General features: G+C 50.2%; 107 protein-coding genes, 9 tRNA genes and 1 pseudogene. 55 read left to right on the top strand and 62 right to left on the bottom strand.

What is annotated here, in order from left to right:
- Positions 1–229 precede the first annotated feature (229 nt).
- Positions 230–712 carry a zinc ribbon-containing protein gene (locus FQZ95_RS03760; protein WP_001044873.1) on the top strand — a complete coding sequence of 161 codons (483 nt, stop codon included), beginning with the start codon at positions 230–232 and terminating at the stop codon, positions 710–712.
- Positions 713–781: 69 nt separating this feature from the next.
- Here the strand turns inward: FQZ95_RS03760 and ybeQ are convergent, their stop codons facing one another.
- Complete coding sequence (gene ybeQ / locus FQZ95_RS03755; RefSeq protein ID WP_160529891.1) at positions 782–1,759, bottom strand: Sel1 family TPR-like repeat protein YbeQ; 978 nt, start codon at positions 1,757–1,759, stop codon at positions 782–784.
- Between the two features lie 163 nt (positions 1,760–1,922).
- Here ybeQ and FQZ95_RS03750 point away from each other — a divergent pair, with 163 nt between their 5' ends.
- A complete protein-coding gene (locus tag FQZ95_RS03750; protein WP_103253831.1) occupies positions 1,923–2,630 on the top strand; it encodes a DUF1266 domain-containing protein in 708 nt (235 codons plus the stop codon).
- Positions 2,627–4,054, top strand: a complete 1,428-nt coding sequence (locus FQZ95_RS03745; RefSeq protein ID WP_160529890.1) for a J domain-containing protein — start codon at positions 2,627–2,629, stop codon at positions 4,052–4,054. The genes FQZ95_RS03750 and FQZ95_RS03745 overlap by 4 nt, the downstream gene beginning before the upstream one ends.
- Positions 4,055–4,063: 9 nt before the next feature.
- On the opposite strand, the gene FQZ95_RS03740 is transcribed toward FQZ95_RS03745, so the two are convergent.
- On the bottom strand, positions 4,064–4,618 hold the full coding sequence (locus FQZ95_RS03740) for a tetratricopeptide repeat protein (RefSeq protein ID WP_160529889.1): 555 nt from the start codon (positions 4,616–4,618) through the stop codon (positions 4,064–4,066).
- Positions 4,619–4,718: 100 nt separating this feature from the next.
- On the opposite strand from FQZ95_RS03740, the gene FQZ95_RS03735 reads away from it, so the two are divergent.
- Entirely contained in the window at positions 4,719–5,426 is a 708-nt protein-coding gene (locus FQZ95_RS03735) for a DUF1266 domain-containing protein (RefSeq protein WP_032183623.1), read from the top strand.
- A complete protein-coding gene (djlC, locus tag FQZ95_RS03730; protein WP_160529888.1) occupies positions 5,423–6,874 on the top strand; it encodes a co-chaperone DjlC in 1,452 nt (483 codons plus the stop codon). The genes FQZ95_RS03735 and djlC overlap by 4 nt, the downstream gene beginning before the upstream one ends.
- A 59-nt stretch (positions 6,875–6,933) precedes the next feature.
- Here the strand turns inward: djlC and hscC are convergent, their stop codons facing one another.
- The 11 genes from hscC to miaB form a co-directional block, all read right to left on the bottom strand.
- Positions 6,934–8,604, bottom strand: coding sequence for a molecular chaperone HscC (gene hscC / locus FQZ95_RS03725; protein ID WP_160529887.1), 1,671 nt, complete (start codon positions 8,602–8,604; stop codon positions 6,934–6,936).
- Positions 8,605–8,687: 83 nt separating this feature from the next.
- The gene (rihA, locus tag FQZ95_RS03720) at positions 8,688–9,623 is read right to left on the bottom strand and encodes a pyrimidine-specific ribonucleoside hydrolase RihA (protein WP_088542199.1); all 936 of its coding nucleotides are present in this window, start codon (positions 9,621–9,623) and stop codon (positions 8,688–8,690) included.
- Between the two features lie 117 nt (positions 9,624–9,740).
- Complete coding sequence (gene gltL / locus FQZ95_RS03715) at positions 9,741–10,466, bottom strand: glutamate/aspartate ABC transporter ATP-binding protein GltL (protein ID WP_000631384.1); 726 nt, start codon at positions 10,464–10,466, stop codon at positions 9,741–9,743.
- Positions 10,466–11,140 (bottom strand): glutamate/aspartate ABC transporter permease GltK, encoded by a 675-nt coding sequence (gene gltK / locus FQZ95_RS03710; protein ID WP_000272805.1) that lies wholly within the window; start codon positions 11,138–11,140, stop codon positions 10,466–10,468. Before gltK ends, gltL begins: the two co-directional genes overlap by 1 nt.
- Entirely contained in the window at positions 11,140–11,880 is a 741-nt protein-coding gene (gltJ, locus tag FQZ95_RS03705; RefSeq protein ID WP_000020941.1) for a glutamate/aspartate ABC transporter permease GltJ, read from the bottom strand. The genes gltK and gltJ overlap by 1 nt, the downstream gene beginning before the upstream one ends.
- Before the next feature lie 169 nt (positions 11,881–12,049).
- Positions 12,050–12,958 (bottom strand): glutamate/aspartate ABC transporter substrate-binding protein GltI, encoded by a 909-nt coding sequence (gene gltI, locus FQZ95_RS03700; RefSeq protein WP_001177085.1) that lies wholly within the window; start codon positions 12,956–12,958, stop codon positions 12,050–12,052.
- A gap of 396 nt (positions 12,959–13,354) precedes the next feature.
- Positions 13,355–14,893 (bottom strand): apolipoprotein N-acyltransferase, encoded by a 1,539-nt coding sequence (gene lnt / locus FQZ95_RS03695; protein ID WP_105288317.1) that lies wholly within the window; start codon positions 14,891–14,893, stop codon positions 13,355–13,357.
- Positions 14,894–14,917: 24 nt separating this feature from the next.
- On the bottom strand, positions 14,918–15,796 hold the full coding sequence (gene corC / locus FQZ95_RS03690; RefSeq protein WP_001278605.1) for a CNNM family magnesium/cobalt transport protein CorC: 879 nt from the start codon (positions 15,794–15,796) through the stop codon (positions 14,918–14,920).
- A gap of 89 nt (positions 15,797–15,885) precedes the next feature.
- Positions 15,886–16,353: an rRNA maturation RNase YbeY gene (gene ybeY / locus FQZ95_RS03685; RefSeq protein ID WP_000084469.1), complete on the bottom strand. Its 468-nt coding sequence runs from the start codon at positions 16,351–16,353 to the stop codon at positions 15,886–15,888.
- Complete coding sequence (locus tag FQZ95_RS03680) at positions 16,350–17,390, bottom strand: PhoH family protein (RefSeq protein WP_001018040.1); 1,041 nt, start codon at positions 17,388–17,390, stop codon at positions 16,350–16,352. The genes ybeY and FQZ95_RS03680 overlap by 4 nt, the downstream gene beginning before the upstream one ends.
- A 152-nt stretch (positions 17,391–17,542) precedes the next feature.
- Positions 17,543–18,967 (bottom strand): tRNA (N6-isopentenyl adenosine(37)-C2)-methylthiotransferase MiaB, encoded by a 1,425-nt coding sequence (miaB, locus tag FQZ95_RS03675; RefSeq protein ID WP_000162740.1) that lies wholly within the window; start codon positions 18,965–18,967, stop codon positions 17,543–17,545.
- Between the two features lie 145 nt (positions 18,968–19,112).
- Between miaB and ubiF the strand changes: the two genes are divergently transcribed.
- Positions 19,113–20,288, top strand: a complete 1,176-nt coding sequence (ubiF, locus tag FQZ95_RS03670; RefSeq protein ID WP_088542197.1) for a 3-demethoxyubiquinol 3-hydroxylase — start codon at positions 19,113–19,115, stop codon at positions 20,286–20,288.
- Between the two features lie 153 nt (positions 20,289–20,441).
- Here ubiF and FQZ95_RS03665 read toward each other — a convergent pair.
- The 7 genes from FQZ95_RS03665 to FQZ95_RS03635 form a co-directional block, all read right to left on the bottom strand.
- Positions 20,442–20,516 (bottom strand) — tRNA-Gln (locus FQZ95_RS03665).
- Positions 20,517–20,553: 37 nt separating this feature from the next.
- Positions 20,554–20,628 (bottom strand) — tRNA-Gln (locus FQZ95_RS03660).
- Positions 20,629–20,676: 48 nt separating this feature from the next.
- A tRNA-Met gene (locus FQZ95_RS03655) sits at positions 20,677–20,753 on the bottom strand.
- Positions 20,754–20,768: 15 nt separating this feature from the next.
- Positions 20,769–20,843: transfer RNA gene (locus FQZ95_RS03650), tRNA-Gln, on the bottom strand.
- A gap of 34 nt (positions 20,844–20,877) precedes the next feature.
- A tRNA-Gln gene (locus FQZ95_RS03645) sits at positions 20,878–20,952 on the bottom strand.
- A 23-nt stretch (positions 20,953–20,975) separates the two neighbouring features.
- Positions 20,976–21,060: transfer RNA gene (locus FQZ95_RS03640), tRNA-Leu, on the bottom strand.
- Positions 21,061–21,068: 8 nt separating this feature from the next.
- Positions 21,069–21,145: transfer RNA gene (locus tag FQZ95_RS03635), tRNA-Met, on the bottom strand.
- A gap of 332 nt (positions 21,146–21,477) precedes the next feature.
- Between FQZ95_RS03635 and FQZ95_RS03630 the strand changes: the two genes are divergently transcribed.
- Positions 21,478–21,915, top strand: coding sequence for a hypothetical protein (locus FQZ95_RS03630; RefSeq protein WP_140423084.1), 438 nt, complete (start codon positions 21,478–21,480; stop codon positions 21,913–21,915).
- A gap of 41 nt (positions 21,916–21,956) precedes the next feature.
- Here FQZ95_RS03630 and asnB read toward each other — a convergent pair whose 3' ends face one another.
- From asnB to nagB, 5 genes are all read right to left on the bottom strand, one after another.
- A complete protein-coding gene (asnB, locus tag FQZ95_RS03625; protein WP_000337081.1) occupies positions 21,957–23,621 on the bottom strand; it encodes an asparagine synthase B in 1,665 nt (554 codons plus the stop codon).
- A 256-nt stretch (positions 23,622–23,877) separates the two neighbouring features.
- The gene (nagD, locus tag FQZ95_RS03620) at positions 23,878–24,630 is read right to left on the bottom strand and encodes a ribonucleotide monophosphatase NagD (RefSeq protein WP_000153129.1); all 753 of its coding nucleotides are present in this window, start codon (positions 24,628–24,630) and stop codon (positions 23,878–23,880) included.
- A 47-nt stretch (positions 24,631–24,677) separates the two neighbouring features.
- Positions 24,678–25,898, bottom strand: a complete 1,221-nt coding sequence (gene nagC / locus FQZ95_RS03615) for a DNA-binding transcriptional regulator NagC (RefSeq protein ID WP_000187590.1) — start codon at positions 25,896–25,898, stop codon at positions 24,678–24,680.
- An 8-nt stretch (positions 25,899–25,906) separates the two neighbouring features.
- A complete protein-coding gene (gene nagA / locus FQZ95_RS03610; protein WP_160529886.1) occupies positions 25,907–27,055 on the bottom strand; it encodes an N-acetylglucosamine-6-phosphate deacetylase in 1,149 nt (382 codons plus the stop codon).
- A 59-nt stretch (positions 27,056–27,114) separates the two neighbouring features.
- Complete coding sequence (nagB, locus tag FQZ95_RS03605; protein WP_001237072.1) at positions 27,115–27,915, bottom strand: glucosamine-6-phosphate deaminase; 801 nt, start codon at positions 27,913–27,915, stop codon at positions 27,115–27,117.
- Positions 27,916–28,247: 332 nt separating this feature from the next.
- Here nagB and nagE point away from each other — a divergent pair, with 332 nt between their 5' ends.
- The 4 genes from nagE to chiQ all read left to right on the top strand — a co-directional run bounded on the left by nagE (position 28,248) and on the right by chiQ (position 34,488).
- Positions 28,248–30,194 carry a PTS N-acetyl glucosamine transporter subunit IIABC gene (gene nagE, locus FQZ95_RS03600; RefSeq protein ID WP_105277487.1) on the top strand — a complete coding sequence of 649 codons (1,947 nt, stop codon included), beginning with the start codon at positions 28,248–28,250 and terminating at the stop codon, positions 30,192–30,194.
- Positions 30,195–30,461: 267 nt separating this feature from the next.
- Complete coding sequence (gene glnS / locus FQZ95_RS03595) at positions 30,462–32,126, top strand: glutamine--tRNA ligase (RefSeq protein WP_001287134.1); 1,665 nt, start codon at positions 30,462–30,464, stop codon at positions 32,124–32,126.
- A 579-nt stretch (positions 32,127–32,705) separates the two neighbouring features.
- Complete coding sequence (chiP, locus tag FQZ95_RS03590) at positions 32,706–34,112, top strand: chitoporin ChiP (RefSeq protein WP_001258860.1); 1,407 nt, start codon at positions 32,706–32,708, stop codon at positions 34,110–34,112.
- A 49-nt stretch (positions 34,113–34,161) separates the two neighbouring features.
- Positions 34,162–34,488 carry a ChiQ/YbfN family lipoprotein gene (gene chiQ / locus FQZ95_RS03585; RefSeq protein WP_000733584.1) on the top strand — a complete coding sequence of 109 codons (327 nt, stop codon included), beginning with the start codon at positions 34,162–34,164 and terminating at the stop codon, positions 34,486–34,488.
- Between the two features lie 83 nt (positions 34,489–34,571).
- Here chiQ and fur read toward each other — a convergent pair whose 3' ends face one another.
- The 5 genes from fur to ybfF form a co-directional block, all read right to left on the bottom strand.
- A complete protein-coding gene (gene fur / locus FQZ95_RS03580) occupies positions 34,572–35,018 on the bottom strand; it encodes a ferric iron uptake transcriptional regulator (RefSeq protein ID WP_000131702.1) in 447 nt (148 codons plus the stop codon).
- A complete protein-coding gene (gene uof, locus FQZ95_RS03575) occupies positions 35,011–35,097 on the bottom strand; it encodes a fur leader peptide (protein WP_001406816.1) in 87 nt (28 codons plus the stop codon). Before uof ends, fur begins: the two co-directional genes overlap by 8 nt.
- 209 nt (positions 35,098–35,306) lie before the next feature.
- A complete protein-coding gene (fldA, locus tag FQZ95_RS03570) occupies positions 35,307–35,837 on the bottom strand; it encodes a flavodoxin FldA (protein WP_115739769.1) in 531 nt (176 codons plus the stop codon).
- A gap of 139 nt (positions 35,838–35,976) precedes the next feature.
- On the bottom strand, positions 35,977–36,270 hold the full coding sequence (gene ybfE / locus FQZ95_RS03565) for a LexA regulated protein (protein ID WP_001300829.1): 294 nt from the start codon (positions 36,268–36,270) through the stop codon (positions 35,977–35,979).
- A 139-nt stretch (positions 36,271–36,409) separates the two neighbouring features.
- The gene (gene ybfF / locus FQZ95_RS03560; RefSeq protein ID WP_032302685.1) at positions 36,410–37,174 is read right to left on the bottom strand and encodes an esterase; all 765 of its coding nucleotides are present in this window, start codon (positions 37,172–37,174) and stop codon (positions 36,410–36,412) included.
- Between the two features lie 184 nt (positions 37,175–37,358).
- Between ybfF and seqA the strand changes: the two genes are divergently transcribed.
- The 3 genes from seqA (at position 37,359) to FQZ95_RS03545 (ending at position 40,268) form a co-directional block, all read left to right on the top strand.
- The gene (gene seqA / locus FQZ95_RS03555) at positions 37,359–37,904 is read left to right on the top strand and encodes a replication initiation negative regulator SeqA (RefSeq protein ID WP_000848387.1); all 546 of its coding nucleotides are present in this window, start codon (positions 37,359–37,361) and stop codon (positions 37,902–37,904) included.
- Positions 37,905–37,929: 25 nt separating this feature from the next.
- Positions 37,930–39,570 (top strand): phosphoglucomutase (alpha-D-glucose-1,6-bisphosphate-dependent), encoded by a 1,641-nt coding sequence (gene pgm / locus FQZ95_RS03550; RefSeq protein ID WP_001295873.1) that lies wholly within the window; start codon positions 37,930–37,932, stop codon positions 39,568–39,570.
- 203 nt (positions 39,571–39,773) lie between these two features.
- Complete coding sequence (locus FQZ95_RS03545; RefSeq protein WP_000851056.1) at positions 39,774–40,268, top strand: hypothetical protein; 495 nt, start codon at positions 39,774–39,776, stop codon at positions 40,266–40,268.
- A gap of 40 nt (positions 40,269–40,308) precedes the next feature.
- Here FQZ95_RS03545 and FQZ95_RS03540 read toward each other — a convergent pair whose 3' ends face one another.
- From FQZ95_RS03540 to kdpF, 12 genes and pseudogenes are all read right to left on the bottom strand, one after another.
- Positions 40,309–40,959, bottom strand: a complete 651-nt coding sequence (locus tag FQZ95_RS03540) for a DUF2625 domain-containing protein (protein WP_032302686.1) — start codon at positions 40,957–40,959, stop codon at positions 40,309–40,311.
- 123 nt (positions 40,960–41,082) lie between these two features.
- Positions 41,083–41,216, bottom strand: a pseudogene (locus tag FQZ95_RS26270) (winged helix-turn-helix domain-containing protein); the annotation flags it as partial.
- 91 nt (positions 41,217–41,307) lie between these two features.
- The gene (gene potE, locus FQZ95_RS03530) at positions 41,308–42,627 is read right to left on the bottom strand and encodes a putrescine-ornithine antiporter (protein WP_000075850.1); all 1,320 of its coding nucleotides are present in this window, start codon (positions 42,625–42,627) and stop codon (positions 41,308–41,310) included.
- Entirely contained in the window at positions 42,624–44,822 is a 2,199-nt protein-coding gene (gene speF, locus FQZ95_RS03525) for an ornithine decarboxylase SpeF (protein ID WP_032183711.1), read from the bottom strand. The genes potE and speF overlap by 4 nt, the downstream gene beginning before the upstream one ends.
- A gap of 310 nt (positions 44,823–45,132) precedes the next feature.
- On the bottom strand, positions 45,133–45,237 hold the full coding sequence (gene speFL, locus FQZ95_RS03520) for a leader peptide SpeFL (RefSeq protein WP_001312672.1): 105 nt from the start codon (positions 45,235–45,237) through the stop codon (positions 45,133–45,135).
- On the bottom strand, positions 45,216–45,347 hold the full coding sequence (locus FQZ95_RS26795) for a TonB-dependent receptor (RefSeq protein WP_103253904.1): 132 nt from the start codon (positions 45,345–45,347) through the stop codon (positions 45,216–45,218). The genes speFL and FQZ95_RS26795 overlap by 22 nt, the downstream gene beginning before the upstream one ends.
- 164 nt (positions 45,348–45,511) lie before the next feature.
- Positions 45,512–46,189, bottom strand: a complete 678-nt coding sequence (kdpE, locus tag FQZ95_RS03515; protein ID WP_105271847.1) for a two-component system response regulator KdpE — start codon at positions 46,187–46,189, stop codon at positions 45,512–45,514.
- Positions 46,186–48,870, bottom strand: coding sequence for a two-component system sensor histidine kinase KdpD (gene kdpD / locus FQZ95_RS03510; protein ID WP_160529885.1), 2,685 nt, complete (start codon positions 48,868–48,870; stop codon positions 46,186–46,188). The genes kdpE and kdpD overlap by 4 nt, the downstream gene beginning before the upstream one ends.
- Entirely contained in the window at positions 48,863–49,435 is a 573-nt protein-coding gene (kdpC, locus tag FQZ95_RS03505) for a K(+)-transporting ATPase subunit C (RefSeq protein ID WP_088542191.1), read from the bottom strand. Before kdpC ends, kdpD begins: the two co-directional genes overlap by 8 nt.
- A gap of 8 nt (positions 49,436–49,443) precedes the next feature.
- Positions 49,444–51,492 carry a potassium-transporting ATPase subunit KdpB gene (gene kdpB / locus FQZ95_RS03500; protein ID WP_160529884.1) on the bottom strand — a complete coding sequence of 683 codons (2,049 nt, stop codon included), beginning with the start codon at positions 51,490–51,492 and terminating at the stop codon, positions 49,444–49,446.
- A 22-nt stretch (positions 51,493–51,514) separates the two neighbouring features.
- A complete protein-coding gene (kdpA, locus tag FQZ95_RS03495) occupies positions 51,515–53,188 on the bottom strand; it encodes a potassium-transporting ATPase subunit KdpA (protein WP_160529883.1) in 1,674 nt (557 codons plus the stop codon).
- Positions 53,188–53,277: a K(+)-transporting ATPase subunit F gene (gene kdpF, locus FQZ95_RS03490; RefSeq protein ID WP_001272653.1), complete on the bottom strand. Its 90-nt coding sequence runs from the start codon at positions 53,275–53,277 to the stop codon at positions 53,188–53,190. The genes kdpA and kdpF overlap by 1 nt, the downstream gene beginning before the upstream one ends.
- 312 nt (positions 53,278–53,589) lie before the next feature.
- Between kdpF and FQZ95_RS03485 the strand changes: the two genes are divergently transcribed.
- The 8 genes from FQZ95_RS03485 to phrB all read left to right on the top strand — a co-directional run bounded on the left by FQZ95_RS03485 (position 53,590) and on the right by phrB (position 58,026).
- A complete protein-coding gene (locus FQZ95_RS03485) occupies positions 53,590–53,796 on the top strand; it encodes a YbfA family protein (protein ID WP_000424924.1) in 207 nt (68 codons plus the stop codon).
- Between the two features lie 284 nt (positions 53,797–54,080).
- A complete protein-coding gene (locus FQZ95_RS03480) occupies positions 54,081–54,434 on the top strand; it encodes a hypothetical protein (RefSeq protein ID WP_001033417.1) in 354 nt (117 codons plus the stop codon).
- An 82-nt stretch (positions 54,435–54,516) separates the two neighbouring features.
- A complete protein-coding gene (locus FQZ95_RS03475; RefSeq protein ID WP_002431428.1) occupies positions 54,517–54,774 on the top strand; it encodes a hypothetical protein in 258 nt (85 codons plus the stop codon).
- 183 nt (positions 54,775–54,957) lie between these two features.
- A complete protein-coding gene (locus FQZ95_RS26075) occupies positions 54,958–55,098 on the top strand; it encodes a hypothetical protein (RefSeq protein WP_157943798.1) in 141 nt (46 codons plus the stop codon).
- A 2-nt stretch (positions 55,099–55,100) separates the two neighbouring features.
- A complete protein-coding gene (locus FQZ95_RS03470) occupies positions 55,101–55,568 on the top strand; it encodes a hypothetical protein (protein ID WP_001188052.1) in 468 nt (155 codons plus the stop codon).
- A 41-nt stretch (positions 55,569–55,609) separates the two neighbouring features.
- Entirely contained in the window at positions 55,610–56,017 is a 408-nt protein-coding gene (locus FQZ95_RS03465) for a contact-dependent growth inhibition system immunity protein (RefSeq protein WP_039021242.1), read from the top strand.
- 84 nt (positions 56,018–56,101) lie between these two features.
- Complete coding sequence (locus FQZ95_RS03460; RefSeq protein WP_105277494.1) at positions 56,102–56,611, top strand: YbgA family protein; 510 nt, start codon at positions 56,102–56,104, stop codon at positions 56,609–56,611.
- Positions 56,608–58,026: a deoxyribodipyrimidine photo-lyase gene (gene phrB / locus FQZ95_RS03455; RefSeq protein ID WP_160529882.1), complete on the top strand. Its 1,419-nt coding sequence runs from the start codon at positions 56,608–56,610 to the stop codon at positions 58,024–58,026. Before FQZ95_RS03460 ends, phrB begins: the two co-directional genes overlap by 4 nt.
- A gap of 42 nt (positions 58,027–58,068) precedes the next feature.
- On the opposite strand, the gene dtpD is transcribed toward phrB, so the two are convergent.
- Complete coding sequence (gene dtpD, locus FQZ95_RS03450; RefSeq protein ID WP_160529881.1) at positions 58,069–59,550, bottom strand: dipeptide permease DtpD; 1,482 nt, start codon at positions 59,548–59,550, stop codon at positions 58,069–58,071.
- Positions 59,551–59,820: 270 nt separating this feature from the next.
- On the opposite strand from dtpD, the gene ybgI reads away from it, so the two are divergent.
- Genes ybgI through nei form a run of 5 tightly spaced genes read left to right on the top strand, consistent with a single transcriptional unit; the run spans position 59,821 to position 63,720 of the window.
- Complete coding sequence (ybgI, locus tag FQZ95_RS03445; protein ID WP_000798864.1) at positions 59,821–60,564, top strand: radiation resistance protein YbgI; 744 nt, start codon at positions 59,821–59,823, stop codon at positions 60,562–60,564.
- 22 nt (positions 60,565–60,586) lie between these two features.
- Positions 60,587–61,243 carry a 5-oxoprolinase subunit PxpB gene (pxpB, locus tag FQZ95_RS03440; protein WP_001188343.1) on the top strand — a complete coding sequence of 219 codons (657 nt, stop codon included), beginning with the start codon at positions 60,587–60,589 and terminating at the stop codon, positions 61,241–61,243.
- Positions 61,237–62,169, top strand: coding sequence for a 5-oxoprolinase subunit PxpC (gene pxpC, locus FQZ95_RS03435; protein WP_000912727.1), 933 nt, complete (start codon positions 61,237–61,239; stop codon positions 62,167–62,169). The genes pxpB and pxpC overlap by 7 nt, the downstream gene beginning before the upstream one ends.
- Positions 62,159–62,893 (top strand): 5-oxoprolinase subunit PxpA, encoded by a 735-nt coding sequence (gene pxpA, locus FQZ95_RS03430; protein ID WP_105277497.1) that lies wholly within the window; start codon positions 62,159–62,161, stop codon positions 62,891–62,893. Before pxpC ends, pxpA begins: the two co-directional genes overlap by 11 nt.
- 35 nt (positions 62,894–62,928) lie before the next feature.
- Entirely contained in the window at positions 62,929–63,720 is a 792-nt protein-coding gene (gene nei, locus FQZ95_RS03425; RefSeq protein ID WP_105277498.1) for an endonuclease VIII, read from the top strand.
- Here nei and FQZ95_RS03420 read toward each other — a convergent pair.
- The 7 genes from FQZ95_RS03420 to FQZ95_RS03390 form a co-directional block, all read right to left on the bottom strand.
- Complete coding sequence (locus tag FQZ95_RS03420) at positions 63,717–64,763, bottom strand: AbrB family transcriptional regulator (protein ID WP_088541578.1); 1,047 nt, start codon at positions 64,761–64,763, stop codon at positions 63,717–63,719. The genes nei and FQZ95_RS03420 overlap by 4 nt on opposite strands.
- A 150-nt stretch (positions 64,764–64,913) precedes the next feature.
- Complete coding sequence (locus FQZ95_RS03415) at positions 64,914–65,975, bottom strand: fimbrial protein (protein ID WP_088541579.1); 1,062 nt, start codon at positions 65,973–65,975, stop codon at positions 64,914–64,916.
- Positions 65,972–66,703 carry a fimbrial biogenesis chaperone gene (locus tag FQZ95_RS03410; RefSeq protein WP_000143540.1) on the bottom strand — a complete coding sequence of 244 codons (732 nt, stop codon included), beginning with the start codon at positions 66,701–66,703 and terminating at the stop codon, positions 65,972–65,974. The genes FQZ95_RS03415 and FQZ95_RS03410 overlap by 4 nt, the downstream gene beginning before the upstream one ends.
- A gap of 14 nt (positions 66,704–66,717) precedes the next feature.
- Positions 66,718–69,177: a fimbria/pilus outer membrane usher protein gene (locus FQZ95_RS03405; protein WP_160529880.1), complete on the bottom strand. Its 2,460-nt coding sequence runs from the start codon at positions 69,175–69,177 to the stop codon at positions 66,718–66,720.
- 49 nt (positions 69,178–69,226) lie between these two features.
- Complete coding sequence (locus FQZ95_RS03400; protein WP_000472411.1) at positions 69,227–69,793, bottom strand: fimbrial protein; 567 nt, start codon at positions 69,791–69,793, stop codon at positions 69,227–69,229.
- 392 nt (positions 69,794–70,185) lie between these two features.
- Positions 70,186–71,469, bottom strand: coding sequence for a citrate synthase (gltA, locus tag FQZ95_RS03395; RefSeq protein WP_000785834.1), 1,284 nt, complete (start codon positions 71,467–71,469; stop codon positions 70,186–70,188).
- 205 nt (positions 71,470–71,674) lie between these two features.
- Positions 71,675–71,782: a hypothetical protein gene (locus FQZ95_RS03390; RefSeq protein ID WP_123057340.1), complete on the bottom strand. Its 108-nt coding sequence runs from the start codon at positions 71,780–71,782 to the stop codon at positions 71,675–71,677.
- Positions 71,783–72,162: 380 nt separating this feature from the next.
- Between FQZ95_RS03390 and sdhC the strand changes: the two genes are divergently transcribed.
- The 8 genes from sdhC (at position 72,163) to sucD (ending at position 81,914) form a co-directional block, all read left to right on the top strand.
- Positions 72,163–72,567, top strand: coding sequence for a succinate dehydrogenase cytochrome b556 subunit (sdhC, locus tag FQZ95_RS03385; RefSeq protein ID WP_000263355.1), 405 nt, complete (start codon positions 72,163–72,165; stop codon positions 72,565–72,567).
- Complete coding sequence (gene sdhD / locus FQZ95_RS03380) at positions 72,561–72,908, top strand: succinate dehydrogenase membrane anchor subunit (protein ID WP_000254368.1); 348 nt, start codon at positions 72,561–72,563, stop codon at positions 72,906–72,908. The genes sdhC and sdhD overlap by 7 nt, the downstream gene beginning before the upstream one ends.
- Positions 72,908–74,674, top strand: coding sequence for a succinate dehydrogenase flavoprotein subunit (sdhA, locus tag FQZ95_RS03375; RefSeq protein ID WP_000775540.1), 1,767 nt, complete (start codon positions 72,908–72,910; stop codon positions 74,672–74,674). Before sdhD ends, sdhA begins: the two co-directional genes overlap by 1 nt.
- Before the next feature lie 15 nt (positions 74,675–74,689).
- Complete coding sequence (gene sdhB / locus FQZ95_RS03370; protein WP_001235259.1) at positions 74,690–75,406, top strand: succinate dehydrogenase iron-sulfur subunit SdhB; 717 nt, start codon at positions 74,690–74,692, stop codon at positions 75,404–75,406.
- A 254-nt stretch (positions 75,407–75,660) separates the two neighbouring features.
- Complete coding sequence (sucA, locus tag FQZ95_RS03365; protein WP_001181473.1) at positions 75,661–78,462, top strand: 2-oxoglutarate dehydrogenase E1 component; 2,802 nt, start codon at positions 75,661–75,663, stop codon at positions 78,460–78,462.
- Positions 78,463–78,476: 14 nt separating this feature from the next.
- On the top strand, positions 78,477–79,694 hold the full coding sequence (gene odhB / locus FQZ95_RS03360) for a 2-oxoglutarate dehydrogenase complex dihydrolipoyllysine-residue succinyltransferase (RefSeq protein ID WP_000099832.1): 1,218 nt from the start codon (positions 78,477–78,479) through the stop codon (positions 79,692–79,694).
- 184 nt (positions 79,695–79,878) lie between these two features.
- On the top strand, positions 79,879–81,045 hold the full coding sequence (sucC, locus tag FQZ95_RS03355) for an ADP-forming succinate--CoA ligase subunit beta (protein WP_001048602.1): 1,167 nt from the start codon (positions 79,879–79,881) through the stop codon (positions 81,043–81,045).
- A complete protein-coding gene (gene sucD, locus FQZ95_RS03350) occupies positions 81,045–81,914 on the top strand; it encodes a succinate--CoA ligase subunit alpha (protein ID WP_000025458.1) in 870 nt (289 codons plus the stop codon). The genes sucC and sucD overlap by 1 nt, the downstream gene beginning before the upstream one ends.
- 97 nt (positions 81,915–82,011) lie before the next feature.
- Here the strand turns inward: sucD and FQZ95_RS03345 are convergent, their stop codons facing one another.
- Positions 82,012–83,409 (bottom strand): RtcB family protein, encoded by a 1,398-nt coding sequence (locus FQZ95_RS03345; protein ID WP_105277500.1) that lies wholly within the window; start codon positions 83,407–83,409, stop codon positions 82,012–82,014.
- A 757-nt stretch (positions 83,410–84,166) separates the two neighbouring features.
- On the opposite strand from FQZ95_RS03345, the gene hutU reads away from it, so the two are divergent.
- The 7 genes from hutU to FQZ95_RS03310 all read left to right on the top strand — a co-directional run bounded on the left by hutU (position 84,167) and on the right by FQZ95_RS03310 (position 93,084).
- Complete coding sequence (gene hutU, locus FQZ95_RS03340; RefSeq protein WP_088541582.1) at positions 84,167–85,864, top strand: urocanate hydratase; 1,698 nt, start codon at positions 84,167–84,169, stop codon at positions 85,862–85,864.
- A gap of 163 nt (positions 85,865–86,027) precedes the next feature.
- Complete coding sequence (locus tag FQZ95_RS03335; RefSeq protein ID WP_088541583.1) at positions 86,028–87,437, top strand: cytosine permease; 1,410 nt, start codon at positions 86,028–86,030, stop codon at positions 87,435–87,437.
- A gap of 1 nt (position 87,438) precedes the next feature.
- The gene (locus FQZ95_RS03330; protein ID WP_032183692.1) at positions 87,439–88,029 is read left to right on the top strand and encodes a HutD/Ves family protein; all 591 of its coding nucleotides are present in this window, start codon (positions 87,439–87,441) and stop codon (positions 88,027–88,029) included.
- Positions 88,026–89,237, top strand: coding sequence for an imidazolonepropionase (hutI, locus tag FQZ95_RS03325; protein WP_105277501.1), 1,212 nt, complete (start codon positions 88,026–88,028; stop codon positions 89,235–89,237). Before FQZ95_RS03330 ends, hutI begins: the two co-directional genes overlap by 4 nt.
- Positions 89,237–90,187: a formimidoylglutamase gene (hutG, locus tag FQZ95_RS03320; RefSeq protein WP_032183695.1), complete on the top strand. Its 951-nt coding sequence runs from the start codon at positions 89,237–89,239 to the stop codon at positions 90,185–90,187. Before hutI ends, hutG begins: the two co-directional genes overlap by 1 nt.
- A 50-nt stretch (positions 90,188–90,237) precedes the next feature.
- The gene (locus FQZ95_RS03315; RefSeq protein WP_170881811.1) at positions 90,238–91,908 is read left to right on the top strand and encodes an HAL/PAL/TAL family ammonia-lyase; all 1,671 of its coding nucleotides are present in this window, start codon (positions 90,238–90,240) and stop codon (positions 91,906–91,908) included.
- A 270-nt stretch (positions 91,909–92,178) separates the two neighbouring features.
- On the top strand, positions 92,179–93,084 hold the full coding sequence (locus tag FQZ95_RS03310; RefSeq protein WP_001214260.1) for a LysR substrate-binding domain-containing protein: 906 nt from the start codon (positions 92,179–92,181) through the stop codon (positions 93,082–93,084).
- A 33-nt stretch (positions 93,085–93,117) separates the two neighbouring features.
- On the opposite strand, the gene cobO is transcribed toward FQZ95_RS03310, so the two are convergent.
- From cobO to FQZ95_RS03255, 11 genes are all read right to left on the bottom strand, one after another.
- Positions 93,118–93,720 carry a cob(I)yrinic acid a,c-diamide adenosyltransferase gene (gene cobO / locus FQZ95_RS03305; protein WP_000388210.1) on the bottom strand — a complete coding sequence of 201 codons (603 nt, stop codon included), beginning with the start codon at positions 93,718–93,720 and terminating at the stop codon, positions 93,118–93,120.
- Positions 93,721–93,729: 9 nt separating this feature from the next.
- Positions 93,730–95,382 (bottom strand): class I fumarate hydratase, encoded by a 1,653-nt coding sequence (locus tag FQZ95_RS03300; RefSeq protein ID WP_105277502.1) that lies wholly within the window; start codon positions 95,380–95,382, stop codon positions 93,730–93,732.
- Positions 95,383–95,489: 107 nt separating this feature from the next.
- On the bottom strand, positions 95,490–96,770 hold the full coding sequence (locus FQZ95_RS03295; protein WP_000724204.1) for a dicarboxylate/amino acid:cation symporter: 1,281 nt from the start codon (positions 96,768–96,770) through the stop codon (positions 95,490–95,492).
- Positions 96,771–96,930: 160 nt separating this feature from the next.
- A complete protein-coding gene (locus tag FQZ95_RS03290; RefSeq protein WP_000813947.1) occupies positions 96,931–97,248 on the bottom strand; it encodes a DUF4387 domain-containing protein in 318 nt (105 codons plus the stop codon).
- Positions 97,245–98,615 carry an acyclic terpene utilization AtuA family protein gene (locus tag FQZ95_RS03285; protein WP_032183702.1) on the bottom strand — a complete coding sequence of 457 codons (1,371 nt, stop codon included), beginning with the start codon at positions 98,613–98,615 and terminating at the stop codon, positions 97,245–97,247. The genes FQZ95_RS03290 and FQZ95_RS03285 overlap by 4 nt, the downstream gene beginning before the upstream one ends.
- Positions 98,616–98,618: 3 nt before the next feature.
- Positions 98,619–99,860, bottom strand: coding sequence for a methylaspartate ammonia-lyase (locus FQZ95_RS03280; RefSeq protein ID WP_000695027.1), 1,242 nt, complete (start codon positions 99,858–99,860; stop codon positions 98,619–98,621).
- Complete coding sequence (locus tag FQZ95_RS03275) at positions 99,860–101,305, bottom strand: methylaspartate mutase subunit E (RefSeq protein WP_160529879.1); 1,446 nt, start codon at positions 101,303–101,305, stop codon at positions 99,860–99,862. Before FQZ95_RS03275 ends, FQZ95_RS03280 begins: the two co-directional genes overlap by 1 nt.
- An 18-nt stretch (positions 101,306–101,323) precedes the next feature.
- Complete coding sequence (gene glmL / locus FQZ95_RS03270; RefSeq protein WP_160529878.1) at positions 101,324–102,712, bottom strand: methylaspartate mutase accessory protein GlmL; 1,389 nt, start codon at positions 102,710–102,712, stop codon at positions 101,324–101,326.
- Entirely contained in the window at positions 102,712–103,161 is a 450-nt protein-coding gene (glmS, locus tag FQZ95_RS03265; RefSeq protein ID WP_088541593.1) for a methylaspartate mutase subunit S, read from the bottom strand. The genes glmL and glmS overlap by 1 nt, the downstream gene beginning before the upstream one ends.
- Positions 103,162–103,708: 547 nt before the next feature.
- Complete coding sequence (locus FQZ95_RS03260; RefSeq protein WP_088541595.1) at positions 103,709–104,131, bottom strand: hypothetical protein; 423 nt, start codon at positions 104,129–104,131, stop codon at positions 103,709–103,711.
- Positions 104,132–104,210: 79 nt separating this feature from the next.
- Positions 104,211–105,155: a hypothetical protein gene (locus FQZ95_RS03255; protein ID WP_000522009.1), complete on the bottom strand. Its 945-nt coding sequence runs from the start codon at positions 105,153–105,155 to the stop codon at positions 104,211–104,213.
- An 804-nt stretch (positions 105,156–105,959) separates the two neighbouring features.
- On the opposite strand from FQZ95_RS03255, the gene cydA reads away from it, so the two are divergent.
- The 13 genes from cydA to FQZ95_RS03190 all read left to right on the top strand — a co-directional run bounded on the left by cydA (position 105,960) and on the right by FQZ95_RS03190 (position 115,342).
- A complete protein-coding gene (cydA, locus tag FQZ95_RS03250) occupies positions 105,960–107,528 on the top strand; it encodes a cytochrome ubiquinol oxidase subunit I (RefSeq protein WP_000884361.1) in 1,569 nt (522 codons plus the stop codon).
- A 15-nt stretch (positions 107,529–107,543) separates the two neighbouring features.
- Positions 107,544–108,683 (top strand): cytochrome d ubiquinol oxidase subunit II, encoded by a 1,140-nt coding sequence (gene cydB / locus FQZ95_RS03245; protein WP_088541597.1) that lies wholly within the window; start codon positions 107,544–107,546, stop codon positions 108,681–108,683.
- Between the two features lie 14 nt (positions 108,684–108,697).
- The gene (cydX, locus tag FQZ95_RS03240) at positions 108,698–108,811 is read left to right on the top strand and encodes a cytochrome bd-I oxidase subunit CydX (protein WP_000270282.1); all 114 of its coding nucleotides are present in this window, start codon (positions 108,698–108,700) and stop codon (positions 108,809–108,811) included.
- Complete coding sequence (gene ybgE / locus FQZ95_RS03235) at positions 108,811–109,104, top strand: cyd operon protein YbgE (protein WP_000034602.1); 294 nt, start codon at positions 108,811–108,813, stop codon at positions 109,102–109,104. The genes cydX and ybgE overlap by 1 nt, the downstream gene beginning before the upstream one ends.
- A 149-nt stretch (positions 109,105–109,253) precedes the next feature.
- Positions 109,254–109,658, top strand: coding sequence for a tol-pal system-associated acyl-CoA thioesterase (gene ybgC / locus FQZ95_RS03230; protein ID WP_001098384.1), 405 nt, complete (start codon positions 109,254–109,256; stop codon positions 109,656–109,658).
- On the top strand, positions 109,655–110,347 hold the full coding sequence (gene tolQ / locus FQZ95_RS03225; protein WP_000131314.1) for a Tol-Pal system protein TolQ: 693 nt from the start codon (positions 109,655–109,657) through the stop codon (positions 110,345–110,347). The genes ybgC and tolQ overlap by 4 nt, the downstream gene beginning before the upstream one ends.
- Positions 110,348–110,350: 3 nt before the next feature.
- Positions 110,351–110,779 (top strand): colicin uptake protein TolR, encoded by a 429-nt coding sequence (gene tolR / locus FQZ95_RS03220; RefSeq protein WP_000090097.1) that lies wholly within the window; start codon positions 110,351–110,353, stop codon positions 110,777–110,779.
- Positions 110,780–110,843: 64 nt separating this feature from the next.
- On the top strand, positions 110,844–112,109 hold the full coding sequence (gene tolA, locus FQZ95_RS03215; protein WP_032302713.1) for a cell envelope integrity protein TolA: 1,266 nt from the start codon (positions 110,844–110,846) through the stop codon (positions 112,107–112,109).
- Between the two features lie 132 nt (positions 112,110–112,241).
- Positions 112,242–113,534 (top strand): Tol-Pal system beta propeller repeat protein TolB, encoded by a 1,293-nt coding sequence (tolB, locus tag FQZ95_RS03210; protein WP_001295307.1) that lies wholly within the window; start codon positions 112,242–112,244, stop codon positions 113,532–113,534.
- Between the two features lie 34 nt (positions 113,535–113,568).
- On the top strand, positions 113,569–114,090 hold the full coding sequence (gene pal / locus FQZ95_RS03205; protein ID WP_001295306.1) for a peptidoglycan-associated lipoprotein Pal: 522 nt from the start codon (positions 113,569–113,571) through the stop codon (positions 114,088–114,090).
- A gap of 9 nt (positions 114,091–114,099) precedes the next feature.
- On the top strand, positions 114,100–114,891 hold the full coding sequence (gene cpoB / locus FQZ95_RS03200) for a cell division protein CpoB (RefSeq protein ID WP_000097569.1): 792 nt from the start codon (positions 114,100–114,102) through the stop codon (positions 114,889–114,891).
- A gap of 164 nt (positions 114,892–115,055) precedes the next feature.
- A tRNA-Lys gene (locus tag FQZ95_RS03195) sits at positions 115,056–115,131 on the top strand.
- Positions 115,132–115,266: 135 nt separating this feature from the next.
- A tRNA-Val gene (locus FQZ95_RS03190) sits at positions 115,267–115,342 on the top strand.
- Position 115,343: the final 1 nt, after the last annotated feature.

Below are 115,343 nucleotides of genomic sequence, written 5' to 3'. Positions count from 1 at the left end.
CAGTGGTCCTGTTTTCAATACGGCTACAAAAGTAGCGTTAGAGGTGGTTTTTCAGATCCGCATAGCATAGCCCAAACGTCCGCGTCAAAACAGCCTTTCGCGCACTCGACGTTGAAATGATGCCCGGATTATTCATACATTAATTTACAGAGTTTGTGGGCGTAATAGCAAAGCAAGGAACAAAGAACGTCTATTATTATAGTCAGTTAACGACCCGGGAGATGAAACGATGAACAAGGTTGCTCAATATTACCGTGAACTGGTCGCGTCACTGAGCGAACGCCTGCGTAATGGCGAACGTGATATCGACGCACTGGTGGAACAGGCGCGCGAGCGCGTAATAAAAACAGGGGAGTTAACGCGAACCGAGGTTGATGAGCTGACGCGAGCTATCAGACGTGACCTGGAAGAGTTCGCCATGAGCTATGAAGAGAGCCTGAAAGAAGAATCTGACAGCGTCTTTATGCGGGTGATTAAAGAAAGCCTCTGGCAGGAACTGGCGGACATTACCGATAAAACGCAACTTGAGTGGCGCGAAGTTTTCCAGGATCTCAATCATCACGGGGTTTATCACAGCGGGGAAGTCGTAGGTCTGGGGAATCTGGTCTGCGAGAAATGTCACTTCCATCTCCCAATCTACACACCGGAAGTGCTGACGCTATGCCCGAAATGTGGTCATGATCAGTTCCAGAGACGCCCGTTCGAGCCTTAATGGTCTGATTTCAAACAGCAATAAAGAGAATATGGGCCGAATAAAATTCCCCGGCCCTTGTTTTTATCTCTACAATAAATCTTCAATCTCACGGATTTTTTGACTGACATCCCTGGTACCGGATGACTGAGCTTTACGATACAGGTCGAGAGCCTGTCGGAGATCGACAGGTCTTCCTTCTCCGTAATGATACATAATGGCAAGGTTATACCAGGCAGTGGCATTATCGCATTCAGCGGCTTTCGTAAACCATTCAAAGGCGGCCTGATAATCCTTCTCAACGCCTTGACCGTGTTTATACATATAGCCGATGTTAACGTAAGCGCCGACGCTTTCCTGAGCGGCAGCCTTCAGATACCAGTACATTGCTTGCTTATAGTCCTGGTCAACCCCTTCGCCAGCGTTATAATCCCACGCAATTTGAAATTGAGCGTGCCGATTACCTTGCTGTGCGCTTTTCAAATACCAGAATGCGGCAAGAGCTTTGTTTTGGGCAACACCTTTACCGTCTTCATAAAGATCGGCCAGATTGTCTTGTGCGTAACTATGGCCTTGCAATGCAGCTTGTTTGTACCAGAAAAATGCCAGCGCATAATCTTGTGTGACTCCGTTGCCATTTCTGTACATCCACCCAAGATTATTTTGCGCATAAGACATTCCGCTCTCCGCGGCTATCTGATACCAGACAACCGCTTCTTTATAGTTGGGGTCTTCTCCACGATCCAGTATCCAGCCAAGGGCGTTGGAAGCGAAAGTATGCCCTTGTAGGGCTGCTTTTTTCAGCCAAAAGATGGCTTGCCCATTATCTTTATGCCGGCTTTTATCCTCGGTATACTTTTGCCCTAAGGAATATTGTGCTTCACAATGACCTTGCTCAGCGGCCAGCTTCAGCCAGTAAAAGGCCTTTTCGTCGTCCGGAGAGTCAATTGCGCTATCGCGATTATAATAAAACCCAACAATATATTGAGCCTCGCAATCGCCTTTTTCAGCACGTTCGATAATCTCATCTATTGATAAATTATCGCAGCAACTTGACGTAAAAATCATTATCATTTCCTTATGGTTGTAGATAAAACATATTATATTTTTATGTATTCCATTTTTGCGTAAGCCTTATTTTATGCGTATTATGTTGCGTCAGAAAAGTATAAATAACTGAGTCTCGCAATGTAGTTTACATTCATTAAATGAATGTTTAAGGATAAATTATATGGACATGGAGTCGCAAAAAATATTGTTTGCACTTTCCACTCCGATGGAAATACGCAATGAATGCTGTTTACCTTCGCATTCATCCCCCAAAATGTATTTAGGTACATGCTTTTTTGACCTTTCTTCCTCATGGGGAATTGATGACCGTGATGACCTGCTGCGTACAATTCACCGAATGATCGATAACGGTCATGCCGCTCGGTTGGCAGGGCTTTATCACCGCTGGTTTCGTTATTCTCCATGTGAATGGCGTGATTATCTTGCTGAACTAAATGAGCAAGGTCAGGCTTATGCGCAATTTGTCGCCAGCACCGCCGAATGCTGTGGCGAAGGGGGAATCAAAGCCTGGGATTATGTCCGGATGGGTTTTTTAAGCCGAATGGGCGTACTTAATAACTGGTTGAGCGAAGAAGAAAGTCTATGGATCCAGTCGCGCATTCATCTACGGGCGCTACGTTATTATAGTAACTGGCAGCAATACTTTGCCGGTTATACCTTTGGTCGGCAATATTGGCAGTCTCCCGAAGATGATAATCTTCAGTTATTACGTGAATTTTTAGCGCGTAAAGAATACGACGATTCCGGCAATGATATGTTTTATCAATTATTTGCCAGTGATGATGCGTATTACCCTACCTTGTCCTGGCAACCATTGGCTTACTATTCTGCATGCCCGGAAACGCTTAAGGATATGAGCGATCTATGAAAAATTGCTGGAAGATTCTCGAAATAGAGGAAACGACTGACGTCGATATTATCCGCCGCGCTTATCTGGCGCTGTTACCGTCCTTTCATCCAGAAACCGATCCGCAGGGTTTTAAACAACTTCGTCAGGCGTATGAGGACGCGCTACGGATTGCGCAGTCGCCTGCTAAATCTGTTTGGCAACCAGAAGAACATGAAGTTGCAGAACATGAAATTCTGCTCGCCTTTCGTGCGTTACTCGCCTCTGATAGCGAACGTTTTCTGCCCTCTGCCTGGCAGCGATTCATTCAGCAATTAAATTATTGCTCGATGGAAGATATTGATGAATTACGCTGGTCGCTGTGCACAATAGCCATGAACACTGCCCATTTATCCTTCGAGTGCGTGGTGTTATTAGCAGAAAGATTGCGGTGGTTGCAGGAGGAAAACGTCGGGGAAATAGACGAAGAAGAACTGGAATCCTTTTTATATGCCATTGCGAAGGGGAATGTTTTTAACTTCCAGACCATTCTGCATCTGCCCGTTGCCGTACAAAATGACACCATTGATTTTTACCAAATGTTCGCGCGGATTTGGTCATCGCATCCAGAATGGCTGACATTGTATTTAGCGCAACATCGCGCAGTGATTATCCCCGATGATGCAAATTTGCACAGAAATTTACTCCGCTGGTATAGCACAAGCCGTCTGGATATCCCCGAACTTCTGGATTACGCCCGGTCGTGGCGGGAAGCTGAACCTGATAATGAAGATGCGCGTTATTATGAATACGCGCAACGCGTCTATTGTGGAGAAGGCGAAAGCCTGCTGGCAGAACTTTGTGACTACTGGCGCGAGTATCCCTCCACCCAGGCGGATGCTTTAATGTTGCAATGGTGCCGTCAGCATCGGGTCGATTATTACCCGTTAGTCGTGATGATGATTGAAGCACGTGAACTGGTTAACGATCAGGGGAAACCGTTACTTTATGTCCCTGGTGACAGTGCTCGTACGCGTTTTCATTTATACGAAATACTCAGTGATGAAAAACTCTCTGCGCTGGGGCGTTCTCTGGTTGAGATGGTTTTGCACAAAGGGCGTAAGCCGCGAATCTCACTCACGCGTGATACACAGCATCCCTTATGGACATTATATTTAGTTGCGAAACAATTAGTGCAGACCAGCCAACCTACAGAAGAATCATTGATGCCGATCGTCGCCCGCCTTGATGCAGAAGATCGTTGTCCTCTGGACGCATTAATAATTCGTCGATTATTAATTCAGGCGGCAAATTTTACCGAGAAGCAAACCGTCGAACCGGAGCCGCAACCGCAGTCGATGCCCGTTGACGATGGTGGGCCGGGCTGCCTGGGCGTCATCAAAATTATTTTCTACATTTTTATCTTTGCCGGTTTGATAGGGAAAATACTCCATCTGTTCGGGTGACAGTCGACGTTAATGTGCGGGAAGCTCTGCAAGTAATCTTTCCGCATTTTTATAATGTTGCTCTGCCGCCAGTTCTAACCATTTGCGAGCTTCATAATTGTTGGTGCTAATGCCCGTGCCGTTTCTGTAGATCAAACCCAACGTGTATTGTGCATGAACATGCCCTTGTTCAGCTGCTTCCTTATACCAGAGAATTGCTTTACGGGTATCGGGATTGACTCCCAAACCTTTCAGGTAGATCCATCCCAGTTGACTTTGCGCGCGTGGATTTTCCTGTTCCGCTGATTGCTCATACCAGTATCTCGCCTTTGTATAATCCAGAGGCTTACCATCGCTACCATGAAGATAAAATTCGCCAAGTCTATATTGCGACGTTGAGTGACCATGAATGGCGGAAAGCTCTGTTGCTGCCGTGGTAAACGGAAGACTGCCCGGTGAGCTTAAATAATCAAAGACATAATTCGTCATAGCTTTATCGCGCAGGGTCGTTTTGTTGGGTTGGCTAATACAGGTAATTGCCGCAACTATAAATATTGCGAATATATATATTAATTTTTTATTCATGCATGAATACTTCTATTTTCTTTTATTTTGAAAACGTCAAGTTTATACTCATCGATAATAAAAAAGTAGTCAGTTAATGCACTTAAGGGATTATTAACAAATGAATAAGGAAGAACAATATCTTCTTTTTGCGCTTTCTGCACCCATGGAAATACTTAATCAGGGTTGCAAGCCAGCGCATGACTCGCCAAAAATGTATACTGGGATAAAAGAATTCGATCTCTCATCATCCTGGGGAATAAATAATCGTGATGATTTAATTCAGACTATTTATCAGATGACCGATGATGGTCATGCCAATGATTTAGCTGGCTTATATCTGACATGGCATCGCTCTTCCCCTGAAGAGTGGAAAACATTAATTGCTGGCGGCTCGGAGAGAGGGTTGATTTATACCCAATTCGTTGCCCAAACCGCTATGTGTTGTGGGGAAGGGGGAATCAAAGCCTGGGATTATGTGCGGATGGGGTTTTTATCGCGGGTCGGTGTGCTCAACAATTGGCTGACGGAAGAAGAGAGTTTATGGCTGCAATCGCGCGTTTATGTACGAGCTCACCATTATTATCACAGCTGGATTCACTATTTTGCCGCCTATTCATTAGGACGTCTCTACTGGCAATCTTCCCAGTGTGAAGACAACGCTTCGCTACGCGAGGCGCTAACCCTGTACAAATACGATAACGCCGGGAGTCGGATGTTCGAGGAGTTGGCAGCGGGAAGCGATCGTTTCTATGCCACGCTTCCCTGGCAGCCATTAATTGTCCAGCCTGAATGCCCGGTAACGCTTAAGGATGTGAGCGACCTATGAAAACATGTTGGCAAATCCTCGAAATTGAAAGCACGACGCAAATAGACATTATCCGCCAGGCTTATCTTGCTCGCTTACCGTTGTGTCATCCCGAAACCGATCCGCAGGGGTTTAAAGCATTACGCCAGGCCTATGAAGAGGCGCTGCGACTGGCTGTCAATCCGGACGAAAAAAATGCTGATGACGAGAAAAATCTTGCAGAAGAGCACGAAGCACTGAAAGCGTTCAGAACCTTACTGGCTTCGGAAAGCGATCGTTTTCAGCCCTCCGCCTGGCAGAAATTTATTCAGCAATTAAATACCTGGAACATGGAGGATGTCGATCAATTACGCTGGCCGCTGTGTGCAATCGCTACAGAAGCGCGATATCTTTCATTAAATTGTGCTTCTTTGCTGGCAGAGCGTTTGAACTGGCATTCATTTAATGAAAGTGAAGGCATGGACGAGGAAGAACGGGAGGCTTTTCTTGAGGCCATTCAGGCCGGGGATTGTTTCGATTTTCTAAGCCTTCTGGAATATCCCGTCGCGTTGCAGAACCAGACTGTTGAGTATTACTTCGCATTGGAACGCTGCTGCCGTTATCACCCTGACTATGTCACTGCGTTTTTGGCGATGGAAGGTCCGTGGTTCATTCCCGATGATGCGAAGTTGCATCGCAAATTGTTGCGCTGGTATAGCTCGGTGCAAACAGGTATGGCGGAACTCATTTCTGTAGCGCAACAGTGGCAAACGGAAGAACCAGAAAGTGAAGATGCCCGATATTACCAGTGTGCGCAACGGTTATACTGCGGCGAGGGTGAAAGCATGCTTGCCGATCTCTGTGGTTACTGGGAAAGTTATCCATCTACACAAGCCGATAATTTATTACTGCAGTGGAGTGCGCAACATTGCCCGGATTACTTCGCGCTGTTAGTGATGGTTATCGAAGCGCGAAGCATGGTTGATGCGCAAGGTAAGCCGCTGAAATATGTTCCTGGTGAGAGCGCCCGGACGAGGCTGTTATGGGCGGAAATTTTACATAGCGGAAAATTATCGCCGTTAGGTCAATCGTTTATTGAGTCGTTATTCTTCAAGCGCAAAGCATGGGCATGGTGGAAATCGAGAGTCGGTAGCGAGACAGAACAAGATTCACCGTTACTGGATTTGTATCGTGTAGCGGAACAGGTTGTGCTGGAAGCGTTCCCGAAACAAGAGATGCTGGCCCGTCTTAATACAAGGCTGGAAGGTGGAGATGCTCATCCATTAGAGGCCATTATCACGCGGATGCTGTTGACGAAAGTGAAACTCGAGCCGGAGGATGAAGATGTCGATGAGCCAACACCTGAAAACCACGAAGAAAAAAATGATGAGGATGAAAAACCACAGAGCATTACCAGCATTATCAAAATCAGCTTAACGGTGCTGGTGATAGGTTATGCTCTCGGAAAAATCGCGATGTTGTTTAGCTGAGGATGTGTTTTTTGCGCCGATGCCGGATGCAGCGTTTATGCCGCATCCGGCAGCCGTGTTTAAGGGATCTCAATAGCCAAATAATCGCTCGCCCGTCGCCGAACTTCATCGACGCGGGCCATATCGTTTGACTGCAACGCCGCATCAAAATCGGTGATCACCCGGCCGATCTCTTCTCGCTCGTCACCCAGCGCCCGCGCCCACAACTCTTCCAGTTTGGCCTTAAAGGTACGGTTGATAAGCATATCGCGCGGATAAATTTTTAATGCGGATAACCTTGCCCGACTCTCTTCAATTTGCTGGGTACTTAACGTTACCGGGCTGTGGTTAATGACTCTGGACTTAACGCTGCCGTCTTCCAGAAGCACGTCAACTTCAAGCAACCCGTTGATATCATAACTAAAGCGAATATCAATCGACTGATAAGCCCCGGTTTTCTTCAACGGCACATCGAAGGATTCTACCAGAATGTTATTTTTAACTTTGTGGTTTTCTCCCTGATAGACGTTAACCGTAATTGAATCCTGTTCCGGGTGCATGGTCGAGTAAGTTTCTACACGCGACACCGGTACAGTGGTGTTTCGTTCAATAATCGGTGAGAAAATGCCGGAAACGCCCTGGCGGTTAACTTCAACACCTAAGGAGTAGGGGCAAATATCGGTGAGGATCACTTCTTCAATGTCTTCGCTGCGTAAGCGGCAGGCAGCCTGGATCGCTGCGCCCAGCGCGACAATGGTGCTCGGGTCGTAACTTTGATATGGCAATTTGCCAAACAGACGCACGGCGATTCGCTGCACCAGCGGCATTTGTGATGCGCCACCAACCAGCACCAGACTGTCGATTTGACTTGGCTTCAGACGTGCATCGCGCAACGCCTGTTCAATCGGCACTCGCAAGCGATTGAGCAGCGGCAACCACAAATCTTCCAGTTCGTTCTCGTAAAATTCGCACTCACGCGTTTCTTCCTGATACTGCCAGCTAATTTGCAGCGGTAATTGATTGCTGCATTTTGCCGCTTCCACGCTGGTGTACAGGGCTGCCAGCTCACTTTCGTTGAGCATGTTTTTAGCCACTGCGGCGCGTTTTAAAACTTCATCCACCAGCATATGAGTAAAATCTTCGCCGCCAAGAAAGTTGTCGCCAGCGGAGGCGTGAACTTCAATCACCGGCGTGGCGTATTCGAGCACCGTGACGTCAAACGTGCCGCCACCGAGATCAAACACCAGAGAGCGGGTATTTTGTTGAGTATGCAGGCCATAAGCCATCGCAGCTGCTGTGGGTTCATTAATTAAGCGTACCGCATTTAACCCGGCTAGCTCCGCTGCTAAACGGGTATGCTTGCGTTGTTCATCGCTGAAATAAGCCGGAACAGAGATCACCACATTTTTAATAGAACGTTGCAGAAATTCTTCGGCATCTTCTTTTAATGAACGTAAGACCAAAGAGGAAAGTTCTGGCGCGTTAAATGTGTCGCTGCCTAACCGCCAGTTGGTATTACTGCCCATTGCACGTTTAAATAACGCTGCCGTTTTATCCGGATGCGAAGTGCGCCGTGATACAGCGGGTTTTCCGACTAAAATATGATTATTTTCATCCATACTAATGATGGATGGTGTTAAATATTCACCGAACTTATTTGGAATTAATTGCGCGGCACCGTCTTTCCAGACGGCAATTAAACTATTGGTAGTGCCGAGATCGATACCAATGGCGAGTTCTGCATTATCCATTGCATTTATATCTTAAAGGAAAAAGAGATAAACAGATTAAGACCACCTAGGTAACGCGTGGTGATCTTAATCAATGACGTGTGTTAAGCGTAAAATTTCAGACGATCAGCCAGTAAATCAACAAAGCCCTGACGATCAACATCGACCATTACAGTGGCATTCGGTTTATTGCCCGTCAGATAATAATAATCAACAACCGTCATACCCTGAGTATATTTCCCCTGTGTTTCTACACCAACCCAGCGCTCAACAGTGGTAAACAACTCCGGTTTTAACAGCCAGGCGATGGTGCATGGGTCATGCAGCGGTGCGCCGACAAAGCCCCATTTTTCGTCTTTATGATATTCGAGGAAGAAATCCAGCAGTTCGGCAACAATGGTAGAAACCGGGTTACCAATGGTGCGGAAACGCTCGGTGTCCTCAACGTGGATTTGTGCTTTGTGGGTAACATCCAGACCGGCCATCACCACCGAGATCCCTGACTGGAAGACAATTTCTGCCGCTTCTGGGTCAACGTAAATATTAAATTCTGCCGCTGGCGTCCAGTTACCAAGCCCCATTGCGCCGCCCATAATCACGATTCGGGCGATTTTGCTATGCAATTCCGGATGGCTATTGAGCAGCAAGGCAACGTTAGTTTGCGGTCCGGTAGAAACAATCGTGACGGGTTCATCACTTTCACGCAGCGTTTTCGCCATCAGCTCCACCGCCGTGCAGTTTTGCGGTGCGAACGTTGGTTCCGGTAATGCCGGGCCGTCGAGACCGCTTTCGCCGTGCACATTGTCCGCGATAATCAAATCACGCATTAATGGTTTTACCGCGCCGCCTGCTACCGGAATATCGGTGCGATTAAGCAAGGTCAGCATACGCAGAACATTGCGTAAGGTTTTTTCTGGTGTCTGGTTTCCGGCGGAAGACGTAATTGCTTTGACATCAAGCTCTGGTGAGGCGAGGGCAAGAACTATTGCGATAGCGTCGTCATGACCTGGGTCGCAATCTAACAGAATTGGCAGTGCCATTGTTGCTCCTTGTTGTGTGCTTCTTTGCGACAAGGGTACCGCCAGGATGTAACAGATACGAGGAGCGAAACGATAAAGCGTGAGATGGCGCGCACTTGGGTATGCGCGCCAGAGTGATTAATGCAGGATTTTCGCGAGGAAGTCTTTTGCGCGGTCCGATTTCGGATCATCGAAGAAAGCATCTTTCGGCGAGTCTTCGACAATTTTACCCTCGTCCATAAAGATCACCCGATTCGCCACTTTACGGGCAAAGCCCATTTCGTGGGTCACCACCATCATGGTCATTCCTTCGTTCGCCAGTTCCACCATCACGTCCAGTACTTCGTTGATCATCTCCGGATCCAGCGCCGATGTCGGTTCGTCGAACAGCATCGCGATAGGATCCATGCACAATGCGCGAGCGATCGCCACACGCTGCTGCTGACCGCCAGAAAGCTGCGCCGGAAACTTATTGGCATGTGCGGAAAGCCCGACGCGCTCCAGTAATTTCAGGGCTTTTTCACGAGCGGGCGCTTTATCGCGTTTAAGCACTTTCACCTGCGCCAGGGTCAGGTTTTCAATAATCGACAAATGAGGGAACAGCTCGAAATGCTGGAACACCATCCCGACGCGGGAACGCAGCTTTGCCAGATCGGTTTTCTTATCATTAACCACGATACCATCGACGGTGATTTCACCTTGCTGCACCGGTTCGAGGCCGTTGACGGTTTTAATCAGTGTTGATTTGCCAGAGCCTGACGGACCACAAACCACCACTACTTCACCTTTTTTCACTTCGGTTGAGCAGTCGGTCAGCACCTGAAAGTGACCATACCATTTTGAAACATTTTTCAGGGTAATCATTATGCTGTCCTTCTTTTCAAGTAGCTGACCAACAACGATGCGCTAAGGCTAATAACGAAATAAACAAACCCGGCAAACAGAATCATTTCGACCTGTGTACCATCACGCTCACCAATGGTTGAGGCGGTACGGAAGAAATCGGCCAGAGATAACACATACACCAGCGAGGTATCCTGGAACAGTACGATGCCCTGAGTGAGCAGCAGCGGCACCATCGCGCGGAACGCCTGCGGCAGAATAATCAGTTTCATCGACTGCCAGTGAGTCATCCCCAACGCCAGCGCGGCGCTCGACTGCCCACGGGAAATACTTTGAATACCGGCACGGATAATCTCTGAATAGTAGGCCGCTTCAAACATCGAAAACGCCACCATCGCCGAAATTAAACGGATATCATTTTTTGGCGATAATCCCAGCACGTTTTGCAGAAAACCCGGCACAATCAGGTAAAACCATAGCAAAACCATGACTAACGGGATCGAACGGAACACGTTAACGTAGGCTTTGGCAAACCAGGCAATCGGCGCAAAGCTGGACAAGCGCATTACTGCCAGCAACGTACCCCACAAAATACCAATGACCACCGCCGTGATGGTGATTTTCAGGGTGATCACCAGCCCGTCGAGCAGATATGGCAGGGAAGGAACAATGGAACTCCAGTCAAACTCGTACATTATTTGCCCCCCATGTTGCCGGGCAGGCGAACTTTACGTTCAACCAGCGTCATCACCAGCATGATAAAAGCGTTAATCAACACATACGCCAGCGTAATGGCGGTAAATGACTCCCAGGCGTGGGCCGAGTAATCGAGCAATTTACCGGCCTGCGCCGCCATATCCACCAGACCGATGGTCGAGGCGATGGCGGAGTTTTTTACCAGGTTCATCATCTCAGAGGTCATTGGCGGGACGATAACGCGATAAGCGTTAGGCAACAGTACGTAGCGGTAAGCCTGCGGTAGCGTCAGACCCATTGCCAGCGCGGCATTTTTTTGCCCACGCGGCAGCGACTGAATCGCGGCGCGTACTTGTTCGCAAACACGAGCTGCAGTAAACAGTCCCAGACAGAGCATGGAGGAGAGGAAAAACTGAATATTGGGGTCTAGTTCTGCCTTAAACCACATGCCGATTTTTTCCGGCAACAGTTCAGGGATAACCAGATACCAGGTAAAGAATTGCACAATCAACGGCACGTTGCGGAACAGTTCGACATACAACGTACCCAGACCGGAGAGAAAACGGTTTGGAACGGTACGTAAAATGCCGAAAAATGAACCGACGAGGAAAGCGATAATCCAGGCGCAGATCGACAAAGCGATCGTCACCTGAAAACCACTCCAGATCCAACCAAGATAGGTGGTGTTGCCGAACGGGGCTTGTTGTAAAAAAATACCCCAGTTCCAGTCTATAGACATAAATCTACTCCAGAAAAAAGAGGGTAGCAGCGTTAACTGCTACCCTCGAAGATTGTTACCCAGCGTATTGCGGTTTTCAGGCCCGATGGGGAACGACCATCAGGCGTATAGTCTGTCCGTGCTACGTAACAATCGAGAGGGCTGGAATTTCCGCCCCTGGTTCTTGTAATTAGTTCAGTGCCTTGTCATTCGGTTCTTTGAACAGTGCTTTCATTTCGTCTGACAGTTCGAAATTCATGTTCAGGTTTTTCGGCGGAATTGGATTTTTGAACCACTTATCAAACCATTTTTCCGCTTCACCGGAGGTCTGCACCTGAGCGATAGTGTCATCCATCAGCTTTTTGAACTGCGGATCGTCTTTACGCAACATGCAACCGTAGGCTTCCTGAGACTGCGGCTTGCCGACGATTTCCCAGTTGTCTGGTTTCTTCGCTTTCGCTCGCTCACCGGCTAACAGAGCGTCATCCATCATAAAGGCAACGGCACGACCGCTTTCCAGGGTGCGGAAAGAGTCACCGTGATCTTTGGCGCTGATGATGCGCATATTCATTTTTTGCTCTTCATTCAGTTTGTTGAGCAAAACTTCAGAGGTAGTGCCGGAAGTAACGACTACGGCTTTGCCTTTCAGGTCGGCAAAATCTTTGATATCGCCGCCTTTTTTGGTCAGCAGGCGCGTACCGACCACGAAAATAGTGTCAGAGAAAGCCGCCTGTTTTTGGCGTTCGACGTTGTTGGTGGTTGAACCACATTCAAAATCGAAAGTGCCGTTTTGCAGCAGCGGAATACGGTTTTGTGAGGTGATCGGAATCAGTTTCACCTGCAAGTCCGGTTTATTGAGTTTCTTTTTCACTGCTTCAACAATGGCGTTGGAGTAATCCTGCGAGTAACCCACCACTTTTTGCTGATTGTCGTAATAAGAGAAAGGTACTGAAGATTCACGGTGACCGACGACAATCACACCGTTTTTGGCGATTTTGTCCAGCGTACTGCCCGCTGCCGGGGCGGCGTCATCTGCCTGTGCCAGGCCTGCGGAAAGCGCCAGGGCCAGGATTGCTGTGGCAGGTTTACGTAATTGCATATCCAACTCCTTTATCTTCTGCGTTAAGAACGCATGGATACCCGTTGTGAGTGTTTGTGTTGTTATCATCTGCAACTTTATTGTGCAGTGTTGTGTTTGTTAGGTAACATTTAGTTTGGCTAAATGTAAAGATATTGATGTTTTATTGTTTGTTTTTGCGAGATGCGCCGCACCATTCCGAAGCAAAATTCTTAAAATGCACTCTTTTGGTGCTACCGGTGGATTGCTGTGGTGCAACCGGGTTGTTCTGACGCGGGTTCAAGCTTTGCCTTGTATAACAAAGCAATAGATGTGCCAAAGTTGGATAGGGGAATTTTGTCATCCGGATAACGCACTGATACCACATCCGGCGAGCGTGCCGAAATACGGGATGTATTCCGGCACGATAAGAAGGGATTATTTACGTCGTTGATGCAGACTCATCAACACAGCGGCAAAACCAAACAGTGCCGTCAGTACCCACAGCGGCCAGTTGCCGGTACGTGCGTACGGTGTGAGTCCGGTAGTCGGCGTCACATTAGTGGTCAACACCTCGCGGGTGAATTGCGGGATCATCGCCTGAATCTCACCCTGCGGACCAATCACCGCCGTGATGCCATTATTGGTGCTACGCAGCAGCGGGCGCGCCAGCTCCAGCGCACGCATTCGCGCCATCTGAAAGTGCTGCCATGGGCCAATAGACTTACCAAACCACGCATCGTTGGAGATAGTCAGCAGATAGTCGGTATCCGGGCGGAAGTTATCGCGCACTTGCTCGCCGAGAATGATCTCGTAGCAAATAGCCGCAGTAAGCTCAATACCATTTACCGACAGCGGTGGTTGGATATATGGTCCACGGCTGAATGACGACATCGGCAGATCAAAGAACGGTGCTAACGGACGCAGAATCGACTCCAGCGGGACAAACTCGCCAAACGGCACCAGATGGTTTTTGTTATAGCGATCGGTCGATTCATAGCTGTACGGTGCACCTTTACCCAGCGTGATGATGGTGTTGTAGGTATCGTAGCGGTTCTGCTTATTGAGACGCGCGTCGACAATCCCGGTGACCAGCGAGCTACCTTTATCACGCAACTCACCGTCCAGTGCTTTGAGGAACGGCTGCTGATTAATTTCCAGGTCGGTTATCGCCGACTCCGGCCAGATAATCAGCGATGACTTGCCCATCAGCGGTGCCGTTGCGTTGTAGTAAATCTTCAGCGTATTGAGAAGCTGGCCTTCATCCCACTTCAGCGATTGCGGAATGTCGCCCTGAACCATCGAAACCTGAATGGTTTTCTCCGGTTGCGGGGTGAACCACTGGATGTAACGCAGCGGGAAGGGAAGGGCGAACAGCACGACGGCCACCACCAGCGGACGCCAGTTGCGTTTGACCAACGCCAGTGCCAGCAGGCCGCTTACCATCATCAGCAGGAAGTTAATGGCTTCCACGCCCATTATCGGTGCCAGTCCTTTTAACGGACCGTCAATCTGGCTATAGCCGAACTGCAACCACGGGAAGCCAGTCAGCACCCAACCGCGCAGAAACTCGGTCACTTGCCAGAGAGCAGGGGCGGCAATCGCCACGCGTAGCCAGGTGGTTTTCGGCCACAGACGCGACAGCACGCCAGCAAACAGTCCGGTATACAGCGACAAATACGCCGCCAGCAGCACCACCAGGAAGATGTTAACTGGGCCAGGCATTCCGCCAAAGGTCGCGATGCTGACATAGACCCAGTTAATACCGCTGCCAAACAGGCCAAATCCCCAGCAAAAGCCAATAGCGGCAGACTGGAGTGGACGGCGGTTAAAGGTGAGCGCCTGAAGTCCCATCAGCGAAATAATCGCCGCAGGCCAGACATCGTAAGGAGAGAAGGCCAGCGTTCCGCAGGCACCGAATAATAACGCCAGCAGCAGGCGAATGCGCTGGCGTTCAATTAATGAGGCAAAAGCCATGTAGTTATCTATCCAGTTTCGGTTTTATTCATCCAGCTTTGGCTGGGGTGAGTCATCCGGGATTTTGACATGAACCTGAATAATACGCCGACTGTCGGCCATCGCCACTTTGAACTGGTAACCGTCGATGTCGATGGTTTCGCCACGCGCCGGGAGATGCCCAAATGCCTGCATCACTAGACCGCCGATGGTGTCGACTTCTTCATCGCTAAAGTGGGTGCCGAAGGCTTCGTTGAAATCTTCGATGGAAGCCAGTGCGCGCACGGTCCAGGTATGACGACTCAGCTGACGGAAGTCGATATCATCTTCTTCGTCATACTCGTCTTCAATCTCACCAACAATCAGTTCCAGGATATCTTCAATGGTCACCAGACCGGAAACCCCACCGAATTCGTCAATGACGATCGCCATGTGGTAACGCTGAGAGCGAAACTCTTTCAGCATCCGGTCTACGCGCTTACTTTCAGGAACGACAACCGCCTGACGTAACACTTTGTCCATGCTGAAGGCTTCAGCATCGCTGCGCATAAACGGCAGCAAGTCTTTCGCCATCAGAATCCCTTCAATGTGATCTTTGTCTTCGCTAATCACCGGGAAACGTGAGTGGGCGGACTCGATGATGACATCAAGGCATTCGTCCAGCGTCTGGTTGCGTTTCAGGGTAATCATCTGGGAGCGGGGGATCATGATGTCGCGAACGCGTTGGTCTGCGATGTCCATCACCCCTTCGAGCATATCGCGCGTATCTTCGTCGATAAGGTCGTTCTGCCCGGAATCACGGATCAGCGCCAGCAGTTCGTCACGGTTTTTCGGTTCACCGTGGAAAAGTTGGCTGAGTAACAGGGAGAAAAATCCCTTCTTGTTGCTTATCGTGTCACTACTGTGTGAATTGTCGTCGCTCATGGCGTCGTATGGGTTCTCATGTTAGTTAATCAAAACGCCGTCGTTAATCACCAACGGCGGGGACGTCTGCCAGTCAAATGCCTGGCAAATTATTCTTTCTCGGCAATGTACGGATCCTCATAGCCCAGAGCAAGCATAATCTCTGTTTCGAGGGCTTCCATTTCTTCTGCTTCGTCGTCTTCGATGTGATCGTAACCTAACAAATGCAGACTGCCGTGCACCACCATATGCGCCCAGTGCGCTTCCAGTGGTTTGCCTTGCTCTTGTGCTTCCTTCTCAACGACCTGACGGCAGATAACCAGATCACCCAGCAGCGACATCTCCATGCCAGGCGGTACTTCAAACGGGAAGGAGAGCACGTTGGTCGGCTTATCCTTACCGCGATAGGTCAGATTGAGACTGTGGCTTTCGGCGGTATCGACCACGCGAATAGTCACTTCCGATTCTTCCTGAAACTGCGGGATCACCGCATTCAGCCATGTCTGAAACTGGCTCTCTTCCGGTAACCCGGAATTATCTTCACATGCCAGTTGTAAATCGAGGATCACCTGACTCATTTTTGTTCCTGTTCTTCGCGCTTGCGTTCTGCTGCCAGCGCCGCTTTTCGTTTTTGCTCGGCTTCTTCCCAGGCTTCATAAGCGTTAACGATACGCGCTACCACCGGGTGACGAACCACGTCTTCGCTGTGGAAGAAGTTAAAGCTGATCTCTTCGACATCGGCTAACACTTCGATAGCGTGACGTAAACCTGATTTAGTATTACGCGGTAAGTCGATCTGCGTGACATCGCCGGTAATAACCGCTTTTGAGTTAAAACCGATACGAGTCAGGAACATCTTCATCTGTTCGATGGTGGTGTTCTGGCTCTCATCAAGAATGATAAACGCGTCGTTCAGCGTACGGCCACGCATATAGGCCAGTGGCGCGACTTCAATAACGTTGCGCTCAATCAGCTTCTCGACTTTCTCAAAGCCCAACATTTCAAACAGCGCGTCATACAGCGGGCGCAGATACGGGTCCACTTTCTGGCTTAAATCGCCAGGCAGGAAGCCCAGTTTCTCACCGGCTTCTACCGCCGGACGAGTCAGCAGAATACGGCGAATTTCCTGACGCTCCAGGGCATCAACTGCCGCAGCCACTGCCAGGTAGGTTTTACCCGTACCCGCCGGGCCAACGCCGAAGGTAATGTCATGGTCGAGAATATTGGCGATGTACTGCGCCTGGTTTGGCGTGCGCGGCTTGATTACGCCGCGTTTGGTTTTGATATTGACCGCTTTGCCGTACTCCGGCACGCTCTCCGCGCTTTGCTCCAGTACCCGCGCTTCTTTAATCGCAAGGTGGATCTGTTCCGGTTCAATATCCTGAATCTGACCGCGCATCGGGGCTGTATCGACATACAGGCTACGCAGAATGTCTGCCGCAGCGGTGACGCAAATCGGACGGCCGGTCAGTTTAAAGTGGTTATCGCGGCGATTGATTTCGATGCCGAGACGGCGTTCGAGTTGTTTGATGTTGTCATCAAACGGGCCGCACAGGCTCAACAGACGTGCGTTGTCTGCTGGCTCCAGAGTGATTTCGCGAGTGTCTATGTTCAAACCGTTCCTCTTATCTGTATGCCGCCGGAAGCTGAACATTCACCGGCCTATAAGGAAATTATTCACGCCACAGGAAAAAGGCGCAAGCATTGCGATAAAGATGGGGATAAAGAGAGAAAAAACAAGGCCCACCGGAACGGCGGGCCTGAGAATTACGGCTGATAATAACCCACGCCAAGGTCGTTTTCTTTGCGGGTACGGGCAATCACCGATTCCGGTGTTTCTGCCACGCGCAGACCCATTTCATCTTCAGTTCGCACCACTTTACCGCGCAGAGAGTTCGGGTAGACGTCGGTAATTTCTACATCGACGAATTTACCGATCATATCCGGCGTGCCTTCGAAGTTAACCACGCGGTTATTTTCAGTACGACCGGAAAGCTCCATGATGCTCTTACGCGATGTACCTTCTACCAGAATACGCTGGGTGGTGCCGAGCATACGGCGGCTCCATGCCATCGCTTGCTGATTAATGCGCTCTTGCAGAATATACAGACGCTGCTTCTTCTCTTCTTCCGGAACATCATCAACCATATCGGCGGCAGGCGTTCCTGGACGTGCAGAGAAGATAAAGCTGTAGCTCATGTCGAAATTGACGTCGGCAATCAGCTTCATCGTTTTTTCGAAGTCTTCGGTGGTTTCGCCCGGGAAGCCGACAATGAAGTCAGAACTGATCTGAATATCAGGACGCGCCGCACGCAATTTACGGATGATCGCTTTGTACTCCAGCGCCGTGTGGGTACGTCCCATCAGGTTTAGAATGCGATCGGAACCGCTCTGAACCGGCAGATGCAGGAAGCTCACCAGCTCCGGCGTGTCGCGGTACACTTCGATGATATCGTCGGTGAATTCGATCGGATGGCTGGTGGTAAAGCGAATACGATCGATCCCGTCGATCGCCGCAACCAGACGCAGCAGATCGGCAAACGATCCGGTGGTGCCGTCGTAGTTCTCACCACGCCAGGCGTTCACGTTCTGACCGAGCAGGTTGACTTCACGCACGCCCTGAGCCGCAAGCTGGGCAATCTCAAACAGAATATCGTCGGAAGGACGGCTTACCTCTTCACCACGGGTGTAAGGCACCACACAGTAGGTGCAATATTTATTGCAGCCTTCCATGATGGAGACAAACGCGGTTGGTCCTTCGGCACGCGGTTCCGGCAGACGGTCAAACTTCTCGATTTCCGGGAAGCTGATATCTACAACCGGGCTGCGGTCGCCGCGTACGGAGTTGATCATCTCCGGCAGACGGTGCAGCGTTTGCGGCCCAAAAATAATATCAACATAGTGGGCGCGCTGGCGAATGTGCTCGCCTTCTTGCGATGCAACGCAGCCGCCGACGCCGATAATCAGGTCTGGATTCTTCTCTTTTAACAGTTTCCAGCGACCCAACTGATGGAAGACTTTTTCCTGAGCCTTCTCGCGGATTGAGCAGGTGTTCAGCAGCAGCACATCCGCTTCTTCCGCCACGTCGGTCAGTTGATAGCCGTGGGTGGCATCCAGCAGATCGGCCATCTTCGATGAATCGTACTCGTTCATCTGACAGCCCCAGGTTTTAATATGGAGTTTTTTGGTCATCGACTTGCTCTTGCGAAATAGTAGCCAGGAATGCAGGGCGCATAGTGTAATGCTTTGCTGCCGTTGTGACCAGTATGAGCGTTATCAGCCCTTGGGGGTAAAAATCCTGTAAACTTAAAGCATATTGCTAACAGGATGATTGACCATGACAAATCAACCAACGGAAATTACCATTGTCGGCGGAGGAATGGTCGGCGGCGCACTGGCGCTGGGACTGGCACAGCACGGATTTTCGGTAACGGTAATCGAGCACGCAGAACCTGCGCCGTTTGTCGCTGACAGCCAGCCGGATGTGCGGATCTCGGCGATTAGTGCGGCTTCGGTATCATTGCTTAAAGGTTTAGGCGTCTGGGACGCGGTACAGGCCATGCGTTGCCATCCTTATCGCAGACTGGAAACGTGGGAGTGGGAAACGGCGCATGTGGTGTTTGATGCAGCCGAATTGAAGCTGCCGTTGCTTGGCTATATGGTGGAAAACACTGTCCTGCAACAGGCGCTGTGGCAGGCGCTGGAAGCGCATCCGAAAGTAACGTTACGTGTGCCAGGCTCACTGATTGCTCTGCATCGCCATAATGATCTTCAGGAACTGGAACTGAAGGGGGGCGAAGTGATCCAGGCGAAGCTGGTGATTGGCGCTGACGGTGCAAATTCGCAGGTGCGGCAAATGGCGGGAATTGGCGTTCATGCCTGGCAGTATGCGCAGTCGTGTATGTTGATTAGCGTACAGTGCGAGAATGATCCCGGCGACAGCACCTGGCAGCAGTTTACTCCGGACGGGCCGCGCGCGTTTCTGCCGCTGTTTGATAACTGGGCATCGCTGGTGTGGTACGACTCACCAGCGCGTATTCGCCAGTTGCAGAATATGAATATGGCGCAGCTCCAGGCGGAAATCGCGAAGCATTTCCCGTCACGTCTGGGTTATGTAACGCCGCTTGCTGCTGGTGCGTTTCCGCTGACGCGCCGCCATGCGTTGCAGTATGTGCAGCCAGGGCTTGCGCTGGTGGGCGATGCGGCGCACACCATTCATCCGCTGGCGGGGCAGGGGGTGAATCTTGGTTATCGCGATGTTGATGCGCTGATTGACGTTCTGGTGAACGCCCGCAGCTATGGCGAAGCGTGGGCCAGTTATCCTGTCCTCAAGCGTTACCAGATGCGGCGCATGGCGGATAACTTCATTATGCAAAGCGGTATGGATCTGTTTTATGCCGGATTCAGCAATAATCTGCCACCACTGCGTTTTATGCGTAATCTCGGGTTAATGGCGGCGGAGCGTGCTGGCGTATTGAAACGGCAGGCGCTGAAATATGCGTTAGGGTTATAGCCTTACAACATTGCCGGATGCATGCCAACTGTAGGTCGGATAAGACGCATCAGCGTCGCATCCGACTTTGAAGAATAAGACGTGTCAACATCGTATTCGACATTGAATATACGCAGAAAAGCAAAAAGCTCGCCGAAGCGAGCTTTTTTAATGTGGCTGGGGTACGAGGATTCGAACCTCGGAATGCCGGAATCAGAATCCGGTGCCTTACCGCTTGGCGATACCCCAACTGGGTGCACTTACAATATAAGTGTCTTGAATAAATTGGCTGGGGTACGAGGATTCGAACCTCGGAATGCCGGAATCAGAATCCGGTGCCTTACCGCTTGGCGATACCCCAACAAATTTGTTTTTGAATTTGCCGAATGCATTCGACACATTCAGAATTTGGTGGCTACGACGGGATTCGAACCTGTGACCCCATCATTATGAGTGATGTGCTCTAACCAACTGAGCTACGTAGCCAGATTGTTTCTTCGATGGCTGGGGTACCTGGATTCGAACCAGGGAATGCCGGTATCAAAAACCGGTGCCTTACCGCTTGGCGATACCCCAATAACCGGGCGGTGAACCGCTTACTCGAAGAAGATGGCTGGGGTACCTGGATTCGAACCAGGGAATGCCGGTATCAAAAACCGGTGCCTTACCGCTTGGCGATACCCCATCCGTACAACGCTTTCTGGTGAATGGTGCGGGAGGCGAGACTTGAACTCGCACACCTTGCGGCGCCAGAACCTAAATCTGGTGCGTCTACCAATTTCGCCACTCCCGCAAAAAAGATGGTGGCTACGACGGGATTCGAACCTGTGACCCCATCATTATGAGTGATGTGCTCTAACCAACTGAGCTACGTAGCCATCTTTTTTTTCGCGATACCTTATCGGCGTTGCGGGGCGCATTATGCGTATAGAGCCTTGCAGCGTCAACCTCTTTTTCAAGGAAAATTGCACGAAAGTGACTGTTTGGTTAGGTTGCGAACAGCGTGGCGCTATATTCGTCAATTATTGTTTACTTTGTGTTTTTTCCCCACCCTACAGCCATTCTTTTGTCATACAGGATGAAATTCGGAATTCAACAATAGTGGTAGGAAATTAATCTATGAAATACTGGCCCGTTGCAACAGGACAGGGCAGGGATCGCTACGCCTGCATCTCTGCTACCACTTCAGGCGATTTATTGAGGGAATACTATGCTGCGTTTTATGACGGCGCTGATGGGGGCGTTATTACTCATGCAATCTGCGTTTGCCGATACGGTCAAACCGGAAATCGGTAAATATGTTTTTGGCTATCGTGGGCAGGAAGGCGCTGTGGTGTGGATGATGCGGATAGGGCCGAAAGCCTCTAATGAAGCCCTCATTCAGGTATCGCATGTTGATAATGACATCGATGGCCAGATTTTTCGCTGTAAAGTGAAAGCATTACAGGAAGGTGAAAAATCCTATACCGCCGTAATTAAGGGCAAATCTTTTGAGTTATTACGCCTGAAAGAGGGGAATGGCAGCCTGCATATTCCGGATGAGCAGGCGACCTGGTCGGTGGCCTACAGTGATGAGTTGTCAAACAGTGATGTGGCAAACCCGGAACATTTCCTTACTGCATATGAGAATCAACAAGCAGCTCAATAACTGAAACAGCCCCGGGTTTCTCCGGGGCAGTACCGCCTTTCTTACTTATAGGCCGACTGGTGAACGCCAACCGCACGACCAGACGGATCGTCCATTTTCTTGAACGCCTCATCCCATTCAATCGCTTTAGCGGAAGAACACGCGACGGACGGGCCGCCCGGTACGCACTCAGCGGCGCTCGGTAGCGGGAACAGTTCTTCAAAGATCTCCCGGTACAGATACGCTTCTTTTGAGGTCGGCGTGTTGTACGGGAAGCGGAAACGGGCAGTTTCCAGTTGTTGATCAGAAACCTGTTGCGCCGCCACTTCTTTCAGAGTGTCTATCCAGCTGTAACCGACGCCATCGGAAAACTGCTCTTTCTGACGCCAGGCCACACTTGCAGGCAGGTACGACTCAAAACATTCACGCAGGATGTGTTTTTCCATCTTGCCGTTACCGCACATTTTATCCTGCGGGTTAATACGCATCGCCACGTCGAGGAATTTTTTGTCGAGGAACGGAACGCGTGCTTCCACGCCCCAGGCTGACATCGCTTTGTTGGCACGCGCGCAGTCATACATATGCAGGGCCAGCAGTTTACGCACCGTCTCTTCATGCAGTTCTTTAGCGTTCGGCGCTTTGTGGAAGTAGAGATAACCGCCAAACACTTCATCAGAACCTTCACCGGACAGTACCATTTTAATGCCCATCGCTTTGATCTTACGCGACATTAAATACATCGGTGTTGAAGCGCGAATAGTGGTCACATCATAGGTTTCAATGTGGTAAATCACGTCGCGGATGGCGTCCAGACCTTCCTGTACAGTGAAGTGAATTTCATGATGCACAGTGCCCAGATGGTTTGCCACTTCCTGGGCTGCCTTCAGATCCGGTGAACCCGGCAGACCTACAGCAAAGGAGTGCAGCTGCGGCCACCAGGCTTCAGAGCGTTCCTGATCTTCCACGCGACGGGCGGCGTATTTCTTGGTGATCGCGGAAATAATTGAGGAATCCAGACCACCAGAAAGCAGCACACCGTAAGGCACATCAGACATCAGATGGCTTTTAACGGAATCTTCCAGTGCCTGACGCAGCTCGTTTTTGTCGGTCACGTTATCTTTCACCGCATCGTAGTCGAACCAGTCGCGGTGATAATAAGAACGGATTTCGCCGTCCTGACTCCACAAATAGCTCCCCGCCGGGAACTCTTTAATCGTGCGGCATACCGGCACCAGGGCTTTCATTTCTGAGGCCACATACAGCTGACCATGTTCGTCATAGCCCATATACAGTGGGATGATCCCCAGATGGTCGCGACCAATCAGATACGCATCTTTTTCGCTGTCGTACAGGGCAAAAGCGAACATGCCCTGCAAATCGTCGAGAAATTCCGGCCCTTTTTCCTGATACAGCGCGAGGATCACTTCACAGTCAGACCCGGTCTGGAACTGGTAACGATCGCCATATTCAGCGCGCAATGCCTGGTGGTTGTAGATTTCACCGTTTACTGCCAGCACATGAGTTTTTTGTTGGTTGTAGAGAGGTTGCGCCCCCGCGTTAACGTCAACAATGGACAGACGTTCGTGGGCGAGAATGGCGTTATCGCTGGCATAAATACCGGACCAGTCCGGGCCACGATGACGCATCAGGCGTGACAGCTCGAGTGCTTTCTTACGCAGCTCAACTGCGTCTGTTTTGATATCGAATACGCCAAAAATTGAACACATAACCTTCTCCGTTAACCTGGTATTTGTTGCTTGTTGTGTTTGCTTGTTTAAAAAAATGCCGCAAAGCAGCACTGTGCGCAAGCGATTTGGCAGGGGGAAAATAAAAAACGTAATAGTGATTGCTGATTGATGAAAAAAGGTAGGGTGTAGAGGCATGTTTATTGATGGATCGATAATTTTTTGCAGGTTTTATTGAATGGACGAGTTTTGGTAAGCGGTAAAAATAAGAAACCACGCCCTGAGGCGTGGTTGCTATTCAGATAACGTCGATTTCAGCGACCGACGGGTAAATCCAGCTTGGGCGGAACGGCATACTGTCGATATCGTCGAGCGATGAAACACCAGAAAGCACCAGAATCGTCTCCAGACCGGCCTGGAAGCCCGCCAGAATGTCGGTGCGCAAGTTATCGCCGACAATCACCGTTTCTTCCGAATGTGCCTGCATTTTGTTTAATGCTGCGCGGATGATCCACGGACTCGGTTTACCAACATAGAACGGTTTACGCCCGGAGATTTTTTCGATGCCTGCACACAACGCGCCACAGGCCGGATAAAAACCGCGCCCGTGGGTGTCCGGGTTGGTGGCGATAAAGCGTGCACCGTTAGCGACGAAATACGCCGCTTTATGCATCATGTCCCAGTTATAGGAGCGCGTTTCGCCAACAATCACGAAATCAGGGTTCACATCGGTAATAGTGAAACCGGCTTTGTATAGCTCATGGATCAGTGCCCCTTCGCCCACCACATACGCTTTCTTACCTTCCTGGCGACGCAGGAAATCGGCGGTCGCCATTGCGGAGGTATAAAACACGCTGTCCGGCACATCGACACCGGCAGTGGCAAAACGGTTCGCCAGATCTTGCCCGGTCTGCGAAGGATAGTTGGTCAGCAACACCAGCGGCAGGCCTTTATCCATAATCCCGTGCAAAAATTCCGCTGCACCCGGTACGGCGACGTTATCGTGCATCAGCACGCCGTCGATATCGCAAATTACATTTTTAATGGTCATGGACTACCCAGAATATTGACAACAATAAGCGCCACTATAAAAGCACATTAATTTTCCAGCAAATGCTGGAGCAAAATACCGTTGAGCATGGCGCGTTTTACCAGCGCAAAAGCGCCGATTGCCGAGCGGTGATCCAGCTCAGAACGCACCACGGGCAGATTAGTACGAAATGCCTTCAATGCCTGGGTATTAATGCAGCTTTCAATAGCAGGGAGCAGCACTTTATCGGCTTCGGTGATCTCACCAGCGATAACAATTTTTTGCGGATTAAATAAGTTGATAGCAATGGCGATGGTTTTACCCAGATGACGACCAACATATTCAATCACTTCCGACGCCAGACCGTCGCCTTTGTTCGCGGCTTTGCAGATAGTTTTGATGGTGCAGTCGTCCAGTGGCACACGGCTCTGGTAGCCCTGCTTTAACAGATTCAACACCCGTTGTTCAATGGCAGCGTTGGCGGCGATAGTTTCCAGGCAGCCAAAGTTGCCGCAGTGGCAGCGTTCACCCAGCGGTTCGACCTGAATATGGCCAATTTCACCGACGTTGCCGTTGCGGCCAATAAAAATGCGCCCATTAGAGATAATCCCGGCCCCGGTCCCGCGATGGACACGCACCAGAATGGAATCTTCGCAATCCTGACTTGCACCGAAGTAGTGCTCTGCCAGTGCCAGACTACGGATATCGTGACCGACGAAACAGGTCACTTTAAAACGCTCTTCCAGTGCTTCTACCAGTCCCCAGTTTTCCACCTGAATATGCGGCATGTAATGAATTTTGCCGCTGTCCGGGTCAACAAGCCCTGGCAGGATCACGGAAATGGCGATCAGCTCGCGCAGTTTGCGCTGGTAGCTATCAATAAACTGAGCAATAGCATTCAGCAGGGCATGTTCCAGCGTCTGCTGGGTACGTTCTGGCAGCGGGTAATGTTCTTCTGCCAGCACTTTGCTGCTGAGATCAAACAGGGTGATGGTGGCGTCGTGACGACCAAGCCGTACGCCGATTGCGTGGAAATTGCGGGTTTCGGTGACGATAGAGATAGCGCGGCGGCCCCCGGTGGAGGCCTGCTGATCAACTTCTTTAATCAGCCCGCGTTCGATAAGCTGACGCGTAATTTTTGTTACGCTGGCGGGGGCAAGCTGGCTTTGCTCGGCAATCTGAATCCGCGAGATTGGCCCATACTGGTCAATCAGGCGATAAACCGCCGCGCTGTTAAGCTGTTTTACGAGATCAACATTACCTATCTGAGCTTGTCCGCCTGGTGTCATACTTTCTCTTATTGAGTTACGACCTCGTTACCGTTAACGATGGTCTTGGTGATTTTAAAATCAGGTGTGAATGCAGTCAGGTTGGCTACTTTACCTGCGGCGAGTGCACCGAGACGTTTCTCAACGCCAATCGCACGCGCCGGATAGAGCGTCGCCATACGCAGCACTTCATCCAGTGCGATACCACAATGTTCGACCAGATTACGCACGCCTTCAATCATGGTTAAGGATGAACCGCTTAACGTACCGTTCTCATCCACACAAAGTCCGTTACGGTAGTATATTGTTTTACCCGCAAAAATGAACTGTTCAATGTTGGCACCTGCTGGTGCGGTGGCGTCGGTAACCAGGCACAGTTTGTCGCCTTTCAGACGTTTAGCGTTGCGAATGTTGGCGTAATCAACATGCAGGCCATCAGCGATAATACCGCAATAAATGTCAGCTTCGTCGAGAATCGCGCCCGCCAGGCCCGGTTCACGACCGGTAATATACGGCATCGCGTTATACAGATGAGTGGCAAAGGTAATCCCCGCGCGGAAACCGGCTTTTGCTTCTTTCAACGTCGCGTTGGAGTGACCGGCAGAAACCACAATCCCGGCATTTGCCAGTTTACTGATCACTTCCGCAGGAACCATTTCCGGTGCCAGCGTCACTTTGGTAATGACGTCGGCGTTCTCACACAGGAAATCGACCAGCGCGGCATCAGGCTTACGCACAAAATTCGGATTATGGGTGCCTTTTTTTACCAGATTCAGCCACGGACCTTCCAGATGCAGACCTAACGCCTGATTCGGATGTTTTGCCAGGTACTCGCGCATAACGCGCACGCCCTGTTTCATCAGCTCGTCGCTGGTGGTGATAAGCGTCGGCAAATAGTTAGTACAGCCTGATTTCTCATTGGCTTTCTGCATGATTTCCAGCGTTTCTACGCTGACCGCTTCAGCAGTATCGTTAAACTGCACGCCGCCGCAGCCGTTTAACTGCACATCGATAAAACCGGGGGAGAGAATGGCCCCGTTCAGTGAACGTTGTTCGATCTCTGGCGGCAGTTCCGCTACCGGACAGACGCTTTTAATCAGGCCAGCAGCGATTACAACCGCGTGGTCATCAAGAAATTCGTGACCGGTAAAGATCCGGCCCTGGGTTAATGCATACATTCTGACCCCCGATTTAAAAAAATATTACCCTGAGCAATGCGTCAGGGCAGGGATAATAATTACAGACCTTTGATGTTTTCTGCTTCTAACTCATTGAAATATCTTAAAGTCTTAACTTTCAGCTCCATGGTGGAAGGTTCATCGCACACCATGATGGCTTTCGGATGCAGTTGCAGACAGCTGATGGTCCACATGTGGTTCACGCAACCTTCAACGGCGGCTTGCAGCGCCAGTGCTTTCTGGCTGCCCAGCACCAGAATCATTACTTCTTCGGCATCCAACAATGTACCAACACCGACAGTCAGGGCATATTTTGGCACCTGATTGACATCGTTATCAAAGAAACGAGAGTTCGCGACGCGAGTGTCATGAGTCAGGGTTTTGATACGAGTACGAGAAGCCAGAGAAGACGCTGGTTCGTTAAATGCAATATGACCGTCGTTACCTACACCGCCCATAAACAGATGAATTTTTCCGTAAGAACGGATTTTTTCTTCATACTGGCGGCACTCGGCGTCGATATCCGGGGCGTTGCCGTTGAGAAGGTTGATGTTTTCTGCTGGAATATCAACGTGATCGAAGAAATTACGGTGCATAAAGCTGTAGTAGCTTTCCGGATGCTCTTTCGGCAGACCGACATATTCGTCCATGTTGAAGGTGACAACGTGCTTAAAGCTGACCTGGCCTGCTTTATGCATTTCAACTAACGCTTTGTAGGTGGTCATCGGCGTGCCGCCAGTCGGCAGACCCAGAACAAACGGACGATCGGCTGTCGGTTTGAACGCATTGATACGATTGACGATATGGCGAGCAGCCCATTTGCCGACCTGTTCAGCGGTAGTCAGGGGGATCAGTCTCATTATTCACCTCAGTAAGTAAAAAGTAAGCCGTTGGCGGATTAGGCATCTTTAAGCGTAACCTGGATTTGCGCAGACAGGCGTCAATCCGACCTGATTTTTTGAATGATAAAATAAGTTTTCTGGTTTAGCCAGTAAAAGGGAGTGATGATAACGATATTTGGTGACAAAACTCACAAAAGACACGCGTTTAATTTGCGATACGAATTAAATTTTCACACACTCTGTAGCAGATGATCTAACAATCTGATTACAGAACATCGGCAGTACAATTTGCAGCAAAATAAAAATACGGCTTTAAACGAGCCAAATAGGGTTCTCGTAGGGGGAATAAGATGAATATTTTAGGTTTTTTCCAGCGACTCGGTAGGGCGTTACAGCTCCCTATCGCGGTGCTGCCGGTGGCGGCACTGTTGCTGCGATTCGGTCAGCCAGATTTACTTAACGTTGCGTTTATTGCCCAGGCGGGCGGTGCGATTTTTGATAACCTCGCATTAATCTTCGCCATCGGTGTGGCATCCAGCTGGTCGAAAGACAGCGCAGGTGCGGCGGCGCTGGCGGGTGCGGTCGGTTACTTTGTGTTAACCAAAGCGATGGTGACCATCAACCCAGAAATTAACATGGGTGTACTGGCGGGTATCATTACCGGTCTGGTCGGTGGTGCTGCCTATAACCGTTGGTCCGATATTAAACTGCCGGACTTCCTGAGCTTCTTCGGCGGCAAACGTTTTGTGCCGATCGCCACCGGCTTCTTCTGCCTGGTGCTGGCGGCCATTTTTGGTTACGTCTGGCCACCGGTACAGCACGCTATCCATGCAGGCGGCGAATGGATCGTTTCTGCGGGCGCGCTGGGTTCCGGTATCTTTGGTTTCATCAACCGTCTGCTGATCCCAACCGGTCTGCATCAGGTGCTGAACACCATCGCCTGGTTCCAGATTGGTGAATTCACCAACGCGGCGGGTACGGTTTTCCACGGCGACATTAACCGCTTCTATGCCGGTGACGGCACCGCGGGGATGTTCATGTCCGGCTTCTTCCCGATTATGATGTTCGGTCTGCCGGGCGCGGCGCTGGCGATGTACTTCGCAGCACCGAAAGAGCGTCGTCCGATGGTTGGCGGTATGCTGCTTTCTGTTGCTGTTACTGCGTTCCTGACCGGTGTGACTGAGCCGCTGGAATTCCTGTTCATGTTCCTTGCACCGCTGCTGTACCTCCTGCACGCACTGCTGACGGGTATCAGCCTGTTTGTGGCAACGCTGCTGGGTATCCATGCTGGCTTCTCCTTCTCTGCGGGGGCTATCGACTACGCGTTGATGTATAACCTGCCGGCCGCCAGCCAGAACGTCTGGATGCTGCTGGTGATGGGGGTTGTGTTCTTCGCTATCTACTTCGTGGTGTTCAGTGTGGTTATCCGCATGTTCAATCTGAAAACGCCGGGTCGCGAAGATAAAGAAGACGAGATCGTTACTGAAGAAGCCAACAGCAATACCGAGGAAGGCCTGACTCAACTGGCGACCAACTATATTGCTGCGGTTGGCGGTACTGACAACCTGAAAGCGATTGACGCCTGTATCACCCGTCTGCGTCTGACCGTGGCTGACTCTGCCCGCGTTAACGATACGATGTGTAAACGTCTGGGTGCTTCTGGGGTAGTGAAACTGAACAAACAGACTATTCAGGTGATTGTTGGCGCGAAAGCGGAATCCATTGGCGATGCAATGAAGAAAGTCGTTGCCCGTGGTCCGGTAGCAGCCGCCTCTGCTGAAACTGCGCCTGCAACTACCGTGCCTGTAGCAAAACCGCAGGCCGTACCAAACGCGGTGTCTGTCGCGGAGCTGGTATCGCCGATTACCGGTGATGTTGTGGCGCTGGATCAGGTTCCTGACGAAGCATTTGCCAGCAAAGCGGTGGGTGACGGTGTGGCGGTGAAACCGACGGATAAAATCGTCGTATCGCCAGCCGCAGGGACAATCGTAAAAATCTTCAACACCAATCACGCGTTCTGCCTGGAAACCGAAAAAGGCGCTGAGATTGTCGTCCATATGGGTATCGACACCGTAGCGCTGGAAGGCAAAGGCTTTAAACGTTTGGTGGAAGAGGGGGCGCAAGTAAGCGCAGGGCAACCGATTCTGGAAATGGATCTGGATTACCTGAACGCTAACGCCCGTTCGATGATTAGCCCGGTGGTTTGCAGCAATATCGACGATTTCAGCGGCCTTATCATTAAAGCTCAGGGTCATGTTGTGGCGGGTCAAACGCCGCTGTATGAAATCAAAAAGTAATCTGCTTCATGCCTGATGCGACGCATGACGCGTCTTATCAGGCCTACAAAAGCTCAGTCCAGGTTGGATAAGACGCTTAAGCGTCGCATCCAACAATGACGCAGGACTGGCAAAAGCGGTGGAGATCTTCTCTGCCGCTTTTTTTTTCATCAATCATCCCCATAATCTCAGTGAGATTTTCGATTTTCACTAACTAACAGTTGTCAGCCTGTCCCGCTTATAAGATCATACGCCGTTATACGTTGTTTACGCTTTGAGGAATCCACGATGAGTGAGGCAGAAGCCCGCCCGACTAACTTTATCCGTCAGATCATCGATGAAGATCTGGCCAGTGGTAAGCACACCACAGTACACACCCGTTTCCCGCCGGAGCCGAATGGCTATCTGCATATTGGCCATGCGAAATCTATCTGCCTGAACTTCGGGATCGCCCAGGACTATAAAGGCCAGTGCAACCTGCGTTTCGACGACACTAACCCGGTAAAAGAAGATATCGAGTATGTCGATTCGATCAAAAACGACGTAGAGTGGTTAGGTTTTCACTGGTCTGGTAACGTCCGTTACTCCTCCGATTATTTTGATCAGCTCCACGCCTATGCGATCGAACTGATCAATAAAGGCCTGGCGTATGTTGATGAACTGACACCGGAACAGATCCGCGAATATCGTGGCACCCTGACTCAGCCGGGTAAAAACAGCCCGTACCGCGACCGCAGCGTTGAAGAGAACCTGGCGCTGTTCGAAAAAATGCGTACCGGTGGTTTTGAAGAAGGTAAAGCCTGCCTGCGCGCGAAAATCGACATGGCTTCGCCGTTTATCGTGATGCGCGATCCGGTGCTGTACCGCATTAAGTTTGCTGAACACCACCAGACCGGTAACAAGTGGTGCATCTACCCGATGTACGACTTCACCCACTGCATCAGCGATGCGCTGGAAGGTATTACGCACTCTCTGTGTACGCTGGAATTCCAGGACAACCGTCGCCTGTATGACTGGGTGCTGGATAACATCACCATTCCTGTTCACCCGCGCCAGTACGAATTCTCGCGCCTGAATCTGGAATACACCGTGATGTCCAAGCGTAAGCTGAACCTGCTGGTGACCGACAAGCACGTTGAAGGCTGGGATGATCCTCGTATGCCGACCATTTCCGGTCTGCGTCGTCGTGGTTACACTGCGGCTTCTATTCGTGAGTTCTGCAAACGCATTGGCGTGACCAAGCAGGACAACACCATTGAGATGGCGTCGCTGGAATCCTGCATTCGTGAAGATCTCAACGAAAACGCCCCGCGCGCAATGGCAGTTATCGATCCGGTGAAACTGGTTATCGAAAACTATCAGGGCGAAGGCGAAATGGTCACCATGCCGAACCATCCGAACAAACCGGAAATGGGCAGCCGTCAGGTGCCGTTTAGCGGTGAGATTTGGATCGACCGCGCCGATTTCCGCGAAGAAGCTAACAAGCAGTACAAACGTCTGGTGCTGGGTAAAGAAGTGCGTCTGCGTAATGCTTACGTCATTAAGGCTGAACGCGTGGAGAAAGATGCCGAAGGCAACATCACCACCATCTTCTGTACTTATGACGCCGACACCTTAAGCAAAGATCCGGCAGATGGTCGTAAAGTGAAAGGCGTTATTCACTGGGTGAGCGCGGCACATGCGCTGCCGGTTGAAATCCGCCTGTACGATCGTCTGTTCAGCGTGCCGAACCCAGGTGCTGCGGATGATTTCCTGTCGGTGATTAACCCGGAATCGCTGGTGATCAAACAGGGCTTTGCTGAACCGTCGCTGAAAGACGCGGTAGCGGGCAAAGCATTCCAGTTTGAGCGTGAAGGTTATTTCTGCCTCGACAGCCGCCATTCTACGGCGGAAAAACCGGTATTTAACCGCACCGTTGGGCTGCGTGATACCTGGGCGAAAGTAGGCGAGTAGTTTTAAGTTCTACCAGGCCGGGTGAGGCATTTACGCCACATCCGGCAAGAAACATAGAAACAGTTTCAAACGCTAAATTGCCTGATGCGCTACGCTTATCAGGCCTACATGATCTCTGCCATATATTGAATTTGCGTGCTTTTGTAGGCCGGATAAGGCGTTCACGCCGCATCCGGCAAGAAATAGCAAACAAACCCAAACGCCGCGCTCCGCGGCGTTTTTTTTCTGCTTTTCTTCGCGAATTAATTCCGTTTCACAATTTATCCATAAAACAAATTTAAAATCACAAAGCATAATTAAATAAAATGTAACCGCTTTCATCTTGCTGGAAACTCAGGCTTTTATTCTTTTGTAAACCTTTCAACTACAAACTTAAGCCTTGTAACAAAAATCATCAAAATATGTGCGGTTGCTCATGTTCTTACATTCTGGTTACAGAAAGAGATTGATAATTCGCGTCGCGAAAAATAGTCTGTTCCTGTAGTCAGCGAGACTTTTCTCAACGCTACTTTTTTAATTTTTATTTTTTTCGCTGTTCACCTTTGGTGCAGCAATTTATACGTCAAAGAGGATTAACCCATGCGTACGTTTAGTGGCAAACGTAGTACGCTGGCGCTGGCTATCGCCAGTGTTACAGCAATGTCGGGCTTTATGGCAATGCCGGAGGCTCGCGCCGAAGGATTCATCGACGATTCAACCTTAACCGGCGGTATCTATTACTGGCAGCGTGAACGCGACCGTAAAGACGTTACCGACGGCGACAAATACAAAACCAACCTTTCTCATTCCACCTGGAACGCCAACCTCGATTTTCAGTCTGGTTATGCTGCTGATATGTTCGGCCTTGATATTGCCGCGTTTACGGCGATTGAAATGGCGGAAAACGGCGACAGCTCTCACCCGAACGAAATCGCGTTTTCAAAAAGTAATAAAGCCTATGACGAAGACTGGTCCGGCGATAAAAGCGGTATAAGCCTGTATAAAGCAGCGGCCAAATTTAAATACGGTCCGGTGTGGGCGCGGGCAGGTTATATTCAGCCAACCGGTCAGACGCTGTTAGCGCCGCACTGGAGCTTTATGCCGGGTACTTATCAGGGGGCGGAAGCGGGGGCGAATTTTGATTACGGCGATGCTGGTGCGTTGAGTTTCTCCTACATGTGGACCAACGAATATAAAGCGCCGTGGCATCTGGAAATGGATGAGTTTTATCAGAACGATAAAACCACTAAAGTTGATTATCTACACTCCCTTGGGGCGAAGTACGACTTCAAAAATAACTTCGTACTGGAAGCGGCGTTTGGTCAGGCGGAAGGGTATATTGATCAGTATTTTGCCAAAGCCAGCTATAAATTTGATATCGCCGGTAGCCCGTTAACCACCAGCTACCAGTTCTACGGTACGCGCGATAAAGTTGACGATCGCAGCGTCAACGACCTTTACGACGGCACTGCCTGGCTGCAAGCGTTGACCTTTGGTTACCGGGCGGCTGACGTAGTGGATTTGCGTCTGGAAGGCACCTGGGTTAAAGCCGACGGTCAGCAGGGATACTTCCTGCAACGTATGACTCCAACCTATGCTTCCTCGAACGGTCGCCTGGATATCTGGTGGGATAACCGTTCTGACTTCAACGCCAACGGCGAAAAAGCGGTCTTCTTCGGTGCGATGTATGACCTGAAAAACTGGAATCTTCCAGGCTTCGCCATCGGCGCTTCCTACGTTTACGCATGGGATGCTAAACCCGCTACCTGGCAGAGCAATCCGGATGCGTACTACGACAAGAACCGGACTATTGAAGAGTCTGCATACAGCCTGGATGCGGTCTACACCATTCAGGACGGTCGCGCCAAAGGCACGATGTTCAAACTGCACTTTACCGAATACGACAACCACTCCGACATCCCAAGCTGGGGCGGTGGTTACGGCAACATCTTCCAGGATGAGCGTGACGTGAAATTTATGGTAATCGCACCATTCACCATCTTCTGATGCCCGACGCGGCAGGTTTTGTGCCTGCCGCACGTTTGAGGAATTTGCAATGAAAAAACTGATTCTCATCGCCATGATGGCATCGGGGCTGGTGGCTTGTGCACAATCCACCGCGCCACAGGAAGACAGCCATCTGAAAGAAGCTTACAGCGCCTGTATCAACACCGCGCAAGGTTCGCCGGAAAAAATTGAAGCCTGTCAGAGCGTGTTAAACGTGCTGAAGAAAGAGAAACAACATCAGCAATTTGCCGAGCAGGAAAGTGTCCGTGTGCTGGATTATCAGCAGTGCATTCAGGCAACGCAAACCGGTAATGACCAGGCGGTGAAAACCGATTGTGATAAGGTCTGGCAGGAAATTCGCAGCAATAACAAATAAGTGAGAGCTGTAACTCTCGCTTTTCTTATGTCCCTTGTATAAAAAAGCCAACCCGCAGGTTGGCTTTTCTCGTTCAGACTGGCTTATTTGCCTTCGTGCGCGTGCTCATCTTCGCGGCAATCGCCTTCGGCACAGTGACCGTAAAGATAGAGACTATGGTTAGTCAGGCGAATGCCATGTTTTGCGGCGATTTCACGCTGACGCGCTTCGATGGAATCATCACTAAATTCGATAACCTTACCGCAGTCGAGGCAGATCAGGTGATCGTGGTGATGTTGCTGTGTCAGTTCAAATACGGATTTACCGCCTTCAAAATTGTGGCGGGTGACGATACCAGCATCGTCAAACTGGTTCAGTACGCGATAAACCGTAGCCAGACCAATTTCTTCACCCATATCGATCAGACGTTTGTATAAATCTTCCGCACTGACGTGATGGTTGTCCGGCTCCTGAAGAACTTCCAGGATTTTCAAGCGAGGAAGCGTTACTTTCAGGCCAGCTTTCTTTAGGGCGGTATTGTTATCAGTCATGCGGAATCTGTCCTGTTACTAAGCGGTTCACTTCATTAGAAGAAGTGACAGAATTTGCTCTTGAGATAATGCGTATCATTATAGAATTGCCACGCCTAAATGAAAACCACAAGTCCCTGGCAAATATTGTTAATAAAAACGTGGCACAGCTTACATTTACAACGGCAAGGCCACTTGAACACCGGGACATTGTACAGGTACAACAGCAAAAGTTACAAATTTGTAGCAATTATTTTGATTGGCATTATCTATTAATACGGCGTAGACATGAGTCTACGCCGCATCACATCAGGCATTGAGAATTTCGTCGAGATGCAATTCTTCAGAAATCTGTTTAACCCATTTTTCTACACGTTCAGCGGTCAGTTCCGGCTGACGGTCTTCGTCGATAGCCAGACCGACAAAGTGGTCGTCATCTACCAGACCTTTTGATGCTTCGAAATGGTAGCCCGCAGTTGGCCAGTGACCAACGATGGTTGCACCGCGCGGTTCAATGATGTCGCGGATGGTGCCCAATGCGTCACAGAAGTATTCAGCGTAATCTTCCTGGTCGCCACAACCAAACAGCGCAACCAGTTTGCCATTGAAATCAATCTCTTCGAGAGTCGGGAAGAAGTCATCCCAGTCACACTGCGCTTCGCCGTAATACCAGGTTGGGATGCCCAGCAGCAGAATGTCATATGCTTCCAGATCTTCTTTGCTGCTTTTTGCAATGTCATGGACATCGGCAACGTCTTTACCAAGCTGTTTTTGAATCATTTTTGCGATATTTTCGGTATTACCGGTGTCGCTGCCGAAAAAGATGCCAGTGATAGCCATGAGTGAAATAACCTCTTGAAACTTATTGAAATGGGGGTGGAAAATTGCCCACGGATAAAGGCAATCATAGCAGAACAGGCAGTCTTGCGGAATCAGCAAACGAGCAGGACTGCACACTGTGCTACATGAAAGTGGAAATTTAAACGATGCCCTGACTACGCAGCGCCGCCAGTTGCTGCATTAACATCTCTTCGATCAGTTCGCTACGGCTCATATTGCGCGATTCTGCCAGCTCGTTCAGTGCCTCGACAGCTTCCGCGTTCAGCTTCAGTTCGACACGCTTAAGGCCACGTACTTTGTCGCGTTTTAGCTGGTTGCGTTTATTAATACGCAGCTGTTCATCGCGCGAAAGCGGATTAGTTTTCGGTCGTCCCGGTCGACGCTCGTGCGCGAACAGATCTAATGTCGTACGGTCCGTTTGTTCTTTGGCCATGATCTTGGTGACTTCGGGGGAAACAATCAGCCAGGCCTCTGCCCGGATGGATAGCGCGCCATAATACATCAGCGCGATGAGTCACGCCAACGCCCACGCGCGGAAAGCGACGCGGACGCTGGGTTTTTAATCAGTTACGTTAATCATTGAGATAGCGACGGATGGCGCGTAGTACCGCATCCGGTTTTTCAGCATGGACCCAGTGACCCGCGCCTGCAATCACATGCGCCCGTGCCTGTGGAAATTGTGTTAGTAAATCATCACGATACTGCTCGCTAACATACGGAGAATTGCCGCCAGGGATAAACAGGGCAGGGTGATCCCATGCCGGGATTTTCTCCCACCCCACAATATGCGGATACTGATCCCACAATACTGGCACGTTAAAGCGCCACTCCCCGTCAACAAAAGATTTCAACAGAAACTGAATCACCCCTTCTTCATTAAGATGCTGGCGCATTATTGCCGCTGCTTGCTGGCGTGTTTGTGCGTCTGATTCACTGACTGCGTTGATGGCCGCGAAAATCTCATCATGACGGCGTACGTGATAGTCGACCGGCGCAATATCAATCGCCACCAGTTTATCGATGCGATCGGGGGCCAGTGCAGTCAGTGCCATCACCGCTTTACCGCCCATTGAGTGTCCAATAAATGTTGCCTTATCGATCTGCTGTGCATCCAGAGTGTCAACAAGATCCTGGGCCATCGCCGGGTAACTCATCACCGGATCTCTCGGGGAAAGACCGTGGTTACGCATATCAACCTGGATGATATTGTGATCGTTTACCAGATCGCGAGCCAGTACGCCAAGGTTGTCGAGGCTGCCAAACAGACCATGGACAAGAACGATGGGAGAATTATTGTGCTGGTTTTGTGCAGTTTGCGCGCGGATATTCAATTTCATGGCAAAGTTCTTTTTTTCGCGTTGTCGGGTTAGGGTATTATGTTGACCATTGTGCCACAGGGCTGCAACAAATAAGGTTTAATCCGAGTTTTTCTGCAAGCCAGGCTTGACGCTATCCGCTGCCGGGATTTATTCATATACTCCTGGCGACTTGTATTCAGCTAAGACACTGCACTGGATTAAGATGAAAACGATTGAAGTTGATGATGAACTCTACAGCTATATTGCCAGCCACACTAAGCATATCGGCGAGAGCGCATCCGACATTTTACGGCGTATGTTGAAATTTTCCGCCGCATCACAGCCTGCTGCTCCGGTGACGAAAGAGGTTCGCGTTGCGTCACCTGCTATCGTCGAAGCGAAGCCGGTCAAAACGATTAAAGACAAGGTTCGCGCAATGCGTGAACTTTTGCTTTCGGATGAATACGCAGAGCAAAAGCGAGCGGTCAATCGCTTCATGCTGCTGTTGTCTACACTATATTCTCTTGACGCCCAGGCGTTTGCCGAGGCCACGGAATCGTTGCACGGTCGTACACGCGTTTACTTTGCGGCAGATGAACAAACGCTGCTGAAAAATGGTAATCAGACCAAGCCGAAACATGTGCCAGGCACGCCGTATTGGGTGATCACCAACACCAACACCGGCCGTAAATGCAGCATGATCGAACACATCATGCAGTCGATGCAATTCCCGGCGGAATTGATTGAGAAGGTTTGCGGAACTATCTAAAACGTTGCAGACAAAGGACAAAGCAATGGCAATCCACAATCGTGCAGGCCAACCTGCACAACAGAGTGATTTGATTAACGTCGCCCAACTGACGGCGCAATATTATGTACTGAAACCAGAAGCAGGGAATGCGGAGCACGCGGTGAAATTCGGTACTTCCGGTCACCGTGGCAGTGCAGCGCGCCACAGCTTTAACGAGCCGCACATTCTGGCGATCGCTCAGGCAATTGCTGAAGAGCGTGCGAAAAACGGCATCACTGGCCCTTGCTATGTGGGTAAAGATACTCACGCCCTGTCCGAGCCTGCGTTCATTTCCGTACTGGAAGTGCTGGCAGCGAACGGCGTTGATGTCATTGTGCAGGAAAACAATGGCTTCACTCCGACACCTGCCATTTCCAATGCCATTCTGGTTCACAATAAAAAAGGTGGCCCGCTGGCAGACGGTATCGTGATTACACCGTCCCATAACCCGCCGGAAGATGGTGGTATCAAGTACAATCCGCCAAATGGTGGCCCGGCTGATACCAACGTCACCAAAGTGGTGGAGGACAGGGCCAACGCACTGCTGGCCGATGGCCTGAAAGGCGTGAAGCGTATCTCCCTCGACGAAGCGATGGCATCCGGTCATGTGAAAGAGCAGGATCTGGTGCAGCCGTTTGTGGAAGGGCTGGCCGATATCGTTGATATGGCGGCGATTCAGAAAGCGGGCCTGACGCTGGGCGTTGATCCGCTGGGTGGTTCCGGTATCGAATACTGGAAGCGCATTGGCGAGTATTACAACCTCAACCTGACCATCGTTAACGATCAGGTCGATCAAACCTTCCGCTTTATGCACCTCGATAAAGACGGTGCGATCCGTATGGACTGCTCCTCCGAGTGTGCGATGGCGGGTCTGCTGGCACTGCGTGATAAGTTCGATCTGGCGTTTGCTAACGACCCGGATTATGACCGTCACGGTATCGTCACTCCGGCAGGTTTGATGAATCCTAACCATTACCTGGCAGTGGCGATCAACTACCTGTTCCAGCATCGTCCGCAGTGGGGCAAAGATGTTGCTGTCGGTAAAACGCTGGTTTCATCTGCGATGATCGACCGTGTGGTCAATGATTTGGGCCGTAAGCTGGTAGAAGTCCCGGTAGGCTTCAAATGGTTTGTTGATGGTCTGTTCGACGGCAGCTTCGGCTTTGGCGGCGAAGAGAGCGCAGGGGCTTCCTTCCTGCGTTTCGACGGCACGCCGTGGTCCACCGATAAAGACGGTATCATTATGTGTCTGCTGGCGGCAGAAATCACCGCGGTCACCGGTAAGAACCCGCAGGAACACTACAACGAACTGGCAAAACGCTTTGGTGCGCCGAGCTATAACCGTTTGCAGGCAGCTGCGACTTCCGCACAAAAAGCGGCGCTGTCTAAGCTGTCTCCGGAAATGGTGAGCGCCAGCACCCTGGCTGGTGACCCGATCACCGCGCGCCTGACGGCGGCACCGGGCAACGGTGCTTCTATTGGCGGTCTGAAAGTGATGACTGACAACGGCTGGTTCGCCGCGCGTCCGTCAGGCACGGAAGACGCATATAAGATCTACTGTGAAAGCTTCCTCGGTGAAGAACATCGCAAGCAGATTGAGAAAGAAGCGGTTGAGATTGTTAGTGAAGTTCTGAAAAACGCGTAAACACATTAAATAAGAAAAAGGGCGATCGGAAGATCGCCCTTTTTACTTATGATAGCCTGATACGCTACGTTCATCAGGCCTACGAGGATGGTGCAATATATTGAGTTTGCACTATTTTGTAGGACGGATAAGGCGTTCACGCCGCATCCGGCATGAACAACGAGTACTTTGCCAACAAACTGAATAGCTCAAGGGAATTCAAAATGAAGACCAAAAGGAGTCTGGTCGTCAGAGTGGCATTAATTACCGCCACACTACTGCTGACAGCATGCGCCCAACCTGAACAATCATCATTAGCTGGTGACTGGTTACTGACCCCTAAAGATAAAACCAGAGGATTAACGGGTAGCATTGCGGTAAATATTGCGCCTTCCCGGTGTAAGACAAATTGCCGTGGCGATAACTTACCTGATAATACCCGCCGCTGGCAGTTGTCAGGCGGGAACGAAAAAGAACTTACTTATCTTCATGATATGTCAGCACAAGAAAAGACCGGTTTAAATCCTGAATGGCAATGCTACACCTCATTTTTTATGGGGATTTGCCAGGGTAAGCCCGGCACTCGACCGATAGTTAATGAGGATTATGTCAGCGAAAGCGGATTTTTTGGCTCGATGATGCATGTCGGGATTATTGAGTTGCGACGCTGTCAGTCAGAAAATTGCCAGCAAGAATTGAAAGCGATAAACACACATTAAAATAGCGAGTCCGGGAATGAAACCCGGACCTGAACATGTCTTATTGCGTGATTGTTTCTTTCATTTGATACTGCATTTCCCAGAGTTCAGTAAGCGAAATAACTTTTCTTGTTCTTGCTTCTTCACTTTGTACCCATAAGAAAGGGTAGAAAGTGAAGGCTTCCGTTGCCGATAATTTTATTACGTCTTCTTGCCATTGCGGCCAGCGTACATTTTCATAGAAGGTATCTAAATCACCGGATAATGCCCACTGAAGAAACTCAGAATATCCAACCTCCAGACTTTCCCAATTCAGCGTATCTGGCGCAAAATAATAAACGCAGCCAGTATCTTCCCCAAGATCGCCACCATTAAGAGCAAAAATTCCCCCTGCGACATCATCGGCGATGGGTAAAGCCCGCACGCTTGCGAATTCAGGGCGTTGTGTCCAACTTGCTGGATCTCGTGGTAACCGGGGGTGACCAGAGCCTGCTATGCGTAACCAACCGTTATCAATCAGCAGACCTCCGGAGCCATAGACAAGCGCACCCATCGGTGATTTTGTTGTAACCTGTAATTGATAAAGTGCGGTTTCGGCTAAATCTTTATTAACCGGTAAGAGTTCGGCATGGTTTGTGGCTTCTTTTAACCAATTCTGGATTATTGTCCAGGCTGAATCTTCAGTATTTACTAACTGACTCACTTCACGCATCGCTACTTGCTCCTTGTGTGCTACGGTGTCATTTATGATGAGGCATTGTATGGGACATTTTTTAAATATTAAGTTCCTTATATTTGAATAAAAAATGACTTTATCCATACATTGCCACTTTTTTCAAAGCATAAACCGATACCCAATACCGGTTTCAGTAATGAAATGGCGGGGCGGACGAGATCCTGTTCCAGTTTTTGTCGCAAATGCCTCATATAATTACGCAAATAGTTGCTGTGTTCGACCGCGTTTGGACCCTACACCTGCCGGATGCGGCATAAATAACGAACTCTTTGTCAACAAACAGAAAGGGCGATCATTCAATCGCCCTTTTTTATTTCGCTTTTTTTAACCGTGTTTGTTTTTCAGTTCAAAGCGTGGTGATACCAGACCATACAGTGTCCAACCAAGGAAAGTCACGATGGAACCGTACAGCATGGCTTCTTCCCCGGATGAGTACAGCGCATAGAAACTGTACATCGCACCAACAAAGGCAACAAAGTTTGCTACTTTCGCTTTTGATGGTGGCACATTGGCGACCTTCTGAATAATGACTAATGCCGCCATCGACAGAATATATGGGATGATATTGGTCACCACGGCCAGGTTAACCAGCACGTTGAACTGGCTGTTCAGTGACGGGCTAATGGTCATCAGTGCCAATCCACTCTGAATAATCACAATGGTCAACATCCCCTGAACCGGTGCATCCACTTTGGTTACACGGGAGAAAATTTTAGGGAAGTAGCCTTCATCAGATGAAGATTTAAACACCTGGGCAATGGTGAACTGCCAGCCAAGCAGTGAACCGCAGCAGGACATCACCATCAGCGCCATAATGACTTTACCCACTTCCGGTGTGAACATTTGCGCGAAGGCCAGACCAAATGGTGCCGTTGAATTTGCCAGCTCCATATTGGGCACAATCCCGGCAATCACGTTGGTGGAGACGATATAAATCACCGCCGCACCTAACGTACCGCCGAGTACCGCGATTGGCACATTACGTTCCGGGTTTTCCACTACATCAGTATTCGCACACGCAGACTCCAGACCAAGAAAAGCCCACAGCGTCATGGCGATGGAAGAACCTACCGCACTGAAGAACGGTGCATGATGCGGATTCCAGGAATCAACGTAAAGTGTCGGGCTAAACCAGAACCAGCCGATAACGCACAGGCCTACCACCGGAATAATGACCCCCCACACGGTAATGCTACTGATTTGCCCGGTAATGCGCGCACCACCAAAGTTAGCCACGGTACAAATCCACAGCACTCCGATGGTTGCCAGACCAATCTGCACTGGTGATAAACTCGCGCCGAGCAGTTCGGTGCCGTAACCAACTGCCGAAATAGCAATCGCCACGTTAGCAATCAGCAGCGAGACGCCGTAGGTATAGTTCGCCATAAAGTTACCGGATTTACCGAAAGCATACTCGGCATAACCGCCCATACCGCCTGATTTACGGCTGAACATACCGCATTTTGCGAATGCCCATGCCAGCGCCATTGAGCCTACGGCTGTCACCAACCAGGAGATTATTGAGATTGTCCCAACTTCGGCAAGCTTTGTCGGCAGCATGATGATGCCGGAGCCCATCATGTTGACCATCGTCAGTATGGTTAACTGAACGACGCCCATTTTGTTCGATTTAGCCTGACTCATAATTTTTCCCCTTTCAACAGGGTGCTTTGCGCATCACGAGGCTTGATGACATAGCACCAAACTTGCTTACGACCATCATGTTCTTCGATATAGACACCCTGCAGCTCCGGTGCAAAACCTGGCAGCAGGTTGATCCCTTCTTCCAGAGCGCTGAAGTAACGCAGAACAGCACCACCCCAGATTTCACCCGGAACAACACACAGCACACCCGGAGGATAAGGAAGCGCACCTTCGGCTGCGATACGGCCTTCTGCATCCGGCAGACGAACCAATTCCACTTCACCGCGTAAGTAGGCATAGTTGGCTTCCTGTGGATTCATGCTGACGCGTGGGAAGTGTTCCTTACGGAACATCTCTTTTTGCAGTTGTTTCACGTTGTGACGGGCATACAAATCATGCATTTCCTGGCACAATTGACGCAGGGTATAACCGGCGTAGCGCTCTTCATGCTGTTTGTAGATGGAAGGCAATACTTCCGCCAGAGGCGCATCAGCTTCCAGTAGTTTTTCGAAGCGTACCAGCAGGGCAACAAGTTGCTGCAGTTTGGCCATATCTTCTGCCGGAGTCAGCAGGAAGAGGATGGAGTTAAGATCGCATTTTTCCGGCACTACGCCATTTTCGCGCAGGAAGTTAGCAAGAATCGTCGCGGGTACACCGAACGCTTCGTATTCGCCGTTACGTGCATCAATACCTGGGGTTGTCAGCAACAGTTTGCACGGATCGACAAAGTATTGATTCTCTGCGTAACCTTCAAAAGAATGCCAGTGCTCACCGGGTACAAATTTAAAGAAGCGCAGATCAACCGCAATTTGCGCTGTTTCATACGATTGCCAGGGTTTACCATCCACCAGTTCAGGAACGAACGGACGAATGTGCTGGCAGTTATCGAGGATCAATTTGCGGGCATTAATACCGTTAACCACACAATCCATCCACATATTACGACCGCTGACACCTTCATGCATTTTGGCGTTAATATCCAGTGCGGCAAACAGCGGATAGAACGGGCTGGTGGAGGCGTGCATCATAAAGGCGTTGTTCATGCGTTTGTGCGGTACATAACGCTGTTGCCCTTTGATATGGCTGTCTTTTTTATGAATTTGTGAAGTCTGAGAAAAACCAGCCTGCTGCTTATGTACAGATTGCGTAACCAGAATACCCGGATCGTTCTCATTAAGCTCCAGTAGCAGCGGCGAACAGTCCGCCATCATCGGAATAAACTGTTCATAGCCGACCCATGCTGAGTCAAACAGGATGTAGTCACACAGATGACCGATTTTATCCACCACCTGGCGGGCGTTATAAATAGTACCGTCGTAGGTGCCTAACTGAATCACAGCGAGGCGGAACGGACGCGCCTCTTTTGCCCGTTGCGGTGCAACTTCTCTAATCAGTTCACGCAGATAACTTTCTTCGAAGCAGTGCGCATCAATACCACCGATAAAACCATACGGGTTACGTGCTGTTTCCAGATAAACCGGTGTTGCACCAGCCTGTAGCAAGGCCCCGTGGTGGTTAGACTTATGGTTATTGCGGTCAAACAGCACCAGATCACCCGGTGTTAGCAGGGCGTTTAAAACCACTTTGTTGGAAGAGGAGGTGCCGTTTAAAACAAAGTACGTTTTATCGGCATTAAACACTTTAGCCGCATGTTGCTGTGCAATGCATGGCGCACCTTCATGAATCAGTAGATCGCCCATTGCTACGTCGGCATTACACAAGTCGGAGCGGAAGAGCATTTCGCCAAAATATTCCACGAACTGATTGCCTGCCGGATGGCGACGGAAAAACTCACCCCCCTGATGACCCGGGCAGTCAAAAGCGCTATTGCCCTGATTGACATAATCGACCAGTGCGCGGAAGAAGGGCGGGCGCAGCTGCGTTTCATAATGGCTGGCGGCGGTTTCTAACTGACGTCCGTAAAATTCTTTCCGTGATTCGCAATGCTCGAAGACACCAGTAATACGTGGCAGATATTCTGCTGGTACACGTTCTTCATTTTCCGTTGCAATAAAAACAGGAATGCCATAGCCAGTAGCGTCTATTTCATCGAGTTTTCCACGTTCAACATCATTGACTGATAAAATAATGGCGGCAACGTCAATATAATTACTTTCGTCAATATTCACGCATGCACGATGAGTGGAAAAACAATCCGGGCAAGAACGACTAACGGCAATTTTTAATTCTGACATTTTGTTCATCTCTTTATTTCAGGTAATAGCAGGTCCTCAATTTCTCAAAGGAGAAATCGATCACGCCGGAAAAAAAGCAAAACTCCACCGCTGATAAATAAATCAGTAGTTTGCTTTTTGCAGATGCAATAACCCAGACCAGCCCGGTAACTGGCTATACTCGTCATACTTCAAGTTGCTAGTGCTGCGACTTGAATTATTTAGAGTTTAAAAGGGTTAGCAGTATATGAGCACCGAGGGATACAGGTATTAACCTGTAATGCTTAAAGTCAGGGAGACCTGTACGCTGGGGTGCCCTTTAGTCAGAAGACTAACGGGCATTAAAGAAATGAAAGTCAAAACTATTACGATGGGCAAACTTCATGATATGGGTTGTCCGCCTTATATGAGGCATTAAGCGGTTATTATTTTCCATTTACCTTTACCTTTTGCTGTGTCAGTTGAAGGTAGAGTTATTCTATCCATGAAAAGGCTATAAACTGTGAAGAAGATCAACAAAAAACGATCACACCCCAAATAATAAATCGTTAATTATGAATAGCGCCATATTAGATGCTGTTTTGTTGTTTAAATGTTGCAATTTCGTAGGTTATATTTTCATTAAGAAGTTAAACCTGCCAAATAATAATTTTCGGGGCAGGTTTAATAATAAATTAATAATTAGTTAAGCGTATTTATTGAATAATAATTCATGGCATAAACCGATACCCAATACCGGTTTCAGTAATAAAATGGCGAGGGCGGGCGGGATCTTGCTCCAGTTTTTGTCGCAGATGCCCCATATAAATACGCAAATAGTGGCTGTGTTCGACCGCGTTTGGTCCCCACACCTGGTTGAGAAGCTGGCGCTGGGTGAGCACTTTTCCGGCATTGTTGAGCAGCACCGCCAGCAGGCGGAATTCAATCGGGGTGAGATGCACCTCTTCCTCACTGCGGTGAATCACGCGGGCGGCTAAATCGACGGTAACATCAGAAAATTTCACCAGCGGATCGGTCGCGGTGGTAGCAGAGTGGCGGCGTAAGGCGACGCGCAGACGCGCCTGCAATTCACCAATGCCAAATGGTTTACTCAGATAATCATCCGCTCCAGCATCCAGCGCAGCGATTTTGTCGCTCTCTTCGCTGCGGGCGGAAAGCACAATTACTGGCACCGCGCTCCACTGGCGCAGGTCGCGGATAAACTCAATCCCATCACCGTCTGGCAGGCCGAGATCGAGAATAATCAAATCTGGCTTACGAGTCGCCGCTTCCAGCAGCCCCCGTTGCAGCGTTTCGGCTTCAAAAACGCGCATACCGTCACCCTCCAGCGCCGTGCGCAGAAAGCGACGAATAGCCTGTTCATCTTCAACAATTAGAACGTTTGTCACATATCCTCATGAAATTCTTCAAGTTCAGGGGCAGTTTGCTGGGGAAGTGTAACACGAAAACAGGCACCACCTTCCGGTCGGTTGAACGCGGTAATGGTGCCGCCGTGTACATCCACAATCGCCCGACAAATTGCCAGCCCAAGCCCGACGCCCGGCACTGCCGACTCTTTATTTCCACGAGCAAACTTATCGAATATCGTCTGCTCCAGGCCTTGTGGAAGACCGGGGCCGTTATCCCAGACATCCAGTTGTAGATTTTCGCCCTCAACGTGGGCATCGATACCAATTTCGGCCTGCGCACCCGCGTATTTCACCGCGTTCTCCAGCAGATTAATCAGCACCCGTTCAAAGAGTGGCCCGTCAACGTGGATTAAGGTCAGCGGTTCTGGCAGAGAAAGATTGATGGGCGAGGATAAACCCGGTTCCAGCATTTTCAGCGCGCTGCCGACCACTTCTTCCAGCGTTAACCACTCTTTCTTCAAATTAAAGCCGCCGGACTGAATTCGCGCCATATCCAGTAGATTATTCACCAGTCGGGTCGTGTTCAGCACATGCTGACGAATCTCGCTGGCCTGGCGGGCGTGAGGCGATCCTTCGCTTGCCAGATCGAGCGTTAAGATTTCTGCCTGACCGAACAGCACCGTAAGCGGCGTGCGTAAATCATGCGAAAGCGCCGCCAGCAGGGCGTTGCGGATCTGTTCTCGTTCGCTTGCCATCCGCGCCTGTTCTTCGCTGGCGGTCAGCGTCAGGCGTTCCAGGGCATTGGCGACTAACAACGTAAACGTCTCCAGCAGGCGTTGCTGTTCCGGGATCATCAACTGGCGCAGATTCCCCGGTTCCACCACCACCAGCCCGTAGGTTTTCTCGCCGCTTTTTAACGGCAAAATCTGGTATGGCACACCGGGTAACGTGTCGGTGCCCGCGCCCGCAGGCAGGCCTTTATCAAAACTCCACTGCGCGATGGCATCGTCCCACGGCGTCATTCCTTGCGGATGTGTCAACGGCTGCAATTTACCGTTGTCATCGGGCAACAACACCTGGCTGCGGGCATGAAACGTGGAAGCAAAAAATTGTTCGCTGGTGGCGGCGATGTCCTGCGGACTGCGTCCCACAGCCAGAGCTTTCGACATTTCATATAAGTGTCGTGTGCGTTGCTCGCGGTAACGGGCTACCCGCGCCTGATAACGTACGCCAGCAGTAAGATTCCCGATCACCAGCCCGACGGTTAACATCACCGCGAAAGTCAGCAGATACTGCACATCAGAGACGGCGAGCGTGCCGCGTGGGGCGATAAAAAAGAGATCGAAACTCACCACATTAATGACGGTAGCAAGCACCGAAGGCCAGCGTCCATAAAATAGCGCCACCACCACCACGCCAAGCAGATACAGCATCACCAGGTTGGCGGCATCAAACGCCATCAGCCACTGCATGGCAATTAAGGTGATAACGGCACATAATGCGGCGGCAACCACGCACCCCTGAATCTGTACCCGCCACTTGTCTTTAAAAGAGCGGCTATCCGGCGCGTTATTAAGCGGGCGGGCGGGTGGTTCATCAAGCGCGACCAGCACCTGATCGAGATCGGGGGCGATGCGCGCCAGTCGGTCAGCAAACGTTTCCCGACGCCACCAGCGGCGCGAGGCCGGGTGACCGAGAATAATCTTGCCGAGATTATGTTCACGGGCATAACGCACTACGGCTTTTTCTTCCGCCGGATCAGAAAGTGTTGCTGTCTCCGCGCCCAGCTCCTGCGCCAGACGTAAGGCGCTGAGAATTGCCCGACGTTTTTTCTCCGGTAAGCGGTGCAGGGCAGGGGTTTCAACATACACCGCGTGCCAGACGCTCCCCAGCCGTGACGCCAACCGCGCCGCCGCGCGGACCAGTTTTTCGCTGCCGGTGTTATGCCCAATACATAAAAGAATCGCGTCGCGCGTGTGCCAGACTTTCTCTTCGCCAGGATGCCCCCGCCAGGCGCGCATTTGCTCATCTACGCGATCGGCAGTACGGCGCAGTGCCAGTTCGCGCAGGGCGATCAGATTGCCTTTGCGGAAAAAATGTTCAATGGCGCGCTCCGCCTGCCCGGCAATATAGACTTTGCCTTCTTTCAGCCGTTGACGCAGATCGTCCGGGGGCAAGTCCACCAGCACTACGTCGTCGGCAGCATCAAAAAAGGGATCGGGCACGGTTTCCCGCACCTGAATTCCGGTGACGCCGCTGACCACATCGTTCAGGCTTTCCAGATGCTGAACGTTGACGGTCGTGAAAACATCAATGCCCGCTTCCAGCAGCTCTTCGATGTCCTGCCAGCGTTTAGGATGACGAGAACCTGGCGCATTACTGTGCGCCAGTTCGTCCATTAAGATCAGCGCCGGACGGCGGGCGAGGGCGGCATCGAGATCAAACTCGCTGATATGCCGCCCACGGTACGCCTGGCGTTTTAGCGGCAGAACAGCCAGCCCTTCCAGCATTGCGGCGGTATCTTTCCGTCCGTGAGTTTCAACCACGCCAACCACAATATCCAGCCCTTGCGCCCGCAGTCGTTGGGCTTCTGCCAGCATCGCCCAGGTCTTCCCGACGCCTGCACAGGCACCGAAAAAAACTTTCAGCTTCCCCCGATGCGGCGCGGCAGTTTGTTCCAGCAGACGATCGGGGTCGGGACGTAAGGGTTCGTTATTCATCAAGCTTATCCAGCGCCAGATTGAGTTCGACAATGTTGACGACCGGCTGGCCGATATATTTCACCAGCGGTTGTTGGCTGTATTTTGCGATCAGCTGCGTGAGCTGTTCAACGCTGAGATTACGCGCTTTCGCCACGCGAGGAATCTGCCAGACCGCCGCTTGCGGGGTAATATTATTGTCCAGCCCGCTTGCCGACGCCGTCACCAGTTCAACCGGAACGTTCGTGCTGGCATCCGGGTTAGCAGCCCGTAATACGGCAACGCGTGCAGCGATTTGTTTATCCAGCTCAGGGTTACTGACCGCCAGATTGCTCCCGCCAGAAGCCTGTGGATTATAGGGCATTTCTGTCGTTGCCGACGGGCGACCATGAAAATAGCCGTTGCCGGTAAAATTCTGCCCGATTAATGCCGAGCCGCGCACCGTATCACCTTCGCGAATCAACGAACCATTGGCCTGCCAGGGAAACCACCATTGCCCCAGCGCGGTGGTCAGCAGCGGGTAAACACCGCCAGTAATCAGTAACAAAAAGAGAAATGTTGATAATGCCGGACGTAATCCACGCATGGTAAACCTCACACCAGACCGCAAACGGTCAGCAGTAAATCAATGACTTTGATACCAATAAACGGCACCAGCAGCCCACCCAGACCGTAAATCCATAAGTTACGGCGCAACATGGCAGAAGCGGTAAGCGGTTTATAACTCACGCCTTTTAACGCCAGGGGAATCAAAAAGACGATAATCAAGGCGTTGAAAATGACCGCACTGAGAATGGCGGAGTCGGGCGAATGCAGGCGCATGATGTTCAGCGCATTTAACTGCGGATACGTTGCCGCGAACGCCGCCGGAATAATGGCGAAGTATTTCGCCACATCGTTGGCAATGCTGAAGGTGGTCAGCGAGCCACGGGTCATCAGCATCTGTTTGCCAATATGCACCACCTCGATCAACTTGGTCGGGTTAGAGTCGAGATCCACCATATTGCCCGCTTCTTTCGCCGCCTGAGTACCGGAGTTCATCGCTACCGCGACATCTGCCTGCGCCAGCGCCGGAGCATCGTTGGTGCCGTCGCCGGTCATCGCCACCAAACGGCCTTCCGCCTGATACTGACGGATCAATGCCAGCTTGGCCTCCGGTGTCGCTTCAGCGAGAAAATCATCGACGCCCGCTTCCGCGGCAATGGCGGCGGCAGTCAGACGGTTATCGCCAGTAATCATCACCGTTTTTATGCCCATTTGGCGCAGCTGGGCGAAGCGCTCTTTAATGCCGCCTTTGACGATATCTTTCAGCGCAATAACGCCCAGCACGCGGGAACCTTCCACCACTACCAGAGGCGTGGCCCCCTGACGCGCAACCTGATCGACTTTTTGATCGACATCGGCAGGGAAGTGACCACCGTTAGCTTCAATATGGCGGCGAATGGCATCGACAGAACCTTTACGGATCATACGGTTGTCGATATTGATCCCGCTCATTCGACTTTGCGCAGTAAACGGTACAAAAGTGGCGTGAAGCGACTGCACATAGCGCTCGCGCAGGTTAAAACGCTGCTTGGCGAGGATCACAATACTGCGGCCTTCCGGCGTTTCGTCGGCCAGCGAAGCCAGTTGTGCTGCGTCGGCCAGCGTTTTTTCCTCTACGCCCTGCGCAGGGATAAACTCTGATGCCTGACGGTTACCGAGGGTGATGGTACCGGTTTTATCCAGCAGCAGGACGTCCACGTCGCCCGCCGCTTCAACTGCACGCCCGCTGGTGGCAATCACATTCGCGCCCAGCATCCGACTCATCCCGGCGACGCCGATCGCTGACAACAGGCCACCGATGGTGGTTGGAATCAGACAGACCAGCAGCGCCACCAGTACCGTTACACTGACTGCATTACCGCCCCACGCGGAAAACGGCCACAGCGTGGCGGTTGCCAGTAAAAAGACGATAGTCAGGGCAATCAGCAGAATGGTCAGGGCAATCTCGTTCGGCGTTTTACGTCGCTGCGCGCCTTCCACCATCGCGATCATCCGATCCAGAAATGTCTCGCCGGGGTTAACGCTACACTCAATCACCAGCCAGTCAGAAAGAATACGCGTGCCGCCGGTGACGGAGGCAAAATCGCCGCCGGATTCACGGATCACCGGTGCCGATTCCCCGGTGATGGCGCTTTCATCGACCGATGCGCCCCCTTCAATGACTTCACCATCGCAGGGGATAATATCGCCAGCTTCTACCAGCACGATATCGCCTTTACGCAGTTGATCGGCAGGAACTTTGTCCGCCGCAGCGCCATATTTCGGCTCACGCAGCTTGCGGGCAAAGGCAGTTTTTTTCACCCCTTTCAGACTGTTGGCCTGCGCTTTACTGCGGCCTTCTGCCAGCGCCTCGGCGAAATTAGCGAACAGTACGGTGACCCACAGCCAGCCGCTAATGGCCGCGCTAAACAGCGCATTGCCAGGCATCGCACCGCTTGCCATCGCGATGCTAATACAGGTGGTCAGCAGACTGCCGATCCATACGATAAACATCACTGGATTACGCCATTGCGCCTGCGGGTTTAATTTTTTCACCGCTTCTTTCAGCGCCTGAACGACAAGTGTTGGTTCGAATAGCGCCAGTTGTTTACGACTCATATTCAGTGCTCACTCAATATCATCAGGAGAGATATTCCGCCACCGGACCAAGCGCCAGGGCAGGGATAAAGGTCAGTGCGCCAACCAGCAACACGGTGCCGATCAACAGACCAACAAACAGCGGGCCGTGCGTTGGTAGAGTGCCGGAGCTGGCGGGCTGGCTCTTTTTACTCACCAGCGAACCGGCAATCGCCATCACCGGGATAATCACCCCGAAGCGACCGACAAACATGCAGAACGCCAGTAAACAGTTCCAGAACGGAGAGTTGGCGCTTAAGCCGGCAAAGGCGCTGCCGTTGTTGTTAGCGGCGGACGACACGGCATACAGCACTTCGCTAAAACCGTGCGGGCCAGGGTTGAGCATGGCGCTACGTCCGGCGTCGGTCATCATCGCCAGTGCTGCGCCCATCAGTACCAGCGTTGGGGTGACCAGAATCGCCAGTGCGGTCAGTTTCATCTCGCGTACGTCGATTTTTTTACCCAGATATTCCGGCGTACGACCAATCATCAGCCCGGCAATAAACACCGCCAGCAGAACGAACAGCATCATGCCGTAAAGACCAGAACCGACGCCGCCGAATACCACCTCACCAATTTGCATCAACCACATCGGTACCATGCCACCGAGAGCGGTAAACGAATCATGCATCGCAATCACTGCACCGCAGGAAGCCGCGGTGGTCACGACTGCAAACAGGCTACTGACCAGCACACCAAAACGGCTCTCTTTACCTTCCATATTGATGCTGCTGTCCGCGCCCAGCGCCAGCAGATGAGGATTACCCTGAACTTCTGCCCACATCACCACGCCTACGCAGATGACAAAAATCACTGACATCGCCCACAGCAACATGCGCCCCTGGCGGCGATCGCCTGCCACTTCACCAAAGGCAAAGCACAGCGCTGTTGGGATCAAGAAAATCGCCAGCATCTGCACGAAGTTGGTCAGTGCGGTTGGGTTTTCAAACGGATGCGACGAGTTGGCATTAAAGAAGCCACCGCCGTTAGTACCGAGCATCTTGATCGCTTCCTGAGAAGCTACAGGCCCCATGGGTAACAGCTGTTGCGCTCCTTCAACGGTATTCACCGCCTGATAGGGCAGAAAGTTTTGCAGCGCACCTTGTTGAATAAAAAACAGTGCGATCAACAACGCCACAGGGACTAGCACCCATAACGTGATGCGTAGCAGATCGACCCAGGCATTCCCGAGTGTGCTCATGCTCTGGCGGGTAAATGCACGAATGAGGGCAAAAATCACCGCAATCCCGCTGGCGGCAGAAAGAAAGTTTTGCACCGTTAAGCCCGCCATCTGGCTGAAATAGCTCAACGTGGTTTCACCGCTATAAGATTGCCAGTTGGTATTAGTGACAAAGCTGACGGCAGTATTCAGCGCCAGATCCCATGACAGCCCCGGCAACTGCTGTGGATTAAGCGGCAGATAGTGCTGACCGAGCAGCATGAAAAACAGCACCGCCAGCCCCAGCATGTTCAGGCCGAGAATGGCACAGAGATACTGCTTCCAGTTCATCTCATGGTTAGAGACGCCAGGTAAACGAAAAAGTACGCGCTCAACGCCCGCTGTACCGGGAAGAGGTATGTCATTAATCAGCCGCGCCAGCCCGCTGCCTAAAGGACGCGACAGTACCATTAATACCAGTAAAAACGTGGCAATCAGTAAGAATCCTTGCGCAGCCATCAGAACGCCTCCGCATTGATCAGGGCATAAACCAGATAACCCAGTAATAAAAACACCAGCAATACGCCGGTTATCACGCCTGCACTCACAGTGCACCTCCAGTGGCCTAAAAGTGATACCGGAAGGGTAGAATTCTGGCTGCAAAGATTTCGCAAAAATCTGCGGACGGGGTGTAAAAAAAGTATAAAAATGGCAAAAGCCATGATTTAACTAATGTTTAGTATTAATTTAACTTTTGTGTAACTTAATTACAGGGTGAATGTAAATAAACCATCAATAAGCAAAAATAAGTGGTCGGATGAGTAGTAAAATTACACAAAAGGCGGTACTATTTTCATCAGATAAACAAATTCATTTTTCCGGTGCCATTCACCGGGTAGATACAAAAGGGGGAGAAAAGTATGGAACTCTACAGAGAATATCCTGCATGGCTTATCTTTTTACGCCGTACTTATGCGGTTGCAGCGGGCGTTCTGGCGCTGCCTTTCATGCTTTTCTGGAAAGACCGCGCCCGCTTTTACAGCTACCTGCACCGCGTCTGGTCGAAAACCAGCGATAAACCGGTGTGGATGGATCAGGCCGAAAAGGCAACCGGTGATTTTTACTGATTGCTGAGTTTTGAAAACATTGAAAACCGCTAGTGGAAACGCTGGCGGTTTTTTTATAATGCGCGATGTAGTATATGGTTCACCATCTGGTCAGAAAGTGTCTTTCTAAAACACTACGGCGTAATGAATTCATTGATTGATTGTCTGGCGGAAGTCAGGTTCATAACGTATTATTAGCGCTTGTCTACAAGGCAATGTGTATTTCCGCGATGAGTAAATGAAAATAAAAAGTGAAGATATATTCATCAAGATAATCAATAAATAATCTTTCAGGTATTCTTAACATGAATAAAATTATAGAATATATAAATAAAATTGAATTTGACATGTCAATCAAGTTTCCTCCAGTGTATAAACGTTTTTTGATAGAAGAAATTAAAGATAGTGAGACCTATGAAATAACTAATAAGAAGCACGAAACATTATATTTATATAACTATTCTGATCTTATTGAAAGAAATGAAACATATGATATTCAACAAGTGGAACCTGACTATTTTTTGATAGGTCAAGACGGAGATTTAGGCTATTTTATCTATGTTGGGAGTGCTAAGGAAAGTGATACTATATTTAGTATTGATTTAGGTGCCTTAGGAGCCATGGAGTTTTCGGTAGAAGCTGATGATGTATATTTTTGATTTTCATATTGTAATAAATTTATGAATGTTAATTTCATCTTTTTTTGATAGACGATTTACTACTGAAATTTAACTGAATGATATGGAAATTAAAATGCAAGATGTTATTCTTAAATTGATTGCCAGAGGATTGATTGATATCAGAATTGCAGCTAACTCTGGAAATTCAAAGGCTTGTTTTATATTGTCTGATTTTATACATGTTCTGCCTCATACAGCTAATTGTATGGTCAATGATGGACAGAGTTATGAGGATGTTATGAATGATTTATATGCGCGGGCTAAAATTAAAAACATGGAAGATTGGCTTGATAATGCTTTAAATGATATATACACGTGATCATTGACACTGCTTGATTTGATTCTGTCAGGGGATAATGCTCAAACTATGAACATCAGACTATCACCTGAACTTTAGTTTCAACACCGTCAAGGCTGTGACTGCCGCGTCTGCAACCTGAGTGGTGGCAGGATACGTAACGGTGAGCGCAAATCTGTTAAAACCACTGGCAGTCGTACCCGGATGAATATTATTGCCGGAGCTGTCGCAGGCGGCGCGATGGCAGGATTGGTGTGTGGTCCAGGTGCACCTGTTTGCGTACTTATTGGCGGCTTTGTCGGCGGTGCACTTGCCGCATGGGAAATGGGGCGCTTGTGGAATTGATTATGCAACAGGTTAATTCGATATCGTTGGTCAAGGTTCACAAAGCGACTGATTTATCTCAGGCTCAGTCTGACGTTGTGCTCAATGGCAATAACACAGGTATTATTGTACCAGGGCAAATACTGGAAGCGGCAATTCAGGTTAATGACCAGCGTTATATCCTTTTTCTGACGGATGACGTTATTTTTGAGGAATCACTGACAATTGTCCTTATCGATGTTAACGATGGAGTTAAAGAGACCGTACGTTTGGGTAATGAGTATGCGACGGGAAGTTTTGAGGGATTATCCGTTACAGCGGATAGCATCAATTTCAGATTCATTGGTGATTCTCTCTGGACAATCCAAACCGTTGACTCACCATGCTTGACGCTTCCTTTTGGTTCAGATCCGAAAGGTGTGAAACGAGAAGCCAGACTGAAAAAATACATGACAATTTCGGTCATCCCTGCACCTGAGCAAACTCGCTGATGTTATTTCAGAAAAATTATAGCAAACAAAGGCACTATAAATTGAAAAATAAAGAAACCCTAAAACAGATTTATCACCTGCAATATGATTCGTTCGCTTTCAAAAGTGGTTTAATAAACTGGTATAATTCTTTATTAGATAAAACACCCGATGAACTGGATGAAAATGATATTGCCAAAATGCTTCGTCAGAATATCTTACCGGCGCTTGCTGTACAAAAAGCAATTGAGATGATAGAGATTAATCTTATGGTGGGCTATTTATATGATGGGGAGCTATTGCTGGTATTGAGTAATCTCATCGGGAGTGACTATTTTTCTCCTTTGCAGTTACTGAAATTAAAAAATATCATCAATAATTTTGATGACAACATGTTAAACGTTGCTGCCATGAGTGATGAAGAAAAGAAACTATTTCTTGCCACCATGAAATTTATTATGAATAATTGAATTTTTTTACTGTTATCATTTATTCGTTTCGTTTTTTCAGTACCGCCGTCTACACTTACTCCTGTAAACCGCCCAGGAGTAGTAATGAATCAACAACTTTTTGATGACAGCACCCTTATCCGCATTTTTGCTTTGCATGAGTTACACCGTCTTAAAGAGCGAGGCTTAACGCGCGGGGCGCTTCTCGATTATCACAGCCGCTATAAACTCGTCTTTCTGGCTCATTCCCAGCCGGAATACCGCAAACTTGGCCCGTTTGTGGCTGATATTCACCAGTGGCAAAATCTGGGTGACTATTACAACCAGTACCGCCAACGCGTAATTGTTTTGCTTTCTCATCCCGCCAACCCGCGCGATCACACCAACGTTTTGATGCACGTTCAGGGTTATTTTCGCCCACATATTGATTCCACAGAACGCCAGCAGCTGGCGGCGCTTATCGACAGTTATCGCCGTGGCGAGCAACCGCTTCTTGCGCCGCTGATGCGTATCAAACACTATATGGCGCTTTATCCTGACGCCTGGCTTTCAGAGCAGCGTTATTTCGAACTTTGGCCGCGGGTGATTAACTTGCGCCATGCAGGAGTTTTATGACTACCCATCTGGTCTGGTTTCGCCAGGATTTACGTCTGCACGACAATCTCGCGCTTGCTGCCGCCTGCCGCAATTCGTCTGCACGCGTGCTGGCGTTGTATATCGCTACACCACGCCAGTGGGCGGCGCATAATATGTCGCCGCGTCAGGCTGAATTTATCAATGCACAACTGAACGGGCTACAAATCGCGCTGGCGGAAAAAGGCATTCCTTTGCTGTTTCATGAAGTGGATGACTTTGCCGCCAGCGTCGAAATAGTTAAACAGGTGTGCGCGGAAAACCGTGTTACCCATCTGTTTTATAACTATCAGTATGAGGTGAATGAGCGGGCGCGGGATGTGCAGGTTGAGAGAACGCTGCGTAACGTGGTGTGTGAAGGATTTGATGACAGCGTGATCCTGCCGCCGGGGGCGGTGATGACTGGCAATCATGAGATGTACAAAGTCTTTACGCCATTTAAAAACGCCTGGCTGAAACGGCTGCGAGAAGGGGTGCCGGAGTGCGTCGCTGCGCCAAAAGTACGTAGTAGCGGAATGATAGAAGCCGCGCCATCCATTACGCTGAATTATCCTCGTCAGTCTTTCGATACCGCGCATTTCCCGGTGGAAGAAAAAGCGGCGATTGCGCAATTACGCCAGTTTTGCCAGAACGGTGCGAGTCAGTACGATCAGCAGCGTGATTTTCCGGCAGTGGAAGGCACCAGCCGTTTGTCTGCAAGCCTTGCAACGGGTAGGTTATCGCCTCGCCAGTGTCTGCATCGCCTGTTGGCGGAACAGCCGCAGGCGCTGGAAGGTGGGGCCGGTAGTGTCTGGCTTAATGAGTTGATCTGGCGCGAGTTCTACCGTCATCTGATGACGTATTACCCCTCGTTGTGTAAACATCGACCGTTTATTGCCTGGACCGACCGCGTACAGTGGCAAAGCAATCCCGCGCATTTAAAGGCCTGGCAGGAAGGCAAAACGGGATACCCGATTGTTGATGCGGCCATGCGTCAGCTTAACAGTACTGGCTGGATGCATAACCGCCTGCGGATGATTACTGCCAGCTTTCTGGTGAAAGATTTGCTGATCGACTGGCGGGAAGGCGAGCGATATTTCATGTCGCAACTGATTGATGGTGATTTGGCAGCCAATAACGGTGGCTGGCAATGGGCGGCTTCTACTGGAACTGATGCTGCACCGTATTTCCGTATTTTCAACCCGACAACTCAGGGCGAGAAATTTGACCACGAAGGTGAGTTTATCCGCCAGTGGTTACCAGAGTTGCGTGATGTACCAGGGAAAGCGGTGCATGAACCGTGGAAGTGGGCGCAGAAAGCAGGTGTGACGCTGGATTATCCGCAACCGATAGTTGATCACAAAAAGGCAAGGCTGCGAACGCTGGCAACGTATGAAGAAGCGAAGAAAGGAGCCTGATAAAACGCAGCGAGCGTCTTATCAGGCATCGGTGCTGGCCTGTTAAGACTCCAGCGCCAGCGCGCGGTTTCTGAACTTAAGCGCCTGATACAGCCAAATCATCAGTACCAGTCCTACACACGCCAGTGCACCCCAGGTGATTTGATCAAACACTTCAATATATGCATTGATGGAGTAGTTGATCGCCCCGGAAGCATCAAACGAAGCTTGCGATGTCTGATCGGCAATCACGCCCGCCAGATAGTTCGCAATCGCGCCAGAAAGCAGCATATAAATACCGGTTAATACGCCGGTCACGCCGGGGATTTCAATGCGCGTAATTTGCGACATGGCAACCGGGTCGATAAACAGTTCGGCAAAGCCCATCACCGCCAGACCTAACACCATCAGTGGCAGAGAAGAGTGACCATACATTGCGGACCAGCGGGCGCTTAAGGTCAGAATGCAGAATCCGGCGCTCATCAGGCCAAGACCAAGAGCAAATTTTCCCCAGATGCGCACGGTACGATTACCCGCGACGCTCTCTTTGACCACCCATGCCAGGAACACACCGCACAGCATGACCGCGAAGGCATTAATCGACTGGAACATAGCGGTCGGAACGGTATAACCAAACATATCGCGGTTAACGAAGCGGTCAATATAAAGGCTAATCGAGCTACCCCCCTGTTGTGCGAAGGCCCAGAACAACATGCTGAAGAAGGTGAGCGTCACAATCAGCCCCAGCTCCTTACGCTGTTTCTGGTTTTCTGCTTTGCGATAAATTTTTGCCAGAACGCCAAGGCCAATGATAGTCGCGACAATCAAGGCGTATACCGACCACTCTTTCCAGAACAGTAGGGTAATCAACGCAGGCGTTGCGACCAGTAGAACCAGCAGCCATCCCCAGTTGGGCAGGAGAAAGTTTGTCGCACGCAGTACGTCTTTGTTAACACCGCGGGTATGAGCAAAATGACGATTGCCACATAAGAAGATAACCAGACCCGCGATCATGCCAACCGCCGCCAGACCAAAGCCCATCGCCCAACTGTACTCCTCCTGGGCGTAGCCACAGGCGATAGGTGCGATAATAGACCCCACGTTACCCGCTGCATACATCAGCGAGAAACCGCCATCACGACGCGGATCGGTTGGCTCATACAGTTCGCCGAGCAGACAGCTTACATTAGATTTAAACAGGCCATAGCCACAAACGATAATCGCCAGGGACAGATAGAGGAATGACGGATGGATCTCACTGGCACCCAGCACCACATGACCGATCGCCATCAACAACGCCCCCAGCATCACCGCCATGCGATTGCCGAGAACTTTATCCGCCAAAAAGCCACCGAGGATTGGCGTGACATACACCAGCGAACAGTAGGCGCTAAATAACTCGTAGGCGTGAGTATCGTTGTATTTTAGTTGATTGGTGAGATAGAGAATCAGCAGGGCACGCATGCCGTAAAAGCTAAAATATTCCCAGATTTGCAGCGCAACGACATAGTAAATAGCGCGCGGCTGTGATGCGTGTTTATTCATAATAATTCCACAATTGACTGCAACGTCACGTAATAGTTGCGCGGCGTGCTTGTGTTTCCTTAAAGTTAAAACTTTGATACAGATCTGATTATTTATGCAATATGCTGTCTGATTGCATAAATATACATTAGCTGAAGCGTGATGATATAAACAATTTGCGTCTTTTGGCGTCGGGTTTGTTTCTTAATATGTCAAAAGATTGGCTATCGACGAACAGGCGAGGTAACGCTATGTTAACGGTGTAGCTATCAGAATACGGAAGGCGCGAAGATGAAAAACACCGAACTGGAACAACTGATTAACGAAAAACTGAACAGCGCGGCGATTAGTGATTACGCGCCGAATGGTTTGCAGGTAGAAGGCAAAGAGACGGTGCAAAAAATTGTTACCGGTGTCACCGCCAGCCAGGCTTTGCTCGATGAAGCGGTGCGTCTGGGCGCGGATGCGGTCATTGTGCATCATGGCTACTTCTGGAAAGGCGAATCTCCGGTCATTCGCGGCATGAAGCGTAACCGTTTAAAAACGTTGCTGGCAAATGATATCAACCTGTATGGCTGGCATCTGCCGTTGGACGCGCATCCGGAGCTGGGCAATAACGCACAGCTGGCGGCGTTACTTGGGATTACGGTCTTGGGCGAAATTGAGCCGTTGGTGCCGTGGGGCGAACTGACCATGCCTGTGCCGGGACTGGAGCTGGCTTCCTGGATTGAAGCGCGTCTGGGACGTAAGCCGTTATGGTGTGGCGATACCGGACCTGAGGTGGTTCAGCGCGTCGCCTGGTGCACGGGCGGCGGGCAGAGTTTTATCGATAGCGCCGCGCGTTTTGGCGTGGATGCTTTTATTACTGGCGAAGTTTCTGAACAGACCATTCATTCAGCCCGCGAGCAGGGATTGCATTTTTATGCTGCGGGTCACCATGCCACTGAACGCGGTGGTATTCGCGCATTGAGCGAGTGGCTGAATGAAAATACCGATCTGGATGTGACCTTTATTGATATTCCTAATCCTGCATAACGAATAATCAGAGGGATCGAAAGTGCAACGAGCGCGTTGTTATCTGATAGGTGAAACGGCGGTAGTGCTGGAGCTGGAACCGCCGGTGACGCTGGCTAGCCAGAAACGGATCTGGCGACTGGCGCAGCGTCTGGTGGATATGCCGAATGTGGTTGAAGCCATTCCCGGCATGAACAATATCACGGTGATTTTACGTAATCCTGAGTCGCTGGCGCTGGATGCCATAGAGCGTTTGCAACGCTGGTGGGAGGAGAGTGAGGCGCTGGAGCCGGAGTCTCGTTTTATTGAAATTCCGGTGGTTTACGGTGGCGCAGGCGGACCGGATTTGGCGGTGGTCGCGGCGCATTGTGGATTGAGCGAAAAACAGGTTGTTGAATTGCACTCCTCTGTGGAATACGTGGTCTGGTTTTTAGGTTTTCAACCGGGCTTCCCGTATCTCGGGAGTTTGCCGGAACAACTACACACGCCACGGCGCGCTGAACCGCGCTTGCTCGTTCCGGCAGGTTCTGTCGGGATCGGCGGGCCGCAGACCGGTGTTTATCCGCTGGCAACGCCGGGCGGCTGGCAGTTGATTGGTCATACCTCACTCAGCCTGTTTGATCCGGCGCGTGACGAACCCATCTTATTACGTCCGGGAGACAGCGTGCGCTTTGTACCGCAGAAGGAGGGAGTATGCTGAAGATTATTCGTGCGGGCATGTATACTACTGTGCAGGATGGCGGTCGTCACGGTTTTCGCCAGTCGGGTATCAGCCACTGCGGCGCACTGGATATGCCTGCGTTACGCATTGCTAACCTGCTGGTGGGTAATGATGCCAACGCTCCGGCGCTGGAAATCACGCTCGGTCAGTTAACGGTAGAGTTCGAAACTGATGGTTGGTTTGCCCTGACGGGGGCAGGTTGCGAAGCGCGGCTGGATGATAATGCCGTCTGGACTGGCTGGCGATTGCCGATGAAAGCAGGCCAGCGTTTAACGCTTAAACGCCCGCAGCACGGGATGCGCAGTTATCTGGCGGTCGCGGGTGGTATTGATGTTCCGCCGGTAATGGGGTCATGCAGTACCGATCTCAAAGTGGGGATTGGTGGGCTGGAAGGCCGTTTACTGAAGGATGGTGACCGACTCCCGATGGGTAAATCGAAGCGTGATTTTATGGAAGCGCAGGGCGTTAAACAGCTGCTGTGGGGCAACCGCATTCGCGCCTTGCCAGGGCCGGAATATCATGAGTTCGATCGTGCCTCGCAGGATGCATTCTGGCGTTCGCCCTGGCAACTTAGCCCGCAAAGTAACCGCATGGGTTATCGCTTACAGGGGCAAATTTTAAAACGCACCACCGATCGCGAACTGTTATCTCATGGTTTGTTGCCGGGCGTGGTGCAGGTGCCGCATAACGGCCAGCCGATTGTGTTGATGAACGACGCGCAAACCACCGGTGGGTACCCGCGTATTGCCTGTATCATTGAGGCTGATATGTATCATCTGGCGCAAATTCCGCTCGGTCAGCCGATTCATTTTGTCCAGTGTTCACTGGAAGAGGCACTGAAAGCGCGGCAAGATCAGCAACGTTATTTCGAACAATTAGCGTGGCGGCTGCACAATGAAAATTGACCTGAACGCCGATCTGGGCGAAGGCTGTGCCAGCGACGCAGAGCTATTAACGCTGGTTTCCTCTGCCAATATTGCCTGTGGATTTCATGCAGGCGATGCACAAACCATGCAGGCTTGTGTGCGTGACGCCATACAAAATGGTGTCGCCATTGGCGCTCACCCGAGCTTTCCGGACAGGGAACATTTTGGCCGTAGCGCCATGCAATTGCCGCCGGAAACCGTTTACGCCCAAACGCTGTATCAAATTGGTGCGCTGGCCGCTATTGCTCGCGCGCAAGGCGGCGTGATGCGTCACGTCAAACCGCACGGCATGTTATACAACCAGGCGGCGAAAGAGGCACAACTGGCAGACGCCATTGCCAGAGCAGTTTACGCTTGCGATCCGGCGTTGATTCTCGTTGGGCTGGCGGGAAGCGAGCTGATTCGTGCAGGCAAGCAATATGGCCTGACAACGCGCGAGGAAGTATTTGCCGATCGCGGATATCAGGCTGACGGCTCACTGGTACCGCGAAGTCAGCCTGGCGCGTTGATTGAAAACGAAGAACAGGCGCTGGCGCAGACGCTGGAGATGGTGCAACACGGCAGAGTCAAAAGTATCAACGGCGAATGGGCAACGGTCACGGCGCAAACGGTCTGCCTGCATGGCGATGGAGAACACGCACTGGCGTTCGCCCGCCGACTACGCTCTACATTTGCCGAAAAGGGGATTGTTGTCGCAGCATAACCCCGCTTAATAAAGAATGAAAAAAGGATATCACCATGCCTGAAGGCCCGGAGATCCGCCGTGCAGCGGATAACCTGGAGGCGGCGATCAAAGGCAAACCTCTAACTGATGTCTGGTTTGCCTTCCCGCAGTTAAAACCTTATCAATCACAACTTATCGGTCAACACGTTACCCATGTGGAAACGCGAGGTAAGGCGTTGTTAACTCATTTTTCCAACGGGTTAACGCTCTACAGCCATAATCAGCTTTACGGCGTCTGGCGCGTGGTTGATACCGGCGAAGAGCCGCAGACCACGCGAGTATTGCGGGTAAAACTGCAAACTGTCGACAAAACCATTCTACTTTATAGCGCCTCGGATATTGAGATGTTGACTCCGGAACAACTGACCACGCATCCGTTTTTACAACGCGTTGGCCCCGATGTACTCGACCCGAATCTGACGCCGGAAATGGTGAAAGAACGGTTATTGTCGCCGCGCTTTCGTAACCGTCAGTTTGCTGGATTACTACTCGATCAGGCGTTTCTGGCTGGGCTTGGCAATTATTTGCGGGTGGAGATCCTCTGGCAGGTGGGGTTAACCGGCAATCATAAAGCGAAAGATCTCAATGCGGCGCAACTGGATGCACTCGCACACGCGTTACTGGAGATTCCTCGACTTTCTTACGCTACGCGGGGGCAGGTGGATGAGAATAAACATCATGGGGCGCTGTTTCGCTTTAAGGTTTTTCATCGTGATGGCGAACCGTGCGAACGTTGTGGCAGCATCATTGAGAAAACCACGTTGTCCTCGCGCCCGTTTTACTGGTGTCCAGGCTGCCAGCACTAGGCCGACCGCTTCGGCGCATAGGTTGAAATAAACCGCGCAATGGCTGGCCCCGTCAGCAAAATACTGAACAGGCGTAGGGTTTGCATCGCCATAATAAGCGCCATATCGGCATTGCTCCCTGCGGCGATGACCGCCACGGTATCAAGCCCGCCGGGACTGGTGGCGAGGTAGGCAGTCATAAAATCAATATGCATAAACCGGGTCAGCCCCCACGCCATACCCGCACAAATAGCCAGCAGAGCAAAAATCGACAGCAGGATTTGTGGCAGTGGACGCAATGCTCGCAGTAATATTTGTTTATCGAAACCAAGACCAATCCGCCAGCCAATTGCCATATAGGCTATCGCCAGAAGCCATTCCGGTAGTTCGATGGTTATGTACTCACCAGACTGGAGCAGCGCGCCCGCCAGCATCGGGATGAGCATCGTGCCGGAAGGAAGACGTAGCAAGCATCCCGCCGTACCGGCAGCGACCGCGAGCAAAATCGTAAGCAGGAGATTAATGCTCACTGGCGGGAACCAGACGATCTGCTGGTTAACCGCTTCAGCGTTATCGCCCAGCATCATGCGGGTGACCAGAACAGCGGCCCCCGCGACGAACAGCACTCGCAGATATTGCATAAATGCCACCAGGCGAATATCTGCGCCGTAATCTTGCGCCATAGCGACCATTGCCGCCGCGCCGCCAGGAGAAGAACCCCAGGCACCGGTATTTCCAGGCAGTGAGCTATAGCGCACCAATAACCAACCCACGACGGCGCTGGAAAGTAACGTCACCAGTAAAATAGCTAACACAATCGGCCAGTTCACCGCTAGCGTGGTCAGGATCGAACCGGTCAGGTTTTGCGCAATCATGCAGCCAAGAATGGCCTGCGCGGCGAGAAAAGCGGATCGGGGAAGTTGCAGAGTAATTCCGCGCATACTAAAGATGATTCCGGCGATCATTGGCCCAAGTAATAGTGCCGCCGGAAGATGTACCGCGAGGAAGCCAATAGAAAGGAGAAGTGAAAGCACACATAACATTCCCCACTGCAAAACTGGCATCCTTCGCTTCCTCATTATTTTCTCTTTGGTGTATCGATACAGCATAAAGAAAGCCGGGCCAGGAAAAAATAACAGCAATCAAGGAAAAGGGGAAAATCAGCAATTTTCTGAAAGAGATGCCCTTTCGGTTGCAAAGGGCATCATGGGAAATTAGTTATAGTTAATCTTAAAAAGCACCACGGTATCGAAGGAGCCAGCCTCAATGGGAGTGCCGGGAATAGACGAAAGTTCAGCCGTATAGGTTTTTTCGTAGATCAGCATGTCACTGGTGAAGTCGGCATATTCGCTGTATTTGTTGAAGGTATAGGGCGAGGCGTTTTCATCCAGTAAACGTAGCTTCAGACCATTACCAATCAGCAATGCTTTATCTTCTTCAACCAACGTTTCTTCGGTATAAAACGAGGAGCTGACTTTGAATCCGTCGGTACATTGATCGTTTTGTGATTTTGTCGTTTTAATACCGAATGTTTTTGTCATGTTGTGTCGCCGGATATCCAGTACATTAAATTTACCAAAATCAATGACCTGGTTGGCTGGGGTAATAGAAAAATTGACGCTGCAATCCAATACCCGAATGTTTTCCAGACCGGTAATATGATATTTCAGGTTTTGGGCGGTAGGGTCCTCATTAACGCTTCCTTCGCCATCAAATTGCACCACAATGTAATCGCTGAGCGTGCTTTGATAATCATGCGGCGGTATCTCTCGTATCTTGACGTATAACCGCATGCGAGCGAGAAACGTACGCGACATATGAATATTATTGGGATCACCAGAGCAAATTTTGTTCTGCCATCCCATCGCGATGATCTGCTCAGGGGTATAAATATTAATGTTTTTGCTGTCGATGCACTGGTTAGTGTCGATGCGGCTTTTTCCCTGGTTAGCATCATAATCAACACCATTGTAAGTTACGCCGAGTTGATAATAGCGATCCTGAATTCCCGGGTACGGGTTTACCCAGGCGTAGACATGCTCGCTCTCAAAGTTGCCGTTGGTATTGTTGTCACAATAGACGGGAATTTTAATATCGTCAGACTCCCAGATCTTATCGCCGGGTTTGGCATTCCCTGGTACAGCAAATGGTTGAATAGATTCCGATTTTTCTACCGAACCACCGGATGAACCAAAGTAACAGTTCAGGGCAAGCGCAGATTTTAACGGTAGAAATAACAGACAGATGATGAGCAACAATCCCTTGCCAGCACTCATTTCTTCGCCTCCACAGCCTGTAAACGGCATTGCCCGTTACAGTTGAGCGTTGTCATGCGTAATGCGCCATAATCATCCATATAACCGAGATAAAACTGGCTGCCACTATAATTTCCAGTGGTTGTGCTTACTGTACTAAAAGGCGCAATCATCACAGTTTTGAAGCCCGGGAGAACGCTTTGCTCATTTCGCCCAAGATACGCGATGGTCAGATAATAGCCAGTAGGGTTTTTTAAGCTAAGCTGATTGCCCTGCTGGCTGACCTGTAACTGCAGTTCGACCTTTTCTCCTGCTTTCTTGCGTAATGCAGACGGTCGCCAGAACACCTTGATACGGCTCTGGATGGCGACTTGCAGAACGGCATGGTCGCTGTTTTTTTCCGGGGCGGGAGGAATTTCACGCATATTGTAGAAAAATAGCGTTTCGCGATCGCCCGGTAATTTCGCGGTCGAGGCTTGCTTGACTATCCGCACCTGCGTTGTTGCTTTCGGTTCCAGACGTTGTATCGGTGGCAGGGCGACCAGAAGATCGTCGCTTTTCTCCCCTTTTTCATTTTCGAGCCAGGAATAAGCGAGGTAGGGGAGTTTATCGCTACGATTATCTACTCGCAGGCTGGTGGCTTTATCATTAGCGTTAAACACAATGCGAGTGCGATCGGGTTGTAGTGCAGCGTGGCTACACAGACTGGTAACCAACAACAAAAGGGGAAGTCCTTTCATAAATGTCATTTTCATTTCCTTAATTAATGACAAGGTAAAATCAGGCGATTTGCGGTGTCTTCCATATGTTCAGGAAGATGGATCGAGCAACGCTGACTATCACCCCAGACCACGGTAAACTTTTGATTCTCAGCGACTCCGCTTAACCAGGCGTGTCCTTCCTCGCCAACCATCCCCACGCTAATGCTGCTGCCATCCTGACGGATATCCGCACCGAGGGGAGGGAACTGACCGCTGGCGTTGCGAATGATGACGTTAATGTCTTTACCGGAACGGGATGCCAGTGATTTGTAACCTATTGCGCCTTCAATCCACGTTTCTTTGATGACGTTTTCTGTCACCGTCACGCCGTCGGGTAAGTCGTTCATGTTCACGGCCACGGTGGAAGGTTGATAACTGGAAACCAGCGGTACCACTGCAATGCCAAAATGGTTGGTGTAGTTGAGATTGCCCTGAACCGGAATATCTGCCACGCCATCGGTGCTGACCATCAGGCGTGGTTCATTGGTGGAGCTGCGGCGATGGAAGGCTGCACCATATTGCGTCGCCGTGAAAGAACCACTCCAGCTGCTGCTAACAGAACTGTAGTCATTGGCAGCATAAGTACCAGAAAGATCCCACTCACCCGCTGAACTCAGGTGCTGATAGTTACCGCTCACCTGGGCTCCATTGTCCGGACGGTCGGATTGTAGTCCAGCAGACATCCCCCAGCTATTTCGTTCATCCAGCGTATCGTTCCACGACATGCGGTGTGTGGTGCTGTGGCTACTGTTTTGCATGTCATAACCGACCCGACCACCGTTACCGAAGGGAAGCGAAATCGACAGGTAAATCTGGTTGTCGCGATCTTTATCTTCGTAATGGGTTGTATTGAATGACGTCGAGATCGAGATATCTCTCCAGTTACCAATATCAACATTAAAACCCGCCGTGATGTTGGCGGTCGTGGAGGCGTCTGCATTCCACCAGGTTTGATGCAGCAGGTTGGCGTACAGATTGAGGTTCAGTGGGGTAATTGGTTGCCCCACGGATAAGCTGATCGTCTGTTTTTCGTCCTGCGCATCGTTGTCGTTGTATTTGTGATCCAGATAGTTGGCGTAGCTGTGAAAATGACGATCTGAGAAGCGATAAGCGGCGAGCGAAATCGTGCTGTTAGTGGCATCCACTTGTTTGCTGTAATTAAAGCGGTAACTTAAGCCCCGCTCGTCCTGCTGAGTATCAAACTGACTACTGGCCCAGGTGACATCAAACGACAATGCACCAAGCCAGAGCATATTTTGCCCGATACCCATTGCGGCAGAATGGTAGTCGTCACCCGAAATCAGCAGGCCGCCGTACAGCGAGGTATTTGACAGCATCCCCCAGGAAACTTCATTGCTAAAAAAGGTTTCATTTTCAGTTTGATGAGACATAGATGTTCGCGGCTGACCGGCAGCAAGTTTATAGCGAACCTGCCCCTGGCGCGTAAGGAAAGGCGTCGATGCTGCCGAAACCTGGAAATTGTTCACCCGACCATCTTCTTCCGTCACTTTGACATCCAGCGTCCCCTGGACGGACTGATTCAGATCATCAATGATAAACGGGCCTGGCGGGACTTTTTTCTGGTAAATAACTCGCCCTGAGTGACTCACGGTGACGGTGGCATTGGTTTGTGCAATACCGCTAATTTGTGGAGCGTAGCCGCGCAGTTCCCACGGTAACATCCGGTCGTCACTCGCCAGTGCCGCGCCGGTATAAGAAAAACCGTCGAAAATATTGGAACTAAAATCCGTTTCGCCGAGGGTTAATTTTGAACCTAATTGCGGTAGCGGGCGAAAAAGATAGGTACGTGATATTTCGCCTGACTGCTCATGGTTATCATCGCCATCATTTTGATTCAACTGATAGTCACTGCGTAAGCGCCATGCCCCCGCGTTAATTCCGGCTGTTCCGTAGGCGTTAAGATTAGTGCTGCTGCTGCCATCCTGTGGGCGGTAGCTGCTGGCAAACAAGTTGTAATCCATCAGGACACCGGGGACACCTTCTTTCCATGTGGAGGGTGGAGTCCAGTTATCTGAGTGCCACGCCAGCCAGGCCTGTGGGATGGTGATATTCAGTTGCTGACTGGCCTGATCAAAATTGAAGAGCATTTCTGGTCGGGAGCTAAAATCGACGCACTGATTAATCAGGGGTAACGACTGACGGACTTCAGGTTTTAAGCCAAATTTATCGACCAATAAATCATTGATGCACGGAATGGTATTGTCACCCTTTTTTTGCCAGTTAATTTTTTGCCCATTACTGATTTGGTTATTATTTACCGCAATGCTGACAAAATATTCACCGGGAGCAATGACACCTTTTTCCTTTAATAATGAAATATCAATGCGCTCACGCATCGATTTGTCGAGGACATTCAGGTTGAATTCAACCGCCATGGCGGAAGGCATCGCCATGACCAGGCAGGATACAAAAGAGAGTCGATAAATATTCACGGTGTCCATACCAGATAAATATTTTAAGAAAGGCGGCAGTGATGCCGCCCAATAACGCTTATTTATAATCCAGTACGTAGGTTGCATTCGCTGTAACAGCCCCTGCCGTTACTGGTGTCGCTTGATCAATTTGTTCCATCCAGGCAAAGAAGTTCAGTGTTTGTTCACTGGACGTTGGTGCGAGGTCGATATCCGGAGAAGCAGTGCCTAAAATGATATTGCTTTGATCCTTATTCATTAAACGCACGCCGACACCGGTGGCTTCGCCAGTGCTGGTATTGTTGAGTATCGGATCTGCGCCAGTAGTTTTCGCTGAGCTATCGAAGGTGACCGCAACTTTGGAAATCTTACCACCGGAACCGTTATTAGAGTTTTCCAGGTCGCAGTTGATTAAACGCAGGTCGACAGCAACCGCATCGCTGTGATGAGACTGATTAATGTGGCTGGTGGTCACCTGACCTAGCTCAATTTCTTTATCAATATCATCATGATGTATTTCACATGGTGCTTCTATAACTTCACCTTTAAAGTGAATTTCACCAGAACCTTCATCAGCTGCATAAACCGGTGCAGTGAATAACAGAGATACGGCCAATGCGGCCAATGTTTTTTGTCCTTTAAACATAACTGAGTCCTTTACAGAAATAGAAAAAGTATAGCGATATCAGAATATCTTATTTGATTGTCGAATGTTTTTAGTTTTACTTAAAAATATTATTAATTATATTAAATGCAAGGTTAACTAATTGATGTGATGAATTAATAATTTAATGAATGTTATCGGGGGGAATGAGAGAGATATACCTCATTTTCATGAGGTTATAAATGTAACTAAAAGCAGATACCTTAATTAAAATTTATTATTTTACCGATAAAATGAACAATTCTATTATTTTGCAATATTAATGTCAGCCGGTTAATTAATTTTATTTTTACATTTTTTTGTGTTTAGGTAGATAAAAATTAACCCGCCTTTTAAAGGCGGGTTAACAGAATTTACTGCTTAGGAATCAGCAGTTAACGTTTGATGTCGCTTTTAAAATCGCGTTTTTCATAGCCGGTATACAGCTGACGTGGACGGGCAATCTTCATGCCGTCACTGTGCATTTCGCTCCAGTGGGCGATCCAGCCAACTGTACGTGCCATAGCGAAGATCACGGTGAACATGGAAGACGGAATACCCATCGCTTTCAGGATGATACCAGAGTAGAAATCGACGTTCGGGTACAGTTTCTTCTCGATAAAGTACGGGTCGTTCAGCGCGATGTTTTCCAGCTCCATAGCCACTTCCAGCAGGTCATCCTTCGTGCCCAGCTCTTTCAGGACTTCGTGGCAGGTTTCACGCATGACGGTGGCGCGCGGGTCGTAGTTTTTGTACACGCGGTGACCGAAGCCCATCAGGCGGAAAGAGTCATTCTTGTCTTTCGCACGACGAACAAATTCCGGAATGTGTTTAACGGAGCTGATTTCTTCCAGCATTTTCAGAGCCGCTTCGTTAGCACCACCGTGCGCTGGTCCCCACAGTGAAGCAATACCTGCTGCGATACAGGCAAACGGGTTCGCCCCCGAAGAGCCAGCGGTACGCACGGTGGAGGTAGAGGCGTTCTGTTCATGGTCAGCGTGCAGGATCAGAATACGGTCCATCGCGCGTTCCAGAATCGGATTAACTTCATACGGTTCGCACGGCGTGGAGAACATCATATTCAGGAAGTTACCGGCATAGGAGAGATCGTTGCGCGGGTAAACGAATGGCTGACCAATGGAATACTTGTAACACATCGCGGCCATGGTCGGCATTTTTGACAGCAGGCGGAACGCGGCAATTTCACGATGACGAGGATTGTTAACATCCAGCGAGTCGTGATAGAACGCCGCCAGCGCGCCGGTAATACCACACATGACTGCCATTGGATGCGAGTCGCGACGGAAAGCATGGAACAGACGGGTAATCTGCTCGTGGATCATGGTATGACGGGTCACCGTCGTTTTAAATTCGTCATACTGTTCCTGAGTTGGTTTTTCACCATTCAGCAGGATGTAACAAACTTCCAGGTAGTTAGAATCGGTCGCCAGCTGATCGATCGGGAAACCGCGGTGCAGCAAAATACCTTCATCACCATCAATAAAAGTAATTTTAGATTCGCAGGATGCGGTTGAAGTGAAGCCTGGGTCAAAGGTGAACACACCTTTTGAACCGAGAGTACGGATATCAATAACATCTTGACCCAGCGTGCCTTTCAGCACATCCAGTTCAACAGCTGTATCCCCGTTGAGGGTGAGTTTTGCTTTTGTATCAGCCATTTAAGGTCTCCTTAGCGCCTTATTGCGTAAGACTGCCGGAACTTAAATTTGCCTTCGCACATCAACCTGGCTTTACCCGTTTGTTATTTGGCTCGCCGCTCTGTGAAAGAGGGGAAAACCTGGGTACAGAGCTCTGGGCGCTTGCAGGTAAAGGATCCATTGATGACGAATAAATGGCGAATCAAGTACTTAGCAATCCGAATTATTAAACTTGTCTACCACTAATAACTGTCCCGAATGAATTGGTCAATACTTCCACACTGTTACATAAGTTAATCTTAGGTGAAATACTGACTTCATAACTTTTACGCATTATATGCTTTTCCTAGTGATGTTTGTAACAACTTTGTTGAATGATTGTCAAATTAGATGATTAAAAATTAAATAAATGTTGTTATCGTGACCCAGATCACTGTTCGGGATAAAACCCGACAAACTATATGTAGGTTAATTGTAATGATTTTGTGAACGGCCTATACTGCCGCCAGGTCTCCGGAACACCCTGCAATCCCGAGCCACCCAGCGTTGTAACGTGTCGTTTTCGCATCTGGAAGCAGTGTTTTGCATGACGCGCAGTTATAGAAAGGACGCTGTCTGACCCGCAAGCAGACCGGAGGAAGGAAATCCCGACGTCTCCAGGTAACAGAAAGTTAACCTCTGTGCCCGTAGTCCCCAGGGAATAATAAGAACAGCATGTGGGCGTTATTCATGATAAGAAATGTGAAAAAACAAAGACCTGTTAATCTGGACCTACAGACCATCCGGTTCCCCGTCACGGCGATAGCGTCCATTCTCCATCGCGTTTCCGGTGTGATCACCTTTGTTGCAGTGGGCATCCTGCTGTGGCTTCTGGGTACCAGCCTCTCTTCCCCTGAAGGTTTCGAGCAAGCTTCCGCGATTATGGGCAGCTTCTTCGTCAAATTTATCATGTGGGGCATCCTTACCGCTCTGGCGTATCACGTCGTCGTAGGTATTCGCCACATGATGATGGATTTTGGCTATCTGGAAGAAACATTCGAAGCGGGTAAACGCTCCGCCAAAATCTCCTTTGTTATTACTGTCGTGCTTTCACTTCTCGCAGGAGTCCTCGTATGGTAAGCAACGCCTCCGCATTAGGACGCAATGGCGTACATGATTTCATCCTCGTTCGCGCTACCGCTATCGTCCTGACGCTTTACATCATTTATATGGTCGGTTTTTTCGCTACCACTGGCGAGCTGACATATGAAGTCTGGATTGGTTTCTTCGCCTCTGCGTTCACCAAAGTGTTCACCCTGCTGGCGCTGTTTTCTATCTTGATCCATGCCTGGATCGGCATGTGGCAGGTGTTGACCGACTACGTTAAACCACTGGCTTTGCGCCTGATGCTGCAACTGGTGATTGTCGTTGCACTGGTGGTTTACGTGATTTATGGATTCGTTGTGGTGTGGGGTGTGTGATGAAATTGCCAGTCAGAGAATTTGATGCAGTTGTGATTGGTGCCGGTGGCGCAGGTATGCGCGCGGCGCTGCAAATTTCCCAGAGCGGCCAAACCTGTGCGCTGCTCTCCAAAGTCTTCCCGACCCGTTCCCATACCGTTTCTGCGCAAGGCGGCATTACCGTTGCGCTGGGTAATACCCATGAAGATAACTGGGAATGGCATATGTACGACACCGTAAAAGGGTCGGACTATATCGGTGACCAGGACGCGATTGAATATATGTGTAAAACCGGGCCGGAAGCGATTCTGGAACTGGAACACATGGGCCTGCCGTTCTCGCGCCTTGATGATGGTCGTATCTATCAACGTCCGTTTGGCGGCCAGTCGAAAAACTTCGGTGGCGAGCAAGCGGCACGTACTGCGGCGGCAGCTGACCGTACCGGTCACGCACTGTTGCACACGCTTTATCAGCAGAACCTGAAAAACCACACCACCATTTTCTCCGAGTGGTATGCGCTGGATCTGGTGAAGAACCAGGATGGCGCGGTAGTTGGTTGTACCGCACTGTGCATCGAAACCGGTGAAGTGGTTTACTTCAAAGCCCGTGCGACTGTGCTGGCAACCGGCGGGGCAGGGCGTATTTATCAGTCCACCACCAACGCGCACATTAACACCGGAGATGGCGTCGGCATGGCTATCCGTGCAGGTGTACCGGTGCAGGATATGGAAATGTGGCAGTTCCACCCGACCGGTATAGCAGGTGCGGGCGTACTGGTCACCGAAGGTTGCCGTGGTGAAGGCGGTTATCTGCTGAACAAACATGGCGAACGCTTTATGGAGCGTTATGCGCCGAATGCCAAAGATCTGGCGGGCCGTGACGTGGTGGCGCGTTCCATCATGATCGAAATCCGTGAAGGTCGCGGCTGTGATGGTCCATGGGGGCCACATGCAAAACTGAAACTCGACCACCTGGGTAAAGAAGTTCTCGAATCCCGTCTGCCGGGTATCCTTGAACTCTCCCGTACCTTCGCACACGTCGATCCGGTGAAAGAGCCGATTCCGGTTATCCCAACCTGTCACTACATGATGGGCGGTATTCCGACCAAAGTGACCGGTCAGGCGCTGACGGTGAACGAGAAAGGCGAAGATGTGGTTGTTCCGGGGCTGTTCGCGGTAGGTGAAATCGCTTGTGTATCGGTACACGGCGCTAACCGTCTTGGCGGCAACTCGCTGCTGGACCTGGTGGTCTTTGGTCGCGCAGCGGGCCTGCATCTGCAAGAGTCTATTGCCGAGCAGGGCGCACTGCGCGATGCCAGCGAGTCTGATGTTGAAGCGTCTCTGGATCGTCTGAATCGCTGGAACAACAACCGTAATGGTGAAGATCCAGTGGCGATTCGTAAAGCACTGCAAGAATGTATGCAGCATAACTTCTCGGTCTTCCGTGAAGGTGATGCGATGGCAAAAGGGCTTGAGCAGTTGAAAGTGATCCGCGAGCGTTTGAAAAATGCCCGTCTGGATGACACTTCCAGCGAGTTCAACACCCAGCGCGTTGAATGCCTGGAACTGGATAACCTGATGGAAACGGCGTATGCAACGGCTGTTTCTGCCAACTTCCGTACCGAAAGCCGTGGCGCGCATAGCCGCTTCGACTTCCCGGATCGTGATGATGAAAACTGGCTGTGCCACTCCCTGTATCTGCCAGAGTCGGAATCCATGACGCGCCGAAGCGTCAACATGGAACCGAAACTGCGCCCGGCATTCCCGCCGAAGATTCGTACTTACTAATGCGGAGACAGGAAAATGAGACTCGAGTTTTCAATTTATCGCTATAACCCGGATGTTGATGATGCTCCGCGTATGCAGGATTACACCCTGGAAGCGGAAGAAGGTCGCGACATGATGCTGCTGGATGCGCTTATCCAGTTGAAAGAGAAAGATCCCAGCCTGTCGTTCCGTCGCTCCTGCCGTGAAGGTGTGTGCGGTTCCGACGGTCTGAACATGAACGGCAAGAATGGTCTGGCCTGTATTACCCCGATTTCGGCACTCAACCAGCCGGGCAAGAAGATTGTGATTCGCCCGCTGCCAGGTTTACCAGTGATCCGCGATTTGGTGGTAGACATGGGACAATTCTATGCGCAATATGAGAAAATTAAGCCTTACCTGTTGAATAATGGACAAAATCCGCCAGCTCGTGAGCATTTACAGATGCCAGAGCAGCGCGAAAAAATCGACGGGCTGTATGAATGTATTCTCTGCGCATGTTGTTCAACCTCTTGTCCGTCTTTCTGGTGGAATCCCGATAAGTTTATCGGCCCGGCAGGCTTGTTAGCGGCATATCGTTTCCTGATCGATAGCCGTGATACCGAGACTGACAGCCGCCTCGACGGTTTGAGCGATGCATTCAGCGTATTCCGCTGTCACAGCATCATGAACTGCGTCAGTGTATGTCCGAAGGGGCTGAACCCGACGCGCGCCATCGGCCATATCAAGTCGATGTTGTTGCAGCGTAATGCGTAAACCCAGGCCTGATAAGACGCACAAGCGTCGCATCAGGCAACCAGTGCCGGATGCGGCGTGAACGCCTTATCCGGCCTACAAAAGAAATGCAGGAAATCTTTAAAAACTGCCCCTGACACTAAGACAGTTTTTAAAGGTTCCTTCGCGAGCCACTACGTAGACAAGAGCTCGCAAGTGAACCCCGGCACGCACATCACTGTGCGTGGTAGTATCCACGGCGAAGTAAGCATAAAAAAGATGCTTAAGGGATCACGATGCAGAACAGCGCTTTGAAAGCCTGGTTGGACTCTTCTTACCTCTCTGGCGCAAACCAGAGCTGGATAGAACAGCTCTATGAAGACTTCTTAACCGATCCTGACTCGGTTGACGCTAACTGGCGTTCGACGTTCCAGCAGTTACCTGGTACGGGAGTCAAACCGGATCAATTCCACTCTCAAACGCGTGAATATTTCCGCCGCCTGGCGAAAGACGCTTCACGTTACTCTTCAACGATCTCCGACCCTGACACCAATGTGAAGCAGGTTAAAGTCCTGCAGCTCATTAACGCATACCGCTTCCGCGGTCACCAGCATGCGAATCTCGATCCGCTGGGACTGTGGCAGCAAGATAAAGTGGCCGATCTGGATCCGTCTTTCCACGATCTGACCGAAGCAGACTTCCAGGAGACCTTCAACGTCGGTTCATTTGCCAGCGGCAAAGAAACCATGAAACTCGGCGAGCTGCTGGAAGCCCTCAAGCAAACCTACTGCGGCCCGATTGGTGCCGAGTACATGCACATTACCAGCACCGAAGAAAAACGCTGGATCCAACAGCGTATCGAGTCTGGTCGCGCGACTTTCAATAGCGAAGAGAAAAAACGCTTCTTAAGCGAACTGACCGCCGCTGAAGGCCTTGAACGTTACCTCGGCGCAAAATTCCCTGGCGCAAAACGCTTCTCGCTGGAAGGCGGTGATGCGTTAATCCCGATGCTTAAAGAGATGATCCGCCATGCTGGCAACAGCGGCACCCGTGAAGTGGTTCTTGGGATGGCGCACCGTGGTCGTCTGAACGTGCTGGTTAACGTGCTGGGTAAAAAACCGCAAGATTTGTTCGACGAATTTGCCGGTAAACATAAAGAACACCTCGGCACGGGCGACGTGAAATACCACATGGGCTTCTCGTCTGACTTCCAGACCGATGGCGGCCTGGTTCACCTGGCGCTGGCGTTTAACCCGTCTCACCTTGAGATTGTAAGCCCGGTAGTTATCGGTTCTGTTCGCGCCCGTCTGGACAGACTCGATGAGCCGAGCAGCAACAAAGTGCTGCCAATCACCATCCACGGTGATGCCGCAGTGACCGGGCAGGGCGTGGTTCAGGAAACCCTGAACATGTCGAAAGCGCGTGGTTATGAAGTTGGCGGTACGGTACGTATCGTTATCAACAACCAGGTCGGTTTCACTACCTCTAACCCGCTGGATGCCCGTTCTACGCCGTACTGTACTGATATCGGCAAGATGGTACAGGCACCGATTTTCCACGTTAATGCGGATGATCCGGAAGCCGTTGCCTTTGTGACCCGTCTGGCGCTCGATTTCCGTAACACCTTTAAACGTGATGTCTTCATCGACCTGGTGTGCTACCGCCGTCACGGCCACAACGAAGCCGACGAGCCGAGTGCAACTCAGCCGCTGATGTATCAGAAAATCAAAAAACATCCGACGCCGCGCAAAATCTACGCTGACAAGCTGGAGCAGGAAAAAGTCGCGACGCTGGAAGATGCCACCGAGATGGTTAACCTGTACCGCGATGCGCTGGATGCTGGCGATTGCGTGGTAGCAGAGTGGCGTCCGATGAACATGCACTCTTTCACCTGGTCGCCGTACCTCAACCACGAATGGGACGAAGAGTACCCGAACAAAGTTGAGATGAAGCGCCTGCAGGAACTGGCGAAACGTATCAGTACGGTGCCGGAAGCGGTTGAAATGCAGTCTCGCGTTGCCAAGATTTATGGCGATCGCCAGGCAATGGCTGCCGGTGAGAAACTGTTCGACTGGGGCGGCGCGGAAAACCTCGCTTACGCCACGCTGGTTGATGAAGGCATTCCGGTCCGCCTGTCGGGTGAAGACTCCGGTCGCGGTACCTTCTTCCATCGCCATGCGGTGATCCACAACCAGTCCAACGGTTCCACTTACACGCCGCTGCAACATATCCATAATGGCCAGGGCGCGTTCCGCGTCTGGGACTCCGTACTGTCTGAAGAAGCAGTGCTGGCGTTTGAATACGGTTATGCCACCGCAGAGCCGCGTACGCTGACCATCTGGGAAGCGCAGTTTGGTGACTTCGCTAACGGTGCGCAGGTGGTTATCGACCAGTTCATCTCCTCTGGCGAACAGAAATGGGGCCGGATGTGTGGTCTGGTAATGCTGCTGCCGCACGGGTATGAAGGGCAGGGGCCGGAGCACTCCTCCGCGCGTCTGGAACGTTATCTGCAACTTTGTGCTGAACAAAACATGCAGGTGTGCGTACCGTCTACCCCGGCACAGGTTTACCATATGCTGCGTCGTCAGGCGCTGCGCGGGATGCGTCGTCCGCTGGTGGTGATGTCGCCGAAATCCCTGCTGCGTCATCCGCTGGCGGTTTCCAGCCTCGAAGAACTGGCGAACGGCACCTTCCTGCCTGCCATTGGTGAAATCGACGAGCTTGATCCTAAGGGTGTGAAGCGCGTAGTGATGTGTTCTGGTAAGGTTTATTACGACCTGTTGGAACAACGCCGTAAGAACAATCAACACGATGTCGCCATTGTGCGTATCGAGCAACTCTACCCGTTCCCGCATAAAGCGATGCAGGAAGTGTTGCAGCAGTTTGCTCACGTCAAGGATTTTGTCTGGTGCCAGGAAGAGCCGCTCAACCAGGGCGCATGGTACTGCAGCCAGCATCATTTCCGTGAAGTGATTCCGTTTGGGGCTTCTCTGCGTTATGCAGGCCGCCCGGCCTCCGCCTCTCCGGCGGTAGGGTATATGTCCGTTCACCAGAAACAGCAACAAGATCTGGTTAATGACGCGCTGAACGTCGAATAAATAAAGGATACACAATGAGTAGCGTAGATATTCTGGTCCCTGACCTGCCTGAATCCGTAGCCGATGCCACCGTCGCAACCTGGCATAAAAAACCCGGCGACGCAGTCGTACGTGATGAAGTGCTGGTAGAAATCGAAACTGACAAAGTGGTACTGGAAGTACCGGCATCAGCAGACGGCATTCTGGATGCGGTTCTGGAAGATGAAGGTACAACCGTAACGTCTCGTCAGATCCTTGGTCGCCTGCGTGAAGGCAACAGCGCCGGTAAAGAAACCAGCGCCAAATCTGAAGAGAAAGCGTCAACTCCGGCACAACGCCAACAGGCGTCTCTGGAAGAGCAAAACAACGATGCGTTAAGCCCTGCGATCCGTCGCCTTTTGGCTGAACACAATCTTGATGCCAGCGCCATTAAAGGCACCGGTGTAGGTGGTCGTCTGACCCGTGAAGATGTGGAAAAACATCTGGCGAAAGCCCCGGCGAAAGAGTCTGCACCGGCAGCAGCTGCTACGGCGGCGCAACCGGCTCTGGCTGCACGTAGCGAAAAACGTGTTCCGATGACTCGCCTGCGTAAGCGTGTGGCAGAGCGTCTGCTGGAAGCGAAAAACTCCACCGCCATGCTGACCACGTTCAATGAAGTCAACATGAAGCCGATTATGGATCTGCGTAAGCAGTATGGTGAAGCGTTTGAAAAACGTCACGGCATCCGTCTGGGCTTTATGTCCTTCTACGTGAAAGCGGTGGTTGAAGCCCTGAAACGTTACCCGGAAGTGAATGCTTCTATCGACGGCGATGATGTGGTTTACCACAACTATTTCGACGTCAGCATGGCGGTATCTACGCCGCGTGGCCTGGTGACGCCGGTTCTGCGTGATGTCGATACCCTCGGCATGGCAGACATCGAGAAGAAAATTAAAGAGCTGGCAGTTAAAGGCCGTGACGGCAAGCTGACGGTTGAAGATCTGACCGGTGGTAACTTTACCATCACCAACGGTGGTGTGTTCGGTTCCCTGATGTCTACGCCTATCATCAACCCGCCGCAGAGCGCAATTCTGGGTATGCACGCTATCAAAGATCGTCCGATGGCAGTGAATGGTCAGGTTGAGATCCTGCCGATGATGTACCTGGCGCTGTCCTACGATCACCGTCTGATCGATGGTCGCGAGTCCGTGGGTTTCCTGGTAACGATCAAAGAGTTGCTGGAAGATCCGACGCGTCTGCTGCTGGACGTGTAGTAGTTTAAGTTTCACCTGCACTGTAGACCGGATGAGGCATTATCGCTTTCTCCGGCAATTGAAGCCTGATGCGACGCTGACGCGTCTTATCAGGCCTACGGGTGACCGACAATACCCGGAAGCGATACGAAATATTCGGTCTACGGTTTAAAAGATAACGATTACTGAAGGATGGACAGAACACATGAACTTACATGAATATCAGGCAAAACAACTGTTTGCCCGCTATGGCTTACCAGCACCGGTGGGTTATGCCTGTACTACTCCGCGCGAAGCAGAAGAAGCCGCTTCAAAAATCGGTGCCGGTCCGTGGGTAGTGAAATGTCAGGTTCACGCTGGTGGCCGCGGTAAAGCGGGCGGTGTGAAAGTTGTAAACAGCAAAGAAGACATCCGTGCTTTTGCAGAAAACTGGCTGGGCAAGCGTCTGGTAACGTATCAAACAGATGCTAATGGCCAACCGGTTAACCAGATTCTGGTTGAAGCAGCGACCGATATCGCTAAAGAGCTGTATCTTGGTGCCGTTGTAGACCGTAGTTCCCGTCGCGTGGTCTTTATGGCCTCCACCGAAGGCGGCGTGGAAATCGAAAAAGTGGCGGAAGAAACTCCGCACCTGATCCACAAAGTTGCGCTTGATCCGCTGACTGGCCCGATGCCGTATCAGGGACGCGAGCTGGCGTTCAAACTGGGTCTGGAAGGTAAACTGGTTCAGCAGTTCACCAAAATCTTCATGGGCCTGGCGACCATTTTCCTGGAGCGCGACCTGGCGTTGATCGAAATCAACCCGCTGGTCATCACCAAACAGGGCGATCTGATCTGCCTCGACGGTAAACTGGGTGCTGATGGCAACGCACTGTTCCGCCAGCCTGATCTGCGCGAAATGCGCGACCAGTCGCAGGAAGATCCACGTGAAGCACAGGCTGCACAGTGGGAACTGAACTACGTTGCGCTGGACGGTAACATCGGTTGTATGGTTAACGGCGCAGGTCTGGCGATGGGTACCATGGACATCGTTAAACTGCACGGTGGCGAACCAGCTAACTTCCTGGACGTTGGCGGTGGCGCAACCAAAGAACGTGTAACCGAAGCGTTCAAAATCATCCTCTCTGACGACAAAGTGAAAGCCGTTCTGGTTAACATCTTCGGTGGTATCGTTCGTTGCGACCTGATCGCTGACGGTATCATCGGCGCGGTAGCGGAAGTGGGTGTTAACGTACCGGTCGTGGTACGTCTGGAAGGTAACAACGCCGAACTCGGCGCGAAGAAACTGGCTGACAGCGGCCTGAATATTATTGCAGCAAAAGGTCTGACGGATGCAGCTCAGCAGGTTGTTGCCGCAGTGGAGGGGAAATAATGTCCATTTTAATTGATAAAAACACCAAGGTTATCTGCCAGGGCTTTACTGGTAGCCAGGGGACTTTCCACTCTGAACAGGCCATTGCATACGGCACTAAAATGGTTGGCGGCGTAACCCCAGGTAAAGGCGGTACTACCCACCTCGGTCTGCCGGTGTTCAACACCGTGCGTGAAGCCGTTGCTGCCACTGGCGCTACCGCTTCTGTTATCTACGTACCGGCTCCGTTCTGCAAAGACTCCATTCTGGAAGCCATCGACGCAGGTATCAAACTGATTATCACCATCACTGAAGGCATCCCGACGCTGGATATGCTGACCGTGAAAGTGAAACTGGATGAAGCAGGCGTTCGTATGATCGGCCCGAACTGCCCGGGCGTTATCACTCCGGGTGAATGCAAAATCGGTATCCAGCCGGGTCACATTCACAAACCGGGTAAAGTGGGTATCGTTTCCCGTTCCGGTACACTCACCTATGAAGCGGTTAAACAGACCACGGATTACGGTTTCGGTCAGTCGACCTGTGTCGGTATCGGCGGCGACCCGATCCCTGGCTCTAACTTTATCGACATCCTCGAAATGTTCGAAAAAGATCCGCAGACCGAAGCGATCGTGATGATCGGTGAGATCGGCGGTAGCGCTGAAGAAGAAGCGGCTGCGTACATCAAAGAGCACGTTACCAAGCCAGTTGTAGGTTACATCGCTGGTGTAACTGCGCCGAAAGGCAAACGTATGGGCCACGCGGGTGCCATCATTGCCGGTGGGAAAGGGACTGCGGATGAGAAATTCGCTGCTCTGGAAGCCGCAGGCGTGAAAACCGTTCGCAGCCTGGCGGATATCGGTGAAGCACTGAAAACTGTTCTGAAATAAATATCTGTAATAAGAAATAGCCCTCGCCGCTTCCCTCTACAGGAATGGCGAAGGGCTGTCGGTTTCGACATGGTTGGCCATCGTATGATGGCCTTTTTTATGCCTTAAACGTTAACCACGGTCGAAATCTGACCGCAGGCTGAATTAATCCGGCTTCTTGTTGGGCTTCGATAACCGGACCAATATCTTTATAAGCCGCTGGCGCTTCTTCAAGACGTCGTTCTTCGCGCAATGTGACGCATTGCCACGGCAGCGTTGACTCTTCAGTCGCGCGTGAGCGCATGGCCTGCCGACGCTGGCTGCGTCCTGCTCCGTGACTGCATGACCACAGCCACTCCGGGTTGCCGCAACCAACCGCAAGCCACGAATAATCGCCCATTGAACCGGGGATTAACGCCAGATTGCCCACTCGTGCCGGTGTTGCGCCTTTGCGATGAATATTCATTTCATGCTCGCGAAGGATGATGTTATGTGGCACATCCACCACCAGATGCGAATTGTCCTGATGAAAGAGATTGGCAAGACATACGCGCACCATTTCGGCAATTGTCACGCGATTTAACCACGCGTAACGCGCCGCCATTCCTATCGCTTGTAGATATTCCTCCGCCAGTCCGCCTGCCAGACCATATAACCCGCTTTGTGGATGTTTATGTCCGGTGGGCCATTCAGCACGGGCGCGATCCATCCAGCGTCTTCCGACGTAAAAGCCAACATCTCGCGATCCACTGTGGATCATCACCACAATATCGCCTGTTTTCAGCCCTTGTTGCCAGGCTACATGGCGATCAACCACGCTATCAACGACCTGAAGTTCAATAAAATGATTACCTGAACCCGGCGTACCAAGACAAGGATCGCGGAGTAATGCGCGGTCCGTTGCCAGCAGGGCAGGTGGGGCATAACGCGAATGACTGTTATGCTCGTTAAGCCCAATGCAGCGGTCAATCTCTTGCGTCATCCGGGGGATATTTGTACGTGTCCAGAGACCTGCTGATGGCAAGGCCGACATGCAATCTGCCGGTCCGCCATCAAAAAGCGCGGTGAACGCTCGTGCGGATAACGGAACATCGCGCTCATTCTGCAGTAACACTTGTGTTAACCGCTGAGTGATTATTTCTTTATTCGCTTCGGCTTGCTCAAGGGTTAATCCGGTCGTCAGCAGCCGCATGCCACAAGAAATATCGGTGCCGATGGCGGCGGGAATGACTAAATCCGGCGTTGAGGCCACCACCGCGCCAACGGGGACGCCATTGCCGGGATGAAAATCTGGCGTCGCGCACGTCTGGCGTACGTAACCTGGATGGCCTGGTATCTTCACTTCTGCAAAATCAAGCAGTTGTGTCACTGCTTTTTCTTCCAGCGGCAGTTCGTCCGGCAGCAGTACGCGGGCACTGGCTCCTGATGGACGACATAATGAAACAATATTGTTGGCGCGGGAAAGTTGGATCCCTTTGCGCAGAAAGGCTTTATCAAGCCTTGAAAGATGATGCATAACGCTGTCCTGAAATATAGACGTTAATCAACCCCCTGTATTGCGAGGGTAATTTTGTCTTTCCGGTCAGCAGCCAGCAAAAGGGAAAGAAAACGCGCGTAGTGTATGCAGCAATGACGATCAATACAAGATAAAAAAGACTATTAACAAACGGGGGTGTTATAAAAGGGGTAAGTTATCGACGCCAGATTGTAAAATATGAAAAATGATAATTTCCAGTGGATATATTTTAAGATTTATTTTTACGCCTATTTTTACGTCGGGTAACTAGCCATTGTTGCCGTTTTTTAATTATCAAAAGTGGGATGAAAACAAATGGATTATTAATGATAATAAAACATGTCTTTATGACGAATAATGAAGATCTTATTTTAAATATCATTGTGTTATGCGCACTGTGTGGTGTCGGAACACCTGTTGTTACGCTAATATCTGGTCGTTATTAACGCATTTCTTAGATAATTAAATTACTGACATCTTGCAATCTCATCATATTCATATGTTCAAATTAGAAAATATTTTGCCAACAATATCACTTTTTCGACAAGTTAAATTAAGCATATTGAATTCGCATACAACGCGTTGGTGGTTTTGAATTTATATTCATAGTGAATATACCAAGACAAACAATATTCACTAAATGAATTAATAATACAAAATGATAAACGGGAATTATAGAAACCGTTTCTATATTCATTCGTTCGTTTTTTCTGACCGATTACAGCGTTTAATTTTATCAAGTAACAGGAGAAGATTCATGAGTAAGCCTTCAGACCCGCGTATTGATACCAGCCGTGTAATCCATGCGCCACACGGTACGCAGCTGCACTGCAAAAACTGGCAAATTGAAGCAGCCTACCGGATGTTGCAGAACAACCTTGATCCCGACGTTGCCGAAAATCCACAGCATCTGGTGGTGTATGGTGGTATTGGTCGTGCGGCACGTAACTGGGAGTGTTTTGACAAGATCCTTGAATCACTGAAAAATCTGGAAGCTGATGAGTCACTGCTGGTTCAGTCCGGTAAACCCGTAGGCGTGTTTAAAACGCATACCGATGCGCCGCGCGTATTGATTGCCAACTCTAACCTGGTACCGCAATGGGCCAACTGGGATCATTTCAATGAACTGGATCGTAAAGGTCTGTTCATGTACGGCCAGATGACCGCTGGCTCGTGGATCTACATCGGTAGTCAGGGCATTGTGCAGGGAACGTTCGAAACCTTTGTTGAAGCGGGTCGTCAGCACTACAACAATTCGCTGAGTGGAAAATGGATCCTGACCGCGGGGCTCGGTGGTATGGGTGGCGCACAACCGCTGGCGGCGACTCTGGCGGGGGCGTGCTCATTAAATATCGAGTGCCAGCAAAGTAGCATCGACTTCCGACTGCGTACCCGTTATGTCGATAAACAAGCGAAAGATCTTGATGATGCACTGGCGCTGATTAAATACCATACCGAGCGCAAAGACGCTGTTTCAATCGCGCTGTTGGGCAATGCGGCGGAAATTGTTCCTGAGCTGGTGAAACGTGCGCATCAGGGGGCGATTAAGCCGGATCTGGTAACCGACCAGACTTCCGCTCACGATCTGGTTTATGGCTACCTACCGATGGGCTGGAGCGTAGAACAATGGCGCGCTGCACAGCAGGATCCACAGCAACACGCCAGATTGCAAAAAGAAGCGGCACAGAGCTGCGTCGCACATGTTCAGGGGATGCTGGACTTCCAGGCGATGGGGATCCCGGTTGTCGATTATGGCAACAACATCCGCCAGGTGGCCTTCAACGAAGGTCTGCAAAATGCCTTTGATTTCCCGGGCTTTGTTCCGGCTTATATTCGTCCAATGTTTTGTGAAGGCAAAGGTCCATTCCGTTGGGTGGCGCTGTCTGGCGACCCGGAAGATATCTATAAAACCGATGCCAAAATTAAAGAGTTGTTCCCCAATAACGTACTGACGCATCGCTGGCTGGATATGGCGCGCGAGCGCATTGCCTTCCAGGGACTTCCTTCACGTATTTGCTGGCTGGGGCTTGGTGAGCGTCACCTGGCGGGGCTGGCATTCAACGAAATGGTGCGCAACGGTGAACTAAAAGCACCGATTGTGATTGGGCGCGATCATCTTGATACCGGTTCTGTCGCCAGCCCGAACCGCGAAACCGAAAGCATGCTTGATGGCAGTGATGCGGTTTCTGACTGGCCGTTGCTCAACGGTTTGCTCAACACTGCAGGGGGAGCAACGTGGGTATCCCTGCATCATGGCGGCGGCGTCGGGATGGGGTATTCACAACACGCCGGGATGGTTATTGTTGCCGATGGTAGCGAAGAAGCCGAAAAACGTCTGGCGCGTGTGCTGGTGAATGACTGTGCGTCCGGGGTTATGCGTCATGCGGATGCGGGTTATGAAGCGGCAATTGAATGTGCCAAAAACTATGGTCTGAAATTACCGATGATTCGCTAAATATTAACGCCGTCATTTAATATTTGCGCTAATACAGGCGGAGAATAATTCGCCTGTATAACAATAATTATCAAAAAATATTTTTACATCGTCGAGAGAAATATCTCCCGACCCTCTATTGCTGTTTCAAAAAATGACCTCTCATTTTGCAGGAGACTTTTTCATGGAATCAAGCAGCCCTATCCGCAGTAAAAAGCCAGTATTAGAATCAAATACGATTAACGCCGTTCCTGAGTCTGCTCGCCACGGCGCGCCATCTAGTCAGTTTACTTTATGGCTAAGTGCTAACTTACAAATTACCGCAGTGGTGGACGGCGCGTTAGCGATTATTTTTGGCTCCGAAGCTATGTCAGCAATAATTGGTTTATTAATCGGTAATATTATTGGTGGTGCAGTAATGGCATTGCACTCGTCGCAGGGGGCAAAGCTGGGATTACCCCAGATGATCTCCAGTCGTATCCGCTTTGGCGTTAAAGGAGCGGCGCTACCGTTACTGATGGTGATTATTATGTACCTTGGATTTGCCGCGACGGGTACAGTATTATCCGGTCAGGCGATTAACCGGATATTTGGTTTCGAATCGGCATCGACCGGAATTATTATTTTCGGCATGCTGACCGCGATGATCGCATTGGTCGGTTATAAACTAATTCACGTCGTTGGCCGTGTTGCAGGGATATTAAGTATTCTGGGGTTTATTTACCTGGCCACTCAACTTAGCGGTCACTACGATGTGGCTGCGGCATTTGGTCAAAAGCCATTTAGTCTGTCGGTCTTTTTATTAACGATTGCTCTCTCTGCCGGATGGCAATTAACGTTTGCCCCTTACGCCTCTGATTATTCCCGCTATTTACCCTCTGATACGCCAGCAAAATCAATCTTCTTTGCCACCTTTCTGGGAACCACGCTTGGTGCGCAATGTGCCATGACGTTTGGCGTACTTGTTGCGGCCTGTGGTGCTAACTTCCTGAAGGATCAGGTTGGTTTTATGGGCGAGTTAGCCGGACCCACCTTCGCCATTCTGATTTATATGGTGATTGTTTGCGGCAAACTGACGGTGAACTGTTTGAATGCCTACGGTGGCTTTATGTCGATTCTGGCGACCGTCAGCGCCTTTAATGATCGCAGTCAGGTTTCACAGCGTGTTCGTGCTGCCTACGTTGTAGGGTTCGTGCTGTTGTCGATGGTCGTCGCGCTGGCGGCAAGCGCAGATTTTTTGAATAATTTCAAAAACTTCGTTCTGCTACTGTTGACGGTATTTGTTCCGTGGAGTGCCATTAATCTCATCGATTATTACTTCATCTCACAAGGTAAAACCGATATTCCAGCGCTTTATACCCCGGAAGGGCGTTATGGCGCGTATAACAAAACCGCTTTGACGTGCTATGGCGTAGGCGTGTTGGTGCAGATCCCCTTCCTGAATCAAAAACTGTATCAGGGACCCATTTCTGTCCTGATGGATGGGGCGGATATCTCCTGGATTGTCGGCTTGTTAATTACCGCCGTTATCTATTACCCGTGGGCCAAACGCACCACCTGCGTTCCTGCTTATACGATTTATCCCGAGTCTTAATATGGAACCGATGCTGATTTCTGCAATGGATAAGCCGCTGCAACCGTGGCGCAACGGCGGGGGATTTACCCGACAGCTGCTTGCCTGGCCCGATGATGAAAACTGGTTGTTGCGCATCAGTATGGCGAATGTCAGTCAGGATGGCCCTTTTTCAGCGTGGCCTGGCGTGGTTCGTGGCCTCGCGATCCTCGACGGGGAAGGGGTGAAGCTAACGTTTGCCGATTCGATCATCAACCTGCAACGTCACGATCCCGCCTTAATTTTCCCTGGAGAAGCAATGCCTGATTGTCAGCTGCTGGGCGGCGGGGTTCGCGATCTGAATATTATGGCGCGGGAAGGCGATGCGGGGATGCGTCGTGTGCAAAGCGTCATTGACTGGCTCCCTCCGGCGCATGCGCAAGCGGGGCTGTTCACGCTGTGTGAAGGGGAGTGGATAAGCGGCGAGAACAGGGTGTTTGTAACGGCGAATACGTTGTTATGGCGGTTTGCGCCTGATGGCAACTCCTGGCGTTTCGTACCACAGCAAAAAGTCTCCGTCGGCGAGCTGGCGGGTTGGTGGATTTATTATCTACGAGGGGAAAAATCCTTATGAGTGCATTTACGCTCTGGCGAAATACCACCCTGACGACGCTTTCGGCTAATGATTGGGGGGTGATTGAAAACGGTGCATTAATCAGCCGCGGTGACTCGATTGTCTGGCTTGGGAAGGCCACGCAGATCCCCCGTGAACTGACGGCTGATATTACAGAAGAACACGATCTACAGGGTAAGTTGCTGACACCCGGTCTGGTAGATTGTCATACACATCTGGTGTATGGCGGCCAGAGGGCGAACGAGTTTGAGATGCGGTTGCAAGGCGTGGCTTATGAAGATATCGCCAGAGCGGGCGGCGGGATCTTATCTACGGTTAATGCCACGCGGGCAGCCAGCGAAACACAGCTGTTTGAACTGGCGGCGCAGCGACTGCGAAACTGGCAACGTGAAGGCGTCAGTACGCTTGAAATCAAATCGGGTTATGGCTTAACGCTGGAAGATGAAGCGCGTTGTTTACGCGTGATCCGCCGCTTGCAGCAATCTACCGGGTTACATATTCAGTCTACGTTTCTCGGGGCGCACAGCCTGCCGCCAGAGTTTGCCGGGCGCAGTGATGATTACATTACGGCGCTTTGCGACTGGATGTGCGTGTTGCATGAACAGGGGCTGATTGATGCAGTTGATGCTTTTTGTGAAAACATCGCCTTTACTCCAGAGCAGGTACGGCGCGTTTTCAGTAAAGCGCAAAGCTATGGATTACCTGTAAAACTGCATGCCGAACAGCTTTCTGACCAGCAAGGCGCGGCGCTGGCAGCGGCGTTTTCTGCACTCTCCTGCGATCATCTGGAGTACCTGAGCGAGTCGGGGATCGCCGCCATGAAAGCGGCTGGAACAGTGGCGGTTTTGCTTCCCGGTGCTTATTACTTCCTGCGCGAAACCCATCTGCCGCCGATTGTCGCTCTGCGGGCCGCAGGTGTGCCGATTGCCATCTCCACGGATCATAACCCCGGAACGTCTCCCAACATGTCATTGCAGTTGATGATCAATATGGCCTGTACGCTGTTTCACATGACCCCGCTGGAAGCCGTTCAGGGCGTTACACGTCATGCGGCAAAAGCGCTTGGACTTGTTGATCGGGGTGAACTTGCGCCGGGACTACGGGCGGATATGGCTGTTTGGGATCTTAATCATCCGCGTGAGCTGGCTTACTGGTTTGGACATCAGCCTTGTCTGGGGCTGATTGTCGGCGGAAAAAGGAGTTGGTAATGAAGCAAACATTTATGGCATGGAGTGGACGTGTTGACTCGCAGGAAACTGGCGTCAGCACCCGCTGGCATCAGCATGTAAAACCGTTTACCGAACAAAGTCATGGAGGCAGTACGCTGATTGGTTTTGCCGTCGATGACGGGGTGCAACGTAACGGTGGGCGAGCGGGCGCAGCAGGCGGACCGGGCGCATTACGCAGCATGTTGGGCAATATGCCAGTGCTCCATGAAGGCGCTATTTTTGACATGGGTGACGTGCAAAGCGAAGACCACGCGCTGGAACCCGCACAAAACCGTCTGGCGGAAAACGTGGCTATGGCAATTGCGCGCGGCAGTTTGCCGGTCGTTCTGGGCGGCGGTCATGAAGTGGCATGGGGAACATTTCAGGGGATTATGCAGTCGCGTCCGGATATTCGGCGACTGCTGATAGTCAACCTTGACGCGCATTTTGATTTGCGGATGGCGGAAAAGGCCAATTCGGGTACGCCGTTTCGGCAGATGCAGGAGTGGAATGCGCAGCATGGCAAACCGTTTCATTATCGCGTGCTGGGAATAAGCCGTTATGCCAACACTCAGGCGTTATTTGATCGTGCTGATTGTCCTGGTGTGCGTTATTGGCTGGATGAATCTCTGCAATTTGAACGTGGTTTGCATGAGATTGTTAATGCGCTCTCGGCAGATATTCAGGCGTGTGACGCCATTTATTTAACGATTTGTCTTGATGTCTTACCGGGTTATCAGGCTCCTGGCGTTTCTGCGCCTTCGCCGTTAGGCGTGCCATTAAATATTGCTGAGGCTATTGTGAATTTAATTGCCGGTAGCGAGAAGTTGATTGCTGCGGATATTGCCGAACTGAACCCAGATTTGGACCGCGATAATTTGACCGCGAAGGTTGCCGCTCGCCTGGCTGCCACTATTGTCCGTCGAGGAAAAACAGATAAAACAAATTAAGAGGTTGTTGCAGTAATCCGTTGTTAAACTCATCAAAATAAGGAAACACAATGAAAGGATTGATACGCAGAGTCACTGTCACCGTTGTGCTCTGGAGCGTTTGCTCCATCGCGATGGCAAAATCAACCATTACGCTGGATGGCGAACATCTCTCTATTGACCAGGCCTGGTCAATTGCATTAGGTGATAACGGCGTCAAAATCGCGTCGAACGCCATGGAGCGCATGGAAAAAAGTTATGATCTGGTGATGACTGCCGCGCATTCAGGTACGCCTGTTTATGGCTTAACCGTGGGCGTGGGGCTAAATAAAGATCAGCCCATATTTGATGCCAAAGGAAATTTAACGCCTGAGGTGATTGACGCATCGAAAAAATTTAATGCTGCCGCGCTGCGCGCCCATTCTGCGGGCGTCGGTCCGATGTTGCCGGATTATCTTGCCCGTCTCTCAATGGTGTTACGTTTAAATACTATGTTGCATGGGCAAACCGGCGCGCAGCCTTATATTGCCGAGTTGTATGCCGAGTTTATTAATCGAGGCGTTACGCCGTTAATTCCGGCGCGGGGAAGTATCGGCGCAGCGGATATTATGCTCGCTTCACACGTTGGTCTGGTGATGATGGGCGAGTGGAAAGCGCGGGTTAATGGCGTGGAAATGAGTGGTGGCGATGCGCTGGTGAAAGTGGGGCTTAAACCACTGGTCCCGCAGGGTAAAGATATGCTGGCGATTTTGTCGAACAACAGTGTCGGAACAGCATATGCAATTGAAGCGGTACGGTCGGCACGCCAGGTGCTGAATGTCAGTCCGGTGGTTTTCGCCATGAGCCTCGAAGCGTTGAATGGCAATGTCGCGCCGGTACTGCCGCAGTCGATCGCCGTGCGTCCTTTCCCGCAGTTGGCTGATTCCGCTAAAGAGATTCGCGATGCGTTAAGTGGTTCTTATTTATGGCATAAGGATGACAAACGTGCATTGCAGGATCCGTTATCGTTCAGAACGACGGTGTATACCATTTCTGAGGCAATGCGCGCGTTGCGCGATGCTGAAGATACCATTACCGTGCAGATCAACAGTTCCGATGACAACCCGGCAACCGTGCTGAATGCAGACAAAGCGTATCAGGACTCCAGTCAGGTCGCGCAATATTTTGTTAAAGATGGGGCAATCAGCGGTGGGATCTTCCCGACGGCGAATTTCGAATCGTTACCGGTTGCGCTTGCCACCCAGCGTCTGACCGTGGCGTTAGTGCATGTTTCACATAACAGTATGCGCCGCTCGCTGCATCTTGAAGATGATCACTTTACCGGTTTGTCACGCTTCCTGTCGGCAGCAGGTAATAAAGGTCATGGCTTCGGTTCATTACATATCCCGTTTGTTGCGCTGCATGCGGAAAATGTCGATCTCGCTAACCCGGTTTCTTTCGATATTCAACCGGTAGCCGGAGGCATTGAAGATACGGGTGCCAATAACGACCACGCGGCGAGAAGATTGAAACAGGTTGTTGATAATTTGAATGTCATTTATGGCATTGAACTGATGCATTCTGCCCAGGCGATTGATTTGCGCTTGCAAGCCGATCCACAGCTGGCGTTAGGCAAATCAACAAAAGCGATGTTCACCGCTTATCGTCAAGTCGTGCCATTTGTCAGTCAGGATCGGGTCTTTACCCCGGATATTGAAGCATCGCAAAAATTCTTAGAGGGATATGCTATAAATCAAAAATAAAATCTATGTTGATTGTTTATCATTATATCCACAGATATGATAAATGATATCAATTTAATAATTTTCACTTAATGTAATTCCTGATAATCCGAAAGGTGCTGTGCTTTTCGGATTATTATTATCTGATTAAGATAATTGTCACGCCAGGCTTACTGGGTTATAAATGTTAATCATGATTCTTATAAATTATTTATTGCTGCTTTGGTTACCATTACTTCGTAATAAGTAATGTATTTTTGATGGTTTAAACTATTTTTAAGGGACGGCATTATGCGAGGAAAAATACCTAAAACGGAGCTGCTGGTGACTTTTGAGGTCGTCGCACGTCATGAAAGTTATACCAGAGCGGCAGAGGAGTTAGCGTTAACCCAAAGTGCAGTATTCAGACAAGTAAGTGCGTTGGAGGAATTTTTACATACTCCGTTATTTTCACACTCTAAAAAACGCATTTTTCTTAATGATGCAGGGAAGTATTACCTGGGGATAGTAAAAGAAACATTAAATAAATTGGAGCGCGATACCAATACGATTATGACCTGGCAGCCTACGGTTCAGGTTATTGAACTTGCCGTTAATCCTACGTTTAGTACCCACTGGTTAATCCCAAATTTACATGAATTCACAAAGTTACATCCCGATATTATTGTTAATATTCATTCTTTAGCTAATAACGGCGATTTTCTTAATCGGGAGTACGATGCTGTCATTATGCGCGAAAATTTTTGCGCGCCCTGGGCGGAAGTAGAATATCTCTTTGAAGAGGAGATTTTGCCGGTATGCAGCGGCAGTTTGCTTGCAATGTCCGATCAAAAACTGTCAGTGGCAGAACTGCTTACTGAGTTACCACTTCTGCATCAAAGCACCCGTATTACTGGCTGGGAAGAGTGGTTTGCTTTATCTGGCGTTAGCAGTCCGCTGGTCAATAACGGACCACGTTTCGATTTGCTTTCAATGCTGATTGCCGCCGTGCGCTCTAATCTCGGCGTGGCGCTGTTACCACGGTTCGCTATTCAACATGATTTGGATAGTGGCGATATGGTGATTCCCTGTGATGTGCCTATTCGTACCGGTAATCGTTTTATTATGACGTGGCAGGAAGAGAAGTCTGACTCGCCGCACTTGCAGCAATTTCGTGAATGGTTGCTGGCGAAATCGGTCGTACCGCAGGAGATGTAAAACCTGCGCCTGGCTGGATGCCAGGCGCAGTTATTACCAGTCGATACCCGGCTGCGCCTGAATGCCGTTATCAAAAGCATGTTTGACGGGGCGGATTTCGCTGACCGTATCCGCCATTTTTAATATCTGACTGTGGCAACTGCGTCCGGTGACAATGACACTTTGTTGTGCCGGGCGGTTTTGCAGAGAAGTGATCACTTCTTCGGTGTCCAGATAATGGTAAGCCAGCATATAGGTCAGCTCATCAAGCACCACTAAGTCGTAACGCTTGTCAGCCAGCATCCGTTTGCTTTCCGACCAGACCTCTTTCGCCGCGTCGATATCCGCTTGCCGGTTCTGAGTCTCCCAGGTAAAACCGGTTCCCATAATATGAAACTCAACCCCCAGCGGCTGGAGAAGGTTGTATTCGCCGTTGTCCCATTGCCCCTTGATGTACTGCGCAACCCCCACCGTTTTGCCATGACCCACCGCGCGCGTCACAGTACCAAACGCGGCAGTGGATTTCCCTTTGCCGTTGCCGGTGAAAACAATCAAGATCCCTTTTTTCTCTATCGCCGCCGCGACGCGCGTATCGACCTGTTCCTTCAATTTCTGTTGGCGCTGCACATGCCGTTCAGTTGAAATTCGCGCTTCCATTCATTTTCCTTAATGTCCCGCAGGGCAACTGGCGCAGCGGTGTTGCTGCTCAAACTGGCTAAAGAAATTATTGCCTTTATCATCAACCAGGATGAATGCGGGCAGATTTTCCACTTCCATCATCCACACCGCCTCCATACCCAGCTCCGGGTATTCCAGGCAACGCAGACTTTTGACATATTCTTGCGCCAGTAACGCAGCTGCACCGCCAATACTTCCCAGATTGAAGCCTGCATGTTTGTGACAGGCATCGGTGACCTGCTGGCTGCGGTTACCTTTCGATAACATTACCAGACTGCCGCCAGCCGCCTGGAAGGTTTCGACATAACCGTCCATTCGACCGCCCGTGGTTGGACCCAGTGAACCGCAGGCCATGTTCTCCGGTGTTTTCGCCGGGCCAGCGTAATAGACAATATGATGCTTCAGGTAATCCGGCATCGATTCGCCGCTATCCAGCCGCGCTTTTATTTTTGCGTGGGCGATATCGCGCGCCACTACGATGGGACCACTTAACGACACGCGGGTACCTACCGGTAATCTGGCGAGATCCTGCATCACGTCACGCAACGGACGGTTTAGATCCAGCTGTACATGTTGCGCGTGATTTTCTTCCCGCAGTGAGGCTGGAATATATTGCCCCGGATTGTGTTCGAGTTTTTCCAGCCAGATACCATGCTTGTTAATTTTTGCTTTGATATTGCGATCGGCAGAACAGGAGAGCGCCATAGCTATCGGGCAAGAGCCACCGTGACGCGGCAGACGAATGACGCGAATATCATGAGCGAAATATTTACCCCCAAATTGCGCACCAATACCAAATTGCTGACTGGCCTCGAGCAACGCTTTTTCCAGCTCAATATCACGGAATGCTTGTCCCTGCTCGTTTCCGCTGGTGGGCAAATTGTCGTAATATTTCGTAGAGGCCAGCTTGGCAACTTTTAAGGTTTGATCGGCTGAAAGCCCTCCGACGACAAAGGCGATGTGGTAGGGCGGGCAGGCGGCCGTGCCCAACGATTTCATTTTGTCGATTAAAAATGCGGTCAGTTTTTCTGGTTGCAATAAGGATTTGGTTTCCTGATAAAGTGCGGCTTTATTGGCGGAGCCGCCCCCTTTATTAACACAGAGAAAATGGTACTCATTACCAGCGACAGCGCTGATATCAATCTGCGCCGGAAGATTGGTTTGCGTATTGACTTCGGTATACATATCCAGCGGCGCATTTTGTGAAAAGCGCAGATTATTTTCCTGGAAAGTACTGTAAATGCCTTTGCTTAAGGCTTCAGCGTCGTTACCTCCCGTCCATATCTGTTGCCCTTTACTGGCAACAATAGTTGCGGTGCCGGTATCCTGACAGTTGGGTAATACCCCTTTTGCTGAGACTTCAGCATTACGTAATAACTGCAACGCAACGTATTTATCATTACTGCTGGCCTGCGGATCGTTAAGAATGCTGGCGACCTGTTGCAAATGAGCGGAACGTAAGAAAAAAGAGGCTTCATAAAATGCCTGCCGGGCAAGCAGCGTTAATGCTTCAGGAGCGATTTTTATTACTTCTTCGCCGTCTAATTCCGTTACTGTAATATGTTGATCGCTAATTAATGTATATTCTGTACCGTCTTTATTTTGTAGAAACGGTTCTTGCCAGATAAATGGTTTGGACATATTTCACTTTTCACCTTAAACGTTAGTGTTACTTAATTGCCGTCTAACTTCATGATCCGGCTTATAAAAATGCGTAGTCATTGGCTTCTGATTGCTTAAGATCCCCCTCAGGGCAGAGCAACGTTCGATTCATTGGGTTTTAATGCTTTACCCCGACAGCCCTCGCCGAAATGTTCGCCTTCCCACCGACTCACCATCGCAGCGCCCATTGCGTTGCTCATGACGTTTGTCGCGGAACGCCCCATATCAAGGAACGGATCAACGCCCATCAGCAAGATCAGCCCCGCTTCCGGAATATTGAACTGGTTGAGCGTGGCGGCGATAACCACCATTGAGGCGCGTGGTACGCCAGCCATTCCTTTCGAGGTCAACATCAGGATCAACAGCATGGTGATTTGCTCACCGATGGATAAATGGATATTGCAGGCCTGGGCGATGAAAACTGTGGCGAAGGAGCAGTAGGCCATTGATCCAACGAGATTAAATGAGTAGCCAATGGGTAAGACAAAGCTGGCAATTTTGGGGGAAACGCCAAATTGCTCCAGTTTTTCAAGCGTTCCCGGAAAAGCAGCTTCAGAACTGGATGTGGTAAATGCCAGCAGGGCGGGTTCTGAAAGGGCGCGGGTCAGGCGTCTGATGCAGGGGCCGACATAAACGATGGCCAGACCGATAAGCAGCACCCAAAGTAATAACATGGTGAAATAAAATTCACCCATAAAGATCCCGGCGCTCACCATAACTGCCAGTCCTCGTTCAGCAATCAATGCTGAAATAGCGGCGAATACGGTCAGGGGAGCGAAGAGCATGACGTAGCCAGTGAGCTTTAACATGGCATGTGCCAGCGAATCTAAGGCGTGAACGATGGCGCTGCCTTTCTCACCAATCGCCGTCAGGCTACAGCCGAGGAAAATTGAGAACACCACGATTTGCAAAATTTCATTGTGCGCCATGGCATCGACAATGCTGGTGGGGAAAGCATGCGAAATAAATACTTTTAGTGTAAAGGGTTCTGACGCGACCACTCCGGTGGTTTCGGCACCGTGTGCAACAAAATTAATTCCTGTGCCTGGCATGAAGAAATTTACCGTTATCAAGCCTAAGGCAATTGACAGCAATGAGGCGCAAATAAATAAAAAGAGTGTTTTAGAAAAAATACGACCAAGGGCTTTGGCATCGCCCATTTTAGCAATACCTACCACCAGGGTAGAGACCACTAACGGAGCGATAATCATTTTTATCAGTCGTAAGAAAATCGTCGTGAATATCGATATTTCTTGCGCATAGAGTTTTGCTGTTTCCGGTGAAGCAGTGTTATTGAGCACTACGCCGATAATCATTCCAAGTACCAGCGCCAAAAGAATCATCGTGGTTAAACTTATTTTCTTCATTTTTTCCTCCATCAGGTGCACGGCGATAAATCAGAATCAGGAGAAGTGGATGCCTGAATAGAGATTCAGGCATCTACCTGCTATAACAACCTTACAAATAGCTGAAGTGTTGAGCTGCAATAAGTGACGGGATGTCAGTTGGCTAAAAGTGTTCGGATTTTTACAAATCGAAACTCATATTTAATAAAGGTGCATGTTGCTGTGCGCCATAGACATCATTGTCACCTACATTCCCGGAGATAATATCTCGTGGCATGACAATTTTTACTGCGTTAGAAGGATCAAACCAGACAATACGATGAATAAAGTCAGGTTCAACATGATATAAGCGCGCAATCAGTTCTGGGGTTAATTGCCCTGATGATTTTACTCGCTCATAGTTTTCTTTCGTTTTAAATAAAATATCTAAAACCAGTTCGTAAGGTCCGGCATTTTTCGAACGAATGACTTGCGCCAGTGAGACAATTGACTGTTTCATGCCTGAACTCCTTCTGGCGTCACCTGTTCAATATGGAAATCAAAACGCAGAGCGTCGTTGGCTTCAATCAGGTGATATATGGAAAATTCGTATACCGGCCCGCCCTGGATATCAGAAGGGGAGAACGGGAACGCCAGGTTGCCTGCGGTAGCGATGCGGTTTTCATAGCCGTAGTGCAGCATGGTAGAGCGCACCAGCGAGCAAACGCTATTGGCAATATCCTGGGTCGGTGCAACTACATCAAGGACAATCCCCAGCTCATGCCCGGCAGTTTGCATCGGTTCATGGTCGCCCATCACCCCGTTTTTGCCGTACAGGTGGAAATTGATGCGAATGCTGTCATCGTCGAGCGACAGGTTACGCGAAACGCTGGTTTTGACTTCATCGATGATTTTATCGATCCCGGCGATCATGATCGGGTCGCGCGTTCCTGCGATGGTCAGACAGCGGAAGCCCACCCGCCGCGCACCTTCCAGTTTCAGGGCATACGGCGTTTCTTCATGCTTAGAACCGCTGACGTACACTTCGCCGTCATTGACCGCTTTAAATGTGCAGCCTTTCAGGTTCAACACGCCGCCAGGTCCTGGCAGGAAGTAGGGATCGGATTTCTCATACAGTGTGTGTGCAGCCGCTGACGTTTCGGTAAATTTACGCTTCGGATTAAATGTCTTCAGCGTAAAGCCGTTGTCATCAATGATGCCCATCGCACAGTCAGAGCCTGAGCCGGGCGTTGCGGCGATTGCCGCGCATTCAAGGATTTTCCCACAATGCAGCGCCAGACCTTCATCAAAGCCTTGCATGATCGGTAGCGCAGCAAAGCAGGCCGGGTCGTAAGCGCGCCCGCCCAGCACCACTTGCGCGCCTTCTTTCAGCGCCTGCTGGAAGGGTTCGATGCCCATTTGCGCGACGATATACGTACTTTCGTCAATCGCGTCGTGGGTTAACGGCGGGACAAAATCCAGCGCTGTGATTTTGCCGTTATCCAGCGCCTGGTGGACGATGGCTTTGTCAACGTCTGCCGGGATCAGCGCCATCGAGAACGCGAGGTGCTCTTCCCGGGCAATCTCATGAATTATTTCTCGGCACCACTCCAGGTGTGGAGCGGCACCAGAACCGCCGGCCGTTCCGATCACCACCGGTATATTATTTTGCACGCCTGCGGTGATCATATAGCGCAGATCGCGCTTGACCCCTGCGCGATCGGTAAACGGTTTGCCCGCCCCGAGGTAGTGGGGGCCAGGATCGGAAGAGCCTGCATCAACGGCGATCAGATCGGGCGATTCTGCCATCGCTTTGCGGAAGCTCTCTTCCGGGAATCCATACCCGAGGATTGCCGTTGGCGATAAGACTTTAAAAGAACGAGCCATTTGTTAATCCTTAGCCTGCAACAGCGCGATAGTACGATTCATTTCGTTGAAGACGATATCGAGGCCTTCGTCAAAGCCCATCCCTGGTTTTACCAGCATACGCATGGGGCGAGCAGCAAGGGCGACGTGGACACAGGTGCGGGCACTGACATCAGTTTCATTGCAGGTGCCGCCCTGGTACGCTTCCATGCTGTGGCTGTTGCAATAAAGAACTGCATCGACGATGTTGTGAATACTGCCCAGATCCGGGGTTTTGATTTGCACCATGTGGCAACTGGCGGCATCAGTGAAATCAACAATATCCTGGTAGGTGTTACACCATTCATCGGCCACGATTTTCACGCCGGAACCGAGGCGCGTCAGCTCTTTGGTAATCGCGGTCAGCAGGCGGATTTGATCGGGCTTGTTACCGGCATCGACCGGCCCCTCAATGTAGAGCGGCAGGCCTTGCGCCTCTTTTTCCAGACTGGCGATGTATTGCGCACAGCGAAGCGGATCCATATCGAAGATCAGACCGATAGTGCCGTATACATCGATGTGCAGGGTAGGGTGGTAGCGTGCGCTGGTGCGCTTGCTCAGAATGCGATCTGACAACCAGCGGACATATTCGCGCAGTTTTTCACCTTTAAAGCCCAGTTTCTCTTCGACGTTATTAATCAGCGCATGGGGCAGCACGTCGATGCCCTTAAGGATCATCTTATCGACGGCGATATATCGATCGTCGCCGCTCTGACCAAATAATGGAATGGATTCCGCCACGCGTGGCAACTGCCATTCATCACAGACCACTTCAGTTTTCAGACGGCCGGTTGCCAGCGCGGTAGCATCAAGCAGCGCCTGTGATAATCCGTAACGTACGGCGGTATGCAGCAAGTTGCCGTCAATACGCAATTTGTCGAAGAAACGGGCATTCGGCAGGAAAGCATCCACATCGCGGCCTACCAGTAATGGCTTGATATGGTCGTTGAGGAACGGAATAAAGTGCTCTGCGAGGAACAGTGGATCGCGACCGCCTGCCCCGGAATACTGTACGGCAGCACAGTCACCTACGGCGACCGCACCGTTTTCCAGAATCAACTGAACCGAAACGCACTCCCCGGCCTGACGTACGGCGTTAAACCCCTGTGTTACTGGCTCCCCGGTATAAAAAAAACCGTCGTGACCCGCTCCGTTTTTTATCGCCTGCTGGTCATCGAAATAGAATGAAGAGTAGCCAGCGGTAAAAAGGGCCTGTTTTATTTTCATTATGGTCTTCCTATTAATTTACTGTGGGATACAGCATTGATGTCATCTACAACCATCTGGAATGTCGGTTGGCGTCCTTCAAAGCGCGCGCGTTCCGCAACGTAATCGTGGTGGAGGTCGAGAATATCTTTTGGCAATGGAACGGCCCCGGCTTCCAGTACGCGTATCGCGCCGGTGTTGCCACGGACCGGAAGAATTTTGCCCGCGTTGCAGGCGGCTGGTGCAAACGGCACATCCAGTACGCCCGCTTCAAATGCCAGCACCGTACCGCGCGCGATATCACCATTACCCAGTTCGAACACTTTGTTCAGTACCGCGCGAACCTCGCTCTTAATCAGTTCAATTTCCAGTTCAACCGCCGGGCACGGCGGGAATTTCTGCTCGTTGACCATGTTGAGCATCTGGCGGGAGGCTTTTAGCCCCTGAATGTTGGCAGCAGCAGTCGGGATGCCCCAGGCTTCGTGCGGACTTTTGGTGATGACTTTGGTAGCACCAGACATCCCCGCGACGGCAGCACCCCAGGAGATAATGGCGAACGCTTTCGATTCGTCCTCCGGAAAGCCTCCCATCCACTGGTGAAACACGGTACTTAATTCGTAGTCGGTATAGCCATAGCTCTGAAAATATTCGTGTGCAAGTTCCCGCAGAGATTGGATCGCCGCAACATCCTGCGTCAGGCTACCGACCTGACCATAACCAACGGTGATAGACTTCACACCCTGTTCCAGTGCCAGCAAGCCTTCGATTATTGCGATAGAGTGCGAGATAAACGGCGGGATCAGCGTACCCGTTAGTGGGCCAAACGGTTCGCGGTTGATGCGGATCCCGTGTTCTTCGTACATCCCCATTAAACGATCGCAGTACTGCCAGTCGCGGATCGATTTTTCCAGCGTTACGCGCTTGGCATACGGAATATTGTAGGAAATGCCGCCGCCTTCATAACTGGTAAAGCCGCTGGCCATCGAGATTTCAGCCAGCAGACGCGCATCTGGCGTGCCGTGGCGGATCTGTAGCGGTTTTTGCAGAGTTTCGGTGAGGCGACGGCAAGCGGCGACGCCGTGGTTAACTACCGGTAAACCGTTCAGTTTAGAGGTTCCGGCTTCGATGGATTTTTTAATCCCTACAGCCGCTTCTTCGTACCGATTCAGACGGGTATATGCATCGATAGTGCTCGGCAGCAGATCGCACTCTTCTTGTAGTGTTTTCAGTAGTTCGATGTGTTCGTCCATCAGCGCCACGCCTGCGCGCGGTTGGCTAAGGGTTTTACCTTCCTTGTCTGCTTTCAGCAGGGCAAGAGAGAAGCGTTTATGCTCAGGAATGGTTTGTTGGTATTTAACGCCATCTTCAAAGTTTTCAACATCCTTGCCGGTTTCCCAGGTTTTCAGTACCTGTTGCCGCTCGGTCATGAATTCGTCATGGGTTAATTTCTTATTTCGAAGTTCCATTGATTGCAGCCTTAATTGTTATAGGGTTAAGCATTGAATACTGGTGCGCGCGGCGGCCAGCGGATCGACTCTGGCGACGTTTGCCAGCAGTGGTAATAGCCCCCGGGAATCGCGGTAATATTCAAATTCGGTCGGTAAGAGAATGCGTTTGCCGTCGTCGTTTAACTCGCGGTATTTCAACCAGCGATGCATATCGAACTGGCTGGCACGCGAGAGCCATCCGCCGGATCCAACGACTTTACGCACAGTTGTCAGGTCGCGTCCCATCTGTAAATCGACATTGCCGATGCAGGTGCAGACCTCTTTTTTGGTGCCCGCATGTCTTTCGGTGGCATAACCCACACACAGTCCGGCCAGGACGGTATCGAAATATTTTTCATCTGCATTCGCGGGTAAGTAGTCGGGATGAGCGACTAGATGACGGAGGTAATGATAAAAAGCGTCCAACTGTGCGGGTTGCTGAGCAAAATTCACACTGACTAACTCTTTCGCACTTTCACCAACCACCATTGCCGAGACGCGCATTCCCAGATCGCCTTCCACCGTCCGTTTTACGAAGGGTTCCGGTACGCCATGTAAAACAGTGTCGGGCGAGAGCGTGTTGGCACAGGCGGAATAGACATCGGTGGTTGCGCCGCCCATGTCGATCAGCATGAACTCTTTCCAGCTGTGATCGACGTTACTGATTGCCTTAACCAGTTCAAAGACCGTCCATGGTGTCGGCATTGGTTCTTCGCCTGTTTTATCAACAATGACATCCAGCCCTTTCCCTTTAACGATGCGTTTAAGGAATATGTCGCAGATAGCCTGGCGTGCAGCTAAAGGGTTCGGATGGTCAAGATCGGGTAGAACATTGTCGACGATGGTCAGGTCTTTATGCCCGAGGATCTCCTGCACCTCATCCTGAATATCCCGGTTTCCGGCATAAATAATGGCGCAGTCGAGTTTGGATTCTGCCAGCACACGGGCGTTATTCAGTCCGTAACTTTCTTCTCCTCCGTCGGTGCCGCCGGTGAACAAAAGAATATCGGGCTGCGTTTCTTCTAGTGCCTGGATATCACGGCGGTTCAGCTTGTAGGAGTAATATTGCGCAATTTTAGCACCTGCAGAGTGAGCGGTTACTTTCGCGGTTTCCAGAGTGATAGAAGGCACTATTCCCATTGCGGCAACCGCCAGCCCACCTTTGGCAGAAGAGGAATACTTCAATGCAACCTCACCGCGGTTTAACAGGGGGAGGGCATTATCTACGTTTAACACCTGGTTAAGGCTGGAGAAAAATCCCTCTGCCAGATGATGGATGGTGGTTGGGGTCAGAACGTGGTTAACCAACGTTAACGCGTCCCCCTCCCGGGTGAAGAGGGCTGCTTTGGTCCACGTCGATCCAATATCGACAGAGACGATTTGCATCAGATTGCCTCTTCAAGAATGCGAGTTTCAACGCCATGACGTTGGTTGATATCGTGGGCCATCAGCTGGCAGACATCTTCTAAGTCATGACTTGGGGCGAAGACGCGATCAAATCCCATCTCTTTGAACTTGGTTTCCACGTCAGCGAAGTCATGTTTTCCGACCACCAGGTTACCGCCCACATAGAGCAGGATGTTACCCAGCCCACGCTCGATGCAGCGTTCGCGCATGCCCAGACAATCGATATCGCCATGCCCATAGATAGAGGAGACGACAATCGCGTCAGCGCCAGTTTCAATGGCAGCATCAATATATTCGTCCTGGCTGACCATTACGCCCAGATTAATGACTCTGAAGTCATGGTTGCTAAAAACGCGGTCCAGAACTTTATTGCCTACTGCATGGCAGTCCGCGCCAATAACGCCAATCACAAGTGTTGCTTTCTTCATGGGTAATCCTTTGTAAGACAGAGAGTAAATTAAGTTACACACGTCGTATTTATGGCCGTTCATAACGGCACAGGTTTAATATCAGAGGAGTGTCTTTATCTGACCGTAATGTTGCAATTGATCTATTTTCAAAATGTCTTTCGGGAAATGATTGTTTAAAGTGTGTTTTTAAATTCTCATTTTAATTCAGTGTGTTATGTCAACTAATGTCATGAATGTTAAATTTTTAAAATTAACTTGATTTGATGTATTGAGATAATTGTGATCAACTTCTAATTTGCATTTTTGTGACGTGGCTTTAGCCATGAGTAAATGCATTTCATAAAAGTTAAGTCGAATTTCACTGCAATTCATATATGCTTAATGTAAAAATAATGTTGAAAATAACAAATAATTAATGATCCATGCGAAGAATGACCTTTGTTAGCTCTTTTGATTTTTCGTAAAAAAGAGAAGTACATGAAGGTGCTACCAGTACGAGTAACGTTAATCAAAAGTTTTATTACGTCTGGCAATAACGCAGGCCATTTTTCGCGACAGGAGGGATTTAATCAGTACAATCCCCATACAATAGGTCAGGATTTACTGAACCGTTAACGGGGTTTTGGTGTTGAAATTTAGAAATGGTGGAGTCAATCAATGAAGACAGTATCGAAAAAATGACTGTGTCAGAACTAATTTCGATTAATTCTTCTCTTTTTTGACCCAAAAAGATATTTATCTTGATTTCATTTGTACTACGGCAATCTATATAAAGTAATTTTTGATCGCTGAGATTTTCCGTTTCATAAATGTTTTTGGCGAGTGTCGGGTGTAATGATGCCAGACATCTGCTCAGATAAGCCAGATCCTTTAGGGAATACCCCACTGAGTAGAGGATGTCAGAGAATTTTTGTGTGTTTACTGTTATCTCTGAAGTGCATGTTGCATTGACAGGAAGAGTATTAAAAGAGAGCTGAGATGGTGTCATGATTTAAATATCACCGTGAGGAATAAAAATCAACCCCGGGCACTGTTTAGCAATATTTTACACAGGGCTGTATAGAAAATTAAAGTATTTGATTGGCGTCGGTTAACTGATCAATAACTAGTGCTAAATTGGTAAACATTTTGAAATGTCGATACTGGCTCGGAATATCATTTTCAAAGACGAAGGATTCAAGGTTATTGTCTGAAAAATAAAGGACAAGTGTTGCTGATTCGTCAGGGGAAATATGGAAATATATCTGGTTACCAGACGGAGGATTGTCCAGAAGAAGAGCATCTTTGCCCGTCACATACCTGTTATGGTCGTGGACACTACGCTCACACTTCATCAGAGGTGTCATGATACTCATGTATTCATCTGATGTTAATATATTAAAATCGCCATTCATTTTAAAGAAACGATAAAGTATCAGTACATCCTCTAGCGTAACCGGTTGGTTTGTTTTCAGAGGGAAATAAGTGGGAACCAGAAGATGAGGTTCTAATCTATTTTGTTGGGCGCTATAACTGAATTTAAACATAAATTCCGGATCGCTCATCAATTTAGAAACATAATTATGCCTGGCTTCAAAGGTTTTAATTTTTACCAGGTTAAATAAATCTGGTTCTTCATCCTGTATTAAAAGACATTGGCCATAACAGAAAGGTTTTTTTTCATTATAAGCAGAAACGGTTATTCTGTCAGGAGTGTCAACGTTATATCCAAAAGCCAGATAGTTACCCTCCTCATCGCGATCTGTTTCCAGGCTATTTAAATTCATCACATTAAGTGTTTTCAATGCTGATTCAATGAGTTGTTGACCCTCTGAGGTAAATGTTTTGCGCTGCGTTGTATAAAGTGTATCGATACCAACGACTATCCGATGTGGGTCAAGGATGGCGGCAATCAACTTTATTACCTGCACAGTCACGGGTGATGTCATTGATTCGTTATCTGTTTTTAGAGGATCATTTGATGGCCAACCAGAGAAGCGATTGACAACAGAACCTATATTATCAAGACCCATGGCAGCAACCTCATTGTAATCAAGCGAGGCGCTCAGCTTACCCGGCTATAGAAAAACTAACTTGCAAAAATCGCTCATTTTTCGTTTATCAGGCGAAAGTTGCCTGTGTTCATGCAGACACAGTCGCCTCTGTTAAGCGATATCTCTCTCATCGATACTTATTGGTGATTATTACAAATGAAACAATAACATGGCGGTCTTACAGCGATGCTCATAAAGGCAACAATCAATTAACTTTGATAAAAATATGTTATGTAAAATAGCAACAAATTGGCTACTCTAATCAATTGGTATTATAAAAAGTTGATAAGGCGATTCTGTTAAATAAAACACTGGTTTTTTATCTATGTCTTTTTATTGTAATAATTGTGTTACATAAATATTTCACAATAAATTAACAATAAAATTACCAATGGTCTATGGTTTATACATAATTAACATATTTGACTGGTTTTGATATAAATCAATTTTTAATTCTTGAAAAAAATCTGCAAAACACGATAAATTGTCGTAGATCAAATTGGTGAGGTCGTGACAATTTCGCTATAAATTGATCACTGTCGAAAAATGCAAATTTGCTCAATAAAAACCTGTTTATTGTAAGGATTTTGCGGCGTAATATAATTACGGGATCAATTTGGTTTATTCATTAACATATTTGTAACTTTTTTATCATTGTCTTTTCCACTTTTGAGGAAAAGACAGCGATAGAGGCGAGCAAATAATTTTGTATTGGGGCATGCGTGTGACCCTTTCTAACGGGGTTCACTCTCGGAGTCTTCATGCGATGAGCAAGGAGTCATGATGTTAGATATAGTCGAACTGTCGCGCTTACAGTTTGCCTTGACCGCGATGTACCACTTCCTTTTTGTGCCACTGACGCTCGGTATGGCGTTCCTGCTGGCCATTATGGAAACGGTCTACGTCCTTTCCGGCAAACAGATTTATAAAGATATGACCAAGTTCTGGGGCAAGTTGTTTGGTATCAACTTCGCTCTGGGTGTGGCAACCGGTCTGACCATGGAGTTCCAGTTCGGGACTAACTGGTCTTACTATTCCCACTATGTAGGGGATATCTTCGGTGCGCCGCTGGCAATCGAAGGTCTGATGGCCTTCTTCCTCGAATCCACCTTTGTAGGTCTGTTCTTCTTCGGTTGGGATCGTCTGGGTAAAGTTCAGCATATGTGTGTCACCTGGCTGGTGGCGCTTGGTTCAAACCTGTCCGCACTGTGGATTCTGGTTGCGAACGGCTGGATGCAAAACCCAATCGCGTCCGATTTCAACTTTGAAACTATGCGTATGGAGATGGTGAGCTTCTCCGAGCTGGTGCTTAACCCGGTTGCTCAGGTGAAATTCGTTCACACGGTAGCGTCTGGTTATGTGACTGGCGCGATGTTCATCCTCGGTATCAGCGCATGGTATATGTTGAAAGGTCGTGACTTCGCCTTTGCTAAACGCTCCTTTGCTATCGCTGCCAGCTTCGGTATGGCTGCCGTTCTGTCTGTTATTGTTCTGGGTGATGAATCCGGTTATGAAATGGGCGACGTGCAGAAAACCAAACTGGCTGCTATTGAAGCCGAGTGGGAAACGCAACCTGCACCTGCTGCCTTTACTCTGTTCGGCATTCCTGATCAGGAAGAGGAGACGAACAAATTTGCGATCCAGATCCCTTACGCGCTGGGCATCATTGCAACGCGTTCCGTGGATACCCCGGTTATCGGCCTGAAAGAGCTGATGGTGCAGCATGAAGAACGCATCCGTAACGGGATGAAGGCGTACTCTCTGCTCGAGCAACTGCGTTCTGGTTCTACTGACCAGGCGGTTCGTGACCAGTTCAATAGCATGAAGAAAGACCTCGGTTACGGTCTGTTGCTGAAACGCTACACGCCAAACGTGGCGGATGCAACTGAAGCGCAGATTCAACAGGCAACCAAAGACTCCATTCCACGTGTAGCGCCGCTGTACTTCGCGTTCCGTATCATGGTGGCGTGTGGCTTCCTGCTGCTGGCAATCATCGCGCTCTCTTTCTGGAGTGTCATCCGCAACCGTATTGGCGAGAAAAAATGGCTGCTGCGCGCCGCACTGTACGGTATTCCGTTGCCGTGGATTGCTGTAGAAGCGGGCTGGTTCGTGGCTGAATATGGTCGCCAACCTTGGGCTATCGGTGAAGTGCTGCCGACAGCTGTAGCGAACTCGTCACTGACCGCAGGCGATCTCATCTTCTCGATGGTGCTGATTTGTGGCCTGTATACCCTGTTCCTGGTGGCAGAATTGTTCTTGATGTTCAAGTTTGCACGCCTCGGCCCAAGCAGCCTGAAAACCGGTCGCTATCACTTTGAGCAGTCTTCCACGACTACTCAGCCGGCACGCTAAGACAGGAGTCGTCAAATGATCGATTATGAAGTATTGCGTTTTATCTGGTGGCTGCTGGTTGGCGTTCTGCTGATTGGTTTTGCAGTCACTGACGGTTTCGACATGGGGGTGGGCATGCTCACCCGTTTCCTCGGTCGTAACGACACCGATCGTCGAATTATGATTAACTCCATCGCACCACACTGGGACGGTAACCAGGTATGGCTGATCACTGCGGGTGGCGCTCTGTTTGCTGCCTGGCCGATGGTCTATGCCGCTGCGTTCTCCGGCTTCTATGTCGCGATGATCCTCGTGCTGGCGTCTCTGTTCTTCCGTCCGGTCGGTTTTGACTACCGCTCCAAGATTGAAGAAACCCGCTGGCGTAACATGTGGGACTGGGGCATCTTCATTGGTAGCTTCGTTCCGCCGCTGGTGATTGGTGTGGCGTTCGGTAACCTGTTGCAGGGCGTACCGTTTAACGTTGATGAATACCTGCGTCTGTACTACACCGGTAACTTCTTCCAGCTGCTTAACCCGTTCGGCCTGCTGGCTGGCGTGGTGAGCGTAGGGATGATCATTACTCAGGGCGCAACCTATCTGCAGATGCGTACCGTGGGCGAACTGCACCTGCGTACCCGTGCAACGGCTCAGGTGGCGGCACTGGTGACACTGGTTTGCTTCGCACTGGCTGGCGTATGGGTGATGTACGGTATCGATGGTTATGTTGTGAAATCAACAATGGACCATTACGCGGCATCTAACCCGCTGAATAAAGAAGTGGTTCGTGAAGCTGGCGCATGGTTGGTGAACTTCAACAACACGCCGATTCTGTGGGCTATTCCGGTACTGGGTGTGGTTCTGCCTCTGCTGACCATTCTGACTGCACGTATGGATAAAGCGGCGTGGGCGTTTGTGTTCTCCTCCCTGACGCTGGCCTGCATCATCCTGACTGCCGGTATTGCAATGTTCCCGTTTGTGATGCCGTCCAGCACCATGATGAACGCAAGTCTGACAATGTGGGATGCAACTTCCAGCCAGCTGACGCTTAACGTCATGACCTGGGTTGCGGTGGTTCTGGTACCGATCATTCTGCTCTACACCGCCTGGTGCTACTGGAAAATGTTCGGTCGTATCACCAAAGAAGATATTGAACGTAACACCCACTCTCTGTACTAAGTAAGGAGCTAAAAATGTGGTATTTCGCATGGATTCTGGGAACGCTTCTTGCCTGTTCGTTTGGGGTAATCACCGCGCTGGCGCTTGAGCACGTCGAATCAGGCAAAGCCGGTCAAGAAGACATCTGATGAGTAAGATTATCGCAACCTTGTATGCGGTAATGGACAAGCGCCCCCTGCGGGCGCTTTCCTTCGTGATGGCGCTTCTGTTAGCAGGATGTATGTTTTGGGACCCGTCACGTTTCGCCGCGAAGACCAGTGAACTGGAAATCTGGCATGGTTTATTGCTGATGTGGGCCGTCTGTGCTGGTGTTATTCACGGCGTGGGCTTTCGTCCGCAGAAGGTTCTCTGGCAAGGGATTTTTTGCCCTTTGCTTGCCGATATTGTTCTCATTGTCGGGCTGATTTTCTTCTTCTTTTAAATCAGAATTCTCTTTAAAAATTTATGGGCCGCTTCAGGCCCATAAATTTTTACGCTCCCTTAACTTGCCCTCATTCCCAAACCTCAATCGCGCGCGTATAGTAGCAGCGTTTAAAAGCTCTAACTTTTGTTGCATTACCGGGATGTAAAGTGAATACAACGCTGTTTCGATGGCCGGTTCGCGTCTACTATGAAGATACCGATGCCGGTGGTGTGGTGTACCACGCCAGTTACGTCGCTTTTTATGAAAGAGCACGCACAGAGATGCTGCGTCATCATCACTTCAGTCAGCAGGCGCTGATGGCTGAACGCGTTGCCTTTGTGGTGCGTAAAATGACGGTGGAATATTATGCACCTGCGCGGCTCGACGATATGCTCGAAATACAGACTGAAATAACATCAATGCGTGGCACCTCTTTGGTTTTCACGCAACGTATTGTCAACGCCGAGAATACTTTGCTGAATGAAGCAGAGGTTCTGGTTGTTTGCGTTGACCCACTCAAAATGAAGCCTCGTGCGCTTCCCAAGTCTATTGTCGCGGAGTTTAAGCAGTGACTGACATGAATATCCTTGATTTGTTCCTGAAGGCTAGCCTTCTGGTTAAACTTATCATGTTGATTTTGATTGGTTTTTCAATCGCATCCTGGGCCATTATTATCCAGCGGACCCGTATTCTTAACGCAGCGGCGCGCGAAGCCGAAGCGTTTGAAGATAAATTCTGGTCTGGAATCGAACTTTCTCGCCTCTATCAAGAGAGCCAGGGGAAACGGGATAATCTGACCGGTTCGGAACAAATCTTTTACAGCGGGTTCAAAGAGTTTGTGCGCCTACATCGTGCCAATAGCCATGCGCCGGAAGCCGTAGTGGAAGGGGCGTCGCGAGCGATGCGTATTTCCATGAACCGTGAACTTGAAAATCTGGAAACGCACATTCCGTTCCTCGGTACGGTTGGCTCCATCAGCCCGTATATTGGTCTGTTTGGTACGGTCTGGGGGATCATGCACGCCTTTATCGCCCTCGGGGCGGTAAAACAAGCAACACTGCAAATGGTTGCGCCCGGTATCGCAGAAGCGTTGATTGCGACGGCAATTGGTCTGTTCGCCGCAATTCCGGCGGTAATGGCTTATAACCGCCTCAACCAGCGCGTAAACAAACTGGAACTGAATTACGACAACTTTATGGAAGAGTTTACCGCGATTCTGCACCGCCAGGCGTTTACCGTTAGCGAGAGCAACAAGGGGTAAGCCATGGCCAGAGCGCGTGGACGAGGTCGTCGCGATCTCAAGTCCGAAATCAACATTGTACCGTTGCTGGACGTACTGCTGGTGCTGTTGCTGATCTTTATGGCGACAGCGCCCATCATCACCCAGAGCGTGGAGGTCGATCTGCCAGACGCTACTGAATCACAGGCGGTGAGCAGTAACGATAATCCGCCAGTGATTGTTGAAGTGTCTGGTATTGGTCAGTACACCGTGGTGGTTGAGAAAGATCGCCTGGAGCGTTTACCACCAGAGCAGGTGGTGGCGGAAGTGTCCAGCCGTTTCAAGGCCAACCCGAAAACGGTCTTTCTGATCGGTGGCGCAAAAGATGTGCCTTACGATGAAATAATTAAAGCACTGAACTTGTTACATAGTGCGGGTGTGAAATCGGTTGGTTTAATGACGCAGCCTATCTAAACATCTGCGTTTCCCTTGCTTGAAAGAGAGCGGGTAACAGGCGAACAGTTTTTGGAAACCGAGAGTGTCAAAGGCAACCGAACAAAACGACAAGCTCAAGCGGGCGATAATTATTTCAGCAGTGCTGCATGTCATCTTATTTGCGGCGCTGATCTGGAGTTCGTTCGATGAGAATATAGAAGCTTCAGCCGGAGGCGGCGGTGGTTCGTCCATCGACGCTGTAATGGTTGATTCAGGTGCGGTAGTTGAGCAGTACAAACGCATGCAAAGCCAGGAATCAAGCGCGAAGCGTTCTGATGAGCAGCGCAAGATGAAGGAACAGCAGGCTGCGGAAGAACTGCGTGAGAAACAAGCGGCTGAACAGGAACGCCTGAAGCAACTTGAGAAAGAGCGGTTAGCGGCTCAGGAGCAGAAAAAGCAGGCTGAAGAAGCCGCAAAACAGGCCGAGTTAAAGCAGAAGCAAGCGGAAGAGGCGGCAGCGAAAGCGGCTGCAGATGCTAAAGCGAAGGCTGAAGCGGATGCAAAAGCTGCGGAAGAAGCAGCGAAGAAAGCGGCTGCAGACGCGAAGAAAAAAGCAGAAGCAGAAGCAGCCAAAGCCGCAGCCGAAGCGCAGAAAAAAGCCGAAGCAGCCGCTGCGGCGCTGAAGAAGAAAGCGGAAGCGGCAGAAGCAGCTGCAGCTGAAGCAAGAAAAAAAGCGGCAACTGAAGCTGCTGAAAAAACCAAGGCAGAAGCTGAGAAGAAAGCGGCTGCTGAAAAGGCAGCAGCTGATAAGAAAGCAGCGGCAGAGAAAGCTGCAGCCGACAAAAAAGCAGCAGAAAAAGCGGCTGCTGAAAAGGCAGCAGCTGATAAGAAAGCAGCGGCAGAAAAAGCCGCCGCAGACAAAAAAGCGGCAGCGGCAAAAGCTGCAGCTGAAAAAGCCGCTGCAGCAAAAGCGGCCGCAGAGGCAGATGATATTTTCGGTGAGCTAAGCTCTGGTAAGAATGCACCGAAAACGGGGGGAGGGGCGAAAGGGAACAATGCTTCGCCTGCCGGGAGTGGTAATACTAAAAACAATGGCGCATCAGGGGCCGATATCAATAACTATGCCGGGCAGATTAAATCTGCTATCGAAAGTAAGTTCTATGACGCATCGTCCTATGCAGGCAAGACCTGTACGCTGCGCATAAAACTGGCACCCGATGGTATGTTACTGGATATCAAACCTGAAGGTGGCGATCCCGCACTTTGTCAGGCTGCGTTGGCAGCAGCTAAACTTGCGAAGATCCCGAAACCACCAAGCCAGGCAGTATATGAAGTGTTCAAAAACGCGCCATTGGACTTCAAACCGTAATCGCGATGCTGACTGTTCCGACGGTCAACATCAGACACCGGTTGCCACGGGGTTCTGGTAGTTTTGTGTATTTTAGTTTGTTAACATTCTGCTAAATTATCGTGGGCCATCGGTCCAGATAAGGGAGATATGATGAAGCAGGCATTACGAGTAGCATTTGGTTTTCTCATACTGTGGGCATCAGTTCTGCATGCTGAAGTCCGCATTGTGATCGACAGCGGTGTAGATTCCGGTCGTCCTATTGGCGTTGTTCCTTTCCAGTGGGCGGGTCCTGGTGCAGCACCTGAAGATATTGGCGGCATCGTTGCTGCTGACTTGCGTAACAGCGGTAAATTTAATCCATTAGATCGCGCTCGTCTGCCACAGCAGCCGGGTAGTGCACAGGAAGTACAACCAGCAGCATGGTCTGCGCTGGGCATTGACGCTGTGGTTGTCGGCCAGGTCACTCCGAATCCGGACGGCTCTTACAATGTTGCTTATCAGCTGGTTGACACTGGCGGCGCACCGGGTACTGTACTTGCTCAGAACTCGTACAAAGTGAACAAGCAGTGGCTGCGTTATGCTGGTCATACCGCCAGTGATGAAGTGTTTGAAAAACTGACCGGCATTAAAGGTGCGTTCCGTACCCGTATTGCCTACGTTGTTCAGACCAATGGCGGTCAGTTCCCGTATGAACTGCGCGTATCTGACTATGACGGTTACAACCAGTTTGTCGTTCACCGTTCTCCGCAGCCGCTGATGTCTCCGGCGTGGTCACCAGACGGTTCTAAACTGGCCTATGTGACTTTCGAGAGCGGTCGTTCAGCGCTAGTTATTCAAACGCTGGCAAATGGTGCTGTACGTCAGGTGGCTTCATTCCCGCGTCACAACGGTGCACCTGCATTCTCGCCAGACGGCAGCAAACTGGCATTCGCCTTGTCGAAAACCGGTAGCCTGAACCTGTACGTAATGGATTTGGCTTCTGGTCAGATCCGCCAGGTGACTGATGGTCGCAGTAACAATACCGAACCGACCTGGTTCCCGGACAGCCAGAACCTGGCATTTACTTCTGACCAGGCCGGTCGTCCGCAGGTTTATAAAGTGAATATCAACGGCGGTGCGCCACAACGTATTACCTGGGAAGGTTCGCAGAACCAGGATGCGGATGTCAGCAGCGACGGTAAATTTATGGTAATGGTCAGCTCCAATGGTGGGCAGCAGCACATTGCCAAACAAGATCTGGCAACGGGAGGCGTACAAGTTCTGTCGTCCACGTTCCTGGATGAAACGCCAAGTCTGGCACCTAACGGCACTATGGTAATCTACAGCTCTTCTCAGGGGATGGGATCCGTGCTGAATTTGGTTTCTACAGATGGGCGTTTCAAAGCGCGTCTTCCGGCAACTGATGGACAGGTCAAATTCCCTGCCTGGTCGCCGTATCTGTGATAATAATTAATTGAATAGTAAAGGAATCATTGAAATGCAACTGAACAAAGTGCTGAAAGGGCTGATGATTGCTCTGCCTGTTATGGCAATTGCGGCATGTTCTTCCAACAAGAACGCCAGCAATGACGGCAGCGAAGGCATGCTGGGTGCCGGCACTGGTATGGATGCGAACGGCGGCAATGGCAACATGTCTTCCGAAGAGCAGGCTCGTCTGCAAATGCAACAGCTGCAGCAGAACAACATCGTTTACTTCGATCTGGACAAGTACGATATCCGTTCTGACTTCGCTCAAATGCTGGATGCACACGCAAACTTCCTGCGTAGCAACCCGTCTTACAAAGTCACCGTAGAAGGTCACGCGGACGAACGTGGTACTCCGGAATACAACATCTCCCTGGGTGAACGTCGTGCGAACGCCGTTAAGATGTACCTGCAGGGTAAAGGCGTTTCTGCAGACCAGATCTCCATCGTTTCTTACGGTAAAGAAAAACCTGCAGTACTGGGTCATGACGAAGCGGCATACTCCAAAAACCGTCGTGCGGTACTGGTTTACTAAGAGAATTGCATGAGCAGTAACTTCAGACATCAACTATTGAGTCTGTCGTTACTGGTTGGTATAGCGGCCCCCTGGGCCGCTTTTGCTCAGGCACCAATCAGTAGTGTCGGCTCAGGCTCGGTCGAAGACCGCGTCACTCAACTTGAGCGTATTTCTAATGCTCACAGCCAGCTTTTAACCCAACTCCAGCAACAACTCTCTGATAATCAATCCGATATTGATTCCCTGCGTGGTCAGATTCAGGAAAATCAGTATCAACTGAATCAGGTCGTGGAGCGGCAAAAGCAGATCCTGTTGCAGATCGATAGCCTCAGCAGCGGTGGTGCAGCGGCGCAATCAACCAGCGGCGATCAAAGCGGTGCGGCGGCATCAACGACGCCGACAGCTGATGCTGGTACTGCGAATGCTGGCGCGCCGGTGAAAAGCGGTGATGCAAACACGGATTACAATGCAGCTATTGCGCTGGTGCAGGATAAATCCCGCCAGGATGACGCAATGGTGGCATTTCAGAATTTCATCAAAAATTACCCTGATTCAACTTACCTGCCAAACGCCAATTATTGGCTGGGTCAGTTAAACTACAACAAGGGTAAAAAAGATGATGCGGCGTATTATTTTGCTTCGGTAGTGAAAAACTATCCGAAGTCACCGAAGGCTGCAGATGCGATGTTTAAAGTCGGCGTCATCATGCAGGACAAAGGTGACACCGCAAAAGCGAAAGCCGTATACCAGCAGGTTATCAGTAAATACCCTGGTACTGATGGCGCAAAACAGGCGCAAAAACGTCTGAACGCGATGTAATGCATAACACACGACCAGAAGTCGCATTATTTCTGGTCGTGTCGTGCGAATCATAAGCAGTTGAGTGATCTACATCGAAATTTTTGTTGCGCTCAAGTCTGAAATCAGTAATATATGCCGCCGTTGCCACGGGATATCAAACAAACCGAAAGCAACGAAAAAGTGGGTCGTTAGCTCAGTTGGTAGAGCAGTTGACTTTTAATCAATTGGTCGCAGGTTCGAATCCTGCACGACCCACCAATCGCTAAGGTGGAAGCGGTAGTAAAACGTGAAGGATAACGTTGCGTCAGCAACGGCCCGAAGGGCGAGACGAAGTCGAGTCATCCTGCACGACCCACCACTAACCTAGTTAGTTGTAGTATCCAGCGTAGTATCGGGTGATTAGCTCAGCTGGGAGAGCACCTCCCTTACAAGGAGGGGGTCGGCGGTTCGATCCCGTCATCACCCACCAC

Source organism: Escherichia sp. HH41S, assembly GCF_009820115.1.
GTDB classification, from domain to species: Bacteria; Pseudomonadota; Gammaproteobacteria; order Enterobacterales; family Enterobacteriaceae; genus Escherichia; species Escherichia coli_F.
This window is presented reverse-complemented; position numbering and strand designations above follow the sequence as displayed.

Excerpts from the sequence above, each read along its gene's own strand:
- kdpA (WP_160529883.1), bottom strand. The coding sequence starts at position 53,188 with ATGGCTGCGCAAGGATTCTTACTGATTGCCACGTTTTTACTGGTATTA.
- FQZ95_RS03475 (WP_002431428.1), top strand. The coding sequence starts at position 54,517 with ATGGAAATTAAAATGCAAGATGTTATTCTTAAATTGATTGCCAGAGGA.
- speFL (WP_001312672.1), bottom strand. The coding sequence starts at position 45,237 with ATGGAAAATAATAACCGCTTAATGCCTCATATAAGGCGGACAACCCAT.
- FQZ95_RS03485 (WP_000424924.1), top strand. The coding sequence starts at position 53,590 with ATGGAACTCTACAGAGAATATCCTGCATGGCTTATCTTTTTACGCCGT.
- hutG (WP_032183695.1), top strand. The coding sequence starts at position 89,237 with ATGAAGCAAACATTTATGGCATGGAGTGGACGTGTTGACTCGCAGGAA.
- sucD (WP_000025458.1), top strand. The coding sequence starts at position 81,045 with ATGTCCATTTTAATTGATAAAAACACCAAGGTTATCTGCCAGGGCTTT.
- FQZ95_RS03740 (WP_160529889.1), bottom strand. The coding sequence starts at position 4,618 with ATGAATAAAAAATTAATATATATATTCGCAATATTTATAGTTGCGGCA.
- FQZ95_RS03410 (WP_000143540.1), bottom strand. The coding sequence starts at position 66,703 with ATGACATTTATGAAAGGACTTCCCCTTTTGTTGTTGGTTACCAGTCTG.
- tolR (WP_000090097.1), top strand. The coding sequence starts at position 110,351 with ATGGCCAGAGCGCGTGGACGAGGTCGTCGCGATCTCAAGTCCGAAATC.
- hscC (WP_160529887.1), bottom strand. The coding sequence starts at position 8,604 with ATGGATAATGCAGAACTCGCCATTGGTATCGATCTCGGCACTACCAAT.
- fldA (WP_115739769.1), bottom strand. The coding sequence starts at position 35,837 with ATGGCTATCACTGGCATCTTTTTCGGCAGCGACACCGGTAATACCGAA.
- sdhA (WP_000775540.1), top strand. The coding sequence starts at position 72,908 with ATGAAATTGCCAGTCAGAGAATTTGATGCAGTTGTGATTGGTGCCGGT.
- FQZ95_RS03300 (WP_105277502.1), bottom strand. The coding sequence starts at position 95,382 with ATGTCCAAACCATTTATCTGGCAAGAACCGTTTCTACAAAATAAAGAC.
- glnS (WP_001287134.1), top strand. The coding sequence starts at position 30,462 with ATGAGTGAGGCAGAAGCCCGCCCGACTAACTTTATCCGTCAGATCATC.
- FQZ95_RS03290 (WP_000813947.1), bottom strand. The coding sequence starts at position 97,248 with ATGAAACAGTCAATTGTCTCACTGGCGCAAGTCATTCGTTCGAAAAAT.
- FQZ95_RS03260 (WP_088541595.1), bottom strand. The coding sequence starts at position 104,131 with ATGACACCATCTCAGCTCTCTTTTAATACTCTTCCTGTCAATGCAACA.
- FQZ95_RS03460 (WP_105277494.1), top strand. The coding sequence starts at position 56,102 with ATGAATCAACAACTTTTTGATGACAGCACCCTTATCCGCATTTTTGCT.
- FQZ95_RS03310 (WP_001214260.1), top strand. The coding sequence starts at position 92,179 with ATGCGAGGAAAAATACCTAAAACGGAGCTGCTGGTGACTTTTGAGGTC.
- uof (WP_001406816.1), bottom strand. The coding sequence starts at position 35,097 with ATGATACGCATTATCTCAAGAGCAAATTCTGTCACTTCTTCTAATGAA.
- FQZ95_RS03415 (WP_088541579.1), bottom strand. The coding sequence starts at position 65,975 with ATGAGTGCTGGCAAGGGATTGTTGCTCATCATCTGTCTGTTATTTCTA.
- FQZ95_RS03540 (WP_032302686.1), bottom strand. The coding sequence starts at position 40,959 with ATGCGTGAAGTGAGTCAGTTAGTAAATACTGAAGATTCAGCCTGGACA.
- sdhC (WP_000263355.1), top strand. The coding sequence starts at position 72,163 with ATGTGGGCGTTATTCATGATAAGAAATGTGAAAAAACAAAGACCTGTT.
- FQZ95_RS03750 (WP_103253831.1), top strand. The coding sequence starts at position 1,923 with ATGGACATGGAGTCGCAAAAAATATTGTTTGCACTTTCCACTCCGATG.
- pxpA (WP_105277497.1), top strand. The coding sequence starts at position 62,159 with ATGAAAATTGACCTGAACGCCGATCTGGGCGAAGGCTGTGCCAGCGAC.
- ybgE (WP_000034602.1), top strand. The coding sequence starts at position 108,811 with ATGAGTAAGATTATCGCAACCTTGTATGCGGTAATGGACAAGCGCCCC.
- FQZ95_RS03735 (WP_032183623.1), top strand. The coding sequence starts at position 4,719 with ATGAATAAGGAAGAACAATATCTTCTTTTTGCGCTTTCTGCACCCATG.
- nagC (WP_000187590.1), bottom strand. The coding sequence starts at position 25,898 with ATGACACCAGGCGGACAAGCTCAGATAGGTAATGTTGATCTCGTAAAA.
- nagE (WP_105277487.1), top strand. The coding sequence starts at position 28,248 with ATGAATATTTTAGGTTTTTTCCAGCGACTCGGTAGGGCGTTACAGCTC.
- chiP (WP_001258860.1), top strand. The coding sequence starts at position 32,706 with ATGCGTACGTTTAGTGGCAAACGTAGTACGCTGGCGCTGGCTATCGCC.
- FQZ95_RS03470 (WP_001188052.1), top strand. The coding sequence starts at position 55,101 with ATGCAACAGGTTAATTCGATATCGTTGGTCAAGGTTCACAAAGCGACT.
- nagB (WP_001237072.1), bottom strand. The coding sequence starts at position 27,915 with ATGAGACTGATCCCCCTGACTACCGCTGAACAGGTCGGCAAATGGGCT.
- odhB (WP_000099832.1), top strand. The coding sequence starts at position 78,477 with ATGAGTAGCGTAGATATTCTGGTCCCTGACCTGCCTGAATCCGTAGCC.
- rihA (WP_088542199.1), bottom strand. The coding sequence starts at position 9,623 with ATGGCACTGCCAATTCTGTTAGATTGCGACCCAGGTCATGACGACGCT.
- fur (WP_000131702.1), bottom strand. The coding sequence starts at position 35,018 with ATGACTGATAACAATACCGCCCTAAAGAAAGCTGGCCTGAAAGTAACG.
- ybfE (WP_001300829.1), bottom strand. The coding sequence starts at position 36,270 with ATGGCCAAAGAACAAACGGACCGTACGACATTAGATCTGTTCGCGCAC.
- kdpC (WP_088542191.1), bottom strand. The coding sequence starts at position 49,435 with ATGCGTGGATTACGTCCGGCATTATCAACATTTCTCTTTTTGTTACTG.
- FQZ95_RS03420 (WP_088541578.1), bottom strand. The coding sequence starts at position 64,763 with ATGCCAGTTTTGCAGTGGGGAATGTTATGTGTGCTTTCACTTCTCCTT.
- ubiF (WP_088542197.1), top strand. The coding sequence starts at position 19,113 with ATGACAAATCAACCAACGGAAATTACCATTGTCGGCGGAGGAATGGTC.
- ybeQ (WP_160529891.1), bottom strand. The coding sequence starts at position 1,759 with ATGATTTTTACGTCAAGTTGCTGCGATAATTTATCAATAGATGAGATT.
- gltI (WP_001177085.1), bottom strand. The coding sequence starts at position 12,958 with ATGCAATTACGTAAACCTGCCACAGCAATCCTGGCCCTGGCGCTTTCC.
- FQZ95_RS03285 (WP_032183702.1), bottom strand. The coding sequence starts at position 98,615 with ATGGCTCGTTCTTTTAAAGTCTTATCGCCAACGGCAATCCTCGGGTAT.
- FQZ95_RS03315 (WP_170881811.1), top strand. The coding sequence starts at position 90,238 with ATGAAAGGATTGATACGCAGAGTCACTGTCACCGTTGTGCTCTGGAGC.
- sdhD (WP_000254368.1), top strand. The coding sequence starts at position 72,561 with ATGGTAAGCAACGCCTCCGCATTAGGACGCAATGGCGTACATGATTTC.
- hutI (WP_105277501.1), top strand. The coding sequence starts at position 88,026 with ATGAGTGCATTTACGCTCTGGCGAAATACCACCCTGACGACGCTTTCG.
- cydB (WP_088541597.1), top strand. The coding sequence starts at position 107,544 with ATGATCGATTATGAAGTATTGCGTTTTATCTGGTGGCTGCTGGTTGGC.
- nagD (WP_000153129.1), bottom strand. The coding sequence starts at position 24,630 with ATGACCATTAAAAATGTAATTTGCGATATCGACGGCGTGCTGATGCAC.
- pal (WP_001295306.1), top strand. The coding sequence starts at position 113,569 with ATGCAACTGAACAAAGTGCTGAAAGGGCTGATGATTGCTCTGCCTGTT.
- FQZ95_RS03405 (WP_160529880.1), bottom strand. The coding sequence starts at position 69,177 with ATGGACACCGTGAATATTTATCGACTCTCTTTTGTATCCTGCCTGGTC.
- FQZ95_RS03275 (WP_160529879.1), bottom strand. The coding sequence starts at position 101,305 with ATGGAACTTCGAAATAAGAAATTAACCCATGACGAATTCATGACCGAG.
- gltK (WP_000272805.1), bottom strand. The coding sequence starts at position 11,140 with ATGTACGAGTTTGACTGGAGTTCCATTGTTCCTTCCCTGCCATATCTG.
- FQZ95_RS03335 (WP_088541583.1), top strand. The coding sequence starts at position 86,028 with ATGGAATCAAGCAGCCCTATCCGCAGTAAAAAGCCAGTATTAGAATCA.
- glmS (WP_088541593.1), bottom strand. The coding sequence starts at position 103,161 with ATGAAGAAAGCAACACTTGTGATTGGCGTTATTGGCGCGGACTGCCAT.
- ybfF (WP_032302685.1), bottom strand. The coding sequence starts at position 37,174 with ATGAAATTGAATATCCGCGCGCAAACTGCACAAAACCAGCACAATAAT.
- phrB (WP_160529882.1), top strand. The coding sequence starts at position 56,608 with ATGACTACCCATCTGGTCTGGTTTCGCCAGGATTTACGTCTGCACGAC.
- FQZ95_RS03545 (WP_000851056.1), top strand. The coding sequence starts at position 39,774 with ATGAAGACCAAAAGGAGTCTGGTCGTCAGAGTGGCATTAATTACCGCC.
- FQZ95_RS03630 (WP_140423084.1), top strand. The coding sequence starts at position 21,478 with ATGCTGCGTTTTATGACGGCGCTGATGGGGGCGTTATTACTCATGCAA.
- chiQ (WP_000733584.1), top strand. The coding sequence starts at position 34,162 with ATGAAAAAACTGATTCTCATCGCCATGATGGCATCGGGGCTGGTGGCT.
- tolB (WP_001295307.1), top strand. The coding sequence starts at position 112,242 with ATGAAGCAGGCATTACGAGTAGCATTTGGTTTTCTCATACTGTGGGCA.
- FQZ95_RS03295 (WP_000724204.1), bottom strand. The coding sequence starts at position 96,770 with ATGAAGAAAATAAGTTTAACCACGATGATTCTTTTGGCGCTGGTACTT.
- FQZ95_RS03400 (WP_000472411.1), bottom strand. The coding sequence starts at position 69,793 with ATGTTTAAAGGACAAAAAACATTGGCCGCATTGGCCGTATCTCTGTTA.
- nei (WP_105277498.1), top strand. The coding sequence starts at position 62,929 with ATGCCTGAAGGCCCGGAGATCCGCCGTGCAGCGGATAACCTGGAGGCG.
- FQZ95_RS03280 (WP_000695027.1), bottom strand. The coding sequence starts at position 99,860 with ATGAAAATAAAACAGGCCCTTTTTACCGCTGGCTACTCTTCATTCTAT.
- ybeY (WP_000084469.1), bottom strand. The coding sequence starts at position 16,353 with ATGAGTCAGGTGATCCTCGATTTACAACTGGCATGTGAAGATAATTCC.
- FQZ95_RS26075 (WP_157943798.1), top strand. The coding sequence starts at position 54,958 with ATGAATATTATTGCCGGAGCTGTCGCAGGCGGCGCGATGGCAGGATTG.
- miaB (WP_000162740.1), bottom strand. The coding sequence starts at position 18,967 with ATGACCAAAAAACTCCATATTAAAACCTGGGGCTGTCAGATGAACGAG.
- cydA (WP_000884361.1), top strand. The coding sequence starts at position 105,960 with ATGTTAGATATAGTCGAACTGTCGCGCTTACAGTTTGCCTTGACCGCG.
- FQZ95_RS03255 (WP_000522009.1), bottom strand. The coding sequence starts at position 105,155 with ATGGGTCTTGATAATATAGGTTCTGTTGTCAATCGCTTCTCTGGTTGG.
- cobO (WP_000388210.1), bottom strand. The coding sequence starts at position 93,720 with ATGGAAGCGCGAATTTCAACTGAACGGCATGTGCAGCGCCAACAGAAA.
- dtpD (WP_160529881.1), bottom strand. The coding sequence starts at position 59,550 with ATGAATAAACACGCATCACAGCCGCGCGCTATTTACTATGTCGTTGCG.
- potE (WP_000075850.1), bottom strand. The coding sequence starts at position 42,627 with ATGAGTCAGGCTAAATCGAACAAAATGGGCGTCGTTCAGTTAACCATA.
- seqA (WP_000848387.1), top strand. The coding sequence starts at position 37,359 with ATGAAAACGATTGAAGTTGATGATGAACTCTACAGCTATATTGCCAGC.
- FQZ95_RS03345 (WP_105277500.1), bottom strand. The coding sequence starts at position 83,409 with ATGCATCATCTTTCAAGGCTTGATAAAGCCTTTCTGCGCAAAGGGATC.
- kdpD (WP_160529885.1), bottom strand. The coding sequence starts at position 48,870 with ATGAATAACGAACCCTTACGTCCCGACCCCGATCGTCTGCTGGAACAA.
- sdhB (WP_001235259.1), top strand. The coding sequence starts at position 74,690 with ATGAGACTCGAGTTTTCAATTTATCGCTATAACCCGGATGTTGATGAT.
- FQZ95_RS03390 (WP_123057340.1), bottom strand. The coding sequence starts at position 71,782 with ATGCGTAAAAGTTATGAAGTCAGTATTTCACCTAAGATTAACTTATGT.
- cpoB (WP_000097569.1), top strand. The coding sequence starts at position 114,100 with ATGAGCAGTAACTTCAGACATCAACTATTGAGTCTGTCGTTACTGGTT.
- gltL (WP_000631384.1), bottom strand. The coding sequence starts at position 10,466 with ATGATTACCCTGAAAAATGTTTCAAAATGGTATGGTCACTTTCAGGTG.
- pgm (WP_001295873.1), top strand. The coding sequence starts at position 37,930 with ATGGCAATCCACAATCGTGCAGGCCAACCTGCACAACAGAGTGATTTG.
- djlC (WP_160529888.1), top strand. The coding sequence starts at position 5,423 with ATGAAAACATGTTGGCAAATCCTCGAAATTGAAAGCACGACGCAAATA.
- gltA (WP_000785834.1), bottom strand. The coding sequence starts at position 71,469 with ATGGCTGATACAAAAGCAAAACTCACCCTCAACGGGGATACAGCTGTT.
- FQZ95_RS03745 (WP_160529890.1), top strand. The coding sequence starts at position 2,627 with ATGAAAAATTGCTGGAAGATTCTCGAAATAGAGGAAACGACTGACGTC.
- FQZ95_RS03330 (WP_032183692.1), top strand. The coding sequence starts at position 87,439 with ATGGAACCGATGCTGATTTCTGCAATGGATAAGCCGCTGCAACCGTGG.
- speF (WP_032183711.1), bottom strand. The coding sequence starts at position 44,822 with ATGTCAGAATTAAAAATTGCCGTTAGTCGTTCTTGCCCGGATTGTTTT.
- pxpC (WP_000912727.1), top strand. The coding sequence starts at position 61,237 with ATGCTGAAGATTATTCGTGCGGGCATGTATACTACTGTGCAGGATGGC.
- asnB (WP_000337081.1), bottom strand. The coding sequence starts at position 23,621 with ATGTGTTCAATTTTTGGCGTATTCGATATCAAAACAGACGCAGTTGAG.
- sucC (WP_001048602.1), top strand. The coding sequence starts at position 79,879 with ATGAACTTACATGAATATCAGGCAAAACAACTGTTTGCCCGCTATGGC.
- sucA (WP_001181473.1), top strand. The coding sequence starts at position 75,661 with ATGCAGAACAGCGCTTTGAAAGCCTGGTTGGACTCTTCTTACCTCTCT.
- FQZ95_RS03760 (WP_001044873.1), top strand. The coding sequence starts at position 230 with ATGAACAAGGTTGCTCAATATTACCGTGAACTGGTCGCGTCACTGAGC.
- FQZ95_RS03480 (WP_001033417.1), top strand. The coding sequence starts at position 54,081 with ATGAATAAAATTATAGAATATATAAATAAAATTGAATTTGACATGTCA.
- gltJ (WP_000020941.1), bottom strand. The coding sequence starts at position 11,880 with ATGTCTATAGACTGGAACTGGGGTATTTTTTTACAACAAGCCCCGTTC.
- ybgI (WP_000798864.1), top strand. The coding sequence starts at position 59,821 with ATGAAAAACACCGAACTGGAACAACTGATTAACGAAAAACTGAACAGC.
- cydX (WP_000270282.1), top strand. The coding sequence starts at position 108,698 with ATGTGGTATTTCGCATGGATTCTGGGAACGCTTCTTGCCTGTTCGTTT.
- glmL (WP_160529878.1), bottom strand. The coding sequence starts at position 102,712 with ATGCAAATCGTCTCTGTCGATATTGGATCGACGTGGACCAAAGCAGCC.
- kdpB (WP_160529884.1), bottom strand. The coding sequence starts at position 51,492 with ATGAGTCGTAAACAACTGGCGCTATTCGAACCAACACTTGTCGTTCAG.
- hutU (WP_088541582.1), top strand. The coding sequence starts at position 84,167 with ATGAGTAAGCCTTCAGACCCGCGTATTGATACCAGCCGTGTAATCCAT.
- nagA (WP_160529886.1), bottom strand. The coding sequence starts at position 27,055 with ATGTATGCATTAACCCAGGGCCGGATCTTTACCGGTCACGAATTTCTT.
- lnt (WP_105288317.1), bottom strand. The coding sequence starts at position 14,893 with ATGGCTTTTGCCTCATTAATTGAACGCCAGCGCATTCGCCTGCTGCTG.
- corC (WP_001278605.1), bottom strand. The coding sequence starts at position 15,796 with ATGAGCGACGACAATTCACACAGTAGTGACACGATAAGCAACAAGAAG.